We start from the raw sequence: 82,108 nt of genomic DNA, 5'->3' as shown, positions 1-82,108 counted from the left end.
TTTCAACACCGACCAGGGCTCGCAGTTCACGGGCGCCGCGTTCACCGGCGTGCTCGCCAGTCATGGCATCGCCTCCGCCGTCCGCACGTTTTCATTCATGAATGTACTCATCTGATTCCGCACCAGTCGATTATTCCGGCGGCCAGAGTTTTCGTTGTCTCCTCCAACGAAGCGATGACTACGTATTCGTCACTACTGTGAAGACCGTCGCCAGATGCGCCGTAGATCATGCTGTCCACACCGGCGCCGGCGTAATGTGCGCAGTCTGCGACAGCGATGAATCCTGTGATCTTCGGCTCACCGCCGAGTTGGACTCGGCGCTTGAAAAGCGACTGTGCAATCGGATGATCGGATGGTGTATTCATCGGCGGGAAATGCAGGCCGCTGAGTTCCCAATGGACCTTAATAGGGTTCTGCTGGAGCCATAGGTCCTGCTGACAGAAGTGGTGCACAAAAGCTTCAAATTCGGAACGCACATCTTCCTTCGTTTGGTTTGGAAGAAATTTGTAGTCGAGATCGATGACCGCGACGTCCGGGATAATTGCGGGATTGGTCATGACGAGCGGCAACCCATCCCGCCCGAGGCCGGCGCCGGCGCGCATGGCGCCTACGTTTATTGTGTTCATCCCCGGCGGCAATAGCGGATGCTGGCGATACCGACACCGCGAGCTTTCGAAGTGTTTAAGAGCGTCCAAAAATCGTGCAGCAATATCGATCGCATTTACTGCTCGCGCCGGCCGATCAGGTTCATCGCGCTGCGGCCAAATTTCATTGTAGCGCCAAGCAGAATGGCCTTGGCGACCCGTAATGGTAACGCGAATCCATTCTAAGCCACCTTCGGAAACCAGGATATTACCCCAGCTTGGCTCAGTGATGATGGCCGCTTTGGCAAGATGACCGCGCTTCACCGCATCAATGGCGCCGAAGCCGCCAGCTTCCTCATCAATGACGGAATGGATGGAAACGCGACCATCAAGTTCGATACCCGCGGCCTTGATGCCTCGGACAGCGGCAATGGCGGCTGCTAGGCCGCTCTTCATATCAATGGCGCCGCGGCCGTAAAGTCTACCGTCTTTAATTTCGGCCCCGAACGGATCCATCGTCCATGCGCTCCGCTCGCCGATCGGCACCACGTCGATGTGGCCGCACAAGAGTAGGCTGCGCTTCTCAGAGCCGGCGAGTTGACCAACCACATTCGGTCTGCCCGGGAACACGTCCCATCGGTCTATCGCCATTCCAAGTGACTCTAGCGTCGGCTCGATCAAGTCTTGAACCGCGCCCTCGCGATTCTGGGTCGGCTCCTTCAGAAACTTTGGATTGACTGATGGAATCTGAACCATCTTACGGGTGAGTTCAGTCACATAACTCCGCTCGCGATCGATCGCCGCCCAGGCAGCTTTTACTGCAGCTTCAACAGATTCCATGATGGCATATTTTCTTGGCATTGCAGTTGACGGTCAGGGTGATCAGGCTAACGGTACGCGCCGGATAACTCCCCGCCGATCATTGCCGCGCGCTCTGGGCCGGTAGAACTTAACGCGCGGTACTCGATCCCACGTCTTCAAGGAAGTGCCACGCCGGTCAACCTGGCGAACTCTGCGATCAGCCGTGCCTGGAATTCCGGATGCGTCGCCTCGTTGGCAGGCGCTTCTTGCTTGAGGTGGCGCCAATAACGCCCGCTGACCTTGGCTGCTGACTCGCCGCTCACGGCGAGCCAACTCTGCGTGCGCTGGCCAGTGTCGATGTCTACCGGGGCGTCAACGCCGCCCATCTTCGTGCGCGCCCAGCCAGGATCGACCGCATGACTTAACACGTGTGGCCAACGTCGCGACAGCGCAAGGGCGAGCGCGACGACGTGAAGCTTGCTTTCCGAGTACGCTCTCGCCCAATCCCAAGGTCGCTTGTTCCAATTGAGATCGCTGAGTGAACCTTCGCCGCCACGGTGCAAGCTGCTGCTGAGGTAAACCAACCGGGCCGGGCGCTCGATTAAAGCCGTCAGCATGTATGGCGCCAGGGAATTGACGGCAAGCGTGTTCGGATGCCCCTCGATCGTCGATCCTCGGGTTCGTTCGGTATAGACGCCGGCATTATGAATGATCGCATCCATGCGACCGATCGCGTTCACTTGATCGGCGATGCTTTTGACCTCTCGCGCGCTGGAGAGATCGCCAATCGCAATACCAGCGGCGCGCGAAGCAATGTCGCCCATGGCAGGAATGCGGTCGTTTGACCTGACATGCAGTAACACTCTGTGGCCTTCGGTCAGTAAGGTCTCGGCCGCCGCGCGTCCCAGGCCGTCCGCGCTTCCTGTAATGAAAACAATAGCCACTTGCTCGCCCTCTTCGATCTTAGCGGGCGCAAACACATATCTCCGCCTGGGTATGTAAGATCCGGATGCCACAGCCAGCCTGCACCGCCCGAGTTTAGGTATACCCGCGCGCCCGCCGAATGAGATTGTGCACGCGGCGCGCATAGAGATCTCCTCCGGGTGCTACGAGATATGAACGATGTCATTCTTCTTCGCCGCGAAGACGGGCATGCAGGGTTCGCCAAACCGCGGCAAAACGGACCGGGCAAGACGTAAAGCCAATCGGCGAGGCTCTCCTTGTCCTTCTTTTGCGCCAAAGCCGGCTCGGCGACCTCTCCTGCCGAGAGTGTGGGTATGTGGGGCTCTTGGTAGGCGCCGGGCGTGCGACATCAAACGTAGTCGTTCAAAATAGATTCCTGTCGAGAGCCGCGAGCCATTGTTTCCAAGGCCTCGACGGCATGCGACTGAAGGAAGCGCACACATGCAACCGGTTAAACAGGCCAGTCATTGCCACATCCTCGTCCTGTCGTGATTGATAGACATCATCTGCTTCGAGACAACTTTCCGGTACAACATGAAAGGGCGACTGAGACACTACTAGTCTTGGTGGGTCGCTGGCCGCGTGACAATTGATCGGTACACCGGAGGAGCGATGACTTGCGAAATGGGCGCATCTCGGGACCGATGAGAGTCACGGAATCCATCTGACCGTCGCTATTGCTCTGCATTCTCGCGCGCAAATCTAGCCACCCGAAGCGAAACTCAGAAGGCAGGTCACGCGCACAGGCGGCTACTAGCGTTGATAGGTTCGGCGGTCTGGTCTCTCAGCTATTCAGGAGAGGCTGATATGTCGGAGCTCTCGCCGCGCGAATGCCTCTCGAATTATGTTTCGGCGGATGATCGACGATTGAAGCGTCGCTGCCAATGACACAGGGCTAGCAGAGGGGTCCACCACGGACATGCCGACTAGCGAGTTAAAGGCGATGCCAACGCTTGAAACTCTAGAATCGAACGTTCGTTCATGCTAACGTTCGTTTCCCGGTATGTTCAGTAGGGCAGATAGATGCATCATGTTGATGGAGGGTGGCCGAAAGCTAATCGACTTCCTCTCTGGTGCAATTACGGGCACAACAACCATGCGATCAAAGCAACGCTCGCTGACTATCTGACTTCGGATGCCGTTATTCGCGGTCTCGATCTGGCTACTCCTGCGAAACGCGAGTATATGGAGACTTCCAGCGCTATGATGACTTAAGTCGCCGGGTCGCATTATCGATTTCAGTTTACGGGACCAACCGGCGCGAATGCTATCGAAGCAGCATTGAAGCTCTCTCACAAAGTCACAGGACGTCAGAATGTTATTTCATTCACGAATGGTTATCACGGCATGAGTTTGGGGGCGATTGCTGCGAGCGGCAATCGGTTCTATCGGCAAGGCTAGTGGAGTACTTTCATGCCCTATGATGGTTATCTTGGGCATGCTGTTGACCACTTGCGAAACGCATTGCTCGATGAGAGTAGCGGCATCGACTTGCCTGCTGCTGTTCTGGTTGAGACCGTCCGGGGAGAGGGGGGAATAAATGTGGCCAGTGCGGATGGGCTAAATCACTCCAAAGCATAGCACGGGAATTCGGTGCTCTCCTTACCGTCGACGATGTCCAAATGGGGTGCGGTCGTACGCGCGAGTTTTTCAGTTTTGAATTCGCAGCGTTATCGCCGGACATTGTTGTATTGCCGAAACGCTAAGTGGATATGGTCTCCCATTGTCTATGCTTTTGATAAAGGAGCAAGTTGACGCGTGGCTGCCAGGAGAGCATACGGGCACCTTTCGAGGGAACAACCTTGCCTTGGTATCTGCAACAGCAGCTATCAACAACTATTGGCGCAACCAAGCATTCTCACAGGCGATTGATCGGACTGGGCAAGTGATGCGTCGGCGCCTCGAGGCCGTCGCAACCGAGCATGGAAACCGCTTTACAGTTCGAGGACGCGGCATGGCATTGGGATTTGATTGTCAGACTGCGGAAATTGCGGGGACTACATGATCGAGCGATGCGGGGCCACTGATCAGGTCATAAAACTTCTGCCTGCGCTCACGATTGATCTTGAGACGCTGTCAAAAGGCATTGAGATCTTCGAGGAGTCTTTGAGGGAGGCGCTGAGGTTGGAAAGAGGCAACCCAGGCTGAGTCCCGGGATCTGACAGCGATACGTCAGAAAAGATTGCGAAGCCACGGTGACAACGCATTGAACAATCGACTTGTAATGTGCCGCTCCAGGTGCGGCGAAGCGCTCGTTGCGCTTAAACGCCACTTCGCTTCGTCTCCGCGAAATTCTTCCCCATCAAACAAGGAGCGTGCAACTACTCATCCGGGCGGAGAGACTCTCAGCTTCCCTTCAGGTTCTTGAGCCCAGGTGCAGATGAGCCAGAAAGCACCGGAACACGTCCCATCCCGATCTGTTTCAACGTTAGAAGAGGCATGTGACGAGCGAATTCGTCGATCCTTTGCGGCGCCCCGTGTCCATCGTCTTTGTTGGCAGGAATCAGCAAGGTAACTGGGTCGTTCGAGAGCAAAACGGCACGTTCGGCGGCGTGTTTGTCGACCGCACTCGAGCCATCAAATTCGTGCTGAAGAGCGAGCGCGCCGAGGCCATCATCGAAATGTCGCCCGGACTTGAGTTCGCTACCATTGCCGAACCTTAAATGGCGTAGTTGAGGGCTCACATCAATCCGACTGCGTGAAAGGATCGTCTGACTAAGTTGCTGCAGCGAGGGCAAGTGTCCAATAGCAACGCGGACTGCACTGAAATTTGCTCGTGAACGTCCTGGAATCGCAATGGATAAAATCGGACCGAATGCTGCAACGCGCGCGTGACGACGCTGGTCATCGATAAGGTTGCGCACACCTGTGTTTACTCCCCCTGATCGGCTTTCTGGATATGAGGGACTCAAACAATTTGATCCAGACAGAAGGCTAAACCGACACGTTTTACCTGCCTGTCTGCACCGGGTGAGGATAGAGTCGCTCTGTCGCCAGATACGCACCACCAAGTCCAATCGCGGGCACAGGATCTGCTCGCAAGTGCTGCGCAGAATGGAGATCAGAAGACCGAACCAGGCGGTCGGCGATGGACGATGGGGGTTTGTCTATCTCTTGGTGGTGCTCGACTGGTTCAGCCGCCCGATGCTATCATGGTGCCTCTTGATCACGATGGAAGCCGCGTCGAGACGCTGACGAACGCTCTCGCTCGCCACGGCAAGCCGGACATCACGGACCGGGGAACGCAGTTAACGGGCGCCTCGTTCACGGGCTGCTCGCCAGCCATGTAACCGCATCGATGAGCTAATTTCGCCGGCCCATTGTCCTCATGACCTCAGACGTCGATAAAAACACGCATCGACAGCTTTCAAATTTCAAGTCGTCGGACATCCGGCTAAGGACTCAGAAGTTGTAGCCATCTAAAATGTCTCTTTGGATGGCGATGGCAGCGCTCTTTGAATCCTGCGCGACAATCGCGTCATACACTTCCTTGTGCCGTCGTGCAGCGCTTTGGAATAGTGCTTCGTTGGGAACGGACTGCCTGATGGAGGGGCCGATGTGCATCCACAGGGGTTCGAGAAGGATGCGGACGAAGGAGAGCCGGCTCATATCGGCAATCAGCATGTGAAAGTGATAATTCGCTTCCAGGAAGTGATCGATGCTGTTTGTTTCCGCAGAGCGGTCAATGTCCCTGACGAATGCCGCGAGTGCAGCCAGTTCATCGCCCGTTCGCAGCATTGCTGCTCGCTCTACCGTGGTGGTCTCCAAGACCATGCGCAGTGTGCAGATGTCTTGCAGCTCCTTTGGGCTGAAATGAGGGACGGCCATGGTCCGATTGGCCGTGGAAACGACGCAGCCGGTACTTTCGAGGCGCTGAAGTGCGTCCCGCACAGGCATCAGGCTGGTGCCCAAACTCTTGGCAAGCGTTCTCAGCGGTAGTTTCTGGCCGGGCATGAACCGGCCCATCATCAGATTTCGCTTCAGGCTGTCGTAGATCTGCTCGTGAAGCATATCCCGCGTGACCGGCGAGAGAACTGGTTCTTGTGAAACTTCGGGAAGGAGGTCGTTTTCTGGGCTCACTGCAAAACTCCGGCTGGATCTTTTTGTTATAACACTGAACAGGCCCGTTGACATTAAAATTCGGGACGGGCAGAATACTGTTATAACACTAGACGGATTGATGGGATGAGCGTCACGCTGAATTGCGATATGGGGGAAAGTTACGGCAATTGGCGCTTTGGCGACGATGCGGGGATCATGCCTTTCATCGATTGCGCCAATATCGCGTGCGGCTTTCACGCCGGCGATCCAATGACCATGATGCGTGCGGTCGAGCTGGCTGCTCGCGAGGGCAAAAGCATTGGGGCTCATCCCTCACTGCCAGATCGTGAAGGCTTTGGCCGGCGTGAGCTGCGCTTGTCCCCCGAAGAACTGCGCGCGGCATTTATCTATCAGATTGGCGCTCTAGCTGGTGTTGCTCGTGCCGTCGGGAAAAACCTGAACCACGTGAAGCCGCACGGCATCATCTACGGTATGGCCGCGCGCGACATGGCGCTCGCTACCGCAGTGGCGGAGGCCGCGAAGAACTTCGACCTTCCCCTCTTCGGCATGGCAGGCACTTTTCACGAGAGCGCGGCCAGAGCAGTGGGGGCACGTTTCGTGGCGGAGTTCTTCGCCGATCTTTCTTACGGCCCGGCCGGTGAACTGATCATTCCGAGGACCCAGTCCGCGGTCGATATCGAAAAGGCGGCCGCCCGTCTCGAGCGCGCGGTGCGGGAGGGCAAAGTCGAGGCGGTCGACGGTACTCTCCTCAACGTCTCCTTCCAAACCGTTTGCATTCACTCGGATCCGCCCAATGCGCGGGACGTCGCCGCAGCCATGCGCCGGGTGCTCGATACCGCTCAGCGGTAAAGCAATCGGGCGTAAGACCCGAAGAACAACAGAACATACTCTTTCAGGAGAAATGGAAAATGAGAGGACTGATGAGGAAGAGCGTGCTTGCGGCCCTGGCGGGTTGCGCCTTCGTGGGAAGTGCGCATAGCCAGCAGCCGGTTACAAGCTTCCCTGTGCAGCTTGTCGACGGGGAAAAGAAGACCGATGCCGACTGGAAGCTTCTGAGCGCCGATGAAGTCACGAAGCCCTGGAACATCTGTGTCCTCTTCCCGCATCTCAAAGACAGCTATTGGGTTGCCGCCGATTATGGCGTCGCCGCCGAGATTCGTCGTACGGGCACGGCAATGACGCTTTACGAGGCCGGAGGGTACACGAACCTTTCGACCCAGCTCAGCCAGATGGATAACTGCATCGCGCAGAAATTCGACGGCATCATTCTCGGCGCGATCAGCGCTGACGGTGTCGGGCCGCTGGTCAAGAGGGCGACGGATGCTGGCATTCCGGTGATCGATTTCGTCAATGGCGTCAAAGAGCCAAGCGTTTCCGGTCATGCCCTCGTCAGCTTCTACGACCTCGCCTACAAGACCGGAAAATACATCGTTGAGCAGTCTGATGGAAAGCCCACCGTCGTTGGCTTCTTTCCGGGCCCGCAGGGAGCGGGCTGGTCCGACGACGCGGTGCGTGGCTTCAGCGATGCAATCAAGGAATCGAAAGTCGAGATTGCGGTGACGCGGCGCGGCGATACCGGCCTGAATGTCCAGCTCGATATGATCAACAACGCGCTACAGACGTACGACAAGCTCAACTGGTTAGTCGGCGTGGACATTGCCGCTCAGGCGGCAGCGGTCGCAGTCCGTAACGCTAATCTAGGAGGGAAGGTCAGCGTCGCAGCGTTCGATATTATCCCGCCGGTCTACGATGATATCGCCGCTGGAGCCGCGAAAGCTTCGCCGACGGACTTTACTGTTCTGCAGGGGCGTCTTGCCGTGGACATGGTCCTTCGACTGTTGCAAGGCCAGAAGTTGCAGGCCAAGCGCGCGGGGCCGAAGCCCCAGATGGTGACCGCGGAAACGGTCAAATCGGTTAGCAAGACCGACATGTTCGCGCCCGCGGGATACAAGGTCGAGTTTTCGATCGAAGCGACCAAGAAATGACCATCGCTAGCGACCTTCAGGAGGGTGAGGTATTTGCCTCGCTCTCCGGCGTATCCAAATTCTACGGAAGTTTCGCGGCATTGAAGGATGTGAGCCTCACGCTTCGGTGCGGCGAGGTTCATATGCTTCTCGGAGAGAATGGGGCGGGTAAGTCAACGCTTGTTTCGTTGCTTATTGGAGCAAACAGGCCAAATGAAGGCGCGCGCGTTCTGTGCGGGCGTGCCTGCCCGGATCTTACCCCGTTGGAGGCGCGCGAGAGTGGAGTCAACGCCGTCTTGCAGGACTTTGGCCTGGCGCCGTCGATGACAGCGCTGGAAAACTATGCGCTTGGCAGAGAAAAAACACGAGGCGGGTTTCTTGACAAGGCCGCAATGCGCGCCGGAATGATGAAGTCGATGGAGAAACTCGGCGTCGCCATCGACCCGGACGCACGCGTCGACACCCTGACACGCGCTGAACAGCAGCTCCTGGAAATCGTACGCGCGCTCGGCGGAAAGCCTGGTGCTTTGATTCTAGACGAACCTACCGCAACCCTCAGCCACGACGAATCGGAGCACCTGTTCTCCACGGTGGAGGTGTTGAAAAGAGAGGGCTGGGCCATTCTCTACATCAGCCATCGGATGGAGGAAATCCGGCGCCTTGGGGACGTCGTGACGATCCTGCGAGACGGACGCTTTGTGAGTTTTCATCGGCTTGCAGACGTGACCAACGAGCGGATGATTGCTGAGATGGTTGGCCGGGAGATAGCGAATTTCTATCCCCAGATTCCACATACTCCAGGCCACGCTGTCTTGGAGGTGAAAGGGCTTTGCTCCGGGCACAAGATCAAGAATGTCTCATTTGAGGTTAAGGCCGGCGAGATTGTCGGTCTTGGTGGGCTTGTTGGTTGCGGCAAGGCGGAGGTCGCCCGGGCGATCTTCGGATTGCAGGGGATTGATGCCGGGGAAATTGTGCTCGTCGGCGAAAGCATCAAGGCCCATTCCCCGCCCGCCATGCTTAAGCGCGGGTTGGTTTACCTGCCGCAGGACCGACGAGGTGAGGCGCTCGCGCTGAACCGCCCGATAGCCGAAAACATGGCAATTGAAGTGCTCGGGGAGGCTGGGTCCGCGTACGCGGGCTTTGTGCGAACTGGCGTCCTCGCGAAGCTTGTGAACAGTCTGCTCGCAAGGCTGAAAGTTCAACCCGCTGAGCCCAACAAAGCAGTTCAGGAGCTTTCAGGCGGGAATCAGCAAAAGGTGGTGCTTGGCCGAGCGCTGAGCCGCAAACGGAATCTCTATATCTTCGATGAACCGACGGCAGGCATCGACGTTGGCGCTCGCCTCGACTTCTACCATCAACTCCAACGGCTGTGCGCCGAAGGCGCTGCAATCCTTCTCATCACTTCCGATCTTCAGGAATTGGTTCATCTCTCTCATCGTGTCCACGTGATGCACGAGGGTTTGTGCACGGCGAGCTTGGAGGGAGATAAGATTAACGAGGAAAGCGTTATCGCATACGCCTTTGGCGAGACGCCGTAAAAGGATCTTCAATGACTCTGATTCGTTCCCAGGCAGGTATCAAACCTTCAGCAGGCGCTAATGCCGTATCGACACTCTTGACGTTCGGTGCGCTGCCCATCGTGTTGGCTATCTGTATCGTGGTGTTCCAGCTTGGAAATCCGCGCTTCCTCAGCTCGGCCAACTTGCTCAACATCTTGCAACAAGGCGTATTCCTGATGCTGATTGCATTCGGGCAGATGCTTGTTCTGCTTGCTGGCGGTTTTGATCTGTCGGTGGGCTCAGTTGTTGCGCTGACTTCCATCATATCGGCGCAGGTCATGGTTGCGGTTTCGCTGGCCTTTCCGGAAGCACCTGGTTTTGCTATTGGCGCAGGTTTCCTCGCGACCATTCTCGTAGGTCTGGTCTGTGGGTTAGTAAATGGGCTTGGTGTCGCGGTACTGAAGGTGAACGCCTTCATTGTGACCCTCGCGACGGCCTCGATCTTCCGCGGCGTGACGCTTGTTATCTCACAGGGCTTGCAGGTAAGCGGCCTGCCGCGTGACTTCGTCTATGGCATCGGATCTGGTTTCTTCCTCGGCCTGCCTGTCTCGTTCTTCTTCGCACTGCCAGCACTGCTCGCCATCTTTCTACTCGTCCGGCAGATGCGTTTCGGCCGCTACATCTATGCCATCGGCTCCAACATCCGCTCTGCCATGGTGGCCGGCGTACAAATCAACCGCTATCTTATCGCCTGCTATATGCTGTGCGCGACGATCACCGCTTTCGCTGGCTGGCTTTTGACCGCACGCGTGTCCTCGGGCGAACCATTGCTCGGCGGCGAATTTCCGCTCAATTCGATCGCGGCAGCGGTCATCGGCGGATGCTCCCTTCGTGGTGGCGAGGGGTCGCCGACCGGAGTGTTCATGGGCGTGGTCTTCATCACCGTGCTGGCGAACGGCATGGACCTTCTACGGATAGGCTCGAACTATCAGATGATCGTGCTGGGGCTCGTGCTCGTTGGTGCGGTCGTTCTCGATCGCTATCGGCTCACGGACGCAACCAAGCGCTGACGAAGTGCTGGGCGGCCTGTTTTGATCCGGCCGCCTCCGTTTCCAACGAAGACGCCACCCGCACCGTTTTTATATCTGAGGTGTTGCTCCGGGGCACGCCACTCGGACGGCCGATAGTAAGGACTACCACGATGGTCAAACAGCTTTCGAATTCGCTAGCTCATACCGACGTCTCCAAAACATTGCACCCTTACACGGATGCGCGCGCCCATGAACGGCAAGGACCACTCATCATTGATCGCGGTAAAGGAATCTACGTCTACGATGATGCCGGCAAGGAATATATCGAGGGTCTGGCGGGGCTGTGGTCTGTGGCTGTCGGGTTCGATGAACCTCGGCTTGTGGCAGTCGCGAGCGCGCAGATGGCCAAGCTTCCCTACTACCACACGTTCAGCCACAAGGCGCAGGAGCCGTCGATCCGGCTCGCTGAAAAAATTGTCGGAATGACCCCCGCTCCCCTGAGCCGCGTCTTCTTCACGAGCTCTGGTTCGGAAGCCAACGACACCATGATTAAAATGGTGTGGTACATGAACAATGCATTGGGGCGACCCAAGAAAAAGAAGTTCCTTGCGCGCAATCGCGCCTATCACGGTGTCACGGTGGCGTCGGGCAGTTTGACCGGGCTGCCTAACAACCATACCGACTTTGATCTGCCGATTATTCCTGTCACCCACTTAACCTGTCCGCATTTTTATCGTTTCGCTCACACCGGCGAAACAGAGACTGAATTTGCCGCGCGCCTCGTCGCGGAGGCCGAAGCGGTGATCCTACAGGAAGGGCCAGAAACGGTCGCGGCCTTCATTGGCGAGCCGCTTATGGCGGCCGGCGGTGTGATGCCGCCTCCTGCAGGGTACTGGCAAGGCATCGCAGCGCTGTGCCGCAAGTATGACATTCTGCTGGTCGCCGACGAGGTGATTTGTGGCTTCGGGCGGCTAGGAGCGGCTTTTGGCTGCGAGCACTATGATTTTACGCCGGATATCATGATTGTCTCGAAGCAGCTGACCTCATCATACATGCCGCTTGCCGCTGTGATCTTTTCGCAAAAGGTTTACGATGCCATTGCCGACAACACGGCGAAAATCGGTACCTTCGGTCACGGGTTTACTGCGTCAGGACATCCTGTTGCGACCGCGGTAGCTTTGGAAAATCTCGAGATCATCGAAGAGCGCGATCTCGTTGGAAACGCCGCGCGTATGGGGCGAATTCTTCAGACTCGGCTTGGCGAGCTTAGCGAACATCCGCTTGTAGGCGAAGTGAGAGGAGCAGGGCTAATAGCCGGGATTGAACTTGTCTCCGACAAGAAAACACGTCGTCCTTTTGGCGCCGCCGGCAAGCTTGGAGCAATGGCGTTTGTGGCGGCCCAAAACCACGGCCTCATCGTGCGCGCGATCGGCGACACGATCGCCCTGTGCCCTCCACTCATCATCAATGAGGATCAGGTGCACGAATTGGTCGCCCGTCTGAGCGATGCGCTCGACGATGCAGCCCAATGGCGATCCGCCGAGAACCTTAGTTGACGGTCAGCGAGGAGGGGTTTGTGATTTACGAACAGCCAAAGTGTCTGCCTGCTGGCGACCGATATCTGCTGATTGAGTTTGGTAACGAGATGAATCTCGATCTCAACTTCACGGCACAAGGCCTGGCATCAGCGGCTGCGGAGGCAAAGGTGAAGGGCGTCATCGAAACGGCGCCTTGCTTTGCTTCGCTTCTCGTTCATTATGAGCCGACGCTGATCGGTTATGATGATGTAGTGCGCGAGTTCTCTCGGCTTTTGGGCTCTCTGGGCTCATCGGACGATATCGAATTGGAAAGCCGGCTGTTCTACCTGCCGACCCTCTACCTCGATCCGTGGACGAAGGCTTGTGTCGAAGACTACTGCGCGAAGATCGCGAGGAAGGTGCCAGATCCCGAGCTGCTGGTGCAGCAAAATGGCCTTAAGGATACCAACCATCTCGTTCGGCTTCACTCGTCCTCGGAGTATTGGGTTGCATCACTGGGCTTCTGGCCGGGGCTGCCTTTCTTGATGGCGCTCGACCCGCGGGCGCGTCTGACGGCCCCCAAATACAACCCTCCGCGGACGGACACGCCGGAGGGGGCGGTTGGATTGGGCGGCGCGGCAAACTCCATCTATCCTGTCGCCACGCCCGGCGGCTACCAGATCTTTGCGCGCACGCCGGTGCCAATCTGGGATCCGACTGGCAAACGCCCGGCTTTCGAGGGAAGTCTGTGCCTCTTTCGTCCAGGAGATCGCATCAAGTTCGTTCCAGTCTCACGCGAGGAATACGACGACGCTGAGGTCGCGGTGAAGGAGGGGTGCTACGACTACACGATCGTGGAATACCAGAAGTTCGCGGTCCGTAACTACAACAACTGGGTCTCGAAGGTGGGCGGGGCCAACAACGCGCGTGTATCGACATGATCAAGGTCTTGAAAGCCGGACTTGAAACATCGATCCAAGACTATCCAGGCCGCATCGGATATTGGAATCAAGGCTTTCCACCCTCTGGTCCTATGGATAGCTGGTCATTCCGCTTCGCGAACGTGCTCGTCGGCAATCAGCCCGGAGCTGCGGGCCTTGAATGCCAGTTCCTAGGGCCTACGCTTTTCTTCGATGCTGACACCGTGATCGCCGTTACGGGTGCAGACATGCGCCCGGCACTCGATGGCGAGCCATTCCCCATGTGGCAGTCGGTCGCCGTAAGAGCGCGGCAGACACTTGCCCTAGGGGCAGCTCGTGTCGGTGGCCGTGCCTACATCGCGGTCGCTGGTGGGTTCGCGAATGAGGAAAGGCTTGGTTCGCGCTCCACCTTCAACAAAGCTGGCGTCGGCGGCATAGATGGCCATTCCATCAAGGCCGGACAGGACTTGCCAGTTGCTGAAGGGAGAGGGACCCCCGGCCTCTTGGTTCCCAACGAGCATAGGCCTGACATCCGCACAGACCGAACGTGGACGATCGAGGTCTGCGCGGGGCCAAATGATGACTGGATCGACGATGCTGGTAAGAAGCGCTTTCTGAGCTCGGCGTGGACACTTTCCGCCAAGTCGGATCGCACCGGCTTCCGCCTGCAAGGCCCCGAATGGACGTTCACAGAGAAGGCTTACAACAAGCCGAAAGAACACGGATCGTTACCGTCCAACATTATCGATCACGGTTATCCTTTGGGAGCGATCAATCTCGCCGGCCAAACGCCTATCATACTGGTGAATGACGGTCCCTCAATGGGAGGCTTCATCAACCCCTATACGGTTCCCTCAGCTGCATTCTGGAAGTTGGGTCAGGCGAGGCCCGGGGAGCACCTGCACTTCCGGCTCGTCAGCGTCGCGGAAGCTCAACGCATGGCCAAGCAAATTGCTGAACGTTGCGTGCGCGAAATTCTTGTAAACGCCTGATCCTTAAGAAGAGGAAATGTCCGACATGGTCAAACAAGTTCTGGCGCCCCTGCCAGGTCTTTTCTATCGCAAACCCTCCCCGGACGCCGCTCCGTTCAAGCAGGAAGGTGATCCCGTCGCGGCCGGCGAAACGATCGGGCTCATTGAAGCGATGAAATCCTTCTTTCCGGTTGAGGCGGACGTTGCCGGCACGCTCGCTCGGTTTTTGGCGCAGGATGGCGACACCGTCGACGCCGATCAAGCCATTGCTGAATTGGAGTAGCTCGTCATGGCTATCAAGTCGCTCTTCATCGCCAATCGCGGCGAAATTGCCGTGCGAATTAACAAGGCGGCAAAGGCCTTGGGGATTCGGACCGTTCAGGCTGCAAGCGAGGCGGACCTGGACTCGCTTGCTTGCCGTCTGGCCGACGAGGTGGTCGTGATCGGTCCACCGCAAGCCGCGAAGTCTTATCTGGACGTGGAGGCGATCGTTCAGGCAATCAAGGCAAGTGGCGCCGACGCGGTGCACCCGGGCTACGGCTTCTTGTCCGAGAACCCGCGGTTCGTCTCAGCTGTAGAGGCGGCAGGGATCACGTTTGTAGGTCCGGACGCGGCAACGATCGCAAAGATGGGCGACAAAGCAATGGCGCGCGCTGAGGCCGTGGCAGCGGGCGTTCCCGTCGTTCCAGGAAGTGACGGCCGGATCGGTGACCTCGCCGATGCGCGCCGACAGGCCGCCCGCATAGGCTATCCTGTCATGATCAAAGCGAGCGCCGGCGGAGGCGGTCGCGGCATCCGTATCGTGGAGGACGAGGCCAGCCTGGAAAAACTGGTGCCGCAGGCCATGGCGGAAGCGCGTGCTTCCTTCGGCGACGACGGTTTGTACATGGAGCGGTACATCCAGCATGCACGCCATATCGAGGTGCAGGTGTTGGGGGACGGCACAGACGTCGTGCATTTGTTCGAGCGGGAATGCTCGCTTCAGCGCAAGCGCCAGAAGGTGTGGGAGGAGGCACCTGCGGCTATGCTGCCGAGGTCGGTCCGCGATGCCCTTGGTGCTTCAGCTGTTCTACTCGCAAGGCGGGTGAACTACCGCAATGCAGGTACGCTTGAATACCTCTACGACAGCAAGACTCAGGAGTTCTTCTTCATCGAAATGAACACCCGGATCCAGGTGGAACATCCAATCACCGAGGCAATCACGGGAATTGATGTTGTGCAGGCCCAGCTCAGGATCGCCGGGGGCGAGCGATTGTGGTTCGGACAGGGTGACATCACGCAAACCGGTCACGCGATCGAAGTGCGTATCAACGCCGAGAATCCGGCCAAGATGTTCATGCCCTCGCCCGGCTTGGTGGCAACATATAGCCCACCGGAAGGCAGCAATATCCGCTTCGATACGCTGCTGTTCGAAGGCTATCGGATAGTGCCCTATTACGACTCTCTTGTCGGTAAGTTGATTGTCTGGGCACCGGATCGTCGCGCCGCAATCGTCACCCTGCAGACCGCGTTGAATAGTCTCAAGGTAGAGGGGATCCACACGACAGTGCCGCTACATAAGGCACTTGCCAGGGATAATGACGTGGGTGAGGGCGCTTTCCACACAGCCTGGTTGGAGAGCTGGATGGCCGGCGGCGCGCTGGAGGCTAGCCGCTTCTAGCGCATTCAAATGCAAACCTTTGCGGGTTTGCTCCCTGGATCCAATTCGAAAGCCCGACAGCTTTAGACATCGGCGGCGTTCCGCAAAAAGCCTGACGAATTTACCACTGCCGCAGCAAATGCGGCCCTCCAACACGACGAGCGGAGTTATGGACATGAAGCATCAACGCTATGGCAATCTGCTAGTTCAGGCTGCCCTGATTGACGGTAAGTGGATCGGCGCAGCTACAGGAAATACGATTGCGGTCATGAATCCCGCCACGCGGGAGGCGATCGGTACTGTCCCAGATATGTCGCGTGCCGAAACGCGGTCCGCGATCGAAGCCGCCGAACGTGCCTTCGGACCGTGGAAGCGGAAAACACATGCCGAGCGTGGGGCCTTGCTGGAGGCCTGGCACAGGCTCATGATCGAAAATCTGGAAGATCTCGCGCAACTTCTCACGTTGGAGCAGGGCAAGCCGCTGGACGAAGCGCGAGGCGAAATACGATACGGTGCGTCCTTTGTGAAATGGTTCGCGGAAGAGGCTCGGCGCATCGGAGGCCATACGATTCCGTCTCCGACAGCTGATCGCCGTATCGTGGTGCTGAAGGAGCCGGTCGGCGTTTGCGGCATTATCACTCCGTGGAATTTTCCAAACGCCATGATCACGAGAAAGGTCGCCCCCGCGCTGGCAGCAGGTTGTACAGTCGTCATCAAGCCATCGGAATTCACCCCCTACTCCGCAATCGCGCTTGGTTTACTAGCGGAGCGAGCCGGAATACCATCGGGCGTCGTCAATATTGTTACAGGTATGCCGACAGAAATTGGCAACGAGCTGCTGCAGAATGAGACGGTTCGAAAGATCTCGTTCACCGGATCGACGCGCGTCGGGTCCATACTGATGCGAGGCGCAGCCGACAGTGTGAAGCGGCTCTCTCTCGAGCTCGGCGGCAATGCGCCATTTATCGTATTCGACGATGCCGATCTCGACGCCGCAGTTGAGGGAGCTATCGTTTCAAAATTTCGCAATGGCGGTCAAACCTGCGTGTGCGCGAACCGCATTCTGGCGCAGGCCGGCATCTATGATGTGTTCGCGGAAAAGCTGAGCGCCCGCGTAAACACGATGACGGTCGGTGACGGTACGCAGCCTGGCGTCTCGATCGGTCCAATGATCAACGAAGCGGCCGTGGTCAAGATCAATCGCCATCTAGAAGATGCATTCGCGAAGGGCGCGAAGGCCACCACTAAGGGGCACGTTCTGCCGCCGGGCACGCAATATGTCGCGCCTGTCGTCTTGACCGGCGCAACGACGCAGATGCAACTTGCAAGTGAGGAAACCTTCGGTCCCGTGGCACCGCTCTTCCGTTTCGAGACGGAAGAGGAGGCAATCGCGATTGCCAATGGGACGCCTTTCGGATTGGCCGCCTATTTCTACACCGAGAGTCTCAAGCGTGCTTGGCGTGTCGGCGAGGCGCTCGAATTTGGCATGGTCGGCCTGAACACGGGGCTGATCTCGACGGAGGTCGCACCCTTCGGCGGGGTAAAGCAGTCGGGGCTTGGTCGAGAGGGGGCTCAGGTCGGCATCGAGGAATATCTGGAAATGAAGACCTTCCATATCGGCGGCCTCAATTGAAGCCGCCTCCTCGATTCTGACTGATCTCGTGTAAGGAAGTGCAGCAATGGCCGCAATTGGAAGCATTACGATTCAGGCGCCCGATACCGCGTGCGCAAAGCCGAACGATGACCGCGAAATCGCACTCGTGCGTCATGATTGGAAACGCGCCGAGACGGAGGCGTTGTATGGCCTGCCGTTTTCCGACTTGGTGTTTCGCGCTCAGACCACTCACCGCCATCACTTCGACCCAAACCTTATGGAGACGGCTAGTCTACTCAGCATTAAGACCGGCGGCTGCCCAGAGGATTGCGGCTATTGCTCGCAGAGCGCCCACTACGAGACCGGATTAAAGGCAACCCGCCTGATGGACAAGGCGGACGTGATCGCGACGGCGCGGCGTGCCAAGGATGCCGGCGCAGCGCGCTTCTGCATGGCGGCCGCTTGGCGCAATCCGAAGGATCGCGACCTCGACCGGGTCTGCGAGATGGTCAGCGCAGTCAAGAGGCTTGGCATGGAGACGTGCGTCACGCTCGGCATGCTGACGCCATCGCAGGCCGAGCGGCTGCGGGACGCCGGTCTCGACTTCTACAATCACAATATCGACACCTCGCCTGAGCACTACGATAAGATCATCACCACCCGCACCTTGCAGGACCGCATCGCAACGCTAGACCACGTGCGCGCGGCTGGAATCAAGGTCTGTTGTGGCGGGATCATCGGCATGGGCGAGCAGACAACCGATCGACTTGGCATGCTGGTGCTGCTCGCCAACATGACCGTTCACCCGGAGAGTGTTCCCATCAATCTCTGGAATGAGGTCAAGGGCGTGCCTGTCAACGTCAGCGCGGAACGACCGGATCCCATCGATGTGGTGCGTCTCGTTGCGGTAGCGCGCATCATGATGCCAAGAAGCGTGGTCCGGCTCTCCGCCGGACGGCAGTACATGACCGATGAATTGCAGGCACTCTGCTTCCTTGCCGGTGCCAACTCGATCTTCATCGGGGACGTATTGCTGACCACGCGCAACCCGCAGCGCGACCGCGACGCCGGGCTGCTGGGGCGGCTCGGTATCAAATCCAATCTCGACCAAATGCAACCGGTTAGGGGACAGCCTGCGCCAGCTCATGACGACGTTCAGACCGGGTGGCCCTGAGCCCGGCGCTGGCCCTCATCGGGTGTTTTTTGCGATTGGCTCCTGACCGAACGATTCGCGCGAACTCCTCTCTGCCCACGGGATTGATTGATGGCTTCAACACGCAAGGGCACACTGGCCATTTATGAAGCCGCCTTGCGAGCGCTCAAGGAGCAGGACCGGCTGCGGCTCCTCGCCCCCCGTTCCGGGATCGACTTTGGATCCAATGACTATCTCGCGCTAGCAAGTGCGCCGCGCATGAAGAAGGCTGTGTCGACGGCACTTGCAGCAGGCACTCCGATTGGGGCCGGCGGTTCACGGCTGCTGCGCGGGAACTGCGACGAGCACGAACGTCTCGAAGCATTTGCCGCGCGCTTTTTCGGGGCTGAGACGACGCTGTTTTTCGGCGCCGGATATATGGCGAATTTTGCCATCCTAACGACGCTGCCGCAACGGGGCGATCTTCTGGTGCTCGATTCGCTCGTGCACGCAAGTATTCACGAAGGCGCACGGGCCGGACGAGCCGAGTTTCGCGAAAGCGCTCACAACGACCCGATGTCGGTCGAAAACACAATTCGGGACTGGCGCGACAAAGGCGGAAAGGGCCGCGTCTGGATCGTGGCCGAAAGTCTGTACAGCATGGACGGTGATTTCGCGCCGCTCGAGGAGCTCGTCGCCATCGCCGATAGGCATGATGCGTTCCTGGTGGTCGATGAAGCCCATGCCACTGGTGTATACGGCGAGCAGGGAAGGGGGCTGACCGCTCCGTATGAAGGTCGCGAGAACCTGGTTGTCGTGCATACCTGTGGCAAGGCGTTGGGCGCTGCTGGTGCCCTCGTTACCGCAAGCCGGGTGCTGCGCGACTTCATGGTCAACCGTTGCCGTCCATTCATCTTTGCGACCGCCCCGTCTCCTTTGCTGGCTGTTGCCGTGCAGGAGGCGCTCTCAATTTTGAAGGATGAACCGGAACGGCTGCAGCGCCTCGCCAGCTTGGTCGCCTTCACACATCGGGAGATCCGCTTGCGCGCTGGCCGGAGTCCCTCCGATTCCCAGATTGTCCCTTACATTGTCGGGGACAATGCGCGCGCCATAAAACTGGCCTCGGCGCTGCAGGCTCGTGGGTTTGACGTTCGCGGAATCAGGCCGCCGACCGTGCCAGCGGGCACAGCTCGGCTGCGGATCTCCCTGACGCTGAATGTCGGAGAAAACGATGTGCGCGCGCTACTCGATGCCCTAATGGAAGAGACCGGAAGCGAGGCCAGATGGCTCGGCGAATCGTGATCACCGGCACCGACACTGACATCGGCAAGACGGTCTTTGCCGCGGGCCTTGTCAATTTTCTTAGCGCCAATTATTGGAAACCTGTCCAGGCCGGTCTTCGAGGCGAGACCGATTCCGAGACGGTTAAACGATTGGCCGAGGTTCCCGGCGATCGGATTGTTCCGGAGCGGTATCGCCTTGAAACGCCTGCATCACCACATCTGGCGGCTGAACTTGATCGGATGCACATCGACGCTGTGTCGCTTGAGGTGCCGGACACCGGGGATCGCCCGCTTGTGATCGAGGGCGCAGGTGGGCTGATGGTGCCTCTCAATCGTAACGAACTTTATATCGACGTCTTTACGCGATGGCAGTTGTCAATCGTTCTTTGCGCGCGCACCGCGCTCGGTACTATCAATCATTCGCTGCTTTCGATCGAGGCATTGCGAAATCGCAACATAAAAATTCTCGGTATCGCGTTCATCGGAGAAGAGAATATCGATACGGAGAGCACGATCTGCCAGATTGGACGAGTACGGAGGCTCGGCCGACTACCCTGGCTTGCTCCGCTCACGGCCAATGCGCTTCAAACTACCTTCAAGGCCTCATTCCATCGCGACGATTTTGATTAATGATGGACAAGGCGATGTCGCGGATCTGGCATCCATTTACCCAACATGCGCTGCAAAGCGGGATGACAAAGATTGCGCGCGGCGAAGGCGCGTATCTTTATACGGAGGATGGCCGGCGCATCATCGACGCGATCGCATCATGGTGGGTCGTGACCCATGGCCACTGCCATCCACAGATCGTGAGCGCCATTCAAAAGCAGGCGGAAACTCTCAATCAGATCATCTTTGCGGGCCACACCCATGAACCCGCCGAACAGGTTGCCACCCTGCTCTTGAAGCTCGCGCCCCGCGGCCTCAACCACGTCTTCTTCTCCGACAGTGGCTCGACCAGCGCGGAGGTCGCACTGAAAATGGCGCTTGGTTATTGGCGGAATATTGGTGAACCGCGCTCACGTATCGTCGTGATGCAGCATTCCTATCATGGCGACACGGTGGGAACAATGTCGATCGGCGCGCGGGGCGTGTTCAATGCGGCGTACGAGCCGCTTCTGTTCGAGGTCACCTCAGTTCCGTTTCCGGCGCGTGGCCATGAACAAGAGACGCTCGATGCACTCGAGGCCGCGTGTCGCAACGAAAATCCAGCAGGCTTCATTGTTGAGCCCTTGATCCTCGGCGCCGGCGGGATGCTCATGTATCCCGCCTGGGTCCTGAGGGAAATGAAACGGATTTGTGAGACCTCAGACGTCCTGTTTATTGCCGACGAGGTCATGACCGGCTGGGGCCGGACCGGAACACTATTCGCTTGCGAACAGGCAAGTGTCACGCCCGACATTGCCTGCTATTCCAAGGGCCTTACGGGTGGCTCTCTTCCGCTTGCAGTGACGCTCTGCCGCGCGGAGATTTTCGACGCGCATTATTCGAGGGACCGTGCGCGCACCTTCTTCCACTCAAGTTCTTACACGGCAAATCCAGTGGCGTGCGCCGCCGCCAAGGCGAACCTCGATCTTTGGCAAGGTAATGAAATTTACGAGCGCGTCGCTTCCGTCGCTGCAATGCAGGAACAGCAGATCGCGCCATTTCGCGGGGATGAGCGATTCACCAGCGTCCGTCGGACCGGTACAATCACAGCACTTGAACTGAAAGTGGGTGACGAGGGATATCTCGCCAATATCGGTCCGAGGCTTCTGGCGTTCTTTAACGATCGAAATCTACTGCTGCGCCCGCTTGGCAACACGATATACGTCCTGCCGCCGTATTGCGTCACGGCGGCAGACCTCGACGAAATCTACACCGCAATAAACGATGCAGCCGATGAGTTGGTATAGAGGGGGCTCAATCGCCCGCTGATGGATACGATGCGAAAGATCCGCGTTGTCGATCAGCGTTCGCAGTTCCTCCTGACTGCGCCACCGTGTAGGGGGCTTTTTTTGCGCAAGTTTAGAGTGTTGGCGGGATCCTAAGGTAGCGAACAATCGAATCTTAAGTCGTGCGAATATCATTGCATCATCTCAAACGTAGGGGACTTCGGCCGCCATGGATACTGCCGACGCTAGCCAGCTTGCTTCAAGCACGAGCTTTGGCATTTGGGTCAATCGACAAAAGGAGTAGGCGACCGTCCTGAAGCTCGCGCCTAACGATTCAACCGCCATATGCTGCTCAGCAATTTTCGGCGCTAGCTCGCGCAGGTAACTGAACGGCCGCGCGATAACGCATGGGACTCGTACCAATTCGCTGTCTGAAATGATGTCTCAGCGCGTCAGCCGAGCCGAAGCCGGCCGCGACCGCGATGCCCTCGATTGGGAGCATTTAGAGGCTCTTGATCACACGACGGTAACCCGAGATCACCTTCGGCAATTTTCGTTATCCCAAGCAATCCCTGCGGAGCGATTGCTTATCCCTCGTGACGAGCGAATTGCTCGACCTCGGCGTTCCAGCCTGACCATGCGGATAGGGAACCTGCTTCAGTTGTTTGGATGCTGTCCAGAAGATCACATTCGAGCAAGGTCTTTCAGATACCTGGCGCGCGGACGCCGAACATCGTTGAGCAGCCACCAAGGAGCAGGATCTTCCGATCGCGATCGATACTATTGCAGCACTCTCATCTTCTTACCCGTGAGCAGTCAAACCGCGCGGTGCAAAGTGTGCTTGCATGGTCGACTGTAGAACAGTGTCCGTTCATCAAAAATTGCAAATTCAAGCTGTTTAGCGATTTTGGGGCACTTGGTCTCAGATGCCGGCGAATGCAATACAACTATTCCCAAGATTGCCGATGTCGCACAATCAAGTGCCAAGATGACCATACTGGAGCGCCCAAACGGCCGCGACCTTTGGAAAAGCCTCTTTGCGTTGATGCGATGATCAGCCTCACCTTCACAGCAACAAACGATGCGTGCGCGACGAAAAAAAGGAAGCAGATTATCTGCGCGCGACGAAAAATAGTTCGTCTTGGACTCGCACCGTCGAGGAATCTCTGAGAGGATTGATCATCAGGCGATGGTGCCATTCAGGAGCGCTGATGATGCGCAACAACATCTTCGGCAGGATGAGGCATTCGATTATGCGCGAGCTTGTCGATCAGTTGTGTCCGTGTCGATTTTGAGTGGCGTCTCAATTCGCAAGAACCATCTGGCCTGAGATCGCTCTAGCTCCTCGAAATCAATAGCGCAAACCGTAGCTGCACAGCAGTGTCGGCGTTCGCTCGTCTTGAGCGGCGTGGTCGCATGGCGCTGCGCGCTCATGCCGCCGCCTGCTCGCAGTAAGTGTCATTCTCAAGGGACAAACCAGGATGTCTGTGAATAACGAACCGGTTAAATTCGCCTACTGGGTGCCGAACGTATCCGGCGGCCTTGTGATTTCTTCGATCGAGCAGCGCACCAGCTGGGACATCGACTACAATCGTAAGCTCGCCCAGATCGCGGAAAAGGCAGGCTTCGACTACGCGCTCAGCCAGATCCGTTTCACGGCGGGTTACGGAGCCGACAAGCAGCATGAGCCGGTGAGCTTCTCGCACGCGTTGCTCGCCGCAACCGAAAAGCTGAAGGTCATTGCTGCCCTTCTTCCGGGCCCTTGGAATCCGGCGGTGGCGGCAAAGCAGATTGCGACGATCAGCCAGCTCACCAATGGGCGCGTTGCCGTCAATATTGTATCAGGATGGTTCCGCGGCGAATTCCATGCGATCGGCGAGCCGTGGCTTGATCACGACGAGCGCTACCGGCGTTCGGAAGAGTTCATCAACGCTCTACGCGGGATTTGGATGCAGGAGAGCTTCACGCTCAAGGGAGACTTTTATCGATTCAACGACTACTCGCTGAAGCCGAAGCCGCTCGATCCGCTGCCCGAAATCTTCCAGGGCGGCTCCTCGCGCGCGGCCCGCGACATGGCCGCCCGGGTTTCCGACTGGTATTTTACCAACGGAAATACGCCGGAGGGGCTGAAAGCGCAGGTCGAGGACATTAGGACCAAGGAGAAGACCTTCGGCAAGAGCTGGCGAACCAAAATCGGCATCAATGCTTTCGGCATCGTTCGTCAGACGGAGAAGGAAGCCAAGGACGTGCTGCAGGAGATCCTCGACAAGGCGATACCCGATGCGGTGCGCGGCTTCCACCACGAGGTCCAGAACGCCGGCAATGCCAGCCCCGAGCGCGAGGGCAACTGGGCCAAATCCACCTTCCAGGATCTCGTTCAATACAATGATGGCTTCCGCTCGAACCTGATTGGCACGCCGCAGCAAGTCGCTAATCGGATCATCGAGCTCAAGCAGGCTGGCGCCGACCTGATCCTGCTCGGGTTCCTGCATTTCCAGGAAGAGGTCGAGCATTTCGGCAAGCATGTGATCCCGCTGGTCCGCGAACTCGAGGCAAGAACGCCTGTACGCGTTCAGGCCGCCGAATAGGCGCAAAGCGAGAGGCAGCCACGTGACGGCGATTGCGACAGGGGCGCGCGTGTTTCGTCTGGAGGACAGTCCTCCACACCGATGCGCCGATGCATCGGGCGGACAACGCGAGGAGGCGCTGGAGGGACGCGCGGAGCACGCTGCCAAAACCCCCGTACGGCCAGCGCTCGGACTTGCGCACATTTCGCTGACATTTGGCGGCGTAGCAGCGCTACGCGAGGTCGATCTGGACGTCGCGGAGGGCGAGATCCGTGCAGTCATCGGGCCGAACGGCGCCGGCAAGAGCTCGCTCCTCAACATCGTCAGTGGGCTTTACCGGCCCGATCGCGGTGAAGTGTGGTTTGGCGAGCGCTCCTTTCGCGAGGTGCCGACCTCGAAGCTGGCAGGCTTAGGCGTGGCGCGGACGTTTCAGAATCTGGCGCTCTTCAAGGGGCTTTCCGTCTTCGACAATGTGCTGATGGGGCTGGCGCATCGCGTGCGTGCGGGGTTTTTGCAGCAGATCGTCGGCTCGCCACTGGCGCGGCGGATAGAGGCGGAGAATCGCGCGGCCGCCGAAGAAGTGATCGGCTTCCTGCATCTTACCGAAGTTCGTGACCGCCTTGCCGGAACGCTGCCTTACGGAGTGCAGAAGGGGGTCGAGTTGGCGCGCGCCCTTGTTACGCGGCCGAAGCTCCTGCTGCTGGACGAGCCATTCGCGGGCGTGACTCTCGCCGAGAAGCGGGAGCTGTCGCAGCATGTGCGCAACGCTCGCGACAGTTTTGGCACAACAATCGTCCTGATCGAGCATGACATCGGCGTGGTGATGGGGCTGTCCGATCGCGTGGCCGTACTCGATTACGGACGAAAGATCGCGGACGGCACGCCCGCCCAGGTCCGCACCGACCCTGCGGTGATCGACGCCTATCTCGGCGTCGCGCATGAGACCGATACGGAGTTTGAGATCTGATGTTCGATTACCAGTTTCTGCTTGAGGTGCTGATCGGCGGTCTGCTCTCGGGAGTGATGTACTCCCTGGTCGCAATCGGGTTCGTGCTGATCTACAAGACCTCCGGCGTACTCAACTTCGCACAAGGCGCGATGTTGTTGTTCGCTGCCCTGACCTTCGTCAGCCTGGTCGAGCGGGGCGCGCCATTCCTTGCTGCACTGGCCGCGACGCTGGTCATCATGGTCGTGCTGGGCATCGCCACCGAGCGCTTGGTGCTGCGGCCACTCGTCAACCAGCCGCCGGTCACCCTGTTCATGGCGACCCTCGGGCTCTCCTACGTTATTGAGGGCGCAGCCCAGCTTCTTTGGGGCACGCAGGTGCATGGCCTCGACATTGGCATCAGCGACGCGCCGTTCGAGGTGGCGGGCGTGCTGATCAGCCGGTTCGACCTGTTTGCGGCAGCGGTCGCCGGCAGCCTGGTCGCGCTGTTTGCGCTGTTCTTTCGCTACACCCGCACCGGGCTGTCGTTTCGCGCCGTCGCCGATGATCAATTTGCCGCGCTTGCGGTCGGCCTGCGGCTGCCACGGGTCTGGGCCGCGGTCTGGATAGTGGCGGGAATCGTTGCCCTGGTCGGTGGGCTCCTATGGGGCGCGCGGCTCGGCGTGCAGTTCTCGCTGTCGCTCGTCGTCCTGAAGGCGCTCCCAGTCTTGGTCCTTGGTGGGTTCGATTCGATCACGGGAGCGATCGTCGGTGGTCTTTTGGTGGGCGCCATCGAAAAACTTGCCGAGGTCTATGTCGGACCGCTCTTTGGCGGCGGCATCGAGGCCTGGGCCGCCTATGTCGCGGCACTGGCGCTCCTCTTGATCCGGCCATCGGGCCTGTTCGGGCAGAAGCTGGTCGAGAGGGTGTAAATCATGCCGACTCTCATCTCCGCCAAATCGAACTGGTTCTCCAGCGAGGCGCTGTGGATCGGGCTTGTGATTGTGGCCGCCTACGGCATCATTCCGCTAGCGGGAACAGACTATCTGCTCGACGCGGTGCTCACGCCGTTTCTTGCGCTGTCGCTTGCTGCCGTCGGGCTCAACGTCCTGACCGGCTACGCCGGGCAGGTCTCGCTCGGCTCTGCCGCCTTTCTCGCTGTCGGCGCCTACGCCGCCTACAATCTTCACCTTCGCTTCCCGGCATTGCCGCTGCTCATCGATCTGGTGCTGGCCGGAGGCGTTGCGGCGGCCATCGGCATCGTATTCGGCCTGCCGAGCCTGCGGCTACGCGGATTCTACCTCGCCGTATCGACGCTCGCCGCGCAATTCTTCGTGCAGTGGGCGCTGACCAAGTTCAGCTGGTTCTCCAACGACAATCCATCCGGGGTGATTGACGCGCCGACTCTCAGTATCGGCGGCGTCGCATTCACGAGCCCCGCTGAACGCTACGTCTTCACGCTGACGGTCGTGATCGTTCTGACCCTGCTGACGCTGCGCCTCCTGCGTTCCCAATCCGGCCGCAACTTCATCGCGGTACGCGATCACGAGATCGCGGCACGCGTGATCGGCGTGCCGCTGTTGCGCACCAAGTTGCTTGCGTTTGCGGCCTCGTCCTTCCTGATCGGCGTCGCCGGCGTGCTCTGGGCATTCGCATATTTGCGCACGGTCGAGCCGGCCGGCTTCAATCTGGATCGCTCGTTCCAGATCTTGTTTATCATTATCATTGGCGGCTTGGCCTCGCTGCGGGGCTCCTTCATCGGCGCTGCCTTCATCGTTGTGTTCCCGCTCCTGCTGTCCCGGATCGGTGCCGCGTTGCTCGGCAGCGTGTTCGATTCGGGTGTTCTGGAGATGAGCCAGCGCATCGTGATCGGTGGGCTCATCATCGTTTTTCTGAGCGCAGAGCCGCGCGGGCTGATCGCGCTGTGGGACCGCGCCTGGGCCGCCATCCGGCCTGCCAATCGCTCACTGCTTCCGTCTTGAGATTTTTGCAAAACCCAAAGGAGCTTGCAATGAACGTGATGAGACGTCTGAAGGTGCTGGCTGCGGCACTCGCCGTAGGCCTTGCCAGTACGTTGGCGGCGCGCGCCGACGAACAGTTCTTTCCGCTGCAAAGCTACCGTGTCGGACCCTATGCCGCTGGAGGAACCGGGTTTTTCGGGGGCTTCATCGACTATCTGAACCTAATCAACATCCGCGACGGCGGCATCAACGGCGTCAAGCTCACCTGGGATGAAGGTGAGACCCAGTACGAGGTCGAGCGCGGCGTCGAGGTTTATGAGCGGCTGAAGAGCCGTCCCGGGATTGCGGCCTGGAACCCGCTGTCGGTCGGCATTGCTTATGCCATGATCGACCGGATCAGCAAGGACAAGGTGCCGTTGATCACCATCAACCATGGCCGCACCGATTCGACCGATGGCCGCGTATTCCCTTACGTCTTTCCGCTGCTGCTCAATCCCTACAGCGAGACGTCCGGCATCGTGAACTACATTGCCTCTAGGGAAGGCGGCGCGGACAAGCTGAAGGGCAAGAAGATCGTCGTGCTCTATCACGGTTCGCCCTACGGCAAGGAAACGATCCCGATCTACAAGCTCTTGGCAGACAAATACGGCTTTGAGCTGGAGCAGATCGAAGTCCCGCACCCGGGGAACGAGCAGCAATCGCAATGGCTGTCGATCCGCAGGGCGAAGCCCGATTACGTGGTGCTGCGAGGCTGGGGCGTGATGAATCCGGTGGCCTTGAAGACCGCGCAGAAGGTGGGCTTCCCTGCCGATCACATCATCGGCAACGTCTGGTCCAACTCCGAGGAAGACGTCATTCCCGCCGGTGACGCTGCCAAGGGCTACATCGCGATCACGACCCAGGCCTCGGGTGCCGAGTATCCCGTTCTTCAGGAGGTGATCAAGTCCGTCTATGGCGCGAACAAGGGCAATCTTGAGGACAAGAAGCGCATCGGCAGCGTCTATCACAACCTCGGAATCGTAAACGGCATCCTCAATGTCGAAGCTGTCCGGATCGCGCAGGCAAAGTTCGGCAAGCGCACTCTGACGGGCGACGAGGTCCGTTGGGGATTTGAGCACCTCCAGCTCGACCCGGCACGGGTCGAGGCCCTGGGCGCGAAGGGCCTGTTCCATTCGATCAACGTCACCTGGGACAATCACGAAGGGGACGGCCGGGTCACTTTCCAGCAGTGGGATGGCAGCAAGTGGAAGGTCGTCTCGGACTGGATCGCGCCGGATTGGGCGGCCCTGAGGCCCATCATCGAGAAGTCGTCGGCCGCCTATGCCAAGGAGCACAGTATCAAGATCCGTGCCTCCGGCGATGATCAGGTCGGCCAGTAGCGGAAAAGCAAAGCTTTGGTCACTGCGGGAGCCTCGGCTTCCGCAGTTCTCACGGGGTGAGTCCGGTCATGAGTGACGTTCTGCTTTCGGTCGAAGGGCTTGCGGCAACCTACAACCATGCCAATCGCGCGGTGAGCGACGTGTCGTTCACCGTCCGGCGCGGTGAGATCGTCGCCGTCCTCGGCGCAAACGGGGCCGGGAAGTCGACGACCCTCCAGGCGATCTCGGCGCTGCTGCCGGCTCGGCGCGGCCAAGTGGCGGCCGGGCGGCTTCTTTTCGACGGCCGCGACATCGTGTCCGCATCGCCCGCGAACCTCGTCCGGGCCGGGATCGTTCCGGTGCTCGAAGGCCGGCATTGCTTCCGGTCGCTGACGGTCGAGGAGAACCTTATCACCGGCGCCATTGGCCGCGATGCAAAGTCTCGCCTAATCCGAGCCGACCTTGAAGAGATCTACGAGCTTTTCCCGCGACTGAAGGATCACCGCAGCTCGATCTCAGGCCTTACCTCAGGCGGCGAGCAGCAGATGACGGCGATCGGTCGCGCATTGATGTCGCGGCCACGACTGCTGGTGCTCGACGAGCCGTCGATGGGGCTCGCGCCGCTTGTCGTCGAAGGCATTTTTCGTGCGCTCAAGCAGCTCAACGGCGAGCAGGGTCTCTCGATCCTCGTCGCAGAACAGAATTCGACGGTTGCGCTGCGCTTTGCCGACCATGCCGTCGTGCTCGAGAACGGCCGCAGCGTACTGTCCGGCTCGTCAGTCGAATTACGCAGCCGCGACGACATCAAGGCTCTTTACCTCGGCGGTTCGCCGCAAGCTGACGTCGCCGAGAAACCGCTTATCCATGCCGTTGCAACACTTTGACGAACACAGGGGAGAATGACCATGGCTAACGACAATCTGGCACGCAAGATCGATTCCGACGTTTATTCCCGGCTGGATGCCGCGATCGATGCGACCGTCAAGGTTAACGCAGACCGCAATGATCTCGAAAGCCGTTTTCCGAGAGAGAATCTGAGGGCATTGGCGGAAGCCGGCTGGACCGGCGTGCTGAACGAAACGCGCTTTGGCGGCCTTGGTCTTGGCCATATTGATTTTGCCGAAGCCGCTTACCGCATCGGACAGGCCGATGCGTCGACCGGCCTCGTCTACGTGATGCATGTCGGCGCGGCTCAGACGATCAGTCTCTTTGGTAACGACGAGCAGAAGGAGCGCTGGCTCAAGGCGAACAATGGCGCTCTCCTTGGTACATACTCGACCAGCGAACGCGCCACCGGTGGTCACTGGTGGTATAACCTCTCGGAGGCATCGCGCGATGGGGACAATTATCTCCTCAACGCCGAAAAGTCGTTCACGACAAGCTCCGGCCAAGCTGATTTCTACGTCGTGCAGACGCGTACCCCAGGCGCCAAGGACCAGACCGACATCGTCTTCTTCATTGTCGACGGCAAGTCCGAGGGGATCGAATCCAAGCCTTGGGATGCGCTCGGTGTTCGCGGCAATCACTCAGGTCCTATCCGCTACCACAACGTACGGGTGCTGCGGCGTGATCGGCTCGGCACCGAGGGGCAGGGGAAGGAGATCATCTATAATGGCGTATCCCCGGTCTATCTGATCGGCCTCGGCGCGGTTTGGGAGGGCGTCGCCCGCGGCGCGTTGAACGCAGCCGTCAAGCACGCCACGAATTTCGTGCACAAGGATCGAAACAAGAGCCTGTCGGACTACCAGGCGATCCGGCAGGAGCTCGGTGCGGCCAAGGTCCTGGTCGAGACCTTGCGGCCGTGGCGCCTGGAACTCGCGGCAAGGCTGGATGAACTCTGGCGAGCCGGCAAGCCGCAGAGCGAGATCCTGATTCCTCTGACCGAGTTCAAGGTCCATGCCGCCGAGGTTGCGAACAAGGTCGCTGCGGCGGCGCTCACGGTCACGGGAGGTTACGGCTATCATCGCGGACCCATCGAGCGCTTATTCCGCGACGCCCGGGCAGCTATCGCCATGGGACCGTCAAACGTGATTGCTCGCGACTGGATCGGTAAGGCATTGGTCGGCCTGCCGCTCGAGCTGTTCTACGAGGGCGGAGAATAGGCTGAACTTCGCAGGGCCGGCGGGGTGCTGGCCCGCTCGCTCGGGGCCAGCGACACCTGCCGCTTCGGAAGTGCGACTTCGTGCCGTTCTGGATCCTTCGCCGGAGGGGTACCTATTGCACAGTGCATTCGGAGCCAGATACCCACGGTGTAGAGAGAGTTCGCTTGCCGTGAAGGGCCGAAATCAACTGATGCGCAAATTTTCTGCGGAGACTTTGGCGGCCTCGTCTGTCTTGAGCCTTCAAGCTAATATGAGCTCCCTCCATAGACGCGTGCAATCTTGTCGCCGCACGAAACGACATCGTTGCCGCAATGAGCTTCGCAGAACGGTCAGGCCGACCAACCTTCCGCCCTCGGCTGCTTCCGCCGCCGATGCCGTCGACCGGCGTTGCCGCCTTGCGTCTATCTCGTCGATATCCGCACGGCGCTTCGCCAGGCTAGCAGAGGTGCAGTGAGACAACATCTCCAGCAATTTCTTTGAATTCGACCGCGGACTGGCGAAGCCAAATCCTAAAGCTGCCCTGGCGAGTACCGCTTTGATCCCGTCCGCCACCTCGATAATTCCATTTCCTTGTAGAGTGCAGAAGGACCAGCCGAGACAGCCTTAGTTTGCCAAATGACGCCTGCTGCATACCCAAATTGCAAGCGGGCCTCAACTGCATGCAGCCAAGAAGCCGGGTCCAAAGTTCAGGATCCTGTCGCCACCAATAATGGCCATTTACGTTGGGCATTACGCAGAGCGGACCGACAGCGCTAAGGTCGCATTGGTCCGCTTGTGAGTCTTCCTATTTTGCGAGGTAGATCCCTCCCGCCTGCTTGTGCAGGCAGTTCCATAGTGGATACCTACTTCCTTAACGTGTAAGACGCGATTTTCGCCGCCGGCTCGATTGCCAGGCAGTCCACATTGCATCAATTGCGAAGGTTGGTATCGTCTGACACGACGCGCCCTTCGTGCTCGTTCCCTCCGCTTGTCCCGATGGATGCCAGGACTATTTCAAGGAGCGGCTTTGCTTACAGATAGAGCAACGGGTTAAGCGTTTCTGCTAAAGCATGATGGCATTAGGTTCGATATCCTGAGTTTTTGAGGTAATTGGCGCATTCGTCGGAGCTGAAGGCATCGAGTGCGTAGCCGATTGCGGCGCAGACCGCGTCGACAGTTCGCGCGGCGGCCTTTCGGAGCAGATGCTTTAGCTTGGCAAAGACCTGTTCGATCGGGTTCAGGTCGGGCGAGTATTTCGGCAGGAAGAACAGTTTGGCGCCGACCGAACGGATGAGCTGACGAACTGCTTTGCTCCGGTGGCTGCCGAGGTTATCCAAGACGACGATATCGCCAGGTCGAAGGACGGGCAGAAGAACCTTCTCGATATAGGTGCGAAAGCTCACGCCATCGATCGGCCCTTCGATGAACCATGGCGCATCGATCCGGTCATGGCGCAGGGCCGCCAGGAAGGTCATGGTCTTCCAGCGGCCGTGGGGAACCTTGGTGTGAAGTCTGTGTCCGCGCGGCGCCCATCCCCGCAAGGGGGCCATATCGGTCCTGGTCCAGGTCTCGTCGATGAAGACCAGCCGCTCAGCTTCGACGCGACCTTGATACTTTGCCCACTGGGCTCGCCGCCGCGCCACCTCGGGGCGATCGCGTTCGCCAGCCGCCACGCTTTTTTTTGAAGCTGAGCTTCTCGGCATGCACAAAGTCCCACACCGAGTGGTAGTCGACCTTCAGGCCGCGTCCGGCGAGCTCGGCAACGAGCCCGCGTATGGTGAAATCGCCGTCCTTGATCCGTCGCGACAGCCAGACCGCGTGGTCTCCCGAAACCGCCTTCGGCTTGTGACCGCCCATCTGGCCCGGCTCGACGCTGCCGGTCTCATCGACCCGCTTCATCCAGCCAATGGCCGTGCTGATCGCGACCCCAAACTGCTTGGCTGCCTGATTGCGGGACATCCCGCCCTCGATCGCGGACACGACACGCTTACGGAGATCCAGAGAATAAGGCTTGCCCATCCATGCTGGCCTCCAACCCAGCCAGCATGGTGAATCAGAAACTCACTGATTTGGGAATCCCAAATCGATTCAACCTAACCCCATCCCGCTTTAGCGTCGGCTCCGAGACTGTGTGCTTGAAGCGGTATCGCCGTCCCAAGCGCCGCAAGGCGAGGAGGCGACTACCGCAAAGGATGGACACGAAAGGTGCAGATGGCGGTTCAGAAAGCGCGGTGCTAACCAACTATCCTGTCGCGGCCATTACCCACAAAAAGCAGAGATCGTGGGGCGATTGCGCAAAAACTCACGACCGGAGCATTCCTCGAAAGGTCCCGCCACGTCGCGCCGATCGAGACTCAACATCTGCCGCCGAGGACACTCCCCCGCTGTTTAAATGAGTATTGTACCGCTACGAGCAGCCGCTGAACCTGTTTGCGGCCGCTCCGGAACAGTTGTTGCTTTTCAAGTTGAGAGACGCAGCTCAAGTTCACTTTTTTGATTGCGACGGGGAACCTAGCTGCCGAATATTGCACACGGCGATCAAGCCGTAACCGCAGAGTTTCCATCGTGCGTGTCTCAGCCAATGGTGTGACCTGTCTTGGTGGCCGGCGCCTTGGGTCCCGTTATGCGGGTCACGCTGCTCCGACCATCGATGCTGACTGGCACCTCACCGGCCACGGTTGCGCGATGAACGAGACGATGTTGGTCGCCGTAGTCATTCACTGCATAATGTTGTGTAGCGCGATTGTCCCAGATCGCTACATCACCATCCTTCCAAGTCCAACGTACAGTATTTTCGAGCGCGGTGATATGAGACTGAAATAAATCGAACAGCTTCTGGCCAACGTATTTCGGCAGACCAACGAAGTTTTGCACCAGGGCGCCGAGCACGAGCGTGCGTTCGCCAGTCTCCGGATGCACGCGCACAACGGGATGCTCAGTCTGATAGATTGTTTTAGTGAAGACTTCGTCCAAGTGCTTCTTGTCGAGCTCGCTGACGCGGGCAAGTATTGCGTAGTCAAAGGCGTTACTGTGAACGGCCCATAGCCTATCTGCAAGCCGTTGGAGCGGCGGCGCTAGGTCGAGGTAGGCCGAGGCGGTGTTTGACCAGACCGTATCGCCACCGAATGGTGGCATCACAATGCCTCGCAGCACCGCGATCTTAGGGTAGGCATTCACGAAGGTTCCATCAGTGTGCCAGAGATCCGCCCGGCTACCTGCGCGGGTGGAATCAAGTTCGATGATCGACGCTGTTCCCTTGATCGCGCCGAGAGTCGGATGAGGTGCCAACTCTCCGAAACGAATGGCAAAGCGTTCCTGCTCCGCGTCATCGAGGTGGAGCTGGTCGCGAAAGAAGATGACCTTGTGCTCCAACAGCAGCTCATTGATCGAGGCAATCATCTGCTCCGGTAAATCGCCTGACAGCTTGATATTTCGGATTTCTGCGCCGATGCGCCCTGCGCGTTTGATGACATCGGTGCGAGGAATGACATTGTCCGACAAGATCATTGCAGCCACGGCCCCATATTGCGTTGCCCCTGGGTCACACTATTCACTGCGACCACGCAGACCAACGCCGATCGGCCGACCGCTAGCTGGATACTGCATCATCTGTGGGTCGCAGCGAGTGGTTTCCCGCTTGATCTTCACGAGGCTTCGGATTGGTGTCCGCAGGACTGGTGGCCGCAGCGTCCGCTTGATCGAATATTGAACAAATCCGCAAGTTTGATCAATTACTAGCAGTGGTAGTTGACCGCGGCGAAAGCGTTGTACTTCGGTGAGCGTTTGCTCTTGCGTCCGCTGCCGAATTAATAGGAAGTGCGTTCGAAATACACGGTGACAGAGACTTTGTCATCGGGTGGAGGGCAGCCCTTTACGAGCGGCATCCGGAAGACGTCCTTCTCGAGATGAAGGCGGAGCATGAAGATCGGTTGCGATTGTCACCGGAATGGCGCATGAGCGCGTCGCGCACGTCATCCGGTTTGCGGCCCATATCGGCCAGCGGGACGCACTCGTTTTCCACCCGTTCCATCTTCACGGCCATGCCACCCGACAGGCACCCCGCCGAAGGACGAACGATCGATATGCTGCTCACGGGGCGAGCTGCTGGACCGTCCAGCAGGACAAGTTCCGCCGCGTCTTTGCTTGTAAGGTGAAGGAGCGCACTGAACAGAAAGAGATCAAGCAGCTCAGTGTCTTTGCCTTCCAATTGCGCCAGGGTCGCGGAGCAGCGCTGTTCAAAATCAGGCGGCAACTCAGATTTGAGCGCGGGTGCCATATCGCAATGCTTCTGATGCATCGGAGTAATCACCCCACTGTTCGTAGATGTCGAGCCGTTCCATCGCCGATCGGAGCAGCTTTGACAGGTTGACCTGCAAAGCGGCCGTGGGCTTGGTCGAAAATTCGATGCCTGAGATCGGAGCCCCGGTGATACCTTTTCTGACGTTTGTCGTCGATTGGTCGGTCAACTCGGCGGCTTGATCGACGCGATTGTCGCGCATGAGCGGAATCCGTCTGGGAGCGCCAACGATCCGGCGGCAGGAAAGGCCGCCATGCCCGAGGGAATATGTCCCATACGCGGCGCGCTGCAAACCTGAGACACTACGTGATTGGCGTCGCCTGGGGTTCTTCAAAGGCCTCGGTGAGCGCAAGGGCAAGGGCAAGGGCAAGGGCAAGGGCAAGGGCACATATTCACCTTGTCTGACCTCGCGCGGATCGTCGCGGCTGCCTTAATTGCGAAGAACGGCCCGAGCCTTCGCACGGCTTTCGAACTAAAAATCGCTTCGTCCAGTTTTGGAATACAAGGGAGGAGCTCAAATCGAAGCTCATCATCTCGCTTCACAAGGCGATTTCAAAACATCCTGCAGTTGGTTGAATAAAAGCGAGTGAGGACTTGCTGGCGCAGATCAATCAGTTGCGTTTCGAAAACGGCGAGCTTCGTTCAAAGAGTGTGCGCCGTCATTTGAAGGTGACGACGAACTTGCTGACCCGATGAGTTCGTTTCGCATTCACTACCGATACAAAGAGCGGGACCATTCGCGAATGGAGGACGTCGCAGGGGGCGGCTAGCATCGACTGGAGAACTCTATTCGTTCTCCTGCGCCACAGTTTACTACCCGCGCAAAAAAAAATCGTCCCGTCCCTTTTGGCGCCGCGTTGAAAGAGAGGAGGTTCCACCCTAACGCTAGCCAAGAGATAGATATCTTCTCGACGGATCGCGACCTGTACCAGCGAGCTAGCCGGAAGAACCGCCGGCATCCGGCAATGGATCGCGAGCAGTAGGGTTGCCTTGGCTCTACCTTCACAGGCACAACTGATGTTCCAGAATTAACCCGATCTCGCTGCATCAAGCTTAATCCCACAACTCGATTGCAGCGTCACTGCGAAGCGCTACCTTCTAAAGCGCCGGACATTGCCGTTGGTCCGGTCCCCAATGGCGAAGTCGTCGGGCCATTATACTTGGTGCGGTGGCTTCGTTTGATTGTAGAAATCTCGCGCGGGTGTCATGTGAAAAGGCAACAAAAAAGCGAACAACTCGATCTCGTTGAGATGCGTCGGCAACTCACAGCGCTCCGTTCGCAGCACTTGGACAACCTTGCAATTGCGTCGCTATTGAACCGGTTCCTTGTGAAGGTCGCATTCCTCTCCGAGCCGAAAGACCAGGACCACGAGCGATATCTTCGATCTGAGTTTGTGCAGACGCTGAAGAAGGTGGAGGCGATGATCTCGCGCAAGCCAGCCGCAGAGCGATCGGCGCTCACTAAACCATCCGAGTAGCGCTCAGGATTGTATCTCTTTCGTTGCGCTCGCCGCCCGCGGCGACAATGCCGGATGCCGCCGCGAAAGCGTTCTCGTCTGGCGCACTGCGCCTTTGCAGAGGACGTCGCCGCCCTCCGGAGCAGTGGCCCGCTCGTCGTGAAGCCGAATTTCCTGCACCCTGCTTTTAGGAAGTAAGTATTCGATTAGCTGGATGAGAGCCTGCTGCGCGGGATCGGCGTTGCCGGGAGCGAGACATTCCGCAATGTCGAGTGTTTTCGAAGACCTGCCAGACGCCGGATTCGCTCGATGCAGGACGAACACCCGCCCGTCGTCCGCGGCAGAGCGACCATCTGTCGCCATTTGAACTGATAAGGGGTCGTGTCCCCAGTGATGGTGTAGCTCGGTAGAGCGAAGCCGTCCGCACGCGCGCCCTCATATAGCGCCGTCGCGAGCGAGCGGCTTTGCGCAGATTGATGGCGGCGGTCGTCAGGTAGGCCTGGATGTTCATATTCGGTAGACCGCGCCGTATGGCGCGCGCTAGTCCGTGCCAGGTTTTGGTTTCGCCGTGGAAGCCCTCTGAGCGCCAGCAATGGCGTCGATAGAGCCGTCGATCCTGCTTACTCCATCGCTCGCGACGGCGGCGGGCGCGGAGCAGTGCCGGATAATCGTCACCGACAACGACCACTTTGTTAACCCGCCCTTTGGATAGGCAATCGCCCTTGAGCGGACACCGGGCGCAATCCTTCGCCTTCGGGTAAAAGAAACGGCCGTGCTTGATGGGCCGCGCGGGCGCAAGATACGTCCTCGCGGGCACTTCAAGAGGTCGTTCTTGGCGTCGTACCGGAAGCGTCTGAGCGGTACGCAACCCTTGATTGGGTCGGCTTTAGCTGAGATCAGGGCATCGATGCCGCGCCTCTCGAGCGCACCGTAGACTTTAGCGTAGGCATAGCCGGCATCGGCGGTGACCACCTTGATGTCGATGCCTGTAATCGCTTTCAACCTCATCGACTTGCGGCTCGATCATCTCCCCTTCGTTCGTTTGCCCAGTCGTGACCGCGACATCCAAAATGACATCGACCTTGTCATCGATTCCAGGCAACAAGCGCACGAGCTCTCATGGTTAGAGCAGCGATTTAGCAGTCAATAAAACCACTGGCTATATACCTACTATTGTTGTAAGTTTGCGTTGCGATGCCGATTGCTCTCGTTTTGCGCATTGCGTGGACTGGAAGCGAGTGGTCGGCCGTCGTGGACGGATGTCCCTTGTTCATAGACCGCCTCAACGCTGAGCCTCCGTCGCAGGAGAATTTTGCGGCGCCACCGGCGTCCCGTTTTCAGGGTGCCTTACGAATCAGCGGCCGGATGCGCTGTGAGGGAATCAGAAATCGCCGTTTGAGCAGCACCTATGAAGCCGCTGTGACTAATTCGTAGTGGTGGCGCTGATTGAAATGGGGCAAAAGTAAGTCGATCGGACTTGCATGGTTGTTGGAACGCTGCAGTCGATCCACGTGTTGTTGCACACATGAAAAAATCACCTCCCGATCCGACGGTTGCTGACGTTGCCCCGACGGATTCCAAGCTAACGGTGTACGACGAACAGCACCTTGTTATCTATTGGCGCATGCTCGACGCCGACAGCGAGGGGGCAGATTGGCGCGAAGTTGCTCAACTCGTGCTGCATATTGATCCCGAGCGAGAACACGACCGTGCGAGACGCGCGTTCGACACGCATCTGGCCCGCGCAAAATGGATGTCCGAACACGGATACCGTCAGTTGTTGCGAGGCGGGACAGCGAATCCCAATCTTTAGTCTCCCAATTGAGCGGACTATAGAACGACCTTCTCTCCGGCTTTGCAGTTCGATCGTACGCACAACGTGGATCATGATTTCGTACTTCCCGACTCGCTGGCAATTTCGGACAACCGTTGATCATCACGACGATGTGATGCAATCTGTGATGCGACGGAGAGTGAGATGCCTGGCTTGGATTGGAGGTCGTCGGACGCATATGATCGGGCTGTTGATGCAGAAGGGGCCGCCCTGGCCTGGGAATGCCTGCGCCGCAATGCCGACTTCCGACGCGATCAGCAGGATTTGCCGTCCACCTCCTTCAGCGTGACGCCTGTCTTTCGCAAGCGTTGGGGGTTGGTTTTTCGCAGCTGATCCAGGTCAATCCCACCTTGAACAGACCATCTTCTGGGCGCCGGAGGTTCTGCCGACTGTCGTTCCCGTGCGCCCCGTGTTGCTCGCAGACGCGCAGGCTCGCCTCGTTCGCCTGGATTTCAGCGCCTTGAGTCAGGACCAGATCCGGCAAGGTCCGGACGGTTGGCACGCCGTGTTTCACTTGCGCGACGTGGAGCACCGCGTCTGGGTAAAAGAGCCGCCCCTTCTTGCCGCTGCCTATGCGGTCGAGTTTCTGCTCGACCGCGACGTTGATGTCCGAGCGCATGCATGCACGCGCTTGTGGCGCGCCGCAAATGGCAGGCGGCCTGGAGATCCTCTGCGAACCTTGTCGCGGCCGCGCCGGCGCCGCGTGGTTCTGGCCCTGCGCGCAATTGATGCGCAAACCGGGGGAGCGACTTATCGTGAAATCGCCGAAGTCCTGTTTGGCATCGATCGCATCTCCGAAGGCGTTTGGAAGATCCACAGCTTGCGAAGCCGAGTACGCCGCCTCGTCGAATACGGCCGCAAGCTCATTGGCGGCGGCTATCGCAGGTTGCTGCGTCCCCCTTCCCGTAAGACAACGAAATAGCGAGGCGGTGCCGAATTTCTGCCCCTACATCTTTCGGCATCCCCGTCAGCCCATGCATTGCGCCATCATGACCGTCGGCGCGCTGGCCGAACCTGGCCGCGCTCCAGACGATCACGGGGTCTCGCCAATGCCCCATCTGAACGCCGGCTTGCCGCCACGCTACCTCCGCACGCCCGAAGCTGCGCGCTTTCTCGGCCTGTCCAGCCGCACGCTGGAGAAGCACCGCACCTATGGCACCGGCCCGATGTACCGGAAGCTGGGAGGCCGCGTCGTCTACGGGATTGACGACCTGAAGGTCTGGGTGGATCGCGGTGCCAAGACTTCGACCAGCGATCCCGGCAACGGGTTCGTGCTGCCTGCCAAACGGCAGACACCCATTCCCTATGCCGGCAAAGAGCGTCGCTGAGCCATGTCAGACCGTAACCTGTCTCAATATAGCTCACCTCATTCAGCGCGCGACCAGTTCGAGCTGCCTCGCGTGGATCCTGACGATCTGCTGCTCCGTGAGCGGCAAGACCTGAGCACATATCCGTTGCTCACGCTCGCCAGTTTGAGGGAATTTCAGCAACCGTTTTTCGCCTGGAACGATCACGATGACCTCGCCAGCACGCCGGAATATGGCGTGGGCGATCTATGCTGCGGACTTTCTGAACTGGCGGTCTTCGCGGGGATCGCCGCCTCTCGGCGGCAAAGTCGGCAGGATGGCTGCGGCGGTTCGGCAACACCGATGAGCGCTGCTTCATGATGACCTCTCTGCCCAGCCTGGGCTCTGCTGTGCATGCGCCTCGGCTGCCGTGCCCGGCGGTACAGCCCCATCTGTCTCAATCATCTGGAGCGAGCGAACTCACAAACCTCTGACTCTTGTAGCTTGCAACGCGGATCGAGAACCGAATTCGTTTCGGCAAGCCCGCAGCCGAACGGATCATCGTCAGCGCCGCATCCCTTCATTTGCGCCGGCAGCATCTTCGCCTTCGTTCGCTGTTTGTCCAACGACTTCGGGCCAGTCCTGTTACGCATTGATGTGATGCGCGCGGTCGCACCAGGGCCGCGTTTTTCCACCGTCTCCTCGGTAGGCCCGGCGGGGAAGCCTGCTGCCGCTAACTGAGTGCCCGAAGGTCGGCCGCGCGCTCCAGTTGATCGATGCGGTGGAAGCTCTGGGCATCAATCCCGCCGAGCCTGCGCGTGAGTATTGGCATCACGTCGACAACCGCCTCTCCGTCAACGAAGCCCCGTGGGCCTGCACCCGCGCCCCTCGCCAGGTTGGCTCCAGCGTCGAAGGGTAACACTCTGATGGGACGGTTTTCGGCCATTCTAGCCGCCTGTGGTGCCACTCTTCTCGCTCTGGCGTCCCCCAAATACGGAACGCAATTGTACATTGGGAACGCTTCAGCGAGAGTGCCGATCGGCCTCTATCGCCTGCAAGAGACTACACCATTGGACGTTGGGTGAGCTCGTTGCCGTTCTGCCGCCCAACCGTTCGCGGCCTTCCTCGAATTCAACGGCTCTCCAACGGACGACGGTGCTCAAGGGGCAGCATAGAATTAAGAGATCGAGGGAGGGCTCCGGCAGCCGTAGCCGATCCCGAAGCAAGTTGAACGCCTGCCAATCGTCCTTCTTCTCCTCCGCCAGAATACGAGCGCCGTCGCCTGTCGCTTGACATCGTTGCGCTACGCGTTCTGGTGCCCTCGCCAATCAATCGGAGCGTCGGTGTTACAGCGGCAGACAAATCAGGAAGGTGACGGGTATCGTCGTTTCAGCAACTTTAAGAAATTTGCCAGCGCTGGACTTTCGTTCTCTGCTCGCCAGCTCACAGAGAGCCCGATCCGCGTCGAACCAGCGCCGTCCCGGATCTCCCTGTAAACGATATCCTCGGAGTTCGTGCCAAGGGACGATTCGAGTGTGAGTCCAATACGCGGAAAGGCGCCAACAAGGCTTCTTAGAGTTTCTCGCGTCGCATCGTGCCATTCGATTTTGGGTCGATCCTCTAGGCAGAGGAGATTTGCGAGGAGACATTCGTGAATTGCAGGTCCAGGATCTCGCCGACCAAGCAAGAGGGTCTCGCCGCTGAGATCCGTCCACGAAACGGTTTGGCTTTCGGCTAATCGGTGGCCTGCGGGCAAGACTGCCATAATGCGCTCGCTCCAGAGCGGCATCGACCTCGCTCCAGGAAGAGCTCCTTCGCCGGTCACAATGGCGGCGTCCACGGCCTGGTTGCGTAAGGCTGTCGTGAGACGGTCCTTCGAACGTTCAATCATTTGAATATCGACCTGTGGAAATTGCTGCTTGTATTCGACCAACAACGCAAGAAGGCTGCCAGCGCTAATTGACGTATAAAAGCCGATTGCAAGCCGGCCAGACTCACCACGTTCGGTCATCCGTCCTGAGTTTTCCAAGCTGTCGGCCTGTTCCATGATGCTTCTTGCGACGCGCAGGAATGAACGACCAAACTGACTCGCACGGACGCCCCCGCTGTATCGATCGAAGATGCGAGTGCCGACCGCCTTTTCAAGCTGACGAACGCAGCGGCTCACCGTCACTTGTTGAACCTTCAACATTTCGGCGGCCGCTCGAAAACTGCCGTGATCCGCTGCTGCAACGGCGTAACGCAGCTGCTGGAAATGGATTGTACTATTCTTTCTCGGCGTCCTTGGGTTGCGTTTTGTGGCGCGCGCCATCTCTTGCTCATTGTGTGTGTCTTAGATGATCCGGGTTGGTTTGGCCGCACGCCAGCGTGCCGCTCAGGGCACAATCAAGAAAAAACAAACCACTCGCCGCTGCTCGGTCCGATGACGAGCACTGACGGATGGCTGACTGCAACTATCCTATCGGTCTGCCTCACGACCCGGCGAAGCCGGCCGTGCACTTAAACACCGGCTGGCTGGGAGCTCACATGCTTGATGAGTCCGTGAAGCTGGCGTTGGCTTACCTCCTCTTGATCTTGCACGATGTTGTACGCAAACTTTCAGGACCTTTGGGGTCTGAATTAGTACGCGCGTAGCGCATCGATAAACCGATCACCGGCCACGTTCACGGAACCGGCGTTTTCTATGTGCAGCACGTCATTTCCTTGCATCGGCGCCATGTCGCTTCGCTCGAGGCGCCGCTTCAACAGCCGGCTCACTTTCCCGGCGCTCGGATAAGACTTCTGACTGTGCGGTGACATTGACCACACGTAATTCTGGGTGGCGGTTACGAGCCAAGCGCACGATGGTTCGAGAGCCGTCCGCTAGCGCCACAGCGCCGCAATCAAGCTCGTCGTCGCCAACAATGGTAATCCCGTAGAACAGCTCGTGTGGGTGCCAATTCAGAGCCAACATGCCGGCGCTGGCGCGTCGTTGGAATTCTTCTACATCGACGGATCCGTGATCCTCAGCGATGGAACGAAGCCTGGTGATCACCTGGCGGGCGAAATGAAAACAGGGATCTGACTGCAGCTGCATGCGAGCAAAATCGATGAACGTGTACTTGCCCGCGCCGCCGGGGCTAAAATCGAGAACGGGATGGCGGTGTGCAGAAAGCATCAGCTTAGACTGCCTCCTTGAGAAGGGTACGGGTCCTCAAAGCAAACTGCGACCGCACGACGAAATTTGCGCCAGGATGTTCCTGAACAAAGAGAGAAAGAGTATCGATGCTGTAGTCTTCGCAAAGTAGCGTTCCGAAGAACGCATTCAGCTCTTTCTTTACGTCGGCCTGACTTGCAACGGGAACACGATCGGTCAGGGTCATGTGGAAACGAAAACGATCGAATACGTAAGGATAGCCCCATCGCACCAGATGAGTTGTCTCGATCTCATCAAGCGGACCGCGCAGACGCCGTTGAAACTCGTCATGGCAAAGGGGCCCCCGGAACCGATCGAACTCCTTAACGATCTGAGAGGCAAAGCCAACCAAAGTTGGGATCGGATTCATGGGAACCAGAACGAAGAAGCCGCCAAGAAGATCGATCTTCAGGGGGCCGACCGGGCAGGGAAGCCAGCTCCTGACGAACGTACGGAGTGCTCGCTCCAGTTCCTCGACCGAATAGCCCTCTTTCAGATGGAAGGGCGCCTTGAGCGTCGCGTGGAAGCCATAGCGGCTCGCCGCGGTGGTCAGCGCGCGGCGAGCCAAGGTCGTACCACTGGCTGTGATTTCATCGGATGGAGTGAACGAGCCTCCAGCGAACGCGTCCCGCCCAAGCCAGGCTCTCGCCGCCACCGTCAGCGCGTGTTCCGGTGCGGGCGTGTAGTAGATCGCATAGCGCGACGTGGACGACTCGGACATTATGCGACTGCCTCCGCCGTTGCGGTGCGGCGGCGAGACTTGCGAACGGACGAGTGGCCCACCTCAAACAGGCGGTCGGCCACAGCCTCGCGTACCTCCTCATCATGGAAGATGCCGACAATCGCGGTCCCGCGCGCCTTCGCCTCGTTGATCAGCTCGACCACGCTTCGGCGGTTGGCGGAGTCGAGCGAGGCTGTTGGCTCATCGAGAAGCAGAACCGGGTAGTTGACCATAAAGCCGCGAGCGATGTTGACGCGCTGCTGCTCGCCCCCCGAGAAGGTTGCAGGTGCCAGCGACCAGAGTCGCTCGGGAATGCTGAGCCGAGCAAGCAGCGCTTTCGCCTTTGCATGTGCTTCATCTGCCGGAATACCAATGGCGATCGCCGGCTCGGCGACGACGTCAATGGTGACGACGCGGGGGATGACGCGTAGGAATTGGCTGACATACCCCATCGTATGGCGACGCACCTCGAGCACTTCCCAGGGCTCCGCACTCACGAGGTCAATCGACTCGCCGCCGTGTTGCACGATGATCTGCCCGGCGTCCGGCTTGTAGTTGGCGTAAAGCGAGCGCAGCAACGTCGACTTGCCGGCCCCGGAGGGGCCATGCAGACAGACGCACTCTCCCGCGAGGACCTCAAGTGAGACATCCTTGAAGACCTCAATCTCTGCGCCGCCCTGAGTATGAAGCGTAAAGGCCTTGGACAGACCGTCGACGCTAACGAGAATGGTCATAATGGTGTCTTTCATTAGCCTTGTAGTACAGAGGAGACGAGTAATTGCGTATAGGCGTGATGAGGGTCATCGAGCACTTGGTCCGTGAGTCCCTCCTCGATGACTCGCCCGCGCTGCATCACCATCAGCCGGTCAGCGAGGAGACGTGCCACGCCAATATCGTGGGTAACAACAACGACGGCGATGCCGAGCTCTCGGACGAGGCTGCGCAGTAGGTCAAGGAGCTTTGCCTGAACCGAGACATCGAGGCCGCCGGTCGGTTCATCCATCAACACGAGGCGTGGATGAGTGGCTAGCCCCCGTGCAATCTGTAGGCGCTGCTGCATGCCGCCGGAGAAAATCTCGGGCAGATCGTCAATGCGCCGTTTCTCGATATCGACTTTCTGAAGCCATTCCAACGCCGTCGTTCGTAAGGAGCCGTAGTGGCGACCGCCAGCGGCCATTAGAGGCTCGGCGATATTGCCGCCAGCACTGATATCGAGGCGCAATCCGTCGCGCGGGTTTTGGTGAATGAGTGAGACAGTAGTTGGCAGAAATTGCTCGCGCGAGGCTTCGTCCATTGTCCAGAGATCGATGATATGGTCATCGGAGGCGATCAGTACTTTTCCTTCATCTGGCTGGATGCGGCCCGCAAGACAGCGGAGCAGGGTCGACTTGCCGGAGCCGCTCTCTCCGACAATGCCGAGAACCTCGCCCTGGCGCAGCGAGAACGATACTGCGCTGCAAGCAGGAACGCGCCCCCCGAAAGTCTTGGAGAGACGCTCCACCCGAAGAATTTCCCTCGCTCTCGCTTTCATGACTTAGTCCTTTCGCCGCGCTGCTCGGCGCAATAGGCGGTATCTGAGCAAACAAAGGCCCGCCTACCGCCATCATCGAGGAGGATCTCGTCCAGATAGCTATCCTGTGCGCCGCAAAGCGAGCAGCAGGATTCGAAGTGTTGCACGGTAAAAGGATGGTCGACGAAATCGAGACTTTTTACATCAGTGAAAGGCGGGATGGCATGGATACGCCTCTCACGGCCTGCACCGAACAGGGCGAGCGCGCGGCTGCGGTGTAACTTCGGATTGTCGAATTTCGGAATCGGTGACGGCGAGGCGAGGTAGCGCCCATTGACGATGACCGGATAATCGCTCGACATGGCGACGTGGCCGAGCCGGGAAATATCCTCGTACAGTCGCACGTACATCACACCGTATTGGGCGAAGGCGTGGAGTTTCCGCGCGACGACCTCATGCGGGATGAACCGGCGCAAGGGTTCCGGCTGCGGTTGCTGGAAGACGATGATCTGGTCCTCGGTGAGCGCCCGCTCGGGAATGCGATGGCGGGTTTGGATCACAGTCGCCTCTCCGGTGCGCTCCGTTGTGGCGACGCCTGCGACCCTGGCGAAGAAGCGACGAATCGAGATGGCATTGGTGGTATCATCGGCACCCTGGTCGATCACCTTCAGCATGTCCTCGCGGCCGAGGAGGCTCGCGGTGACCTGGAGCCCACCCGTGCCCCAGCCCGGGGGAAGCGGCATCTCGCGGCTGCCGAACGGCACCTGGTAGCCGGGAACGGCCACCGCCTTCAGGATCGCTCGCCGGATCATCCGCTTCGTCATCTCGTCGAGATAAGCGAAGCTGTAAACGCCATGGTCATCGAACGCGAGATCAATCCCCACCGAGCGTCTCCGTGATTGTAGCCGGGTCAGCGGTTTTGAAGCCCGGCTCGGCACGTCGTTTCGCGTAGTCCGCACGCATCTGGCTGAGCAACTGCAGCTCGGCCTGGAAATCGACGTAGTGAGGCAGCTTCAGATGCTGCACCAAGCCGGATGCCGCGACACTGTCGCAATGAGAGAGGACGAATTCGTCATCCTGTGCCGGGTAAGCGACCGTTTCGCCCAGCTCAGCCGATCGCAGCGTCCGGTCGAGCATCGCCATCGAGATCGCTTTGCGTTCGCCATGACCGAGCACGAGGCCATACCCGCGCGTATAACGTGGGGGCACCGAGTCATCTCGGCTGGTCAGATGTACTGTCTGGCATTCGGTCAGACGGACAGCGCCGATGCCGACCGATATGTCGAGTTCGGGGACGGTCAGGACAACCGTAGCGTCACCGTAGCGCAGCTCGGCAATGAAGGGATGGCTGCGCCCATAACCACGCATGGTCGAATAGCAAAGGCCCATCAAAAACCCCTCGTCCCCCCGGGCCAGGCTCTGCAGCCGCTCGTCCCTTCTCGACGGGAACATCACGGGGGCGCGCGTGATGTCGGCGACCTTGCCGTGCGCCTCCGACAGCGCGGGCTCTACGAGGTCGGTCCGCGCGAGCACACCGCAGTCTCTCCTCAATGCGGAGGCCACTGCGTCGGCATCGGCCGCTGTGTTTTCTAACTCGTCTTCCGCTTCGCGCTCGCCGGTGAGATCTGAGAGGTTCTCATGTCCAGCCTCTCCCATCAGAGCAATGTCGAGCATGCGATGGGTGTAGTCGTAGGTCGGCCCGAGGAGCTGGCCGCCTGGCACATCTTTGTGGGTCGTTGCGATTCGGCGCCGCACAATCATCGCAGCCGTATCAATCGGTTCGGCATGACCGAAGCGAGTGAGTGTGGTTCGGAAAGCGCGCAACAGATAGATCGCCTCTACAAGGTCGCCCTCGGCCTGCTTGATAGCGAGCGCCGCAAGCTCCGGATCATAGAGCGAGCCTTCGCTCATCACTCGGTCGACGGCGAGCGACAATTGCTCGCGGATCTGGCCGACGCTTAGATTGGCAATCGCCGGGTCGCCGCGCCGGCGCTTGGCAAGGAGACGGTGCGACGCGGCGATAGCGGCTTCACCGCCCTTAATCGAGGTGATCATGGTACCTCAACATTGGTGGACCGCGGAAGGCCGACGACAGCGCGATCGTCGGTGAGAAAGATGTCAACGCCGAGCGGATAACGTGCGGCGTTCTCGTGCCAGGCCGGCCAGAACCAGTTCGGCAGGCCCAGGGGCGCGAGGCTTGTGGTGGTCTCGATACCGGGTCCAGAGAGACGGACCGTGGACCCGCCGGTGAGCGCGGGCAATTGGAGGATCAGCGTTGTTGACCGGTCCGGGTAAGGGGCATCGCCCGGGTGAAAGCCATTAAGTCCCGGCAGCCAGCCGGCATCTCCGATCAGGGCGATGGCCGCGGCCCTCGGATCGGCAAGCTGCGGCGCGTTTGTATGAAAATGAAGATAGCGCCGCACCCGCTCAGTCGACAGGGCCGGGTCAAGCCAAATCGGGCAATCGGCGTCGGCGAGCGTTAGAGCGATCGCTGCGAGCGGCCCGCCCATCGGCTCCGGCGCTTCCGCAGGGCCGGGAAGCGAGACGGGGGTGCCGGGTCGGGAGAGTGCCCTCAGAAGCCGGCGGAAGGCCGACTGCGAATCGTGAACGGGATCGCGGAAGGCGAGCGGTATCATATCAGCCCTCATTCGCCGGTAACCTCCCGCCCCAGCATGAAGAAATCCACCTTACTCTGTTGAGTCTCGCACCGGACTGCTCCCTCCGCTTCGCGCACGCAACGCTTGAGCGCGGCGATGATCGGGGTGATCGTGCTAGTCCCTTTGACTTGGTCGCGCTGCACCAGCGCGTCGAATAGGGCGGCGAGCGCGGCGTGGCGTTTGTTGCGACCGAGCACATAGGCAATACCGATCTCGCCAGTCTCGATCTGAACCGTGCAGCGAGTCACCGTCGCCTCTCCAAGATTGAAGGCCGCGCCGGTCCGCCCAACTGCCCCTTGGAGCATGGCTGCGCCGTATTCCGGCCGGCGAATCCATTGAAACTTTGGATGGACGATTTCTGCCCAGTGTCGCTCGAGTTCGGTGAGCGGCGCCTTGGCTAGCAAGGTCATCCAACCTTGACGGGTGCATTGCTCGTCGAGAGCGATTTGCGTCGAGGACATATCCACTTCTCTCTCTCCCGGCTTTAGAGCACCTGCCGGCCAACCGTCCAAACCGCGCGGACAATCGGGCCGGCCCGGTCAGCCACGCGAATGAGATCAGCGCGCTTGCCCGGCGCGATCTCGCCCCGATCGGCAAGCCCGAACGTCTCTGCTGGGCGCAAGCTTCCGAGCGCTACCGCCTCCGCAAGAGTCGGCCCGTCGGACTGATCTGCCAGGTGCCAGATCGCGCGCAAAATGCTCGAGGGGATGTAATCGGAGCTAATGATGTCGACGAGCCCGTTCTGCGCCAGCTCCCTCACGGAGACATTGCCGATGTGGGACCGTCCTGCAACGAGGTTGGGACCGCCGACGATAATCGTCATGCCGGCGGCGCGCGCGGCCTTCGCAGCCTCCAGCGTGATCGGGAATTCTGAGATCGCGAGGCCGTATGTCACCGCTTCTGCGATCTGAGCGGCCGTGGTGTCATCATGGCTCGCGAAAGGCAGCCCCCGAGCACGACAGAGCGCCACGAGGCGACGTCTATTTTCTTCGGTGCAGTCCTCTGTGCTGGCGACCGCGGAAATTGCTGCCTCGATTTCCAGCTCGGGCGTATTCTTGCGGCGTTCAAGATAGCGGAACCGGTTCGGGTCCCGCCGCGGTCCGTCATCCATGATTGTCACGAACCGAAGTTCGGAGTGATCGGCATGGGCAAGGAAGAGGTCTACAAGCCTGGGCTCGCGGGCATCGCAACGAAGATGGAGCAGGTGGTCCGCCCTGAGCAGTCCGTGCCGGCGTGCCTCGTCGAGTCCTTCCAGCATTATCGGCAATAGCCGCCGACGTTCCGGATTGCCCATCGCGCCGACTATGAGGGAATCGAACACCGTTGTGGTGCCCGCGGAGCAGAGCTGGATGTCGTGGGCGATCGCAGCGGCGAGGGGATCCCACGTCACGCCGGCACGGGGCAGAATCTGCTTTTCGAGGTGGTCGGTGTGAACGTCGATCAACCCAGGCAGCAGGTGATCGCCGTCGAAGTCAAGCGCGCCCGATGCGGTCGTCTTACCGCTGGTGATGTCGACAATCACCCCATCGATGATCTGAACCGTTCCGTTGAAACACTCCGACCGGGTCACGATCTTCGCATTCGTAAAGACAACTTCGCTAACCTGAGTGGCGTTTTGTCGTCTTGGAGTTGCATAACTTGCCAATTGACCCATCGGTAGAACGCCTCTTTCCTGTCTGTGGACCCGCTAGGTTCTATCAGCTATCAGAGAAGCGACGAGAGACAGCCCAATGACAAATCGTGTGACTTTGACAGACTTGTACCAATCTCTTTCAAAGAAGAGGTCGTTGCATCACATCGGCCCGATGTCGCGCCTCACTGCCGTCTTACGCGACATGCACGGCCTCGCCATCGCCGCCGCGTCCAGCTATATATCCCGTTGCCGCGTGAACAAGTACAAGCGCCCCGAAAGCCGGATCTCGGCGCTCGCGCTCTCGAAGACGGATACGGAATCGCTCGGCCTGTCGCGCGGCCATCCAATGAATCCTGGCGACCAACGTCAATGTCGACGCCGCCGGCACTCCGATCGTGCTATCGAGTATCCGCGCTCCCGCAGCATCTGGAACTGTTGGTGAACCTCGACTGGGCCGTGTCGGCGCTCTCGCCTTTGTTAGGCTCAGGGACGTCGCAGGTCCCGCGCTTTCGAAAAGCGCAAGTCGGCGACAGTGCACCCATTCGGTCTCGGCGAGGTGGTCAACGGCAGCCCTCGTGCGAAGCCGCCCTAACTCGTCATGACCGATGTCCTCTTAACCTTGATGCCGAGCGCGCTGCCCGCCTCGCGATACAAATCCAAGGCGGCCATGTGCAAGCTGGGCCTGTCCTATGGCCGTCGAAATGGGTATGACTCGCGTCGTCGTACCGGTTCTGTCAGCGCGATTTCATCAAGGGCCGATAGAGGTCCTAGGCTGCCTCAGAGACGCCCACCGCGATGGAGGGCCAACCCGGCCCTGGAGAAGTTGGCATATGAGCAACATACACCTCCATCAAATTACCAAATCCTTTGGCCCAACGCCCGTACTTCGGGATGTTTCGCTTGTGATCAAGGACGGGGAGTTCTTGACCCTTTTGGGGCCGTCAGGGTGCGGGAAGTCGACCCTTCTCAGGATCTTGGCGGGGTTGGAGGTGCAGGATAGCGGTTCCGTGTGGATCGGCGAGCGCCCAGTCGATGGCGTGCGACCGAAGCTCCGCGATATAGCCATGGTGTTCCAATCTTACGCGCTTTATCCCCACATGACGGTTGGCGCCAATATGGCCCTGCCGCTGCGCATGCGGCGATTGAATGCTTGGCAAAGGCTGCCGATCCTGGGATGGGTCGTGCCGGGCACCCGGCGCGTGGCGGCCGAGATCGAGGCGGAAGTCAGCCGCACTGCCAAGGCGCTCGACATCGGCCATCTGCTTTCCCGAAAGCCCGGCCAGCTTTCCGGGGGCCAGCGCCAGCGAGTCGCTGTCGGCCGCGCCATGGTCCGCCATCCGGCCGTATTCCTAATGGACGAGCCGCTCAGCAATCTGGACGCTAAGCTCCGTGTCCAGATGCGCGCGGAGATCAAGGACCTCCATCGCCGACTCGGCGTTACCTTCGTCTACGTCACCCACGATCAGGCTGAGGCGATGACGCTCTCTGACCGCGTCGCGGTGATGCTCGAGGGCGAGTTGATCCAGGTTGCCCCGCCCCAGGAGATCTATGCCAACCCCGACGACTGCCGCGTCGCCGAATTCGTCGGAAGCCCGAAGATCAACCTTCTCGATTCGGTGGTACGAGAGCGCGGTTCGGTCGACGCTGTTGGCACCAGATTCCAGCTTCTTTCCGATGCGGAGCCTGGAACGGCGCTCACGCTCGGCATCCGTCCGGAAGCTTTCCACCTCTCCGATGGCGGAGGCGTGAATACTTTGACCGGCGCGGTCCGGCTCATAGAGCACATGGGCTCCGATCTTTTCGTGCACCTCGACCTCGCCGGTCTCGATCATGCACTTATCGTCAGGCTAACAGCCGACCGGGCGCCCCACATCGCGCCCGGGCAAACGCTGCATCTGTCCGTCAAACCCGACCGCGTCCTGGCCTTCAGCCGTGACGGGAAGAGGCTTAGAGCTGCAGGGCCGGCGGAGATGTGCAAGGTCCCCTCGCTCCGGCAGTTCGCACTGTGAGCGCAATCCGTTCCGCGCCGTCAGCGGCGGCGCCGCTACAAACAACTTGCGCGCACTTGCGCCGGCGCCGCCTCGCCGAGGGCATGCTAGCGTGCGCGCTAGCCGGTCCAGCGGTTCTGCTTCTTTTCTCGCTATTCTTCGTACCCGTGATCGCCGTGTTCGTTATCTCGCTTACGGATTGGCAGTTCGGCGCGCCCACTTTCGCATTTGTGGGAATCGCGAACTTCCGCGAGGTGCTTGCCGATGAGGGATTTCGGGCTTCCCTACTCAACACCATCGTTTATGTACTTATCGTCGTGCCCGGCACGGTGATCCTAGGCCTTGCCATTGCAGTGCTGATCGAGAGCGGACGGTCGCTGCGCGCTCTCTACCGTGCCCTTCACTTCCTGCCTTTCATGGCGACGATTGCCGCTATGGCCATCGCGTGGGAAGCGCTGCTCCATCCCACAATCGGGCTCGTCAACCAGACCTTCTTGGCGATGGGGCTGCCCACAGCTAACTGGTTGCGCGACGAGGTAACCGCTTTGCCGGTGCTTGCCATCATTGGCATCTGGCAGAATCTCGGCTTCGCTATGGTCCTCTTCCTCGCTGGCCTCAAGTCGATCCCCCGCGACCTTTACGATGCAGCTGAGATCGACGGCGCCGACCGCTGGCTCGATCGCCTCTGCACCGTCACGCTGCCGATGCTCAATCCGGTCTCGATGTTCGTTGTCATCGTCGTTGCACTCCGTGCCTTCGAGGCCTTCGACACCATCAAGGTGCTGACACAAGGAGGGCCGGGCCACGCCTCGGACGTCCTGCTCTACACCCTCTACCGCGAGAGCTTCGAGTATTTGCGTACTGGCTACGGCGCCTCCGTGGCCGTCATATTCCTCGCTATCGTCGTAGCGTTGACGCTTATTCAAGCCCGCGCCATGGACAAGAGGGTGCACTACCAATGAGCGTTCGCCTCTCACCTACGGCCGCCATCATGCGTCACGGGGTCTTGCTGATCACCGCCGCCGTCGTCCTCGTGCCCTTCGTCTGGATGGTTAGCCTGTCGCTGAAGCCGCCGGGCGAGATCTTCCGCCAACACTTCTCGTTCCTGCCGGAGCAATGGTACGCCGTACAGAACTACAGCAAAGCGCTGACCTCCGCGCCGCTGCCGCGCTACATGGGCAATGGCGTCTTGGTCTGCGCGGCAATCTTGACACTCCAGATCCTAATCTGCGCCCCTTGCGCCTATGCCCTGGCCAAGCTGCGCTTTCGCGGCCGGGATCTGATCTTCGGCTTCGTACTGATCGGACTCCTTCTGCCGCATCAGGTGCTGTCGCTGCCGCTGTTCGTGCTGGGCTATGAGCTTGGCATCCTCAACACCTATGCAGCGCTGATCTTTCCTTTCGTGGTCTCGCCGTTTGGCATCTTCCTCTTCCGCCAGGTATTCAAGACCATTCCCGACGACGTGGTCCATGCCGCCCGGCTCGATGGCCTCTCGGAACTCGGCATCGTCTGGAAGGTGATGGTGCCGATGGCGCTCCCGGCAGTAATAGCATTCTCCATCTTCTCCGTCGTCGGGCACTGGAACGATCTCTTTTGGCCCCTGATCGCAGTGCGCTCCGAAAGCCTAATGCCGCCGCCCCTCGGGATTATCGCATTTGCTAATGAGCAGGCCGGCAACGACTACGGCCCTCTTATGGCCGCCGCCACAATCGTTGTTCTCCCCCTCGTGGTCGCTTTCCTCGCCGCTCAGAAATGGTTCGTCGAAGGAATGACAGGAGGAGCAGTAAAGTGAACATACTAATTTCGGAAAGGTAGAAGCAATGCACGGCACGCAATCGCAATCGGACAGTACATCTGCTGCCAGTTTTTGGGCGCCGCCACTCCAATCGGGGCCTTTGCGGGTCATCGGCCACAGGGGCGCGCCAGAATACGTCCTCGAGAATACCGCCGCGTCCTTCCGCCATGCCCTGACATCGGGTGCGGATGGGGTCGAAACGGACCTGCACTTGACGGCGGATGGAACAATCGTCTGCCTACATGATGAGGACCTGCTGCGCGTAGCCGGTTTTCACGATGCGATCCGCGACCTTGATATTAAGGCCGCGCGGCGTCTCTTTCCGGCTCTGCTTGCCTTTGACGACTTTCTGGAGATGACCTGTGGCAAGCCGGTCATTGTAGACCTGAAACACGCCACTGCCGCCGAGGTCGGCATCTACGTCGGACGCTGCCAAGCCCTCGGGGCCATCAATCGCATCCTCTTTACCGCCTACACGGCCGAGATTGCCGTGGCGGTCCGGCAGCGGGCGGCGCCGTCTACCATTGGCGCCTTCTTTCCGAGCGGTGGCGCCGGCCTCAATGTGGCCGTGTCCGTCGGCGCTCGCTGGATCCGCGTCCTGCCCTCCGACTATGACCGATCGACCATCGATAACATCCGCCGCACCGGTCTTGGGACCATCGCGGTCGCCTCACCGCGATCGAGCTTCCAGACCGCAACGGATATCGATGCGATCGTCGCGATCGCACAACTTGGGATTGACGCCGTTATCACCGACCGACCGGATCTCGCCGAGGATCCGCGCCTCTCATCCGCCGGGTCGCCAGCTTGATGCACGAAGCGGCTGGACGTCATCGGAGTCTTGGCGCAGACTTTCGTAAATTGCAAGCCAGAGACCAAGCGATGATGGTGCGCGACCAGGAACGACCATCGTCCCTCTACGCAAGGCGCGGTGCGACCTCGCTATGGCGGATCGTGGTCGAGACAATCCGCAAGGACATCGCCGGCGGGAAGTATAAGCCCGGCGAGCGCCTGCCGACCGAAACTGAGCTGGCGGCGATCTTCGGCGTTCATCGCAACACTGTCCGGCGCGCATTCGCAGTGCTCAAAGAGCGCGATTATGTGCGCATCGAGCAGGGGCGGGGCACCTTCGTCAAGGAACGCATCGTGCGCCACCGATTGGGCCCCGAGACCCGAATGTCCACGTCGTTGCGTGACATGGACCGGGTCGGCGAGCGCCGATTCGTCCGTTCCGTACGGATCCGCGTCGATAGAGACTTGGCGCGCGATCTTCGCCTACCTCAGGGCCAGTTCGCGCGCAGGGTTGATACATTGAGCGTCGTAGACGGCATCGCGACGTCGGTCGCATCGAGCTATTTCCCGCTGCCCCGCTTTGAGGGAATCGAGACGTTTATTGAACGGACCGGCAGTTTTACCGAATCCTGGAGACAGTTCGGCGTCCTCGACTATCGTCGGTTCGAGACGCGGATTTCCGCCGGTTCACTCTCGCAGGCCGATTCCATTCTGCTTGCGCTGCCGCGCCGGCAACCCGTAATCCTGATTACCAACATCAATGTGGATGGCGAAGGCGTTCCGATCGTGGTCACGAGATCTCGACTGGCCCCGCAACACATGGAATTAGTCATTCGCTTCAGCGAGTGATTCACCGGCCCCAGGCTGACGCGCTCCTGAAGGTACGTTTGTCAAAGTCGTCTGGAAATTGTCACTGTGCTTTAAGCGAACCGACATCGGCGCATCAGAGGCCGGGCCCATCTTCGAAACCAAAGGGGCGCCGGTGCTTCCAGAATGGGAAGATCGGACCTGCGTTTTCCCGGAGAGATCATCTATGACCAAAACTGTCTGCCTCAGCGCGATTATATTGAGCTTGCTAGGTTCAGCCGCCGTTCATGCGGAGACAGTACTGGCCGTCTCTTACGCGCTGCCGAGCAGCTACAGGACGACGCAGGAGCAAATTGCGAGGCGCTTTGAGGCCGAGCATCCCGGCGTTCGAATCGACTTACGTGCGCCGCTTGCAACGTATGACGACGTCGTCAACGAACTCCTCAAGTCTCGTCTCACCGGCGGGGCACCTGACATTGCATTCGTCGGCATGAACCATATCGATCTGGTCGCCGAACGTGGTCTCGCCCTGCCGTTGGACCGGTTTGTTCAAAACCAGGGCGGATGGGAGGCGTTCGGCTATTATCCGCCAATCCTGTCGCTCGGCACCGTCGCCGGGCGCCAGTACGGCGTGCCCTTCGCGATCTCACTTCCAGTGCTGCATGTAAATGTCGGTCTCGTGCGCCGCGCTGGCGGGTCCATGGAGAGTTTCCCCTCCAGCTGGGAGGGCATCGCCGAGCTTGGGCGGAAGATCTCGACGCTTGATCCCAAGCTTACCGGCTTCGCATTCCAGTACGATTCCTGGGGCAACTGGACGCTTCAAGCTCTCATTCGGGGCGCCGGCGGGCGAATGGACGCGACGAACGGCTGCGGCATCGGCTTCGATAATCCCGAGGGGCGGTGGGCGCTTGAGACTCTCCAGTTGTTTCATGACAAAGGCATGCCGGCGATGTCATGGCAGCAGGTGCTACAGGCCTTCTCCTCCGGCACGATCGGAATTTCCGCCGCATCCGGCGCCTCGACGGTTCGCAACGAGGCGGAGATCAAAACGGCCTTCGAATATCGAACCCTGCCGTTTCCGATAACATCGGCCAATGGGAAGCTGCCCGCCGGCGGAACCATTCTCGTCGTCACCACCTCCGATCCGGAAAAGCAGAAAGTGGCTTGGGACTACGTCGAGTTTGCCACCGGACCGGCAGGCCAGACCATCATGGCCCAGAATACTGGCTATCTTCCGGTCAGCCAGCGCGCAGTCGATGATCCGGCGTTGCTCGGGTCCTTCTACAAGAGCCATCCAAATCAGGCGACGGCCCTCGCCCAGATGGGAAAACTGACTAGCTGGTATATGTGGCCGGGCCCCAACGGGCTGAAGATCCCTTCCGTTATCCAGGAGCATGTGGACGCGATCGTCACCGGCAAGGCAGGTGCGGGAGAGGCCATGCCGAAGCTTGGTGTAGCCGTGACCGCCTTGTTGCCGCCCTGCAAAGCAGCCAAGTGAGCGGGAGCAGCTCGAGCCCGGAGAGCATCAGACAAGCCAACCACGATGACAGTCAGATATGACTATGTACGGGTCAACAGCGCCCGTCTCCTTTGTGCGTTTGCCGGTGAAGATTGCGCCCGGACGTTGATTGTTGTCCATGGTGGGCGGGGCTCGTCGGAGCACGGGCCAGATTTTGCGGCCTTCCGTCCGCTCGCCGACAGCTTTCGTCTCGTCGCCTATGACCAGCGCGGTTTCGGTCGATCGGAACAGGCCGAACCAATCACCTTCGATCAACTGGTGGATGATTTGGAGGCGCTACGAAAACTTGTTACCGGCGACCGACCGGTTGCTGTGGCCGGCTTTTCCTTCGGCGGTATGGTTGCCCTTGCTCATATTCTCAAATATCCGCAAGGCGTTTCGCATCTCGTACTTATCGGAACGGCGGCGAGCCATCATTTTAAGGCGCGCGCCTTGGAAGGCTTCGACCGCCGGGCGGCACTGGCGCCGATGGCGACCCGTCAGATGGCCGAGAAGCGGTTCGGGATAGGGATGGTAGACGACATTGAGTTTCGCCTCATCCGCTTGGCCATGAGCCCCCTCGACGACGCGCGGTGGACACCCGACGTCGCGCTGGAAGCGGCTCGAACCATGCCGCTTAGCGCCGAGGTTCATACCCGTCTTTACCAGGGCGAGCGCTACGACCTGCGGGATCGGCTGCGTGACATCAGGGTCCCGAGCCTAGTCATTTGCGGCGCGGAGGATTGGATCTGTCCCCAGGAATTTTCCACCGCCTTGGCCGAGGGCATACCGGATTCCCGCCTCGTGGTCGTGCCCGGTTGCGGCCACCCAGTCCACCAAGAGCGGCCGGATCTCGTCGCCGACGAAATTCGCAGATGGACATCCCATTCGAGACGCTAGCTCACAGGAGGAAGAAACTCTCTCGATTGCGCACTAGCGGCTTCAGGATACTCGAGCCAAGCGAATCAGGAAGGCCTCGACTGGTCCCCACTTCAACGCGCTGCGGTGCGCAGTCTTCCGGAATGGTCAAAGCCGGACCACACAGCAAGGGAAGTGCCAGGACCGACCTCTTATTGTAATCGCGCTCCATGAATGGGCGCATCTTGGCGACCTTGACCAGCTGATACGAATTTGAATGTTGCTGCGGACGTTTTTTGAAGCGTCTTCCCTTGCCGGTCCATTTCGCACCGCGCGATTGCGATCGCGTACCTTACATCCATCGTACCGAGCCTCTTCCGCTGCCTCAGCTTGACAGGAAACAGGCCCTTCATCGAACGGGCCGCAGTTTCTTCGATTCCTGCTTTCTATGCTGGATCACTGCAGGCTCCACGGAATGCGCCGATTCTCGCAAGTCGACTCTCTTCTAGTCCCCTTGGCGTGTCGGCAGCCGGTGGTCCCGAACATCCATGCGATCGAGGACGTTTGCCACGAAGCGTTGGGTACGTCTGTGAAAGTGGTCTGGAAATCGTCGTTGCTGCTTAGCCAAACCGACATTGGCACATCAGATGCGGAGAGCATCTTCGCAGCCACGTCGGGCCCTTGCTTTCAGAACAAAACATCCAGGCCCCGGAGATGCTCATGACGAAGATATCTTGCGTTGGTGCGACTGCATCCAGTCTGCTGGGGTCGGCGGTTGATTGTCGTCGCACTAGCCAATTCACCGAGGCTTGAGCATACACGTCCCATTCGCGTGGGGGGCCTAATTCACCAATCCATGGTTGCGTACTTTCTGGAGACTTTCCGTGCTAAAACGAACGATCGGAGTGATATTTACCCATGCTGATTCTGATTTTGCGAGGCCGCGGCGGTCCGGCAAGTTCGTTACATTGCGATCGACCGTGTCTAGCGCTTTCACTGGTTGCGGAGCTTTGCATTTTGGTTCTGCTGCTGTCGGTTGGATGAGTTTCGCAACCACTGCTAGGCGATTGCGTTTAGTGATGCCCGGAGGATCGATGCGATGCGCGAACTTTCGTCCTGGAAGCGCACTTGTTTCTAACTCTGCGATTGATGCATGGCCGCTTTCCTTTGCCGCCTTTCTGGCAGTAGCTGGGATGAGTGGAGCGACCTCGGCGTATGCTGCCGATGCGAACATACGGAGTGACAACAACGGATCAGTTGCGTCGCCAGCAGATAAAGTCAAAACGGACGCGCCGGTAGATCCCGATTCTCTCCGCATTAAGGGTTTGAACATCGGGCTCCCGGGCTTCAAAGATACGATTGATCCGGATGTTGGGGGCGCTCGATCCGAGCTTGCGAAAGCTGGCATCGGCTATATAGGCATGAGTCTGAACAACTTTTACGAAAACACCTTGCCTCACGCGTTCGCGCCCACGCACGCTCAACAGCTGTACAATGGGCAGAATTTCACGGCGAGCTCCCAAAATTTCATGTTCATCACATACGATCTCAGTCGATTTGGGATTCAGGATGGTCAGATCGTTGTCGCCGCTGGGGATAGTCAGTACACGTGGAATGGCGGTGGCCCTAGCCGCTTCGGACTCACTATGGCGACCTACTATCAGACATTCTTGGACCGAACGTTCGAGCTGAAGTTAGGTTATGTCCACAACGGGTGGGAATTCGCTGGCACTAACGTGGGCGGAAGCTTGGCCTCAAGCGTCTTCGGTCCGGCAGGGAGTATCATTTACCAGGGTGGGATCAACAATGCGAATGTGCCTACCCCAGGTGTGATCTTCAAATACAATATTGATGATCATTTTTATGATAAGGTGACTGCGCAACGCTCAGTCAGTCCCGACGGCCAAGTTGCTGAGGTCAATGCTAATCCGGCAGCTGTCGATTGGACGGTCCCGAATGCTGGGGTGCTTTATCTCAACGAATTTGGCTATAAACGCGACGCCGCACCAAATGTAGCCCAAATGTGGGTACGGGCCGGCGCCGCGTACAATACGAGTAATTACAACAATAAGGAGTTTCCCGGAACCAGAACGGAAGGAAATAGCTTCTATTACCTTTTGGCCGATCGGCAGCTTTGGCAGAGTGTTCCGGTTAAGGGCTCCGCAGGCCGTGGCGTCTACGCCGGGTTTTCAGTCATGTACGCGCCACCAGAGCTTAATACAATTAGCCAATATTATGAGGCAAGGCTGTACGGCAAGGGTCTATTCAATAGCCGTCCAGACGATTTGATATCCTTGGTGTTGACCGATACGGTTTTCAGCAACTACTCGGTCTACCAAGCTCTGCTCAAGAACCAGCTAGCCCACACCGACAGCAAAGCCATAACGGTGAGTTACAACGCTCATCTTGCACCAGGCATCTATGGCAGCGTGGGCCTGAGTTATATAGATCACCCTACCAGCGTGACTTATACAACGCAAACTGGCAGCGCTCTGAATGCCTTGGCTGCGTTGAACATCTTTTGGTAGCTGTTTGTAGCCGCGGTAGGGATGCTTATCCCGGCGAATGTGAGCAGGAATTAACGGAGCGCGCCTGCGCGAATTGAAGCGCCGCGCGGGTCGCTGCACCGGGTGGTGGAGCGTCAGAGCTCGTACTCGCGCATTCTAAATTCGCGAATTTCTTTTGAGTGCGACCCTGTCCCACCCGTTTGAAATGAACGGACCGGATAACGCCTGAACATCGACAACCAAGGTGTTTCTCATGAGCAATGAGATTTGCAATGGACTGCTTGGCGATGTCCGGTTCATGTCCTAGCCCTAGCTGGGAGAGCGAGCGTTGCGCGACATGGAGTCGGGCTTTCGTTGTGTTCGAGGGCGGACGGTCTTGAAAGGCCGTCGGTGCACTCTTCAGAACCGGCGACTGCTTCCAAGTCTTCAGCTGGGGTTGGCATCGGCTCGGATCCTCTTGCCGGCTACCATAACCGTACGCCGGAGCATGGCTGGCTTTCGAGCGCCACAATCCTGGCCGCGATGCTGCTGTGATCGTGGGCTCGGACAATACTCGTCCATTATGGCCCTCATCTTTTTTCTGCCATCGTGCGGGCCATGATGCAACTCGTCCCTTACGATGGCCGAATTCCCAATATTTCCTGCATATCGCGCTGCAACTCGATCCGGTCTCCGTCGTCTCGACGAGAGTCGTGCCCTCACTGAGGTCGTCTCGCTTCGGTCATCTCGTGTGCGCGCTAACCTGGTGTTGCTACGCGATTGGCGTCCACGACTAGTAATGGGAAGTGCGCAGCGTGCGGGATTGAGCCATCATTACTATATCCGAGATGCAGCCCGCCTACGAATCGTAGCTTCGTAGCCTGCTCCGGCGCGCCGCAACCTAGAATGAGATCAATGAGAGTTTCCGTTTCCCGGGGGCCGTCGGCTGACAGGGTACGTCTGTCAAATTCGTCTCGAAATTGTCAGGGCGGTTTAGACGAACCGACATCGGCGCATCAGATGCCGAGCTCATCTTCGAGACCAAGAGGGGCGCTGTTCAGGTCGAATTCCGACCGGACTTAGATCGAAGTTCTTCCGAAGGAATGCAAATGAATAGACGCGAGTTTTGTGAACTCATTGCTGCGGTCGCTGCTTCCGGCGTGCTTAGCTCCAACGTTGTCGAAGGCGCTCCTTCGGGGGTCTTACCTGCTGACCACGAACCATCCTGGGCGGCAAACGCAAATTATCCGAACAATCGCGCCCCATTGGGCCGAAGCCGTTACGTCAAACTGCCGCTGGGTGCGGTCCGTCCAACGGGGTGGCTCCTCGACCAACTTAATTTGCAGGCGCGCGGTATCACTCGTGATCTTCCCGGACTGTGGGATATCGTTGGGCAATCTGGATGGAAAGGCGATACTGGTAAGAATGTCAGCGACGGCGTGTTCGACACCAATGCTCGTTTCGTACCGCGTTGGCTTGAGGGTTTGACGATGCTCGCCGGTGTCCTTCATGACGACGAGCTTAAAGCCGTCGGAAAACCCTATATGACCACGCGCTTTCAGTCAAAGACCTCACCAGCGTGACGCCGAGCGTCATCGCGTGGTCATGGTTGGCCAGAGTCATGCCGGAATACCATGAGTTGACCGGCGATCAGCGAGCCATTCAGCTTGTTCGCCGCTTCTTGGATTATGCGGATAGTGTGCGCGAACCCGAGAACCTCGCGGTATTCAGCTCGAAATGGTCCGGCGTGCTGCTGAGTGCGGGCATCTGGTACTATAACCAGACCGGCGATGCGGATGTGCTTGCCTTGCTGCAACGTTGCACGAAGCGTTCTATCGATGACTTCGAGAACTATTTCAGGAACTTTCCAAAAGACCCCAAGGCTTTTGCGGAGATGTGCGACTTCGTCCCGCATTATTGCGATGCCAAGGGCAAGGCCGGTGAACCTGCCTATGAAGGCCAGACCCCAATTGGCCGTCACGGCTTCACCGCAGTGATGGCTCTCAGCTATCCCGCGTTCCACTCGCTCATCTCCGGTGATCGGAGTGAAAGCGAAAGTGTTGTGCAAGGAATGGCCAATCTCGATCAAACTTATGGTCAGGTAGGAGGCAGATGGGGAGCCGATGGATGGTTCGTAAGCACCGACCCTATCGTTGGGAGCGAGACGTGTGCTGTCGCGCAGTCATTTTTCTCTCTCGAGAACATCGTGGCGGTCATGGGTAACGTGGAGGTCGCCGATCGTATCGAGCAACTGATCTTCAACGCTTTCCCTGGCGCTTGTACGGCCGACATGTGGGCGCGGCAGTTCTACCAGCAGTCGAATCAGGTCCTGGTATCGGTTGCCAAGCGTCCATGGAATTCGCCGGGGACCGACGCCGGGAATATCTACGGATTCAAGCCCTGTTATCCGGGGCCCTTGGCCGACGTGCATGCGCCATGGCCACGTTATGTAGCCTCCATGTGGATGGCCACCGCGGACGAGGGCTTGGCAGCGATGAGCTATGGTCCCTGTCGCGTTAATGGCAAAATCGGAAAAGGTGCGCCGATAGAGCTTGCCGTCGAGACAGACTATCCGTTTTCCGACCGCGTACGTGTGACCGTCCGATGCAAGGAGCCGGTCCGCTTCCCGCTTCACTTCAGGATTCCTAAGTGGTCAAGCCAAGCCGAAGTTTCCGTCTCGGGCAACGCGACCCCGTGGCGACCGCAGAGTGGCACCATGCTGAAGGTGGACCGCGAATGGAAGGACGGCGACGTCGTTACGTTGAACTTCAATTTCAAGATACGTACAGAAACGCGTGATAACAACGCCGTGGCCGTTGCCTGGGGGCCGCTCTTTTTCGTCCTTCGAATTGGGGTGGCCTTCGAGAGAATTCCGACGCTGACCGCTTATAGAACGGACGAGCTGCCGGTTTCGGCGCCGCTCGGCTGTGTCGACTGGCATATCGCGCCGACCACCGATTGGAATTACGCGCTCTCGATCGATAGGAACAACCCACAGTGCGAGATGATCTTCAATAAGATCAGTTCAATGCCGTTTGCTCAAAAGGGAGAGCCAGTTCGGGCGCCTGGCTCGAACGAATATCTTCCCTCGCAAAACGATGTCCCGATGCTTCTTAGAGTGAAGGCGAAGCTAGTCCCTCAATGGGGCATGAACGGGGCCAATGCAGCGCCGGTGCCCATGAGTCCGGTCAAGACCAACCAACCCGAGACCGTAGTCGAGCTCATTCCCTACGGCTGCTCGAGACTCCGTATCGCGGAATTTCCAACAGTCTGAACGATGCCTGCCGGTCGGCCGATGGGCAACATGAGGCCGCCCCAAGCAACAGACTGCTGGCGGCGAGCACCATCGATCCAGATCGGCCCCGCCTCCTTTTTTGGAGGGAATACAAGCGCACGAGGCCGGCCCCTAAGCAGCTCGGCCGTTGATTGCTCACTTCGGACTTCCCCAACTACCATTAGGGAGATGAAAATGGCCACATACAAACAAATGACGGTCATTGGAGTCGCTATTGTTGTCGCTTTAACTGCATCACTGCTTGCGGCCGTATCTCTTAAGCTACCTGCTTCACACGCGACCTGCGCCGTGACTCCAGAGTGGCGGTGCGAGCCCGGCCAGTGGACGACCGGTGGTCGCGACTGGCGCCAAAGCTACAACTCTCCGCTCAACCAGATCAACAAGGACAATGTAGCTAAGCTTGGCTATGCCTGGTCGAGTGACATCGACGGCGCGTCGAAACTGGAGGCCACCCCGATAGTTGTGGACGACGTCATGTACCTCAGCAGCATAGCAGGCATCGTCTATGCGCTTAACGCGGCGACAGGCGAACAACTTTGGCGGTTCGATCCGGGCGTGGCAAGTTTTGCAGCTTTGTACTCGAAAGCGTGCTGCGGCCCCGTAAATCGCGGCGTCGCCTTTTGGAAAGGCCGAGTATATGTGGCGGCGTTCGACGGAACGCTATATGCCCTGGACTCGAAGACGGGTGGCCTTATCTGGAAGGCTGATACGATCATCGACAGATCTCGCGCTTACAAGAGCACGGGTGCGCCCTATATCGCCCGCGATCTAGTAAGCAATTGTGCCAACACCGTTAGGGGCAGCAGGGTGGCGGCGCTACGTCCGGTTTGCGCAAGAGGGCTCAGGAAAGCAACGACCGCGAGCATCCAGCAGTAATTGACAGCGGAGCCCAACGCGGACAGGTGCGGCAGAATCAAAAAGGTCAGCGCTAGAGCGATGCTGGTCGGAGCCTGGCAGCGCAGAACCATTCCATCCCGATAAAGCGTCGCGCCAAGGCATGTGAAGACGGCCACCAAGAATACGGTCGAGGGATCGATGCCGATCGGATCGATCCCCAGCAGCGCAATCGCAATGGTTAAGATCAACACCGCAGTGCGAGCCAGCGATCGGATCAACCTCTGCGTAGGCTCCATGAGAGTGCTGAGCAGAAGGGCAGTCGCCGCCACCGCAGCGATAGCGAGCTGTGAGCGACTGGTGGCGAGCCAGTCGATCCTGAACATGCTAGCCACCTCGTGCCCGCTGCCCAGCAGAACTTCAATCTTGGCGCTGTTGACCATACGGCCTACCAGCCCGGCGATGCCACCGTCGATCAAGTACGCGGTAACTATGAGTAGCGAGAGCGCGACCAGCGCCGAGCCGACCACGAGCAGCGGCGACTTTCGGCGCAAAATGACATAAAGCCCAACGATCAGCGCAATGGCCGCAGCGGTAGTCAGCTTGGCCATGAAGCAGCACCAGCCGCCAACGCCGACCAGGATACACCCCAAGACTTGGCGCATGCGTCCCGGCCGATCGCCTAGCAGCAGACCGATCATCACCATCAAGACCGATTGAATGTTCAGTATAAAGTAGTTGGGGGTGAGCAGCCAGAGGTGAAAGGCGACTAATGCCATGCTGGCGATGCCCGCCGATAGCACCGCAGCATGCGGCCAGCTCACTCTCCAGAGGCGCCCGACCATCAGATAGCTGAGAATCCAGCTCAGTGCCATGGTGAGTGTGACGTTCGCCATGCGAAGCACTGCGATGTCGCCATCCGCCCACTGATATGGCCAATGATAGACGAAGCCGAAAAGGGAAGGCGGACTATTGATCGCGTAGGCGAATGGGTTCGCAATAGAGTTGAGGTAGAGACCATCCACCATGATTCCGAGGCCGTACCTGCTGTAGTATAGCAGCCGAGCAAAGAGGATGACTGTGGTTACGGCAGAAAGAGCTAGCAAACTCCCATCGAGCAAGACTGACAACGTTCTTCCGTTGGCAAAGTGGTTATCTCTTAGCATAGGCTCCTCCTGCCAGCTCGAAGGGGACGCCCCTTTCGATGGATCAGCTCCCGAGACGATTTTAACTGGCCCGAGGCCAGCCATCTCCTCCCAGGATTGATAGAGTGCACTACACATGCTCAGCGACAAAGGCTTACGACATCGTTGAACCTCGCGGCCAGCTCATCGAGTGCCGACCACGGCCGTCATTCCGAGCTGTGGTAGGTAGCATCGAGGAGCAATCGCTGTCGCGCAGCTACTTGGCCTCTGTCTACGTTGCCGCAGATATTCATGGCAGACCCCGGAGGTCCGTCACGATCTCCGCCGTCGCCCGTCGCCATCGCGAAATCAGCCAGGTCCTCAACCATGTCCCGCCAGCTTGTGTCCACGTCACTCTCAACGCACGCGACCGCCGCATAGTCCGACCTCGAGTATTTCTGTCCTGCGCGCTGTCGCGAGGTATGGAGGCGACGAGCGCATCAAGCCAATGCCGCCCAGGAAGCAATCTAGAATGCGTCAAATGGCGAGTATAACTACGGCAACAATCGAAGCGATGGCAATCGCGCTGATACGGTCCGTAAGTGCGAAGACAATAGGGTCGTCGTGCATTAGACGCCGGTTCGCCATCATAAGCGCCCTGCCAATCCAATACAGAAGAATTGGACAAATGAGCCACAGTGCCTTCGGATGTCGATACAGCATCTGCACATCCGGTGATGCAACATAGAGTGCAAAAATCGTAATAGCATTCAAGCCAGAGGCAGCAGCTAAAGTGACAACGATGTCAGCATCTCCGCCCCTATAGTCACGATCTGAACGATCCGGGAGGCCGCGGTCGAGTCTCGTCGACAGCTCAACGTACCGCTTGATTAGCGCGAGCGAGGTGAAAATGAACATAGAGAACATGAAGAGCCACTGCGAAAGTTGAATTTCAGCTGCCACGCCGCCCGCAAGAACGCGTGTCGCGTAGAGCATTGCCAGCACCACGACGTCCACAATCATCTTTCGCTTCAAATAAAGAGAATAGGCACTCGTTAGAACAAAATAGCCCGCCAATACGCCGACAAACTCAAGTGAGATTGTGGTCGACAACATCAAAGACAATATGAGGAGCGCCGGAACGATCAGCAAGCCGGTCCGCAATTCGAGAAGGCCACTCGCAAAGGGACGAGCACGCTTGCGGGGGTGCGCGCGGTCAGATTTAAGATCTAGCAGATCGTTGAGAATGTAGACGGCCGACGCACAAACACAAAAAGCAAGAAACGCGATTACATCTGCGATGATTTTGGCCAACGTAAATTGATGCGAGGTCGCCGATGGCACAAAGATAAGAAGGTTCTTGACAAATTGGTGGACCCGAAGAGCCTTGAACCACGCCGCGCTGGTCGCGTTCGAGTGATCTAATGCGACGTGGTTACTCTTGAGCGCCACGAGCCGGCGCTTTACTGAATTGGAATGGCCGACCACGTAGGCTTTGTTGGCAATCTCCCACACTGGTAAATCTGCGGGAGTGTTGCCGATGTAATCAAAGCCGTTCTTGCCGAAGGCAGCCGTGAGTGTCTCAGCCTTCAAAGATCCCGACAAACTCGTGTTTGCGTCAGAAGCAAACCAGCCATCGAAAATGCCAAAGTGGTCTGCGATGGCCTTGGTGTGCTTCGCGTTGGCTGCGGTGGCCAAGTAAACCTTCGTGCCTCGTTCTTTGGCTGCCTGGATTAGTTCCATAACGCGGGCGTTGTACGGGAGAGTCGCATAATCCAGTTCGGATGCTTCGGCCAAATCATTTTCGGCGGCCGCTTTGCCATTGGCCAGGGCGCGGACCGCTGCAAAACTCGCGGGGAACCCGAGATGCAATACGTTTAAGAACGACTCATACCGCAGATTTGTGAGCAGCAACGATCCGTCTAGATCTACTACCAAAGGTTTTTCGTGAGACAATTCCGCATCCGCCAGTGTAGCATCATCACTAGTGCGCCGGATGCCTTGGAGAACTGTTGGCAAAACGTCGCCCAATCGGGCCGGATCACCGATAAAGGCGACGTAGCCCTCACGATCGATGACAAAGCAAGTAGGAATTCGGAAAGACACGGTGGCGTCCATCCAAAGCGTTTTCATTTCACCCGTGTCGTCCAACGCGATCCGATAATTTAGATTCGGGAACGTTTCGGTCAACCATGCGTCCAACCTGGTTCGACCCTCGTCCGGCGTCGGAGTGCGTTCGCATGCTGCGATTCCGATGATCTCAAGTCCGCTATCTTTATACGTCTCTTGTAGCTGGATCAGATTGGATATTGCTGCCACACATGCGCCGCACCAAGCGGCCCAAAATTGGATGATGTACACTTTCCCGGGCTGGAAGCTCGTGAGGGGCTGGCCGCGCAACCAGCTCTCCACTTTAATTGGGGGAACGATGGACGCCACACGCAGCACCATGTTGCTCTCTAACGCTATTGCGGTACACGCACATTGTGCGCGAGCCCGCCCTTTCAGAAATGCGGGGAGAGCGTTTTCAGCGGAAGGAGAGTGGCGCTCATCTTCGTATCTGAGTGAACTCGGCCCAACTCAGTGTTGCCACATCTCAATAGCAACGGCCGTGCCAGCACCGTTTGCGCATTGAGCGCCTGAAGGCACTTGAAGGTCTCCTCCAGCCCGCGGCAAGTGTAGTGAACCTGACGGCTTTGTGCGGATCTTATCAATTCGACACCACTCACGCGCGTGGCGTTGAGCGTGCTTTGGTTTTTGCCTAACGCGGCGGTCTTGCCGTAGGTGATTAACAGAAACGAGGTCGCCAAAGCGCGACCCCCAATCAGATCTCTATCAACTATCAACATCGGTGTTTGATCTAGAAGACAGCAGTCTGTCACCTGTCTATTGATCAAGGCGCGGGCCAGTCAAAAACGCCTGCGTAGAATAAGACCTGCAATATAGACCAGGGTCAGTCCTCTGGGGACCTGATCGATCACTCACCCTTTCACGGCGGAAGGGGGCACGTTCAGACCTGTCCGGCCTTGATGCCTCCTCGCCATGAAAGCGCATGAGCGCATCCTGGATTCGATCGAACCGCCGGTGCTTGTTGACGCCGAGAACGGCATCTGGAACTTCACGAATGCGAGTCTACTGGCGCGCAACTTCCGTGAGTGCAGCCATGCCAGCATCGGGCTCGATTGGCTGCTTTCCGAAGATGAAATCGTCGCATTTCTTCGAACGATATCGACGCATTGTCCGGCTGGTCGGGCCCTGGGGAATCGCGCTGACCGCGGAGCATTGAATCGACGTTGGCGCGGTAATCAAGATCCAAGAACCTTCTTTAACAAGTGCCTGTCTGGCTAAGGGAGGCCCCGATCCGGTCGCTGTTCTCGGAGCCGGGATCAAGGGCGCGTCGGTTGCGCGTCATCTCGCCAAAAATGAAGTGACCGTGTCAACCGCGGATATTCGTTACAGTTACGCATGCAGATATGACGCTTGCCCCATATATCGCGCTACTGCTCACCACAGAAATTTCAACGGAGGCATCATGTGAGGCAATTGACGCCTTTCGACCCTTTCGTTTCATCTGCCGCTAGGTCAACAGGTGCAGCATCTAAGTGGGACTCAAGCGTTGGCCGGCAGCTCCGCAACTGTGCCCATCGCAGCAACGGCACCTGCTCGGAGTTCTGCGTCTGAAATTCACCCCTCTCGTCCTTGGCGGGGTTAGCGCTGAGGGCTAGCATTCGTGATCAAAGCCACGTCTGAGGACTAGGAGTGGGAGGGGGCTCCCTGCCAAACGACGGTCAAATCCTTCTTCCCGGCACGTTGCTCCCTTGCGACAACTGAGGGATGTCACTCGCGAGTGAGGTCGGATCATCTGTTGCCTACGATTTCGTGATAAGCGTTAGTTCTGCTGCATACAGATTCCTGATTGTTTGAGAAGGGGCTGAATGGAAGCGGCAGCCTCTGCTGCAGGAGTCCAGAGGAACTCACTCACCGGGGGCGGTGGACAAAACCGCACCGCCCGGGAACTTTATGGGCAGCCTCGCCGGATCTATTAAGCGGCCGGATTTGACGACCAATTCGACTTCGCCAAGTGCAGCGATATTTGATATCGGGTCGGAATCGAGAACGACGAGGTCGGCCGTTCTTCCCGCAGCTATGATCCCCACTCGATCATCGATGCCTAACAGGATCGCGGCGTTCCGGGTGATGGCTTCAATGCACTGCATCGGGGTCATCCCCCATTCCTGCATCGTGCTGCATTCATCCATCAGATTGCCGAGGCTATCCGAGCCAAAGGCAAGCGTCACTCCCGCGTCAAGAGCATTTCGAAAGCCTACTTTATGGTGTTCAACGAGCTTGGCGCTCTGACGCATGATGCCTTGACCTCGACCCCAATCATTTCGGAGTTCCTTATAGCCACTAAGAGTGGGCACCAACCCCACGCCCCTTTTTGACATGTTTTTTGCGGTAGCAGCGCTCAGGAATACACCGTGCTCGATGGTGTCAGCTCCAGCCTCGACAGCATTCGCGATCGCTTCGTCGCAGAGCGCGTGTGCCATGCATCTGCGGCTATGGTGGTGCGCAAGGTCGAAAGCGGCCCGCATTGTTGCAACATCCATGTTAACCGTGCTTAATGGCTCGCCTTCGGCATGGCCCCATTCGATGCTCGCCATGCACTTGATGAAGTCAGCGCCGCGCTTAATCATCACTCCGGTGGCTTTCTTCGCCTCGAGAGGAGTATCCACCTCAACAAAGATCTCGTGCGCGTACCCCGCTGTTTCAGTAAGGCCCTGAGCGGCGGCGAGAATGAGAGGCGCGACGATATCGGAGCTTGTAATCGCAGACTTCAGCGACAGCGACAATCCTCTGGGGGCGCCGGCGTCGCGAACTGTTGTTACGCCCTCTCGCAAGTTGACCAATGCGTTTTGGATGCCCCGCGCGACCATTAGCGCATCATCGGCACTCGCGCGATCTGTCCGCGAGCCACGAAGTCGTTTAGTTGTTAGATGGTCGTGAGCATTAATAAAGCCTGGCAAAAGATACTTCCCGGTCAGGTTTATAAATCTCGCGTCGCCCTGGTCAGGCAACTCACCTGCAGAGCCGACGGCCATTATGCGATCGGCCTCCACAACGACCTCAGCATTCGCAATTGGGCGGCCCCCCCGACCATCGATTAATGTTGCGCCACTGAATACCAAACGCATTCTGATCTCCGCCATCCACAGCCGGAAGACTCCCGTAGACCCCTAGGCGCGACGTGCTGTGATGATTTCGGCCTCGTAAGGCATCTCAACAAGGGCGTCGCTGTCCCGGTGCTGTTCGAAGAGGGTGCCGAGCGCCGTAAGGATCGCATTCTCTCCCGCGCGGCAAATTGCTTTCTGTACGATTGTGAATGACCTTGCGCGATTCTCGAACCTTTCGCGATCGATCAGCTCGAAAAAAAGGAATGCTTCTCGCCTCACGTCCTTCAGACCGGCTTCGGCTAATAGCTCGTCCGCAATATCGATCTCTGAGTAGCCGCCCTCAGGTCTGGAATGTCGATGCCGCCGGTAACCGGGGAGTGCGGCCTCGATGACCGAGAGAAAGCCATCCGCGAAGGCGCTACCCCTGTCGTGAGGTTCATATTGAACGATCGCGAGGACGCCCCCAGGCGCCAGGACACGCTGGGCCTCTCGATAGAACGCCGGACGATTGAAACGATGCACCGCGCTGGCAGCGGTCACCAATTGAGCGGAGCTGTCTACCCCTTGCAGATGTTCGGCGACCCCATCCACGTAGTGCACGCGCATACTGGTTGATGTTTCAGACTCCGCGTGTCGCCTCATATCTTGATTAGGCTCAACAGCGGAGATCTGGAAGCTCGAGCCAAAAGCCGCGGCTAAGCTTCGCGTGAACAGACCGGTCCCGGCGCCGACTTCGACGATGCGACCACCTTTGCAATCACGGAGCAGGGACCTCAATTGTTCTGCGATGCGCGGCGGGTACTTCGGGCGAAATTTATAAAAGTAGCCGAGACCATCAAAGTCGTCCCAGGGCCTGTGCATCTGGCCCGACGCAGGTTGGCTCGTTGTCGTGCTTTTTATGGACATATTGTGTCTCCCTAACGCGATGCCTAGGCCAATCGGCACCTGTCGTACTCTGCCGCAATGATCGCGAGTGCACTTTCAAGGGTTGAGTCGTCTGAGGGGTTGCCGAGGCCGAACCGAATCGCTCGCGGCGCCTCCGCTTCACCGATCACGAAGCCATCACTCTTCGAAACGAGCACGCCAGCTTGCTCAAGCCTCGTGGTTAGATCGGTACTGGTTATATTAGGTGGCGTTGGCATCCAAACATGGAGACCCCCATCCCCGAGTCGGTGATCGATATTTGTGAGGTATTGATGGACCAAAGTATGCCGCGCTGCGGTTGCACTACGAACAGCATCGAGAATCTTTCCGATTGATGCAGTCTCAATCAATTCTGTAGCGAGTGCAGCACTGAGGGGGGCCGTCATCCAGAAGGTAGCCCTGACTCCTGGCCAAAATAAATTCGCCGCCGCCTCCATTGACGGCGCAACGACATAGGCCACCTTCATTCCCGGCGCGACACTCTTGGCCAAGCCGAGCAGATACCAAGAAATTTCAGGGGCAAGTGCAGAGAGCGGTGATGGCGCATCTTGAGGAATAAGGCTGTAGATATCATCCTCGATGATGAAGGCGCCGAACTCTCTAGCAATCGCGACGGCTTCCTTGCGTCTTTCCAAGGACATGGTGACGGTGGTCGGGTTTTGGAGCGTGGAAAGAGCATATAGCGCTTTCGGACGATGTATCTTACACACCTTTCGGAACGCATCCGGGATCATGCCGTCGTCATCCATCTGGACCGGTGCCAACCCTACACCATAACGGGCTGCAAATGCCTTGATCGGCGGGTAGGTTAGCTCATCGACGGCCAGCATCCCGCCAGCACCAACGAGGCCGGGAATAAGCATGTTTAGCGTACTTTGTGTGCTGCTTGTCAGGACCAAACGCCCTTCGTCAGCTCGATAACCCAGGCGCGAGGCGCAGAATTCAGCCCCCGCTCGCCGGTCAGCTTCCGTTCCGCACCAACGATGATGCCCGATAACTTTGCTCAGAGCCTCCTTCGCCAAAATATTGGTTGCTGCGGTGCTGACGACCGGATCAAAGACATATGGTACTGGCGGCGGAGGATTCAGCCTGAGCGCGATCGGGTCGTTGGGGCGATTGTTAACCTGGGTTTGAAGTGGGGTTTTCACAGCCGGTGCTGCCGTGTTCATTGGGGCGTTCTCCTAGATGTCTTGCGAGCAACATGTCCGTCTCAGTGATCCAGAAACCAGCTCCAGAGCATCGCCGCAATGCCGAGCTCTATCTTGCCATTCAAGGCCAAAAACAGCCCGAGGATGGCAAACACGTATGCGACGGCCGTGATCGCATTTGCATAGTCACGCAGATACCCGATCATCACCTTGCTCCTGCTCTCAGCGGGTGGGAAATTGCCGCGCGAAGCGCACAGCCTATCGGTAATGCGAAAATCTCCTCGCCAGGCGCAAATCCTTGGTACCCGTCCGGAGCCAGCGGGTATCGCTACAATCCACATTTTCAAGATCTCCTTGAGAGGTTCAGGCGGCTGTTAGCCTGGTTTTCAGGTTGTTCAACGTTTCGCCTACGCGTCTCAGCCCCAACTCCACCTGGTCTGGTGGAGCACAAGGAGACACCGAAAGCCGTTCACGTCGCCAAACGTTGCGTCAGCCACGCATCCCAAATCGGCTTCGTCTAAGACCAATCGTACGCTATCGTGGCGGATCGAACGGAAGGGTTAACCGTCACATCAGCGAAAAATCTGCTGAGATTCAGATAAAAGAAGAATGAGCCCTCGGCGGACGGCGTGGGCACGTCGACTAGGCCAGGCAGGATGCGAAGATCAGTCTTGCGAGCCAGGGACAGGCGCTGATGCATCGTCCGTTCGAAGCTGCCGTCGCCGAATTGAAGATGGTCCAGGATCGCGACATTGGGGGTTGAGGTCGTATAGCTGTGCAGCTTCTTGGCCGCGGCAACGACCTCCGGAGCGGCTACGAAATAACCTTGGCGCCAACCGGTGATCGCCAATTCCTTGTGGAAGGCGTTGATCAGGATCGTCCCCGAACGCGGACCGAGATGCGCCATGACGATCGACTCCTGGCGCGCACCGGTAAATGCCAAGCTGGAGTAGCATTCGTCGGAAACGATCCAGAGCAGGTAGTTGATTGCGAGATCGCCGATGGTCTGGGGGGGTGTTTGATCAGAGACTGCGCAAGTCGCATTGTTCAGCGAGTTGATGATAATGGCCTTAGTGCGAGGTGTGACGGCAGTCCGAATTGCAATGATCTCTGGGACGTATGTCGGAGAACGAGCCTCAACGAACACGGGCTTTGCGCCGGCGAGAATAACCTGAGACTGGAATGTCGGCCAGCAGGGGCGAATGATGATGACTTCGTCAGCCGGCTCGAGCACGCCCGGGATAGCGTCGAGCAGTCCTTGCTTTGCACCCGCAGTGATAGGTATCTCTTCTGTATTCCAGCCGAGTCCTGTTTGCGCCGAAAGTTTGTCGGCGAAAGCTTTGCAAGACGACTTCAGCCCGATCGAATCGGTGTACTGGTTCGTTCCTGCATTGATGGCGGCAATCGCTCCTTCTGCCAGAGAGGATGGTGGCTCGATAATGACTTGGCCACCGGTCAGGTCGATCAGCTGACCGCCGGCTTCGGCGGCTATCTCGGCGGCCTCACGGGCAGCGGCAGTGCCAGAACCTGGAACGGATGAAATCTGCTGCGCCAACATGCCCGTCAACTCCTGAGCTGATTGCGAATTTGAAGGTGGTCGAAACCGCCTGGCCACCGCTAAGCGATCTACTTGCAGATCTCACTTACCCGTCTGACGAGCTAGTCGAATACTGAAGCGGATCTGAGCATGCAGCAGTTCTGTGAGCGGCTAGGCACCGCATCGATCAGGTTTCCTAGCGAGCCCAGATCCTGGCTGAGGTTGCGTACCGAATTCCGAAAGCGTGTCTTCGCTCGTCATTCATAAAAATTGCCATGCGTCGGCTCTCTCGATCAATTGCTGACGTGGGTAGTTGACCGGGGCGAGAGTTTTGTAAGTCCCGACAGAATTGTTGCAGATCTACCTGCTAACCGTCGACATGATCGTTCCAACATTCCAGATAGATGTTCTTCTGGAGATATAAGCATCCCCGAACGCGAATCAGGCGAGCTTACTGGCCACCTGTGAGCGCCGCGAGATCCGCGTCTCTGGCGGAGCCATTTGCTCGCCGAAGATGCTCCGACAACCGGCATCCCGCGTTGCATGGTGCCGTTCTTTTGATTTATGTCATCGCTAATGTCGCCGTTGGTACAAACACAGGTGTCGGATCTCTGACGCATGTCGCGAATTCTAAGATGCGCTTAACACGTCGCAATCGACACAAAATCCCAAGCCTATGGTTCCAAGTGAAATCTTCGCGAGCGACATGATTGGCATGAGCCTTGCTATTTCTCAGCTCGGGTCCTCGTAGCTTCTGGCGGATTTGAGTAACTACGAGACTTTGCTCGCGAACCCCTGAGTGTGTCCGAGTGATGCGGCTGGCATGCTCATCGGTGCCGTGCCGGGAGACCGGCCGCAGCCATCGAACGGTGACTCCGAATGAAGAGGTGGTCATGAATACCCCCGTAACATGGCAGCTCTTTGATGGCTGCGCGGTCGGCTACGATGAGCATAGACCGAGGTATCCTGAAGACGTCTTTGACATTCTCTCACGCTATCATATGTCACCTGCGCCGATCCGCTCAGCTGTAGATGTTGGAGCTGGAACGGGCATCTTCAGTCGACAGCTCATGCAGGCGGTGCCGAGCATTGTGAAGTTGACGTGCATTGACGCGAACTCAGATATGGCGACTATCGCCAAAGAGCGTTCGACCGGCTTTAATGGGCTGGACGTGAAGGTTGGGTTTGCTGAAAAACTTCCACTGCCCGATGGTTCATGCGATCTTGTAGCCGCAGCGACGTCGGCCAATTGGTTCGATAGGCCGCTATTTTTCGGTGAGGCCACCCGGGTGCTGAAGCCTTCCGGAACGTTGCTGCTGCTGCAGAACAACCACCGGTACTGGGAGAGCGCATTCCTCGACGATTTCTATAGCTTTCAAGAGCGGCATATCCCTGGATATCGTCGTGGGTACTATTCGGATTCCGTAGGGGGCTACGGGAAAGCTGATTTTGAGACGGAACTCCGTTCGCGTCCGGATCTAACAGCGGTAGAGCGACACAACGTAGAATGGTGCCAGACGGTTAGCGCCGATCAGTTTCGGGGCTACTGCCATTCCATGTCGCATATGAAAAAGGCTATCGATCGGTCTGGTGCCGCCGCAATCGCGCAGGAGATCGATGCGCTTTTGGAGCGTCACCAAAATGCGTCAGGCGATGTGGCGGTTGAATGGCTAACTGATATCGTTTTGAGTAGAGCTAGGCTTTAGAGGAGCCGCCCGGAATGCCAAGCTCTGTCCCAGAATCTGCCTGCGCAGTTTTCGTAGAAAGTCGATGCGTTTCCCCGCTTTGGCTGCGTATCGAACTGCACTTGTCGTATCGTCGATCATACGGCACGACATTTCGGCGTGGCGCCCGGTTTTCGCGATTGGCGCTGTGCTTGCTAGGAATTGCCCGACGGGAGGCCAACGTGTGAAAGTCAGCGCCGTGGTCACCTTCTATTCGCTGCATGCAGGCGGGTTCTGAGTCCGCAATCTGGCATTCACCTGAACGCCCCGTAGCTGAATAGCTTTGTCTGGCGACGAAACCACAAGCTTGGAGAAATACCACCATGAGTAAAACTGATGTCATTCGGCCTGCGGACGTCAACAAACGCGCAGCGCGCATCGGCGCTGAAATCCGAAATATCAAGCTGTCGGGCGATTTGCCGGACCAGACGATCGCGGCGATCAATGGCGCGCTGCTTGAGCAGAAAGTCATCTTTTTCCGCGACCAAAGTCATCTCGACGACATCGAGCAGGAGCGCTTTGCTCTTCGTCTGGGAAAGCTTGTGCCTCATCCGACGCTCGGTGCTAACAACGGGACGACGTCGATCCTCGAGCTTGATTCTGCCCGCGGCGGCGGCCGGGCCGATATCTGGCACACCGATATGACCTTCGTCGATGCCTACCCCAAGATTTCGGTACTGCGAGGAGTTGTGATCCCACCATTTGGCGGCGATACGGTCTGGTCAAACACCGCGGCCGCCTATCTCGACCTGCCGCCGCCGNGGCTTGCGGACGAGCTGTGGGCCGTTCACAGCAACGCCTACGACTATGCTGTGAAGGCCCGCGCCAGCGAGGCCGACAAGAAGTATCATGAAGAGATCTTCACGCGAACGATCTATGAGACCGAGCATCCCGTGGTGCGTGTTCATCCCGAGACTGGCGAGCGCACGCTGGTGCTCGGGGATTCGGTGCTGCGGTTTGTTGATATTCCGAAATATGATGGCCAAAGGCTGTTCGATCTATTCCAGGCGCATATCACTGCGCCCGAAAATACCACGCGCTGGAACTGGAAGACGGGTGACGTCGCGATCTGGGACAACCGCGCTACGCAACATTATCCCGTCAATGATTACGGTGATGACCATCGTGTCGTTCGTAGGGCGACCATTGATGGCGATGTGCCTGTCAGCGTCGATGGCCGACGTAGCGTGATGCGTATCAGGCCACCAAATAGCCGCCCACGAGAGGCGTCTAACTGTCGCGCCTCATCAACCGTTTCCGATCGGTGACTGACCGGCAGCGTTGACTGCGCACTGTGATGACAGCGATGCCAATCTGGAGTGCAATGCGTCGGGAAGGATCTGGGCGCTGTGTTTATCTCATAGGCGGGTTGGAGCAGCGGACGGCGTCCTATGATGAGCCGCGGGGTGTCGAAGAGACGTTGGCGCCAAGCGCGAGGGTGAGGGGGCACTCCGCAGCAGCATTGCACTCCGCCTTCTCGACGCCCAGGCGCATCATCTGACATCAGCGGCGTATCGGCGGGTAGCGGCGTGGTCTACGTGATTCGGGGATACAGGCCACATTTGCCCACGCTGGACCACACTGATCATTTGCTCTCGCCGGTTACAACCTTATGTGTTGACGCTGGCCTAGTGTGGAAGTCTGGATTGGAACTTAATCACCAAAGCAATAGAGCCCGCTATCGCGAAAGCAGTCGCTATCGGGACTGCAGTCCCCCGAATTGGCGGAACCCGGATCTCACTCGTGACATGAAGCAGCGCAAGTACGATAAAGGCGATCGCCACCACCGTCGGAAAGACCTCGTCAGGGAATTGCGGTTGTGCAAGCAGGAGCACCGCAAGAAGTGGCGTATCGTACGAAACCGGAATACCCTCAAATCGCGCGTCTCGCGTGAGGCCCACATTCTCAAAATGGCTGAGCCTGATAGCACCCGCTAAGACAAGGAGCACACTCGCGAGGAGCGACAAGGCAGTTCCTTGACTGATAAGCATGATCACTGCTGCTGGGAAAAGGACACCGTGAAGGAAGTCGGCGAAGCCATCAAAGCTCCTTCCGAACTCTGGAACGCCTCGAGGGCGAAGATGACTGGTTTTGCGAGCGACGTGCCCATCCCAATGATCCAGAAACCAAGTCCAGAGCATCGCGGCAACGCCGAGTTCCAACTTGCCGTTTAAGACAAGGAACAACCCTATCACTGCAAACACATAGGCGAGGGCCGTGATGGCATTTGCATAGTCACGCAGATACCCGATCATCGCCTTTCTCTCTGCTGCAAGCGCATTGGTAATGTCTGTGGGAAGTGCGCGGCCCATCCGCGATCCGAAACGCTGCTCCACAACGCACAGATGACCTTCGGCAGGGTGCTCGAACCGTCCAGTATCGTTGGACATCGCCGCTGACGCTGGTGTTCTCGAAAGTCGACAAGAAGCGCCTGGATCGCTCGACAAACACGTGACATCCTTCCCGCACCCGTAGAGCTGGGCGATGACGTTCTGGTCGTATTCCCCCGCGATGGTTACTTCGCGGATTCCAAGACTGAAGCTGATGCGGCTCGTCGTGCAGTAATGAGCTTGTGTTCGCCTCCAGATTGGATATCAGAACGAATTCCGCTTGGAGGCACGATCTCGAGCGCCTTCCTGCAACGAGGGTCAGCGCCGGTGCGCGATTCATTTGGGATATCTTCATCTGGGAACTCAGGCAGTCTTGAGGCTATTCAGCGTCTCGACGACTCGCTTCAGTCCCGTCTCGAGCAGGTCCGGTGACACGCCGAAGGAGAGCCGCAGCCCGTTCACGTCCCCGAAGGTCCCGCCCGGAACGGATGCCACATCGGATTCCTCCAGGAGCAACCGCGCAATATCGTCGGTAGATCGAACCGGACTTTGTGCAGGCTGAATGGAGGTAAGCCTGCTCAGATCGAGATAGAAGAAGAAAGAGCCTCCTGCGCCCGGCGTGGCCACCTCCTGCAGATCAGACAGAATCAGGAGGCCAGCGTCGCGAGCCCGGCATAGGCGCTCATGCATCTCCCGTTCAAAACTGCCGTCACCGACTTGAAGGTGGTGCAGGATCGCGTGCTGCGCGATAACATTGGCATTCGAAGTCGTATGGCTCTGCAGCTTTTTTGCCGCGGAAATGATCTCTCGAGGAGCGGCGAAATAGCCCAGTCGCCATCCAGTGATCGCAAGCTCCTTGGAGAACGCGTTGACGAGGATCGTCCGAGAACGCACACCGGGATGCGCCATGAGGATCGACTCATGGCGGGTACCGGTGAATACGAAGCTGGAGTAGCATTCATCCGAAACGATCCACATCTGGTAATTGATTGCGAGATCGCCGATAGCTTGAAGGGTCGCTCGATCATAGACGGCGCCGGTAGGATTGTTTGGCGAGTTAACGATAATGGCTTTTGTATGCACCCCGATAGCCGCGCGGATCGCGTCGATGTCGGGAATATATGTCGGCGGCTGGGCATCAACGAACACGGGCTTTGCCCCTGCAAGAAGAACCTGGGATGGGAATGTTGGCCAGCACGGGCGAATGATGATGACCTCGTCACCGGGATCGAGCACAGCCAACGCAGCGTCGAGCAGGCCCTGCTTTGCACCGGCGGTGACTACGATGTCCTCCGCATTCCAGGCGATACCTGTTTCAGCGGACAGCTTTTTTGCTATTGCTTTCCGAAGCGGCATCAGGCCGATGGAATCGGTATATCGGTTCGTCCCGGCTTTGATCGCGGCAATCGCCCCTTCGCGCACGGATGATGGTGGTTCGACCATGACTTCGCCCGCTGCCAAATCGATGATATGACGTCCGGTAGCGGCCGCTGCATCAGCCGCCTCACGGGCGGCGGCAGTACCCGGACCTGACAGCAGAGAGATGCGTTGCGCCAACATGTGGGTTCCTCCTGAGCTGATTGTTGCTTTTGCTAAGGCAGTCCCAACCGCATTGCCGCCGGAAGGTAAATACCTCAAACGACATCCGCTCTTCCGTTCGGCACGCGGTGCTTGGCAATGGACCTAAGGCTCCGTCGAAGCTCGCGATCTACGTCGCGGAATGGAGCCAAGCACTTGCGCGAGGAGGAGGTGGAGAGCAGATCTGAGCAAGAGCGTTTGTTCGATCGTGTTTATCGGTCAGAATAGACAATGACTGAGTCTGCATGCTGAAGTCCTTGCAGCTGATGTTTGCTCGCACCCCGCTGCACATCCGTCAAATATTGATGGGCTTCCGTGACTCGATCAATCACCAAGGCTAGTAGTTGACCAGGACACAACACTTTGTAAGTCAGTGGCGCATTGAGCGGGATTTACCGGTCTTGCGGTGCGCAGTATCGGACGTATAGAAGTGCTTCTGGCGACGACTTCCGTCATTTGCTAGCCGCTCCATGAGCAAACCGGATTTGACACTTGCTGCGAACCCATCGGGATTTGCCCCCCGCGCCGACAACAAGGACTATTGGGGTGCCGTTCGCACGCTCTATGCCGTGACGCCGGATGTGGTCAATCTGGAGAACGGTTACTGGGGCATCATGGCGGAGCCGGTGCGGCGTGAGTTCATCCGTCAGACCGATAGAATCAACTGCGACAATAGCTACTATGTGCGGCAGAGCTGGGGAGCCGATTTCGAGGGTGTGCGCACCAAGGTGGCGGAGGCGATAGGCGCGGCGGTCGAGGAGATCGCACTCACGCGTGGTGCGACCGAGGCGCTGCAGCTTCTCATCGGCGGCTACAACAGGTTGAAGCCCGGCGACGCCGTGCTCTACGCCGATCTTGATTACGATTCCATGCAGTATGCGATGAACGCGCTCAAGGCGCGCCGTGGTGTCGACGTCGTCAAGTTCAACGTGCCGGAGCCCGCGACCCGGCAGGCTGTGCTGGACGCCTACGCGCGCGCACTCGAGGCAAATCCGAAGACGCGGGTCCTGTTGATCACCCATGTCAGCAACCGGACGGGCCTAGTCATGCCGATCGTCGAGATTGTCTCCATGGCAAAGGCCAAGAGCATCGACACCATCGTCGACGCAGCCCATTCGTGGGGTCAGCTTGATTTCAAGGTAAGTGAGCTTGGGGCCGATTTTGTCGGCTTCAATCTGCATAAGTGGATCGGCGCGCCGCTTGGGGTCGGCTTCCTCTACATCAGGAAGGACCGCCTCGCCGACATCGACTGCCACATGGGCGCTGAGGATTTCCCCGAGATCGACATCCGCTCTAGGGTGCACACCGGCACGGTCAATTTCGCGACGGTGCTGACGGTGCCGGCGGCGCTTGCGCTCCACCAGGAAATTGGTGCGCCCGAAAAGCAGGCCCGCCTGCGCTATCTGCGCGACTACTGGGTGAGCCGTGTCCGATCGTTCAAGGACATCGAAATCCTAACTCCGGACGAGACTGGCCTCTACGCTGCCATTACGTCCTTCCGCCTTGCCGGCAAGACGGGTAAGGCTGACAACGATGCCCTGGTGGCGCAGCTCAGGGACGGCTACAAGGTGCTCACCGTGCGACGGGCGGGTGTCGCCAAGGGGCAATGCATCCGCGTCACCCCTGGGCTCCATACCGAGGAATCGGATCTCGATCGTCTCGTGGAGGCGCTCGCCGTCGTCACCGGCACGAGGGCTAGCTGAGGCGCTCGTGCAGGTGGCCCACCCGAAACAGTTCGGGAGCATCCGTCTGACGACTGGCGCACTTGTCGATGAGCTCGGCCGCAAGCGCACTTTTATGGTCGGTGTCAGGCTCTTCGTCGCAAGCCGCCCGCGGATCAATAGGATCCCGCTGGAAAAGCGACAATGCGGCAGTCTCTGTTCCATCCGCTTCTACGAGGTCGTACTCACGACAGAGCGCCGCTCGCGCGCCGACCAAGCACGCCTAACAGTACCGGTTAAATGGCTCCACGACTGTGAGCAGGAGCTACTGGAGTCTTGGCGTTCTGTTACGACCTTTCGGCTGGGTGAAGCGCTCGGGTCTAAAAGGGTCAAGCACGTCACACGATCCGTCCCCTGCAATTTCCGTGGTGAGCAGTAGCGCGACATATGGGGCAAGCGTGATACCTGCGTGCGTAACGGCAACAAATATTCGTTCTTGACCAGGTAGTCGCCCGACGATTGGGCAGCCATCTTTGGGGGTTGGGCGGCTCCCTCTCCGCGCCGTAATGGACTCACCAAAAGACGGTTTCTTGAGCTCACGCCTTACTAGCCCGACATTTTCTCTGGCAGACTTAATCACCAGACCAGAGTCGCAGAAGCTCGTCGGATCGCCGGCGTTGCCGACGATGAGAGAAGGCCCATTCGCCCGAAAATGTATATGATTTGCGAACACGACGTGCTCAATCGGAGGACCAAAATATGGTATTCGTGTAAGCTCGTCGGGCACCTCATTAACCAATGGGGCACACGCGAGATCTTCGAGTAGGGAGTTGATTCCGATGCCGCAGGCCAGCACGACCATATCGACGAGATAGCAAGTACGATTAGTCCAGACCACAGCGCCCTGTTTGAGAGGCTCTATCCTTGTACATTTTTCAGAGACGCTGTGGGCGAGGCCCGTAGCGATGGCTGCGTCGATCACGCGTTTTGTGAAACGAACAGAATCAAGCCATCCCTCCTCAGGAACCCGCACGATAACATCGGGAGCCCCCGCGATGTTCAGATTGGGCTCAAGCTTCAATGCGTCATTTCGCGAAAGGTACTCAACGGTTCTTCCTAGTCCCTCGGCCATATTCGCTGCCCGGAGCAACTTCTTATTTTGCGTAGGGTCGGTTGACCAACGCAATGATCCTGTTGCTCTAATGGAGTCTGCCAGCCCTATCGGACGTGCGAGGTCCATGTGGTAATTGAGCGCTTCG

At 58.5% G+C, this 82,108-nt stretch carries 73 protein-coding genes and 4 pseudogenes (1 of these 77 running past the window's edge); 48 read left to right on the top strand and 29 right to left on the bottom strand.

Features of this window, described 5'->3' with window-relative positions; genetic code table 11:
* Positions 1-107: 107 nt before the first annotated feature.
* On the bottom strand, positions 108-1,424 hold the full coding sequence (locus tag A5906_RS36475) for a M20 family metallopeptidase (protein WP_080139984.1): 1,317 nt from the start codon (positions 1,422-1,424) through the stop codon (positions 108-110).
* Between the two features lie 137 nt (positions 1,425-1,561).
* Entirely contained in the window at positions 1,562-2,329 is a 768-nt protein-coding gene (locus A5906_RS36470; protein ID WP_080139998.1) for an SDR family NAD(P)-dependent oxidoreductase, read from the bottom strand.
* A gap of 1,300 nt (positions 2,330-3,629) precedes the next feature.
* Here A5906_RS36470 and A5906_RS46290 point away from each other — a divergent pair.
* From A5906_RS46290 to A5906_RS36460, 3 genes and pseudogenes are all read left to right on the top strand, one after another.
* The gene (locus A5906_RS46290; protein WP_347337638.1) at positions 3,630-3,749 is read left to right on the top strand and encodes a hypothetical protein; all 120 of its coding nucleotides are present in this window, start codon (positions 3,630-3,632) and stop codon (positions 3,747-3,749) included.
* A 176-nt stretch (positions 3,750-3,925) separates the two neighbouring features.
* Positions 3,926-4,353: pseudogene (locus A5906_RS46550) on the top strand (aminotransferase class III-fold pyridoxal phosphate-dependent enzyme).
* A 436-nt stretch (positions 4,354-4,789) separates the two neighbouring features.
* Positions 4,790-5,011: a hypothetical protein gene (locus A5906_RS36460; protein WP_080139983.1), complete on the top strand. Its 222-nt coding sequence runs from the start codon at positions 4,790-4,792 to the stop codon at positions 5,009-5,011.
* 739 nt (positions 5,012-5,750) lie between these two features.
* Here the strand turns inward: A5906_RS36460 and A5906_RS36455 are convergent.
* Positions 5,751-6,428 (bottom strand): GntR family transcriptional regulator, encoded by a 678-nt coding sequence (locus A5906_RS36455; RefSeq protein ID WP_161495480.1) that lies wholly within the window; start codon positions 6,426-6,428, stop codon positions 5,751-5,753.
* 105 nt (positions 6,429-6,533) lie between these two features.
* On the opposite strand from A5906_RS36455, the gene pxpA reads away from it, so the two are divergent.
* From pxpA to A5906_RS36350, 21 genes are all read left to right on the top strand, one after another.
* A complete protein-coding gene (pxpA, locus tag A5906_RS36450) occupies positions 6,534-7,259 on the top strand; it encodes a 5-oxoprolinase subunit PxpA (protein ID WP_080139981.1) in 726 nt (241 codons plus the stop codon).
* 59 nt (positions 7,260-7,318) lie between these two features.
* A complete protein-coding gene (gene torT, locus A5906_RS36445; protein WP_080139980.1) occupies positions 7,319-8,395 on the top strand; it encodes a TMAO reductase system periplasmic protein TorT in 1,077 nt (358 codons plus the stop codon).
* Entirely contained in the window at positions 8,392-9,912 is a 1,521-nt protein-coding gene (locus A5906_RS36440; protein ID WP_080139978.1) for a sugar ABC transporter ATP-binding protein, read from the top strand. The genes torT and A5906_RS36440 overlap by 4 nt, the downstream gene beginning before the upstream one ends.
* Positions 9,913-9,923: 11 nt before the next feature.
* Complete coding sequence (locus A5906_RS36435) at positions 9,924-10,943, top strand: ABC transporter permease (RefSeq protein WP_080139976.1); 1,020 nt, start codon at positions 9,924-9,926, stop codon at positions 10,941-10,943.
* Positions 10,944-11,074: 131 nt separating this feature from the next.
* Complete coding sequence (locus A5906_RS36430; protein ID WP_080139974.1) at positions 11,075-12,460, top strand: aspartate aminotransferase family protein; 1,386 nt, start codon at positions 11,075-11,077, stop codon at positions 12,458-12,460.
* On the top strand, positions 12,457-13,362 hold the full coding sequence (locus A5906_RS36425; protein WP_201723818.1) for a 5-oxoprolinase subunit B family protein: 906 nt from the start codon (positions 12,457-12,459) through the stop codon (positions 13,360-13,362). Before A5906_RS36430 ends, A5906_RS36425 begins: the two co-directional genes overlap by 4 nt.
* Complete coding sequence (locus A5906_RS36420) at positions 13,359-14,333, top strand: 5-oxoprolinase subunit C family protein (protein WP_080139971.1); 975 nt, start codon at positions 13,359-13,361, stop codon at positions 14,331-14,333. Before A5906_RS36425 ends, A5906_RS36420 begins: the two co-directional genes overlap by 4 nt.
* Before the next feature lie 16 nt (positions 14,334-14,349).
* Positions 14,350-14,595, top strand: a complete 246-nt coding sequence (locus A5906_RS36415) for an acetyl-CoA carboxylase (RefSeq protein ID WP_347337637.1) — start codon at positions 14,350-14,352, stop codon at positions 14,593-14,595.
* A 6-nt stretch (positions 14,596-14,601) separates the two neighbouring features.
* Positions 14,602-15,972: an acetyl-CoA carboxylase biotin carboxylase subunit gene (locus tag A5906_RS36410; protein ID WP_080139968.1), complete on the top strand. Its 1,371-nt coding sequence runs from the start codon at positions 14,602-14,604 to the stop codon at positions 15,970-15,972.
* A gap of 154 nt (positions 15,973-16,126) precedes the next feature.
* Positions 16,127-17,584, top strand: a complete 1,458-nt coding sequence (locus tag A5906_RS36405; RefSeq protein WP_080139995.1) for an NAD-dependent succinate-semialdehyde dehydrogenase — start codon at positions 16,127-16,129, stop codon at positions 17,582-17,584.
* Positions 17,585-17,630: 46 nt separating this feature from the next.
* Positions 17,631-18,719, top strand: coding sequence for a biotin synthase BioB (gene bioB / locus A5906_RS36400; protein ID WP_080139966.1), 1,089 nt, complete (start codon positions 17,631-17,633; stop codon positions 18,717-18,719).
* A gap of 90 nt (positions 18,720-18,809) precedes the next feature.
* Complete coding sequence (locus A5906_RS36395) at positions 18,810-19,979, top strand: 8-amino-7-oxononanoate synthase (protein WP_080139964.1); 1,170 nt, start codon at positions 18,810-18,812, stop codon at positions 19,977-19,979.
* Positions 19,961-20,590 carry a dethiobiotin synthase gene (gene bioD, locus A5906_RS36390; protein ID WP_080139962.1) on the top strand — a complete coding sequence of 210 codons (630 nt, stop codon included), beginning with the start codon at positions 19,961-19,963 and terminating at the stop codon, positions 20,588-20,590. The genes A5906_RS36395 and bioD overlap by 19 nt, the downstream gene beginning before the upstream one ends.
* Positions 20,590-21,855, top strand: a complete 1,266-nt coding sequence (locus tag A5906_RS36385; RefSeq protein ID WP_080139961.1) for an adenosylmethionine--8-amino-7-oxononanoate transaminase — start codon at positions 20,590-20,592, stop codon at positions 21,853-21,855. The genes bioD and A5906_RS36385 overlap by 1 nt, the downstream gene beginning before the upstream one ends.
* 1,460 nt (positions 21,856-23,315) lie before the next feature.
* Entirely contained in the window at positions 23,316-24,422 is a 1,107-nt protein-coding gene (gene sfnG, locus A5906_RS36380; RefSeq protein ID WP_080139960.1) for a dimethylsulfone monooxygenase SfnG, read from the top strand.
* A gap of 118 nt (positions 24,423-24,540) precedes the next feature.
* Positions 24,541-25,368 carry an ABC transporter ATP-binding protein gene (locus tag A5906_RS36375; RefSeq protein ID WP_245327099.1) on the top strand — a complete coding sequence of 276 codons (828 nt, stop codon included), beginning with the start codon at positions 24,541-24,543 and terminating at the stop codon, positions 25,366-25,368.
* Positions 25,368-26,258 (top strand): branched-chain amino acid ABC transporter permease, encoded by an 891-nt coding sequence (locus A5906_RS36370; RefSeq protein ID WP_080139959.1) that lies wholly within the window; start codon positions 25,368-25,370, stop codon positions 26,256-26,258. Before A5906_RS36375 ends, A5906_RS36370 begins: the two co-directional genes overlap by 1 nt.
* Positions 26,259-26,261: 3 nt before the next feature.
* Positions 26,262-27,308 carry a branched-chain amino acid ABC transporter permease gene (locus tag A5906_RS36365; protein WP_080139958.1) on the top strand — a complete coding sequence of 349 codons (1,047 nt, stop codon included), beginning with the start codon at positions 26,262-26,264 and terminating at the stop codon, positions 27,306-27,308.
* 38 nt (positions 27,309-27,346) lie between these two features.
* Positions 27,347-28,666 carry an ABC transporter substrate-binding protein gene (locus A5906_RS36360; RefSeq protein ID WP_430642446.1) on the top strand — a complete coding sequence of 440 codons (1,320 nt, stop codon included), beginning with the start codon at positions 27,347-27,349 and terminating at the stop codon, positions 28,664-28,666.
* A 68-nt stretch (positions 28,667-28,734) separates the two neighbouring features.
* Entirely contained in the window at positions 28,735-29,529 is a 795-nt protein-coding gene (locus A5906_RS36355; RefSeq protein WP_080139956.1) for an ABC transporter ATP-binding protein, read from the top strand.
* Between the two features lie 21 nt (positions 29,530-29,550).
* Positions 29,551-30,747, top strand: coding sequence for an acyl-CoA dehydrogenase family protein (locus A5906_RS36350; RefSeq protein WP_080139993.1), 1,197 nt, complete (start codon positions 29,551-29,553; stop codon positions 30,745-30,747).
* A gap of 1,058 nt (positions 30,748-31,805) precedes the next feature.
* Here the strand turns inward: A5906_RS36350 and A5906_RS36345 are convergent.
* From A5906_RS36345 to A5906_RS36330, 4 genes are all read right to left on the bottom strand, one after another.
* Positions 31,806-32,745 (bottom strand): IS630 family transposase gene (locus A5906_RS36345; protein ID WP_430642445.1). Its coding sequence is split into 2 segments (ribosomal slippage): positions 31,806-32,408 and positions 32,410-32,745, totalling 939 coding nucleotides; the frame shifts between segments, so codons are not numbered across the junction.
* A gap of 555 nt (positions 32,746-33,300) precedes the next feature.
* On the bottom strand, positions 33,301-34,242 hold the full coding sequence (locus tag A5906_RS36340; protein ID WP_080139955.1) for a TauD/TfdA family dioxygenase: 942 nt from the start codon (positions 34,240-34,242) through the stop codon (positions 33,301-33,303).
* A 355-nt stretch (positions 34,243-34,597) separates the two neighbouring features.
* The gene (locus tag A5906_RS36335; protein WP_136615743.1) at positions 34,598-35,002 is read right to left on the bottom strand and encodes a hypothetical protein; all 405 of its coding nucleotides are present in this window, start codon (positions 35,000-35,002) and stop codon (positions 34,598-34,600) included.
* On the bottom strand, positions 34,980-35,225 hold the full coding sequence (locus A5906_RS36330; protein WP_080139951.1) for a hypothetical protein: 246 nt from the start codon (positions 35,223-35,225) through the stop codon (positions 34,980-34,982). Before A5906_RS36330 ends, A5906_RS36335 begins: the two co-directional genes overlap by 23 nt.
* A 976-nt stretch (positions 35,226-36,201) precedes the next feature.
* Between A5906_RS36330 and A5906_RS36325 the strand changes: the two genes are divergently transcribed.
* Positions 36,202-36,501, top strand: a complete 300-nt coding sequence (locus tag A5906_RS36325) for a hypothetical protein (protein ID WP_245327097.1) — start codon at positions 36,202-36,204, stop codon at positions 36,499-36,501.
* Between the two features lie 166 nt (positions 36,502-36,667).
* Here the strand turns inward: A5906_RS36325 and A5906_RS46545 are convergent, their stop codons facing one another.
* Positions 36,668-37,297, bottom strand: coding sequence for a transposase (locus A5906_RS46545; RefSeq protein ID WP_161495479.1), 630 nt, complete (start codon positions 37,295-37,297; stop codon positions 36,668-36,670).
* Positions 37,298-38,005: 708 nt separating this feature from the next.
* Between A5906_RS46545 and A5906_RS36315 the strand changes: the two genes are divergently transcribed.
* The 6 genes and pseudogenes from A5906_RS36315 (at position 38,006) to A5906_RS46540 (ending at position 40,527) form a co-directional block, all read left to right on the top strand.
* Positions 38,006-38,293, top strand: coding sequence for a DNA -binding domain-containing protein (locus tag A5906_RS36315; protein ID WP_080139945.1), 288 nt, complete (start codon positions 38,006-38,008; stop codon positions 38,291-38,293).
* 165 nt (positions 38,294-38,458) lie between these two features.
* Entirely contained in the window at positions 38,459-38,647 is a 189-nt protein-coding gene (locus A5906_RS45680; RefSeq protein ID WP_080139943.1) for a transcriptional regulator domain-containing protein, read from the top strand.
* Between the two features lie 76 nt (positions 38,648-38,723).
* Positions 38,724-39,236, top strand: a complete 513-nt coding sequence (locus A5906_RS36305) for a DUF2285 domain-containing protein (protein WP_245327096.1) — start codon at positions 38,724-38,726, stop codon at positions 39,234-39,236.
* A gap of 127 nt (positions 39,237-39,363) precedes the next feature.
* Entirely contained in the window at positions 39,364-39,642 is a 279-nt protein-coding gene (locus A5906_RS36300) for a helix-turn-helix transcriptional regulator (RefSeq protein WP_080139992.1), read from the top strand.
* A gap of 3 nt (positions 39,643-39,645) precedes the next feature.
* Positions 39,646-39,981 (top strand): hypothetical protein, encoded by a 336-nt coding sequence (locus A5906_RS42165; protein ID WP_136615740.1) that lies wholly within the window; start codon positions 39,646-39,648, stop codon positions 39,979-39,981.
* Positions 39,982-40,115: 134 nt separating this feature from the next.
* A pseudogene (locus tag A5906_RS46540) lies at positions 40,116-40,527 on the top strand (DUF2840 domain-containing protein).
* Between the two features lie 436 nt (positions 40,528-40,963).
* Here the strand turns inward: A5906_RS46540 and A5906_RS36290 are convergent.
* From A5906_RS36290 to A5906_RS36245, 10 genes are all read right to left on the bottom strand, one after another.
* Positions 40,964-41,911, bottom strand: a complete 948-nt coding sequence (locus A5906_RS36290; protein ID WP_080139938.1) for a LysR family transcriptional regulator — start codon at positions 41,909-41,911, stop codon at positions 40,964-40,966.
* Between the two features lie 384 nt (positions 41,912-42,295).
* The gene (locus tag A5906_RS36285; protein WP_080139936.1) at positions 42,296-42,757 is read right to left on the bottom strand and encodes a nucleoside/nucleotide kinase family protein; all 462 of its coding nucleotides are present in this window, start codon (positions 42,755-42,757) and stop codon (positions 42,296-42,298) included.
* Positions 42,758-42,761: 4 nt separating this feature from the next.
* Positions 42,762-43,496 (bottom strand): DUF1045 domain-containing protein, encoded by a 735-nt coding sequence (locus A5906_RS36280; protein ID WP_080139934.1) that lies wholly within the window; start codon positions 43,494-43,496, stop codon positions 42,762-42,764.
* Positions 43,496-44,230: a phosphonate C-P lyase system protein PhnL gene (phnL, locus tag A5906_RS36275; protein WP_080139991.1), complete on the bottom strand. Its 735-nt coding sequence runs from the start codon at positions 44,228-44,230 to the stop codon at positions 43,496-43,498. Before phnL ends, A5906_RS36280 begins: the two co-directional genes overlap by 1 nt.
* A gap of 14 nt (positions 44,231-44,244) precedes the next feature.
* Positions 44,245-45,027, bottom strand: a complete 783-nt coding sequence (gene phnK / locus A5906_RS36270) for a phosphonate C-P lyase system protein PhnK (RefSeq protein ID WP_080139931.1) — start codon at positions 45,025-45,027, stop codon at positions 44,245-44,247.
* Positions 45,024-45,890, bottom strand: coding sequence for an alpha-D-ribose 1-methylphosphonate 5-phosphate C-P-lyase PhnJ (locus A5906_RS36265; RefSeq protein ID WP_283807751.1), 867 nt, complete (start codon positions 45,888-45,890; stop codon positions 45,024-45,026). The genes phnK and A5906_RS36265 overlap by 4 nt, the downstream gene beginning before the upstream one ends.
* Entirely contained in the window at positions 45,880-47,061 is a 1,182-nt protein-coding gene (locus A5906_RS36260; protein WP_080139929.1) for a carbon-phosphorus lyase complex subunit, read from the bottom strand. Before A5906_RS36260 ends, A5906_RS36265 begins: the two co-directional genes overlap by 11 nt.
* Entirely contained in the window at positions 47,058-47,642 is a 585-nt protein-coding gene (gene phnH / locus A5906_RS36255) for a phosphonate C-P lyase system protein PhnH (RefSeq protein ID WP_161495478.1), read from the bottom strand. Before phnH ends, A5906_RS36260 begins: the two co-directional genes overlap by 4 nt.
* An 8-nt stretch (positions 47,643-47,650) precedes the next feature.
* The gene (gene phnG / locus A5906_RS36250; protein ID WP_080139925.1) at positions 47,651-48,124 is read right to left on the bottom strand and encodes a phosphonate C-P lyase system protein PhnG; all 474 of its coding nucleotides are present in this window, start codon (positions 48,122-48,124) and stop codon (positions 47,651-47,653) included.
* Between the two features lie 23 nt (positions 48,125-48,147).
* Positions 48,148-49,317: an alpha-D-ribose 1-methylphosphonate 5-triphosphate diphosphatase gene (locus tag A5906_RS36245; RefSeq protein WP_080139924.1), complete on the bottom strand. Its 1,170-nt coding sequence runs from the start codon at positions 49,315-49,317 to the stop codon at positions 48,148-48,150.
* Between the two features lie 133 nt (positions 49,318-49,450).
* Here A5906_RS36245 and A5906_RS36240 point away from each other — a divergent pair, with 133 nt between their 5' ends.
* From A5906_RS36240 to A5906_RS46535, 12 genes and pseudogenes are all read left to right on the top strand, one after another.
* A complete protein-coding gene (locus A5906_RS36240; protein ID WP_080139923.1) occupies positions 49,451-49,738 on the top strand; it encodes a hypothetical protein in 288 nt (95 codons plus the stop codon).
* Positions 49,739-50,126: 388 nt separating this feature from the next.
* Entirely contained in the window at positions 50,127-51,305 is a 1,179-nt protein-coding gene (locus A5906_RS36235) for an ABC transporter ATP-binding protein (RefSeq protein WP_080139922.1), read from the top strand.
* Between the two features lie 155 nt (positions 51,306-51,460).
* Positions 51,461-52,246: a carbohydrate ABC transporter permease gene (locus A5906_RS36230; protein WP_245327095.1), complete on the top strand. Its 786-nt coding sequence runs from the start codon at positions 51,461-51,463 to the stop codon at positions 52,244-52,246.
* Positions 52,243-53,076, top strand: a complete 834-nt coding sequence (locus A5906_RS36225; RefSeq protein ID WP_080139920.1) for a carbohydrate ABC transporter permease — start codon at positions 52,243-52,245, stop codon at positions 53,074-53,076. Before A5906_RS36230 ends, A5906_RS36225 begins: the two co-directional genes overlap by 4 nt.
* Positions 53,077-53,104: 28 nt before the next feature.
* Complete coding sequence (locus A5906_RS36220; protein WP_080139919.1) at positions 53,105-53,890, top strand: glycerophosphodiester phosphodiesterase; 786 nt, start codon at positions 53,105-53,107, stop codon at positions 53,888-53,890.
* Between the two features lie 71 nt (positions 53,891-53,961).
* Positions 53,962-54,720 carry a phosphonate metabolism transcriptional regulator PhnF gene (phnF, locus tag A5906_RS36215; protein WP_161495477.1) on the top strand — a complete coding sequence of 253 codons (759 nt, stop codon included), beginning with the start codon at positions 53,962-53,964 and terminating at the stop codon, positions 54,718-54,720.
* A gap of 184 nt (positions 54,721-54,904) precedes the next feature.
* The gene (locus A5906_RS36210; protein WP_080139915.1) at positions 54,905-56,176 is read left to right on the top strand and encodes an extracellular solute-binding protein; all 1,272 of its coding nucleotides are present in this window, start codon (positions 54,905-54,907) and stop codon (positions 56,174-56,176) included.
* Positions 56,177-56,221: 45 nt separating this feature from the next.
* Complete coding sequence (locus tag A5906_RS36205) at positions 56,222-57,076, top strand: alpha/beta fold hydrolase (protein ID WP_080139914.1); 855 nt, start codon at positions 56,222-56,224, stop codon at positions 57,074-57,076.
* An 842-nt stretch (positions 57,077-57,918) separates the two neighbouring features.
* A complete protein-coding gene (locus A5906_RS36200) occupies positions 57,919-59,562 on the top strand; it encodes a carbohydrate porin (RefSeq protein ID WP_136615738.1) in 1,644 nt (547 codons plus the stop codon).
* A gap of 1,067 nt (positions 59,563-60,629) precedes the next feature.
* Positions 60,630-61,103, top strand: coding sequence for a hypothetical protein (locus tag A5906_RS42160; protein WP_136615737.1), 474 nt, complete (start codon positions 60,630-60,632; stop codon positions 61,101-61,103).
* Entirely contained in the window at positions 61,100-62,794 is a 1,695-nt protein-coding gene (locus tag A5906_RS36190) for a beta-L-arabinofuranosidase domain-containing protein (RefSeq protein ID WP_136615736.1), read from the top strand. Before A5906_RS42160 ends, A5906_RS36190 begins: the two co-directional genes overlap by 4 nt.
* A gap of 3 nt (positions 62,795-62,797) precedes the next feature.
* A pseudogene (locus A5906_RS46535) lies at positions 62,798-63,529 on the top strand (outer membrane protein assembly factor BamB family protein); the annotation flags it as partial.
* Between the two features lie 38 nt (positions 63,530-63,567).
* On the opposite strand, the gene A5906_RS45675 reads toward A5906_RS46535, so the two are convergent.
* The 3 genes from A5906_RS45675 to A5906_RS36175 all read right to left on the bottom strand — a co-directional run bounded on the left by A5906_RS45675 (position 63,568) and on the right by A5906_RS36175 (position 67,583).
* On the bottom strand, positions 63,568-64,815 hold the full coding sequence (locus A5906_RS45675; RefSeq protein ID WP_245327094.1) for a hypothetical protein: 1,248 nt from the start codon (positions 64,813-64,815) through the stop codon (positions 63,568-63,570).
* A 495-nt stretch (positions 64,816-65,310) separates the two neighbouring features.
* Positions 65,311-67,224: a UbiA family prenyltransferase gene (locus A5906_RS36180; protein ID WP_080139903.1), complete on the bottom strand. Its 1,914-nt coding sequence runs from the start codon at positions 67,222-67,224 to the stop codon at positions 65,311-65,313.
* 53 nt (positions 67,225-67,277) lie between these two features.
* Positions 67,278-67,583: a hypothetical protein gene (locus tag A5906_RS36175; protein WP_136615735.1), complete on the bottom strand. Its 306-nt coding sequence runs from the start codon at positions 67,581-67,583 to the stop codon at positions 67,278-67,280.
* Between the two features lie 232 nt (positions 67,584-67,815).
* Here A5906_RS36175 and A5906_RS42155 point away from each other — a divergent pair, with 232 nt between their 5' ends.
* Entirely contained in the window at positions 67,816-68,121 is a 306-nt protein-coding gene (locus A5906_RS42155; RefSeq protein ID WP_136615734.1) for a hypothetical protein, read from the top strand.
* Positions 68,122-68,747: 626 nt separating this feature from the next.
* Here the strand turns inward: A5906_RS42155 and A5906_RS36170 are convergent.
* The 5 genes from A5906_RS36170 to A5906_RS36155 form a co-directional block, all read right to left on the bottom strand.
* The gene (locus A5906_RS36170; protein ID WP_161495475.1) at positions 68,748-69,968 is read right to left on the bottom strand and encodes an amidohydrolase family protein; all 1,221 of its coding nucleotides are present in this window, start codon (positions 69,966-69,968) and stop codon (positions 68,748-68,750) included.
* Between the two features lie 42 nt (positions 69,969-70,010).
* Entirely contained in the window at positions 70,011-70,853 is an 843-nt protein-coding gene (locus tag A5906_RS36165; RefSeq protein ID WP_080139895.1) for a class I SAM-dependent methyltransferase, read from the bottom strand.
* Positions 70,854-70,876: 23 nt separating this feature from the next.
* Complete coding sequence (locus tag A5906_RS36160) at positions 70,877-72,040, bottom strand: aminotransferase-like domain-containing protein (RefSeq protein ID WP_080139893.1); 1,164 nt, start codon at positions 72,038-72,040, stop codon at positions 70,877-70,879.
* A gap of 41 nt (positions 72,041-72,081) precedes the next feature.
* Positions 72,082-72,225 carry a hypothetical protein gene (locus A5906_RS42775; RefSeq protein ID WP_161495474.1) on the bottom strand — a complete coding sequence of 48 codons (144 nt, stop codon included), beginning with the start codon at positions 72,223-72,225 and terminating at the stop codon, positions 72,082-72,084.
* Positions 72,226-72,536: 311 nt separating this feature from the next.
* A complete protein-coding gene (locus A5906_RS36155; RefSeq protein WP_245327093.1) occupies positions 72,537-73,577 on the bottom strand; it encodes a pyridoxal phosphate-dependent aminotransferase in 1,041 nt (346 codons plus the stop codon).
* An 872-nt stretch (positions 73,578-74,449) separates the two neighbouring features.
* Here A5906_RS36155 and A5906_RS36150 point away from each other — a divergent pair.
* From A5906_RS36150 to A5906_RS45665, 3 genes and pseudogenes are all read left to right on the top strand, one after another.
* Positions 74,450-75,262 carry a class I SAM-dependent methyltransferase gene (locus A5906_RS36150; RefSeq protein ID WP_161495473.1) on the top strand — a complete coding sequence of 271 codons (813 nt, stop codon included), beginning with the start codon at positions 74,450-74,452 and terminating at the stop codon, positions 75,260-75,262.
* Positions 75,263-75,603: 341 nt separating this feature from the next.
* Positions 75,604-76,041: pseudogene (locus A5906_RS45670) on the top strand (TauD/TfdA dioxygenase family protein); the annotation flags it as partial.
* Position 76,042: 1 nt separating this feature from the next.
* Positions 76,043-76,548 (top strand): TauD/TfdA dioxygenase family protein (locus A5906_RS45665; RefSeq protein WP_245327092.1); only part of this gene is annotated, 506 nt, incomplete at its 5' end.
* A gap of 360 nt (positions 76,549-76,908) precedes the next feature.
* Here A5906_RS45665 and A5906_RS36140 read toward each other — a convergent pair.
* Positions 76,909-77,670 carry a CDP-alcohol phosphatidyltransferase family protein gene (locus tag A5906_RS36140; RefSeq protein WP_245327091.1) on the bottom strand — a complete coding sequence of 254 codons (762 nt, stop codon included), beginning with the start codon at positions 77,668-77,670 and terminating at the stop codon, positions 76,909-76,911.
* A 303-nt stretch (positions 77,671-77,973) separates the two neighbouring features.
* The gene (locus A5906_RS36135) at positions 77,974-79,170 is read right to left on the bottom strand and encodes a pyridoxal phosphate-dependent aminotransferase (RefSeq protein ID WP_080139886.1); all 1,197 of its coding nucleotides are present in this window, start codon (positions 79,168-79,170) and stop codon (positions 77,974-77,976) included.
* A 503-nt stretch (positions 79,171-79,673) separates the two neighbouring features.
* On the opposite strand from A5906_RS36135, the gene A5906_RS36130 reads away from it, so the two are divergent.
* Positions 79,674-80,891, top strand: a complete 1,218-nt coding sequence (locus tag A5906_RS36130; protein WP_245327090.1) for an aminotransferase class V-fold PLP-dependent enzyme — start codon at positions 79,674-79,676, stop codon at positions 80,889-80,891.
* Positions 80,892-81,174: 283 nt separating this feature from the next.
* Here the strand turns inward: A5906_RS36130 and A5906_RS36120 are convergent, their stop codons facing one another.
* A protein-coding gene (locus tag A5906_RS36120) for an NAD(P)/FAD-dependent oxidoreductase (protein ID WP_136615732.1) crosses the window boundary here: on the bottom strand, positions 81,175-82,108 show its 3' portion. The gene runs 182 nt beyond the window's last position; the window shows 934 of its 1,116 coding nt (coding positions 183-1,116); its start codon lies off the right edge, out of view; its stop codon occupies positions 81,175-81,177.

The organism is Bradyrhizobium sacchari, assembly GCF_002068095.1.
In the GTDB taxonomy this organism is placed as follows: Bacteria; Pseudomonadota; Alphaproteobacteria; order Rhizobiales; family Xanthobacteraceae; genus Bradyrhizobium; species Bradyrhizobium sacchari.
This window is presented reverse-complemented; position numbering and strand designations above follow the sequence as displayed.

What these genes read in the sequence shown, in the direction of transcription:
- A5906_RS45675 (WP_245327094.1), bottom strand. Translation starts at nt 64,815, where the DNA reads ATGCTAAGAGATAACCACTTTGCCAACGGAAGAACGTTGTCAGTCTTG.
- bioB (WP_080139966.1), top strand. Translation starts at nt 17,631, where the DNA reads ATGGCCGCAATTGGAAGCATTACGATTCAGGCGCCCGATACCGCGTGC.
- A5906_RS36135 (WP_080139886.1), bottom strand. Translation starts at nt 79,170, where the DNA reads ATGTTGGCGCAACGCATCTCTCTGCTGTCAGGTCCGGGTACTGCCGCC.
- A5906_RS36330 (WP_080139951.1), bottom strand. Translation starts at nt 35,225, where the DNA reads ATGCGCGACAATCGCGTCGATCAAGCCGCCGAGTTGACCGACCAATCG.
- A5906_RS42165 (WP_136615740.1), top strand. Translation starts at nt 39,646, where the DNA reads ATGTCAGACCGTAACCTGTCTCAATATAGCTCACCTCATTCAGCGCGC.
- A5906_RS36225 (WP_080139920.1), top strand. Translation starts at nt 52,243, where the DNA reads ATGAGCGTTCGCCTCTCACCTACGGCCGCCATCATGCGTCACGGGGTC.
- phnG (WP_080139925.1), bottom strand. Translation starts at nt 48,124, where the DNA reads ATGTCCTCGACGCAAATCGCTCTCGACGAGCAATGCACCCGTCAAGGT.
- A5906_RS36405 (WP_080139995.1), top strand. Translation starts at nt 16,127, where the DNA reads ATGAAGCATCAACGCTATGGCAATCTGCTAGTTCAGGCTGCCCTGATT.
- A5906_RS36435 (WP_080139976.1), top strand. Translation starts at nt 9,924, where the DNA reads ATGACTCTGATTCGTTCCCAGGCAGGTATCAAACCTTCAGCAGGCGCT.
- A5906_RS42160 (WP_136615737.1), top strand. Translation starts at nt 60,630, where the DNA reads ATGAATAGACGCGAGTTTTGTGAACTCATTGCTGCGGTCGCTGCTTCC.
- A5906_RS36430 (WP_080139974.1), top strand. Translation starts at nt 11,075, where the DNA reads ATGGTCAAACAGCTTTCGAATTCGCTAGCTCATACCGACGTCTCCAAA.
- phnK (WP_080139931.1), bottom strand. Translation starts at nt 45,027, where the DNA reads ATGAAAGCGAGAGCGAGGGAAATTCTTCGGGTGGAGCGTCTCTCCAAG.
- phnF (WP_161495477.1), top strand. Translation starts at nt 53,962, where the DNA reads ATGATGGTGCGCGACCAGGAACGACCATCGTCCCTCTACGCAAGGCGC.
- A5906_RS36170 (WP_161495475.1), bottom strand. Translation starts at nt 69,968, where the DNA reads ATGCGTTTGGTATTCAGTGGCGCAACATTAATCGATGGTCGGGGGGGC.
- A5906_RS36410 (WP_080139968.1), top strand. Translation starts at nt 14,602, where the DNA reads ATGGCTATCAAGTCGCTCTTCATCGCCAATCGCGGCGAAATTGCCGTG.
- A5906_RS36475 (WP_080139984.1), bottom strand. Translation starts at nt 1,424, where the DNA reads ATGGAATCTGTTGAAGCTGCAGTAAAAGCTGCCTGGGCGGCGATCGAT.
- A5906_RS42775 (WP_161495474.1), bottom strand. Translation starts at nt 72,225, where the DNA reads ATGATCGGGTATCTGCGTGACTATGCAAATGCGATCACGGCCGTCGCA.
- A5906_RS36420 (WP_080139971.1), top strand. Translation starts at nt 13,359, where the DNA reads ATGATCAAGGTCTTGAAAGCCGGACTTGAAACATCGATCCAAGACTAT.
- A5906_RS36315 (WP_080139945.1), top strand. Translation starts at nt 38,006, where the DNA reads ATGAAAAAATCACCTCCCGATCCGACGGTTGCTGACGTTGCCCCGACG.
- A5906_RS36300 (WP_080139992.1), top strand. Translation starts at nt 39,364, where the DNA reads ATGCCCCATCTGAACGCCGGCTTGCCGCCACGCTACCTCCGCACGCCC.
- A5906_RS36385 (WP_080139961.1), top strand. Translation starts at nt 20,590, where the DNA reads ATGATGGACAAGGCGATGTCGCGGATCTGGCATCCATTTACCCAACAT.
- A5906_RS36355 (WP_080139956.1), top strand. Translation starts at nt 28,735, where the DNA reads ATGAGTGACGTTCTGCTTTCGGTCGAAGGGCTTGCGGCAACCTACAAC.
- A5906_RS36280 (WP_080139934.1), bottom strand. Translation starts at nt 43,496, where the DNA reads ATGTCCGAGTCGTCCACGTCGCGCTATGCGATCTACTACACGCCCGCA.
- A5906_RS36160 (WP_080139893.1), bottom strand. Translation starts at nt 72,040, where the DNA reads ATGAACACGGCAGCACCGGCTGTGAAAACCCCACTTCAAACCCAGGTT.
- pxpA (WP_080139981.1), top strand. Translation starts at nt 6,534, where the DNA reads ATGAGCGTCACGCTGAATTGCGATATGGGGGAAAGTTACGGCAATTGG.
- A5906_RS45680 (WP_080139943.1), top strand. Translation starts at nt 38,459, where the DNA reads ATGCCTGGCTTGGATTGGAGGTCGTCGGACGCATATGATCGGGCTGTT.
- A5906_RS36260 (WP_080139929.1), bottom strand. Translation starts at nt 47,061, where the DNA reads ATGATCACCTCGATTAAGGGCGGTGAAGCCGCTATCGCCGCGTCGCAC.
- phnL (WP_080139991.1), bottom strand. Translation starts at nt 44,230, where the DNA reads ATGACCATTCTCGTTAGCGTCGACGGTCTGTCCAAGGCCTTTACGCTT.
- A5906_RS36370 (WP_080139959.1), top strand. Translation starts at nt 25,368, where the DNA reads ATGTTCGATTACCAGTTTCTGCTTGAGGTGCTGATCGGCGGTCTGCTC.
- A5906_RS36235 (WP_080139922.1), top strand. Translation starts at nt 50,127, where the DNA reads ATGAGCAACATACACCTCCATCAAATTACCAAATCCTTTGGCCCAACG.
- A5906_RS36360 (WP_430642446.1), top strand. Translation starts at nt 27,347, where the DNA reads ATGAGACGTCTGAAGGTGCTGGCTGCGGCACTCGCCGTAGGCCTTGCC.
- A5906_RS36165 (WP_080139895.1), bottom strand. Translation starts at nt 70,853, where the DNA reads ATGTCCATAAAAAGCACGACAACGAGCCAACCTGCGTCGGGCCAGATG.
- A5906_RS36155 (WP_245327093.1), bottom strand. Translation starts at nt 73,577, where the DNA reads ATGTTGGCGCAGCAGATTTCATCCGTTCCAGGTTCTGGCACTGCCGCT.
- A5906_RS36395 (WP_080139964.1), top strand. Translation starts at nt 18,810, where the DNA reads ATGGCTTCAACACGCAAGGGCACACTGGCCATTTATGAAGCCGCCTTG.
- sfnG (WP_080139960.1), top strand. Translation starts at nt 23,316, where the DNA reads ATGTCTGTGAATAACGAACCGGTTAAATTCGCCTACTGGGTGCCGAAC.
- A5906_RS36205 (WP_080139914.1), top strand. Translation starts at nt 56,222, where the DNA reads ATGACAGTCAGATATGACTATGTACGGGTCAACAGCGCCCGTCTCCTT.
- A5906_RS36150 (WP_161495473.1), top strand. Translation starts at nt 74,450, where the DNA reads ATGAATACCCCCGTAACATGGCAGCTCTTTGATGGCTGCGCGGTCGGC.
- A5906_RS36415 (WP_347337637.1), top strand. Translation starts at nt 14,350, where the DNA reads ATGTCCGACATGGTCAAACAAGTTCTGGCGCCCCTGCCAGGTCTTTTC.
- A5906_RS36440 (WP_080139978.1), top strand. Translation starts at nt 8,392, where the DNA reads ATGACCATCGCTAGCGACCTTCAGGAGGGTGAGGTATTTGCCTCGCTC.
- A5906_RS36290 (WP_080139938.1), bottom strand. Translation starts at nt 41,911, where the DNA reads ATGGCGCGCGCCACAAAACGCAACCCAAGGACGCCGAGAAAGAATAGT.
- phnH (WP_161495478.1), bottom strand. Translation starts at nt 47,642, where the DNA reads ATGATACCGCTCGCCTTCCGCGATCCCGTTCACGATTCGCAGTCGGCC.
- A5906_RS42155 (WP_136615734.1), top strand. Translation starts at nt 67,816, where the DNA reads ATGAAAGCGCATGAGCGCATCCTGGATTCGATCGAACCGCCGGTGCTT.
- A5906_RS36285 (WP_080139936.1), bottom strand. Translation starts at nt 42,757, where the DNA reads ATGCTTTCTGCACACCGCCATCCCGTTCTCGATTTTAGCCCCGGCGGC.
- A5906_RS36245 (WP_080139924.1), bottom strand. Translation starts at nt 49,317, where the DNA reads ATGGGTCAATTGGCAAGTTATGCAACTCCAAGACGACAAAACGCCACT.
- A5906_RS36210 (WP_080139915.1), top strand. Translation starts at nt 54,905, where the DNA reads ATGACCAAAACTGTCTGCCTCAGCGCGATTATATTGAGCTTGCTAGGT.
- A5906_RS36365 (WP_080139958.1), top strand. Translation starts at nt 26,262, where the DNA reads ATGCCGACTCTCATCTCCGCCAAATCGAACTGGTTCTCCAGCGAGGCG.
- A5906_RS36335 (WP_136615743.1), bottom strand. Translation starts at nt 35,002, where the DNA reads ATGGCACCCGCGCTCAAATCTGAGTTGCCGCCTGATTTTGAACAGCGC.
- torT (WP_080139980.1), top strand. Translation starts at nt 7,319, where the DNA reads ATGAGAGGACTGATGAGGAAGAGCGTGCTTGCGGCCCTGGCGGGTTGC.
- A5906_RS36140 (WP_245327091.1), bottom strand. Translation starts at nt 77,670, where the DNA reads ATGTCCAACGATACTGGACGGTTCGAGCACCCTGCCGAAGGTCATCTG.
- A5906_RS36180 (WP_080139903.1), bottom strand. Translation starts at nt 67,224, where the DNA reads ATGGTGCTGCGTGTGGCGTCCATCGTTCCCCCAATTAAAGTGGAGAGC.
- bioD (WP_080139962.1), top strand. Translation starts at nt 19,961, where the DNA reads ATGGCTCGGCGAATCGTGATCACCGGCACCGACACTGACATCGGCAAG.
- A5906_RS36220 (WP_080139919.1), top strand. Translation starts at nt 53,105, where the DNA reads ATGCACGGCACGCAATCGCAATCGGACAGTACATCTGCTGCCAGTTTT.
- A5906_RS36350 (WP_080139993.1), top strand. Translation starts at nt 29,551, where the DNA reads ATGGCTAACGACAATCTGGCACGCAAGATCGATTCCGACGTTTATTCC.